Source organism: Streptomyces thermoalcalitolerans (genome assembly GCF_039525155.1).
Classification (GTDB): domain Bacteria; phylum Actinomycetota; class Actinomycetes; order Streptomycetales; family Streptomycetaceae; genus Streptomyces; species Streptomyces thermovulgaris.
In genome coordinates this window covers 1-98,050 of sequence record NZ_BAAAHG010000019.1, presented here as the reverse complement: position 1 = coordinate 98,050, position 98,050 = coordinate 1, and the positions used below count along the sequence as shown (strand labels likewise).

At 70.3% G+C, this 98,050-nt stretch carries 91 protein-coding genes, 3 pseudogenes, 1 CRISPR repeat array and 2 riboswitches; of the genes and pseudogenes, 48 read left to right on the top strand and 46 right to left on the bottom strand.

Annotated features, from left to right (window positions below; genetic code table 11):
- Positions 1-151: 151 nt before the first annotated feature.
- A complete protein-coding gene (locus ABD224_RS14090; protein ID WP_344049875.1) occupies positions 152-1,354 on the top strand; it encodes a PQQ-dependent sugar dehydrogenase in 1,203 nt (400 codons plus the stop codon).
- 32 nt (positions 1,355-1,386) lie between these two features.
- Here ABD224_RS14090 and ABD224_RS14085 read toward each other — a convergent pair whose 3' ends face one another.
- Together ABD224_RS14085 and ABD224_RS14080 are read right to left on the bottom strand one after the other, a co-directional pair.
- Positions 1,387-4,437: a helix-turn-helix transcriptional regulator gene (locus ABD224_RS14085; RefSeq protein WP_344049874.1), complete on the bottom strand. Its 3,051-nt coding sequence runs from the start codon at positions 4,435-4,437 to the stop codon at positions 1,387-1,389.
- Positions 4,438-4,526: 89 nt separating this feature from the next.
- Entirely contained in the window at positions 4,527-4,712 is a 186-nt protein-coding gene (locus ABD224_RS14080; protein WP_344049873.1) for a hypothetical protein, read from the bottom strand.
- Positions 4,713-5,067: 355 nt separating this feature from the next.
- Here ABD224_RS14080 and ABD224_RS14075 point away from each other — a divergent pair, with 355 nt between their 5' ends.
- The 12 genes from ABD224_RS14075 to fxlM all read left to right on the top strand — a co-directional run bounded on the left by ABD224_RS14075 (position 5,068) and on the right by fxlM (position 16,060).
- A complete protein-coding gene (locus tag ABD224_RS14075) occupies positions 5,068-5,610 on the top strand; it encodes a hypothetical protein (RefSeq protein WP_344049872.1) in 543 nt (180 codons plus the stop codon).
- A 45-nt stretch (positions 5,611-5,655) separates the two neighbouring features.
- On the top strand, positions 5,656-5,940 hold the full coding sequence (locus ABD224_RS14070) for a hypothetical protein (protein WP_344049871.1): 285 nt from the start codon (positions 5,656-5,658) through the stop codon (positions 5,938-5,940).
- A 273-nt stretch (positions 5,941-6,213) separates the two neighbouring features.
- On the top strand, positions 6,214-6,837 hold the full coding sequence (locus ABD224_RS14065; RefSeq protein ID WP_344049870.1) for a hypothetical protein: 624 nt from the start codon (positions 6,214-6,216) through the stop codon (positions 6,835-6,837).
- A 378-nt stretch (positions 6,838-7,215) separates the two neighbouring features.
- Positions 7,216-8,403 (top strand): helix-turn-helix domain-containing protein, encoded by a 1,188-nt coding sequence (locus ABD224_RS14060; RefSeq protein ID WP_344049869.1) that lies wholly within the window; start codon positions 7,216-7,218, stop codon positions 8,401-8,403.
- A 434-nt stretch (positions 8,404-8,837) separates the two neighbouring features.
- Positions 8,838-9,182 (top strand): ATP-binding protein, encoded by a 345-nt coding sequence (locus ABD224_RS14055; protein ID WP_344049868.1) that lies wholly within the window; start codon positions 8,838-8,840, stop codon positions 9,180-9,182.
- Positions 9,179-9,586, top strand: a complete 408-nt coding sequence (locus tag ABD224_RS14050; RefSeq protein WP_344049867.1) for a DUF6415 family natural product biosynthesis protein — start codon at positions 9,179-9,181, stop codon at positions 9,584-9,586. Before ABD224_RS14055 ends, ABD224_RS14050 begins: the two co-directional genes overlap by 4 nt.
- Positions 9,587-9,642: 56 nt before the next feature.
- Positions 9,643-10,305, top strand: coding sequence for a hypothetical protein (locus tag ABD224_RS14045; protein ID WP_344049865.1), 663 nt, complete (start codon positions 9,643-9,645; stop codon positions 10,303-10,305).
- A gap of 176 nt (positions 10,306-10,481) precedes the next feature.
- Positions 10,482-10,658: an FxLD family lanthipeptide gene (gene fxlA, locus ABD224_RS14040; protein WP_344049864.1), complete on the top strand. Its 177-nt coding sequence runs from the start codon at positions 10,482-10,484 to the stop codon at positions 10,656-10,658.
- A 70-nt stretch (positions 10,659-10,728) separates the two neighbouring features.
- Positions 10,729-12,927, top strand: a complete 2,199-nt coding sequence (locus ABD224_RS14035; protein WP_344049863.1) for a lantibiotic dehydratase family protein — start codon at positions 10,729-10,731, stop codon at positions 12,925-12,927.
- A complete protein-coding gene (locus tag ABD224_RS14030) occupies positions 12,921-13,712 on the top strand; it encodes a thiopeptide-type bacteriocin biosynthesis protein (RefSeq protein WP_344049862.1) in 792 nt (263 codons plus the stop codon). The genes ABD224_RS14035 and ABD224_RS14030 overlap by 7 nt, the downstream gene beginning before the upstream one ends.
- Complete coding sequence (locus ABD224_RS14025; RefSeq protein WP_344049861.1) at positions 13,709-14,851, top strand: lanthionine synthetase C family protein; 1,143 nt, start codon at positions 13,709-13,711, stop codon at positions 14,849-14,851. Before ABD224_RS14030 ends, ABD224_RS14025 begins: the two co-directional genes overlap by 4 nt.
- Before the next feature lie 12 nt (positions 14,852-14,863).
- Positions 14,864-16,060 carry a methyltransferase, FxLD system gene (gene fxlM, locus ABD224_RS14020; RefSeq protein ID WP_344049860.1) on the top strand — a complete coding sequence of 399 codons (1,197 nt, stop codon included), beginning with the start codon at positions 14,864-14,866 and terminating at the stop codon, positions 16,058-16,060.
- A 273-nt stretch (positions 16,061-16,333) separates the two neighbouring features.
- Here fxlM and ABD224_RS14015 read toward each other — a convergent pair whose 3' ends face one another.
- From ABD224_RS14015 to ABD224_RS13970, 10 genes are all read right to left on the bottom strand, one after another.
- Positions 16,334-18,562 (bottom strand): MMPL family transporter, encoded by a 2,229-nt coding sequence (locus ABD224_RS14015; RefSeq protein WP_344049859.1) that lies wholly within the window; start codon positions 18,560-18,562, stop codon positions 16,334-16,336.
- A gap of 199 nt (positions 18,563-18,761) precedes the next feature.
- Positions 18,762-19,316 (bottom strand): hypothetical protein, encoded by a 555-nt coding sequence (locus ABD224_RS14010; RefSeq protein ID WP_344049858.1) that lies wholly within the window; start codon positions 19,314-19,316, stop codon positions 18,762-18,764.
- A gap of 242 nt (positions 19,317-19,558) precedes the next feature.
- Positions 19,559-21,073: an Asp-tRNA(Asn)/Glu-tRNA(Gln) amidotransferase subunit GatB gene (gene gatB / locus ABD224_RS14005; RefSeq protein ID WP_344049857.1), complete on the bottom strand. Its 1,515-nt coding sequence runs from the start codon at positions 21,071-21,073 to the stop codon at positions 19,559-19,561.
- 16 nt (positions 21,074-21,089) lie between these two features.
- On the bottom strand, positions 21,090-21,332 hold the full coding sequence (locus ABD224_RS14000) for a hypothetical protein (protein WP_344049856.1): 243 nt from the start codon (positions 21,330-21,332) through the stop codon (positions 21,090-21,092).
- Positions 21,329-22,822, bottom strand: coding sequence for an Asp-tRNA(Asn)/Glu-tRNA(Gln) amidotransferase subunit GatA (gatA, locus tag ABD224_RS13995; protein ID WP_344049855.1), 1,494 nt, complete (start codon positions 22,820-22,822; stop codon positions 21,329-21,331). Before gatA ends, ABD224_RS14000 begins: the two co-directional genes overlap by 4 nt.
- Before the next feature lie 6 nt (positions 22,823-22,828).
- Positions 22,829-23,125 carry an Asp-tRNA(Asn)/Glu-tRNA(Gln) amidotransferase subunit GatC gene (gene gatC, locus ABD224_RS13990; RefSeq protein ID WP_006130840.1) on the bottom strand — a complete coding sequence of 99 codons (297 nt, stop codon included), beginning with the start codon at positions 23,123-23,125 and terminating at the stop codon, positions 22,829-22,831.
- A gap of 84 nt (positions 23,126-23,209) precedes the next feature.
- Positions 23,210-25,477: a putative bifunctional diguanylate cyclase/phosphodiesterase gene (locus ABD224_RS13985; RefSeq protein WP_344049853.1), complete on the bottom strand. Its 2,268-nt coding sequence runs from the start codon at positions 25,475-25,477 to the stop codon at positions 23,210-23,212.
- A gap of 262 nt (positions 25,478-25,739) precedes the next feature.
- Positions 25,740-27,935 (bottom strand): NAD-dependent DNA ligase LigA, encoded by a 2,196-nt coding sequence (gene ligA, locus ABD224_RS13980; protein WP_344049852.1) that lies wholly within the window; start codon positions 27,933-27,935, stop codon positions 25,740-25,742.
- Between the two features lie 15 nt (positions 27,936-27,950).
- Entirely contained in the window at positions 27,951-28,958 is a 1,008-nt protein-coding gene (locus ABD224_RS13975) for a methionine synthase (RefSeq protein WP_344049851.1), read from the bottom strand.
- A 108-nt stretch (positions 28,959-29,066) separates the two neighbouring features.
- Positions 29,067-29,765 carry an SDR family oxidoreductase gene (locus tag ABD224_RS13970; RefSeq protein WP_344049850.1) on the bottom strand — a complete coding sequence of 233 codons (699 nt, stop codon included), beginning with the start codon at positions 29,763-29,765 and terminating at the stop codon, positions 29,067-29,069.
- A gap of 144 nt (positions 29,766-29,909) precedes the next feature.
- On the opposite strand from ABD224_RS13970, the gene ABD224_RS13965 reads away from it, so the two are divergent.
- From ABD224_RS13965 to ABD224_RS29440, 12 genes and pseudogenes are all read left to right on the top strand, one after another.
- Positions 29,910-30,305, top strand: a complete 396-nt coding sequence (locus ABD224_RS13965) for a DUF427 domain-containing protein (RefSeq protein WP_344049849.1) — start codon at positions 29,910-29,912, stop codon at positions 30,303-30,305.
- The gene (locus tag ABD224_RS13960) at positions 30,280-31,059 is read left to right on the top strand and encodes an alpha/beta fold hydrolase (RefSeq protein ID WP_344049879.1); all 780 of its coding nucleotides are present in this window, start codon (positions 30,280-30,282) and stop codon (positions 31,057-31,059) included. Before ABD224_RS13965 ends, ABD224_RS13960 begins: the two co-directional genes overlap by 26 nt.
- 174 nt (positions 31,060-31,233) lie before the next feature.
- Complete coding sequence (locus ABD224_RS13955; RefSeq protein WP_344049848.1) at positions 31,234-32,172, top strand: ketopantoate reductase family protein; 939 nt, start codon at positions 31,234-31,236, stop codon at positions 32,170-32,172.
- An 86-nt stretch (positions 32,173-32,258) separates the two neighbouring features.
- The gene (locus ABD224_RS13950) at positions 32,259-32,792 is read left to right on the top strand and encodes an SRPBCC family protein (RefSeq protein ID WP_344049847.1); all 534 of its coding nucleotides are present in this window, start codon (positions 32,259-32,261) and stop codon (positions 32,790-32,792) included.
- Positions 32,793-32,848: 56 nt separating this feature from the next.
- A complete protein-coding gene (locus tag ABD224_RS29445; RefSeq protein WP_425580976.1) occupies positions 32,849-33,421 on the top strand; it encodes a hypothetical protein in 573 nt (190 codons plus the stop codon).
- 353 nt (positions 33,422-33,774) lie between these two features.
- Positions 33,775-34,296: a DUF6879 family protein gene (locus ABD224_RS13935; protein ID WP_344049845.1), complete on the top strand. Its 522-nt coding sequence runs from the start codon at positions 33,775-33,777 to the stop codon at positions 34,294-34,296.
- A 27-nt stretch (positions 34,297-34,323) separates the two neighbouring features.
- Entirely contained in the window at positions 34,324-35,169 is an 846-nt protein-coding gene (locus ABD224_RS13930) for a helix-turn-helix domain-containing protein (RefSeq protein WP_344049844.1), read from the top strand.
- Between the two features lie 91 nt (positions 35,170-35,260).
- The gene (locus ABD224_RS13925) at positions 35,261-35,470 is read left to right on the top strand and encodes a hypothetical protein (protein WP_067397549.1); all 210 of its coding nucleotides are present in this window, start codon (positions 35,261-35,263) and stop codon (positions 35,468-35,470) included.
- Positions 35,467-35,709, top strand: a complete 243-nt coding sequence (locus ABD224_RS13920; protein WP_344049843.1) for a DUF7848 domain-containing protein — start codon at positions 35,467-35,469, stop codon at positions 35,707-35,709. Before ABD224_RS13925 ends, ABD224_RS13920 begins: the two co-directional genes overlap by 4 nt.
- 160 nt (positions 35,710-35,869) lie before the next feature.
- Entirely contained in the window at positions 35,870-36,100 is a 231-nt protein-coding gene (locus ABD224_RS13915) for a DUF397 domain-containing protein (RefSeq protein ID WP_344049842.1), read from the top strand.
- A gap of 78 nt (positions 36,101-36,178) precedes the next feature.
- Positions 36,179-36,715 carry a hypothetical protein gene (locus ABD224_RS13910; protein WP_344049841.1) on the top strand — a complete coding sequence of 179 codons (537 nt, stop codon included), beginning with the start codon at positions 36,179-36,181 and terminating at the stop codon, positions 36,713-36,715.
- A 123-nt stretch (positions 36,716-36,838) separates the two neighbouring features.
- Positions 36,839-36,990, top strand: a pseudogene (locus tag ABD224_RS29440) (DUF6879 family protein); the annotation flags it as partial.
- Between the two features lie 71 nt (positions 36,991-37,061).
- On the opposite strand, the gene ABD224_RS13900 reads toward ABD224_RS29440, so the two are convergent.
- On the bottom strand, positions 37,062-37,670 hold the full coding sequence (locus ABD224_RS13900; RefSeq protein WP_344049840.1) for an ATP-binding protein: 609 nt from the start codon (positions 37,668-37,670) through the stop codon (positions 37,062-37,064).
- 363 nt (positions 37,671-38,033) lie between these two features.
- Between ABD224_RS13900 and ABD224_RS13895 the strand changes: the two genes are divergently transcribed.
- The 4 genes and pseudogenes from ABD224_RS13895 (at position 38,034) to ABD224_RS13880 (ending at position 40,345) form a co-directional block, all read left to right on the top strand.
- Positions 38,034-38,885, top strand: a complete 852-nt coding sequence (locus tag ABD224_RS13895; protein ID WP_344049878.1) for a helix-turn-helix domain-containing protein — start codon at positions 38,034-38,036, stop codon at positions 38,883-38,885.
- Between the two features lie 12 nt (positions 38,886-38,897).
- Entirely contained in the window at positions 38,898-39,098 is a 201-nt protein-coding gene (locus ABD224_RS13890) for a DUF397 domain-containing protein (protein ID WP_385882236.1), read from the top strand.
- A gap of 741 nt (positions 39,099-39,839) precedes the next feature.
- Positions 39,840-40,052 (top strand): annotated as a pseudogene (locus ABD224_RS13885) (IS701 family transposase); the annotation flags it as partial.
- 101 nt (positions 40,053-40,153) lie between these two features.
- Complete coding sequence (locus tag ABD224_RS13880) at positions 40,154-40,345, top strand: DUF397 domain-containing protein (RefSeq protein WP_344049838.1); 192 nt, start codon at positions 40,154-40,156, stop codon at positions 40,343-40,345.
- A 565-nt stretch (positions 40,346-40,910) separates the two neighbouring features.
- On the opposite strand, the gene ABD224_RS13875 is transcribed toward ABD224_RS13880, so the two are convergent.
- Positions 40,911-41,186, bottom strand: a complete 276-nt coding sequence (locus ABD224_RS13875; RefSeq protein ID WP_344049837.1) for a hypothetical protein — start codon at positions 41,184-41,186, stop codon at positions 40,911-40,913.
- A 410-nt stretch (positions 41,187-41,596) separates the two neighbouring features.
- Between ABD224_RS13875 and ABD224_RS13870 the strand changes: the two genes are divergently transcribed.
- Positions 41,597-41,860, top strand: coding sequence for a GntR family transcriptional regulator (locus ABD224_RS13870; protein ID WP_344049835.1), 264 nt, complete (start codon positions 41,597-41,599; stop codon positions 41,858-41,860).
- 123 nt (positions 41,861-41,983) lie between these two features.
- Here the strand turns inward: ABD224_RS13870 and ABD224_RS13865 are convergent, their stop codons facing one another.
- The 5 genes from ABD224_RS13865 to ABD224_RS13845 form a co-directional block, all read right to left on the bottom strand.
- Positions 41,984-42,430 carry an anthrone oxygenase family protein gene (locus tag ABD224_RS13865; protein WP_425580977.1) on the bottom strand — a complete coding sequence of 149 codons (447 nt, stop codon included), beginning with the start codon at positions 42,428-42,430 and terminating at the stop codon, positions 41,984-41,986.
- A gap of 305 nt (positions 42,431-42,735) precedes the next feature.
- The gene (locus ABD224_RS13860; protein ID WP_344049833.1) at positions 42,736-43,038 is read right to left on the bottom strand and encodes a hypothetical protein; all 303 of its coding nucleotides are present in this window, start codon (positions 43,036-43,038) and stop codon (positions 42,736-42,738) included.
- Positions 43,039-43,071: 33 nt separating this feature from the next.
- Positions 43,072-43,248, bottom strand: a complete 177-nt coding sequence (locus ABD224_RS13855; protein WP_344049832.1) for a hypothetical protein — start codon at positions 43,246-43,248, stop codon at positions 43,072-43,074.
- Entirely contained in the window at positions 43,248-43,472 is a 225-nt protein-coding gene (locus tag ABD224_RS13850; protein WP_344049831.1) for a hypothetical protein, read from the bottom strand. The genes ABD224_RS13855 and ABD224_RS13850 overlap by 1 nt, the downstream gene beginning before the upstream one ends.
- The gene (locus ABD224_RS13845) at positions 43,469-43,672 is read right to left on the bottom strand and encodes a hypothetical protein (protein ID WP_344049830.1); all 204 of its coding nucleotides are present in this window, start codon (positions 43,670-43,672) and stop codon (positions 43,469-43,471) included. Before ABD224_RS13845 ends, ABD224_RS13850 begins: the two co-directional genes overlap by 4 nt.
- A gap of 173 nt (positions 43,673-43,845) precedes the next feature.
- On the opposite strand from ABD224_RS13845, the gene ABD224_RS13840 reads away from it, so the two are divergent.
- Positions 43,846-44,580: a DUF6879 family protein gene (locus tag ABD224_RS13840; RefSeq protein ID WP_344049829.1), complete on the top strand. Its 735-nt coding sequence runs from the start codon at positions 43,846-43,848 to the stop codon at positions 44,578-44,580.
- Positions 44,581-44,590: 10 nt separating this feature from the next.
- The gene (locus ABD224_RS13835) at positions 44,591-45,442 is read left to right on the top strand and encodes a helix-turn-helix domain-containing protein (RefSeq protein ID WP_344049828.1); all 852 of its coding nucleotides are present in this window, start codon (positions 44,591-44,593) and stop codon (positions 45,440-45,442) included.
- 186 nt (positions 45,443-45,628) lie between these two features.
- On the opposite strand, the gene ABD224_RS13830 is transcribed toward ABD224_RS13835, so the two are convergent.
- The gene (locus tag ABD224_RS13830) at positions 45,629-46,939 is read right to left on the bottom strand and encodes an AAA family ATPase (protein WP_344049827.1); all 1,311 of its coding nucleotides are present in this window, start codon (positions 46,937-46,939) and stop codon (positions 45,629-45,631) included.
- A 404-nt stretch (positions 46,940-47,343) separates the two neighbouring features.
- Between ABD224_RS13830 and ABD224_RS13825 the strand changes: the two genes are divergently transcribed.
- Positions 47,344-48,057, top strand: a complete 714-nt coding sequence (locus tag ABD224_RS13825; RefSeq protein WP_344049826.1) for a DsbA family protein — start codon at positions 47,344-47,346, stop codon at positions 48,055-48,057.
- 33 nt (positions 48,058-48,090) lie between these two features.
- Positions 48,091-48,240 (top strand): annotated as a pseudogene (locus ABD224_RS13820) (cytochrome c biogenesis protein CcdA); the annotation flags it as partial.
- A gap of 14 nt (positions 48,241-48,254) precedes the next feature.
- Here the strand turns inward: ABD224_RS13820 and mnmA are convergent.
- The gene (gene mnmA / locus ABD224_RS13815) at positions 48,255-49,391 is read right to left on the bottom strand and encodes a tRNA 2-thiouridine(34) synthase MnmA (protein WP_344049825.1); all 1,137 of its coding nucleotides are present in this window, start codon (positions 49,389-49,391) and stop codon (positions 48,255-48,257) included.
- Between the two features lie 60 nt (positions 49,392-49,451).
- On the opposite strand from mnmA, the gene ABD224_RS13810 reads away from it, so the two are divergent.
- Positions 49,452-50,114, top strand: coding sequence for an N-acetylmuramoyl-L-alanine amidase (locus ABD224_RS13810; RefSeq protein WP_344049824.1), 663 nt, complete (start codon positions 49,452-49,454; stop codon positions 50,112-50,114).
- 146 nt (positions 50,115-50,260) lie between these two features.
- On the opposite strand, the gene ABD224_RS13805 is transcribed toward ABD224_RS13810, so the two are convergent.
- The 12 genes from ABD224_RS13805 to ABD224_RS13750 form a co-directional block, all read right to left on the bottom strand.
- On the bottom strand, positions 50,261-50,842 hold the full coding sequence (locus ABD224_RS13805; protein ID WP_344049823.1) for a hypothetical protein: 582 nt from the start codon (positions 50,840-50,842) through the stop codon (positions 50,261-50,263).
- A 201-nt stretch (positions 50,843-51,043) separates the two neighbouring features.
- Positions 51,044-53,088: a CRISPR direct-repeat array (repeat unit 29 nt; unit sequence GGGGCCATCCCCGCGTGCGCGGGGAGCAG).
- 325 nt (positions 53,089-53,413) lie between these two features.
- Positions 53,414-54,583 carry a cysteine desulfurase family protein gene (locus tag ABD224_RS13800; protein WP_344049822.1) on the bottom strand — a complete coding sequence of 390 codons (1,170 nt, stop codon included), beginning with the start codon at positions 54,581-54,583 and terminating at the stop codon, positions 53,414-53,416.
- A 161-nt stretch (positions 54,584-54,744) separates the two neighbouring features.
- A complete protein-coding gene (locus ABD224_RS13795) occupies positions 54,745-55,605 on the bottom strand; it encodes a thioesterase family protein (RefSeq protein ID WP_344049821.1) in 861 nt (286 codons plus the stop codon).
- Positions 55,606-55,723: 118 nt separating this feature from the next.
- Positions 55,724-56,380: a trimeric intracellular cation channel family protein gene (locus ABD224_RS13790; protein ID WP_344049820.1), complete on the bottom strand. Its 657-nt coding sequence runs from the start codon at positions 56,378-56,380 to the stop codon at positions 55,724-55,726.
- A 125-nt stretch (positions 56,381-56,505) separates the two neighbouring features.
- Complete coding sequence (locus tag ABD224_RS13785; RefSeq protein ID WP_344049819.1) at positions 56,506-57,966, bottom strand: ABC transporter ATP-binding protein; 1,461 nt, start codon at positions 57,964-57,966, stop codon at positions 56,506-56,508.
- Complete coding sequence (locus tag ABD224_RS13780; protein WP_344049818.1) at positions 57,963-58,964, bottom strand: ABC transporter ATP-binding protein; 1,002 nt, start codon at positions 58,962-58,964, stop codon at positions 57,963-57,965. Before ABD224_RS13780 ends, ABD224_RS13785 begins: the two co-directional genes overlap by 4 nt.
- A 6-nt stretch (positions 58,965-58,970) precedes the next feature.
- Entirely contained in the window at positions 58,971-59,930 is a 960-nt protein-coding gene (locus tag ABD224_RS13775) for an ABC transporter permease (protein ID WP_344049817.1), read from the bottom strand.
- A 2-nt stretch (positions 59,931-59,932) separates the two neighbouring features.
- Positions 59,933-60,937 (bottom strand): ABC transporter permease, encoded by a 1,005-nt coding sequence (locus ABD224_RS13770; RefSeq protein WP_344049816.1) that lies wholly within the window; start codon positions 60,935-60,937, stop codon positions 59,933-59,935.
- A gap of 107 nt (positions 60,938-61,044) precedes the next feature.
- Positions 61,045-62,718, bottom strand: a complete 1,674-nt coding sequence (locus ABD224_RS13765; protein ID WP_344049815.1) for an ABC transporter substrate-binding protein — start codon at positions 62,716-62,718, stop codon at positions 61,045-61,047.
- 491 nt (positions 62,719-63,209) lie between these two features.
- Entirely contained in the window at positions 63,210-63,998 is a 789-nt protein-coding gene (locus ABD224_RS13760; RefSeq protein ID WP_344049814.1) for an enhanced serine sensitivity protein SseB C-terminal domain-containing protein, read from the bottom strand.
- Between the two features lie 401 nt (positions 63,999-64,399).
- Complete coding sequence (locus tag ABD224_RS13755; protein WP_344049812.1) at positions 64,400-65,173, bottom strand: enhanced serine sensitivity protein SseB; 774 nt, start codon at positions 65,171-65,173, stop codon at positions 64,400-64,402.
- A 4-nt stretch (positions 65,174-65,177) separates the two neighbouring features.
- Positions 65,178-65,891: an AAA family ATPase gene (locus tag ABD224_RS13750; protein ID WP_344049811.1), complete on the bottom strand. Its 714-nt coding sequence runs from the start codon at positions 65,889-65,891 to the stop codon at positions 65,178-65,180.
- Positions 65,892-66,062: 171 nt separating this feature from the next.
- Positions 66,063-66,160: riboswitch (glycine riboswitch) on the top strand.
- A riboswitch (glycine riboswitch) is annotated at positions 66,161-66,274 on the top strand.
- Between the two features lie 42 nt (positions 66,275-66,316).
- Between ABD224_RS13750 and gcvT the strand changes: the two genes are divergently transcribed.
- The 6 genes from gcvT (at position 66,317) to ABD224_RS13720 (ending at position 72,786) form a co-directional block, all read left to right on the top strand.
- A complete protein-coding gene (gene gcvT / locus ABD224_RS13745; protein WP_344049810.1) occupies positions 66,317-67,444 on the top strand; it encodes a glycine cleavage system aminomethyltransferase GcvT in 1,128 nt (375 codons plus the stop codon).
- A 112-nt stretch (positions 67,445-67,556) separates the two neighbouring features.
- Positions 67,557-67,934 carry a glycine cleavage system protein GcvH gene (gcvH, locus tag ABD224_RS13740; RefSeq protein ID WP_344049809.1) on the top strand — a complete coding sequence of 126 codons (378 nt, stop codon included), beginning with the start codon at positions 67,557-67,559 and terminating at the stop codon, positions 67,932-67,934.
- A 17-nt stretch (positions 67,935-67,951) separates the two neighbouring features.
- On the top strand, positions 67,952-69,226 hold the full coding sequence (gene glyA / locus ABD224_RS13735) for a serine hydroxymethyltransferase (RefSeq protein WP_344049808.1): 1,275 nt from the start codon (positions 67,952-67,954) through the stop codon (positions 69,224-69,226).
- Between the two features lie 94 nt (positions 69,227-69,320).
- On the top strand, positions 69,321-70,688 hold the full coding sequence (locus tag ABD224_RS13730) for an L-serine ammonia-lyase (RefSeq protein WP_344049807.1): 1,368 nt from the start codon (positions 69,321-69,323) through the stop codon (positions 70,686-70,688).
- 389 nt (positions 70,689-71,077) lie between these two features.
- The gene (locus ABD224_RS13725) at positions 71,078-72,109 is read left to right on the top strand and encodes a phosphatidylinositol-specific phospholipase C domain-containing protein (RefSeq protein ID WP_344049806.1); all 1,032 of its coding nucleotides are present in this window, start codon (positions 71,078-71,080) and stop codon (positions 72,107-72,109) included.
- A 119-nt stretch (positions 72,110-72,228) separates the two neighbouring features.
- Complete coding sequence (locus tag ABD224_RS13720) at positions 72,229-72,786, top strand: GH25 family lysozyme (RefSeq protein WP_344049805.1); 558 nt, start codon at positions 72,229-72,231, stop codon at positions 72,784-72,786.
- Between the two features lie 51 nt (positions 72,787-72,837).
- Here the strand turns inward: ABD224_RS13720 and ABD224_RS13715 are convergent, their stop codons facing one another.
- Positions 72,838-73,554 (bottom strand): NADPH-dependent F420 reductase, encoded by a 717-nt coding sequence (locus ABD224_RS13715; protein ID WP_344049877.1) that lies wholly within the window; start codon positions 73,552-73,554, stop codon positions 72,838-72,840.
- Positions 73,555-73,755: 201 nt separating this feature from the next.
- Complete coding sequence (locus tag ABD224_RS13710) at positions 73,756-73,917, bottom strand: Arc family DNA-binding protein (protein WP_344049804.1); 162 nt, start codon at positions 73,915-73,917, stop codon at positions 73,756-73,758.
- A 28-nt stretch (positions 73,918-73,945) separates the two neighbouring features.
- Here ABD224_RS13710 and ABD224_RS13705 point away from each other — a divergent pair, with 28 nt between their 5' ends.
- Positions 73,946-75,172: an RNA-guided endonuclease InsQ/TnpB family protein gene (locus ABD224_RS13705; RefSeq protein WP_344049803.1), complete on the top strand. Its 1,227-nt coding sequence runs from the start codon at positions 73,946-73,948 to the stop codon at positions 75,170-75,172.
- Positions 75,173-75,208: 36 nt separating this feature from the next.
- On the opposite strand, the gene ABD224_RS13700 is transcribed toward ABD224_RS13705, so the two are convergent.
- From ABD224_RS13700 to ABD224_RS13675, 6 genes are all read right to left on the bottom strand, one after another.
- Positions 75,209-75,421, bottom strand: coding sequence for an EF-hand domain-containing protein (locus ABD224_RS13700; protein ID WP_344049802.1), 213 nt, complete (start codon positions 75,419-75,421; stop codon positions 75,209-75,211).
- A gap of 59 nt (positions 75,422-75,480) precedes the next feature.
- Positions 75,481-76,392, bottom strand: a complete 912-nt coding sequence (locus tag ABD224_RS13695) for a helix-turn-helix domain-containing protein (RefSeq protein ID WP_344049800.1) — start codon at positions 76,390-76,392, stop codon at positions 75,481-75,483.
- A 258-nt stretch (positions 76,393-76,650) separates the two neighbouring features.
- Positions 76,651-77,151 (bottom strand): ATP-binding protein, encoded by a 501-nt coding sequence (locus tag ABD224_RS13690; protein WP_344049799.1) that lies wholly within the window; start codon positions 77,149-77,151, stop codon positions 76,651-76,653.
- 310 nt (positions 77,152-77,461) lie between these two features.
- Positions 77,462-78,229: an enoyl-CoA hydratase/isomerase family protein gene (locus ABD224_RS13685; RefSeq protein ID WP_344049798.1), complete on the bottom strand. Its 768-nt coding sequence runs from the start codon at positions 78,227-78,229 to the stop codon at positions 77,462-77,464.
- A 75-nt stretch (positions 78,230-78,304) separates the two neighbouring features.
- Positions 78,305-79,561 carry a L,D-transpeptidase gene (locus ABD224_RS13680; protein WP_344049797.1) on the bottom strand — a complete coding sequence of 419 codons (1,257 nt, stop codon included), beginning with the start codon at positions 79,559-79,561 and terminating at the stop codon, positions 78,305-78,307.
- A 210-nt stretch (positions 79,562-79,771) separates the two neighbouring features.
- Positions 79,772-80,974 (bottom strand): L,D-transpeptidase, encoded by a 1,203-nt coding sequence (locus tag ABD224_RS13675; protein WP_344049876.1) that lies wholly within the window; start codon positions 80,972-80,974, stop codon positions 79,772-79,774.
- A 257-nt stretch (positions 80,975-81,231) separates the two neighbouring features.
- Here ABD224_RS13675 and glgX point away from each other — a divergent pair, with 257 nt between their 5' ends.
- A complete protein-coding gene (glgX, locus tag ABD224_RS13670; RefSeq protein WP_344049796.1) occupies positions 81,232-83,562 on the top strand; it encodes a glycogen debranching protein GlgX in 2,331 nt (776 codons plus the stop codon).
- Between the two features lie 68 nt (positions 83,563-83,630).
- Here the strand turns inward: glgX and ABD224_RS13665 are convergent, their stop codons facing one another.
- Genes ABD224_RS13665 through ABD224_RS13650 form a run of 4 tightly spaced genes read right to left on the bottom strand, consistent with a single transcriptional unit; the run spans position 83,631 to position 87,245 of the window.
- Complete coding sequence (locus ABD224_RS13665; RefSeq protein ID WP_344049795.1) at positions 83,631-84,275, bottom strand: response regulator; 645 nt, start codon at positions 84,273-84,275, stop codon at positions 83,631-83,633.
- A complete protein-coding gene (locus tag ABD224_RS13660) occupies positions 84,272-85,564 on the bottom strand; it encodes a sensor histidine kinase (RefSeq protein ID WP_344049794.1) in 1,293 nt (430 codons plus the stop codon). Before ABD224_RS13660 ends, ABD224_RS13665 begins: the two co-directional genes overlap by 4 nt.
- 11 nt (positions 85,565-85,575) lie before the next feature.
- On the bottom strand, positions 85,576-86,325 hold the full coding sequence (locus ABD224_RS13655; protein ID WP_344049793.1) for an ABC transporter permease: 750 nt from the start codon (positions 86,323-86,325) through the stop codon (positions 85,576-85,578).
- Positions 86,322-87,245, bottom strand: coding sequence for an ABC transporter ATP-binding protein (locus ABD224_RS13650; RefSeq protein ID WP_344049792.1), 924 nt, complete (start codon positions 87,243-87,245; stop codon positions 86,322-86,324). Before ABD224_RS13650 ends, ABD224_RS13655 begins: the two co-directional genes overlap by 4 nt.
- Positions 87,246-87,479: 234 nt before the next feature.
- Here ABD224_RS13650 and ABD224_RS13645 point away from each other — a divergent pair, with 234 nt between their 5' ends.
- The 4 genes from ABD224_RS13645 to ABD224_RS13630 all read left to right on the top strand — a co-directional run bounded on the left by ABD224_RS13645 (position 87,480) and on the right by ABD224_RS13630 (position 94,200).
- A complete protein-coding gene (locus tag ABD224_RS13645; RefSeq protein ID WP_344049791.1) occupies positions 87,480-89,492 on the top strand; it encodes an ABC transporter ATP-binding protein in 2,013 nt (670 codons plus the stop codon).
- Positions 89,489-91,342 (top strand): ABC transporter ATP-binding protein, encoded by a 1,854-nt coding sequence (locus ABD224_RS13640; RefSeq protein WP_344049790.1) that lies wholly within the window; start codon positions 89,489-89,491, stop codon positions 91,340-91,342. The genes ABD224_RS13645 and ABD224_RS13640 overlap by 4 nt, the downstream gene beginning before the upstream one ends.
- A 606-nt stretch (positions 91,343-91,948) precedes the next feature.
- A complete protein-coding gene (locus ABD224_RS13635) occupies positions 91,949-93,607 on the top strand; it encodes a M4 family metallopeptidase (protein ID WP_344049789.1) in 1,659 nt (552 codons plus the stop codon).
- A gap of 74 nt (positions 93,608-93,681) precedes the next feature.
- Positions 93,682-94,200 (top strand): DUF1990 domain-containing protein, encoded by a 519-nt coding sequence (locus tag ABD224_RS13630; protein ID WP_344049788.1) that lies wholly within the window; start codon positions 93,682-93,684, stop codon positions 94,198-94,200.
- Between the two features lie 50 nt (positions 94,201-94,250).
- Here the strand turns inward: ABD224_RS13630 and ABD224_RS13625 are convergent, their stop codons facing one another.
- The gene (locus ABD224_RS13625; protein ID WP_344049787.1) at positions 94,251-96,899 is read right to left on the bottom strand and encodes a glycosyltransferase family 1 protein; all 2,649 of its coding nucleotides are present in this window, start codon (positions 96,897-96,899) and stop codon (positions 94,251-94,253) included.
- A gap of 337 nt (positions 96,900-97,236) precedes the next feature.
- Here ABD224_RS13625 and ABD224_RS13620 point away from each other — a divergent pair.
- Positions 97,237-98,050, top strand: an 814-nt coding sequence (locus ABD224_RS13620) for a maltotransferase domain-containing protein (RefSeq protein WP_344049786.1), incomplete at its 3' end; no start/stop codon positions are given.

The window sequence follows — 98,050 nt, the reverse complement described above, 5'->3', positions numbered from 1 at the left end:
GCTCGAGGTCGATCTGCGTGTGCACCTCGCTGAAGGCGCAGTACAGACCGGCGGGCGCCGCAGGCGGGTTCCGGCCCGGCGGACACCGGGTGCGGCGGACGGGGTGACACGGGTTTGGGCCGATCGGGAACCTGGAAGGCGTGGGCGGTGTATGACAGGTAGGACCCGCCGCGTCGAAGGGACGAAGATCGTGCAACGTCGAGTGGTGACGGGCGTCCTGGCCGCCGCCCTGCTGTGGACGGCCGGGTGCTCCTCCGGGGACTCGTCGGCCGGTTCGGCCGGCGGCGACGCCGTGGTGCCCAGCCGTGCGGCGACGTCCTCACCCTCCGGGCAGGCGCCCGGGGAGAGCGCACCGCCGGCCAAGGGGTCGGTGAAGGTGCTGCGCACGGTCGCGGAGGAGCTGGACTCCCCCTGGGGACTGGCCCCGATTCCCGGCGGAGGCCTGCTCGTCTCCTCGCGCGACAAGGCGACCATCACGCGTGTGGACGAAAGGACGGGGAAGAAGACCGAGCTGGGCACGGTGCCCGGGGTGGCGCCGGAGGGCGAGGGCGGTCTGCTGGGCATCGCGCTCTCCCCCGACTTCGCCTCCGACCACATGATCTACGCCTACTTCACCTCGGCCTCGGACAACCGCGTCGTCCGGATGCTGTACGAGGCCGGAAAGCCGGCCGGGCAGCAGCTGGGCGCACCCGACACGGTCTTCAAGGGGATCCCCAAGGGGTTCATCCACAACGGCGGCCGGATCGCCTTCGGCCCCGACCGGATGCTGTACGTGGGCACGGGCGAGTCCGGCGACAAGGGGCTGTCCCAGGACCTGAAGTCCCTGGGCGGCAAGATCCTGCGGCTGACCCCGGAGGGCGAGCCGGCCCCGGGCAACCCCTTCCCCGGCTCCCCGGTGTACTCCTACGGCCACCGCAATGTGCAGGGCCTGGCCTGGGACGGCAAGCAGCGCTTGTTCGCCTCGGAGTTCGGCCAGAACACCTGGGACGAGCTGAACGCGATCAAGCCGGGGGACAACTACGGCTGGCCCGAGGCGGAGGGCAGGTCCGGCAACTCGGCGTTCCACGACCCGCTCGCCCAGTGGCGCACGGACGAGGCGTCCCCGAGCGGCCTCGCCCACGCCGGGGGCTCCCTGTGGATGGCCGGTCTGAGGGGTCAGCGTCTGTGGCGCATCCCGCTGAAGGGCACGGAGGCGTCGGCGGAGCCCCAGGCGTTCCTGGCCGGCGAGTTCGGCCGTCTGCGCACGGTGGTCCCGGCAGGCGGCAACAAGCTCTGGCTGATCACCAGCAACACGGACGGCCGCGGCAACCCGAAGAAGGGCGACGACCGGATCCTGGAGCTGGAAGTGACGTGACGCCGGCGCCTGGAAGGCCCGTGCCGGCCGTGTCATCGCGCCGCCGGCCGGTCCCCGGTCTCCGGTGGGAACAGACCCAGCCGGTGGGCCATCGCCGCTGCCTCCCCGCGGCCCGAGACCCCCAGTTTGGCGAGGATGTTGGAGACATGGACGCTGGCGGTCTTGGGGGAGATGAAGAGTTCCTCGGCTATCTGGCGGTTGGTGCGGCCGTGGGCGACCAGGCGCAGGACCTCGCGTTCGCGGTTGGTCAGGCCCAGGGACTCGGCGGGGCCGGCGGCGGACCGCTGCTGGGGGGCGCTCGTCAGGGTGAGGCGGGCGCGGCGGGCGAGCAGGGCGGCACGGTCGGCGAGCGGACGGGCGCGCAGATGCTCGGCGGTGGCATGGACCAGGCGCAGCAGTTCGGTGGCACGGTTCCGCTGGTCCTCGTCGGCGGCGAGCAGCGCCTCGGCCAGGCGGCAGCGGACGCGGGCGAGGTCGTAGGGGCGTTCCAGCGTCTCGAAGGCGGCGACGAGCTCCGCCCAGTCCTCCGGCCGGTCGCGGCCCTCGGCGCGCAGCAGTTCGGCGTGCACCCAGTGTTCGTACGCCTGCCAGACGGGCACGTTGGTGGCGAGTGACTTGGCGGCCCGGCGGATGCCCGCGAGGGTCTCGGGACGTCCCGGGCCGGCGGCGGGCAGTCCGGACACGTCGGCCTCCGCGGTGGCGGCGGCCAGCAGCAGGGGCCAGCCGTAGCGCTGGGTGCCGGGCGGGAAGCCGTCCTCCAGGACGCGCTCGAGTTCGGCGCGGGCGTCCAGCAGACGGCCCTCGCCCGCGGCGATCCCGATCGCGATGCGGGCCAGCGGCAGGAAGTACTGGGGCACGATGTCATGGGTGCCGAAGTGCTCGTGGGCCTCGGCCAGGTGACCGGACGCTTCGGCGAGGTCGCCACGGGCGAGGGCGATCTCGGCGCGGATCCGGGCGTGGAAACCACGGGGCTTGGCACTCTGGCCGACGTACCGGGACCGGGACGCCGCCTCGGCGGCCTCCTCCCAGCGGCCGAGGGTGAACAGCGACTCGGCGAGGTTGCCCCACACCCAGGCCTCGCTGCTCAGCAGGCCGAAGCGCCGGGTGAAGGCGATCCCCTCCTCCAGAAGCGGCACGGCCTCGCGGGAGCGGCCGACGGACTCCAGTGCGGAGGGCAGGTTGACGTAGGACCGGGCGGCGACGGCGGCGATGCCGTCGGCGACGGTGCGCTTGTTGACCTCGTCCATCTCGGCGAGGCCCGCCTCGATGTCACCGGCCTGGACCATGAGGCCGCCGAGGGTGAGCCGCGCGGTCATCTCGATCTCACGGGCGCCGACCATGCGCGCGTACTCCACGGCCCGTTCGGCGGCCGAGAGGGCGTCGGGCCCCGGCTCGTGCGCCATGGCCCATTTGGCGACATTGGCCAGGACCTCGGCGTGCACCTCGGACGGGGGCAGTCCGCGCACCAGTTCCTGCGCGGTGTCCAGTTCCCGCCGGCCGTCGCCGAGGGCCTTCGCCTGGACCAGCCGGGAGCGCTGGACCCAGAACCAGGCGGCCCGAAGGGGATCGTGCTCGTCCTCCAGAAGCCGCAGCGCCCGTTTGATGATCCGCATGGCGCGGTCCCGTTCCCCGCAGAAGCGGCCGGCGACGGCGGCCTCGGCCATCAGATCGAGGTAGGTCAGCGGGGTGGTCGCCGGGTCGCAGCCGCACGGGGCGTAGGTCGCGGTGTAGTCGGCCAGGCGCAGCCGGGCGCGCACCTCCTGCGGCGCGGCGTCCCACAGTTCCATCGCCCGCTCCAGCAGCCCCAGTTGCTCGCCGTAGGCGTGCCGGGCGCGGGCCGCGACGGAGGCGTCGAGGACGGCGGGCAGGGCCTTGGCCGGGTCATGGGCGTGGTACCAGTAGCTGGCCAGCCGCATGACGCGCTGGTCGGCGGGGACGAGGGCCGGGTCGGCCTCCAGTGCCTCGGCGTAACGGCGGTTCAGTCGTGAGCGCTCGCCGGGCAGCAGGTCGTCGCTGACGGCCTCGCGGACCAGGGAGTGCCGGAAGCGGTAGCCGTCGCCGGTGGGCGCGGCGATCAGGATGTTGGCGTTCACCGCGTCCCGCAGCGCCTCGATGAGGTCGTCCTCGGAGAGCCGGGCCACGGCGGCGAGCAGCCCGTGCTCGACGGTGGACCCGCCCTCGGCGGCGATCCGGACGATCCGCTGGGCGGGCTCGGGAAGCGCCTCGACCCGGACGAGGAGCAGGTCGCGCAGGGACTCGCGGAGGCTGGGGCAGCCGCGCTCGCGGACGGCGACGGCGAGTTCCTCGACGAAGAAGGCGTTGCCGTCGGAGCGTTCGAAGATCTCGTCGACCTGGGCGGGGTCCGGTTCGGCGGCCAGGATGCCGGCGATCTGGCGGCTCACCTCCTGGCGGGTGAAGCGGGCGAGCTCGAGACGGCGGACCGTGCGCAGCCGGTCGAGTTCGGCGAGCAGGGGCCGCAGCGGGTGGCGGCGGTGGATGTCGTCGGAGCGGTAGCTGGCCAGGATCAGAAGGCGGCCCGTGCGCAGGGTGCGGAAGAGGTAGGCGAGCAGGTACCGGGTGGAGGCGTCGGCCCAGTGCAGGTCCTCCAGGGCCATGACGACGGTGTGGTCGGCGGCGACGCGCTCCAGCAGCCGGGCGGTGAGTTCGAAGAGACGGGCCATGCTCTCCTCGTCGTGCCGGCCCGTGCCCCGTGCGGCGGGCGGTTCGCCGAGTTCGGGCACCAGCCGGGCGAGTTCCTCCTCGTGTCCGGCGATCGCGGCGGCGAACGCGTCGGGCAGTTCGCGGCGCAGGGCGCGCAGGGCGGCGGAGAAGGGGGCGAACGGCAGCCCGTCGGCGCCGACCTCCACGCAGCCGCCGAGCGCCACGACGGCGCCCCGGCAGGCCGCGGAACCGGTGAACTCCTCGATCAGACGGCTCTTGCCGACGCCCGCCTCACCGCCGAGCAGCACCGTCTGCGGCTCGCCCGCCGCCGAGCGGGCGAGCGCGTCGTGCAGAGTGCTCAGCTCGTCGGTGCGGCCGACGAACACCGGACTGACGGATCTGCTCCCCACAGTCCAGAGCATCGCATGCGGATCCGACGGCACGGCACTCGTTTTCCCGGTCCGCCTCCCGTTCCGCTTCCTGTTCCGTTTCCCGGTCCACGCGGCCGTGTTCATGCCGCGCGGGTGAACCGGGTCCGGGACGGATCGCGTGGATCGGGTTCCGTCCCGGAGCTTCGTCCGGCGGCCGAGCGGCGCGCGGCGCGGCGGGCGTCGAGGGCCTCGCGGACCAGGCGCTCCTGCTCGGCGCGACGGCGGAGTTCGGCGGTGCGCTGCTGGTGGAGTTCGAAGTGGAACATGACGTCTCCCTGGCAAGAGGTGGTGGCCGGCATCGCTTCCGGCGATGCCCCCACCTTCGTCCCCTCGGGGGGCCGGCCGCATCGGGAGAGTTCCGCATCTTTCCGCGGCGGAGGGCCTCAAAGGGCGCGTGCGGGGCCTCGCACCGGCCGTAAGGCTGGGGGAAGGCCGTCTGAGGCACCTACGGCGGCAGGCCGACGCGCTGTTCGCGCGCCGGTCGAGGTCCTGTTCCCGTGTCCCGCACCGTACGGGTGGTGCCCGTAAGGTCTCCCGGTGCTCCTTTTATCGGCAATTACTCCAATTGTTGTCGGTAACCTTGGCGCAGCATCAGATCGAGCTGTGAGAGCGGGGGCGGGGATGCACCGACCAAACGTCATCGGTGACTGGCAGGAGTACAAGGAGGACTACGCGGGACTGCGCGTCCGCGTCCACTCCTTCAAGAAGGGGGACGTCCCTCCCGAGGGCCGGGACGGCAACGCAAAGAAACTCACCTACTTCAGCTTCCGGGTCACGGTCGAGAACCGCGCCGAGGAGTGGTTCCTGATCGAACTGGAGCGACGCCACATCGATGTGAGGGTCGGCAAGGACGGTGACGCCGCCTTCATCGACTACAACAGCAAGGAGATCGAGGGCTTCAAGCTCTACCCGCTGCGTCGGGCCTCGGCGACCTTCTACGCCGCTGCACCCGCCCGCGACCTGGGTGTGGTCGCCATCCAGGTCCACATGCGGATCGATGACGAACAGTCTCCTGCGTACGTGTGGGTCGGCGGCGCCGATGTGCCCGAGTCCGCGGTCAGTACCTCGAAGAAGGCCAGCCGAGCCAAGGGCTCCATCGCCAGTGAAGTGAGCGAGTTCCTGAAAGAGCAAGGGGCCACCTCGGGAGAAACCACCGGTGATTGAGCGGCGCACTGCCTTCTCCCGGCCCACACAACAAAGGACCTCAACGTGAACGCAGAACGGTGGAACGCCCGCTACCCGGTTGGCACGCGGGTGATGGTCTACCCCGGCGTGCGGCCGGAAGACCCGCTCGCGGTCGCGTACCAGGAGCGCGCTGCGGCCGACCGCCTTCTCGGTGACAAGGACACCGGCCCGTGTCGGAGGCTGGACACCGTCACCCGCTCAGCCGCCTGGACCCTCGGTCACGGTGCCCCGGTCGTCCTGGTCGAGGGCCAGACCGGCGGTATCTCGCTGGAGCACGTCGACCCGATCGTCCGGGAGCTGTCGCCGTGAGCGTCCACGACGAGGAGGTAGAGGAGGTAATCGACGCTGAGCTCGTCGACGACGGCGGCCTGGCGCTCGTCAAGGAACCGCCCGCGCGTCCGCTCATCGACCACAACACCGTGCTGCACCCTGGGCAGGCCATCCCCACCACCGCCACCCCAGCACGCAGTACACCGAGCGGGACCTGTACGTCAGCGATGAGAGCCGCGACCTGCACGACACGGACCCCACCGACACAGGCCCAAGAGGGCCTTCAAGCAGTGGTGCGCGGAGCAGGGGCGCGTGGCCGTGCCGTGCACCACCGCCACGTTCACCGAGTACGGCCGGCACCTGATGGCGCGGGGCCTCAAGGTCTCCACCATCAAGAACTGCATGTCGCGGATCCGGACGGCCATGCCGCCGGGGAAGAAGCCGGACAACAGCCTTTATCTGCGGCTCCTGGCCAACTACCGGAAGACCAACAAGCGGGCCCTGCGTGTCCGGCAGGCGTTTCCGCTCACCCTGCCGTACGTTGTGCCGATGATGGAGAAAGCGGAGGCAGACGGCAGGCCGATCGGCATCCGTGACGCGGCGATGTTCGCCTTCGGGTACCTGTTTCTTGGCCGCAGCATCGAAGACGTCGACCTCATAATTGAGGACCTCACGGTCATGGACGACCGGGTCGTCGTCTGGCTTGCCGAGGACAAGACCCATAAAGAACGAGGCGCAGACGGTCACGCTCAAGGACCGACCGGACATCCAGCTCGTCCGGCGAATGCGCCGCTGGCTGGGCTACCTGGCCGAGCAGGGCATCACGACAGGACCCTTGTTCCGGCATCTCCTCAAAAACGGTATGCCTGCGTCGGAGGAGACCCGGGCGAAGACGGCCACGAAGCGTGGCGTGCACCTGCGTGGGCACGTCGTTAACGAACGAGTTCAGTTTTGGTTCGCCAAGGCTGGGCTGGTCAGCGATGGCCGACCAGTTACCTCTCCCGGTCTGCGCGCGGGCGGCGCCACCGACCCTGCCGAGAACGGCGCCACCGATCAGGAGCTCGAGGAAGCCGACCGTTGAGCCAAGGGGTCATCCATCCCCCGCACGGTCTACGTACGCCCGGCGCAGGCCGCGAAGAAGAACCCGTTCGCCAAGGTGCCCGTGCACAACCCAGCGCAGTCTGCACAGGAGTGACGCGGTATCAAGACCTGTAGATGACGAGCCCCGTTCCTCCAAGGGAACGGGGCTCGTCCGTACCCCGCGAAGCCGATCGCGGGGTACCGTCCTGGTGTCGAGGCAGAACAGGAGTAAGTATGCATGCTCTACCTCAGGACCACACCGGAGTGCGAATCGCTCGCCTCCGCCGCGAACGACACCTCACCCAGAAGGCCCTTTCAGAGCTGTCGGGAGTCCCCTACAGCACGCTGACGAAGACGGAGCAGGGGGTCCTTCCCGCAACTCCGCACGTCATCGCCGCCTGCGCCCGAGCTATGCGCGTGGAGGTCTCCACGATCGTGGGGCAGCCCTACATGAGCGAGCTGCGGGCCGACGAACTCGACGTCTTGATAAGGCCCATCAGGGAGGCCTTGGACGTCTACGACCTGGGGGCCGACCCCGACGTACAGCCACGGCAGCTTTCGGAACTCAAGGACGAGGCTGAAGCGCTCTGCGCGGCCGTACGTGGGGGCGAGATCAAGAAGGCCGCCACGAACGTCGCCGGGCTCATCGAGGAGGGCACCACCGCGGCCCACACGATGAACAGCACCGAGGGGTGGCTGACGCTCGCGTCGTTCTACCGGACGGCCTACGACGTCGCCGCGAAGCTCGGGTTTCCGGACCTCGCCCAGCTCTCGCTCGCCCGCATGGACTGGGCCGCGCAGCGCGGTTCCGACGCTGTCCTTGGCGGCATGTACCAGTATCTTCGGGCACTCACCTACCTGCGCGAGGGGAAGTACAGGACGGGGCAGCGGCTCGTCACGCTGGGACTCTCCACGCTTCAGCAGGCGGACAAGAGCCGGGCGCGTGAAGTCGTCACCGGACAGCTCCACCTCGGTGGCGCGGTCATGGCTGGCCGGGCGCACGACGAGGACCAGGCCCTGTCCCACCTTGCAGAGGCGGAGCGGATCGCCGAGAAGACCGGAGAAGCGGTCAAGGTGCACTGGCTCGCCTTCGGGCCCACCAACGTCAAGGTACACCGAGTCTCTGTGCGCGCCGAGCTCGACCAGTACGGCGAGGCCGTCGAGGAAACGAAGGGCCTCATCATCCCGAAGGACTGGCCGAAGTCTCGGACCAGCCACCACTACGCCGAGGTCGCCCGCGCCCAGATGTGGACCGGAAAGCTCGAGGACTCCTTCCGGAGCCTCCTCATGGCCCGCAAGACGGCTCCCCAACAGGCCAGGTACCACCCGACGGTGCGGGAGACCTACGCAGGGCTCGAAGCTGCGCACCGCAGACTCCCGGAGAGCTTCCTGTCTTACGGATCGTGGCTGGGAGCCAACTAAGTCGCGTAGCCCTGACCTCGCCTGTGTGACTCCATGTCAATCTTTGGCCCTAACTATCATCAATTGATGATAGTTAGGGCCTAGTCATGCCACCACCATGTCGTCACTGGCCACTTCGACATGGAGTCGACCATGATGACGAAGCATGCCGCGGCCCCGGGACGCATCTGTCGGCGCGTTCCCGCTGCCGCCGCCCGGGAACCGGAACGCAAACCTTTACAGCGCACGCTCACCCGCCCCGCCAGGCGTAGCCTCACGCACGTTGCCCAGGCAGGCCCACGCTCTCCTCGGAGGGCGTGATGGGGGCGACAGCCGCACAGATGCCTCGCGCGGCGCACCGCCGTGGCGGGAACGTGATGAGCGAACGTTTCAAAGTGACCGCCCGCCGTGGCGATGCCCCGCCCCGTGCCGAGGATGCGTGCCGGGTAGGAATCATGCGGCGGATCGCCGCCGCACGGCTCAGGTACTGCGGCCTCGAGGCGATGACAGCCGATGTGATGGTGATCGTCTCGGAGTTGCTCACCAACGCACTTATGCACAGCGGCACCACCGAGATCGGGCTGGGCATTGCTGTTGAGGGTGAGTCCCTGCACATCGTCGTCCACGACGGCATGCCGGGCGGGGCGGCTCCCACGACCGTGGACGACGACGCCGAGTCTGGGCGCGGCCTGCTCCTCGTTGAAGCCCTGGTGAAGGAGAACGGCGGCACGTGGGGGACCAGCGACGCGAGTGCCACCACCTGGTGCAGCCTCACCGTCCCGGCGGAGATCCGGCGGTGAACGCGTCGGCCGCTTTCCCCCGGTGGACGCCGCCCCTCGGGGTCGACGACCTGGCCGCGCTCTTGGCAAAGGTCCAGCAATGGACCCCTTTCGATGGGGACGCCTTACTCGACGACGTCGGCGCGGTCCTCGACGAGGTCGTACCACCTGAAGAGGACTTCGATGTCCTCGCTCAGCGTCTCCGCGGGCACCTGATGCGGCTCGTGGACATCGCAGTGGCGGCCGGGGTCGCCGACAAGGACCTGGAGGCGGAACGCCTGATCCGCCAGGCCCGCACGGTGCACGCCGGGGACGTGCCGGGCGACCACCGCAGGGCCGTCGGACACCTGCGCCGCATGGCCTGGTCCCTCAACGAGCTGTTCGAGCGGCTGAGCGCCATCAAATACGTCAAGGAGGCGGCGTGACAGCCCTTCCACTCTTCTGCAGTCAGCCACCCGGACCGAAAGAGATGCCCTCTGCTGTGCCCTCCACAAGCGAGCCGCGCCTGATCCCCTACATCACCCAGCGCAAGGGAGAAGAGGCCGCGCCGGACAACCTCATGATCTGTCTGCATGTATCTGGACCCCGCTTGTACTACCGCGACGAGGACCCACGGGACCGGCCCGTACGAGACGTGCTCTGGGCGCGCTGTGGGTTCAACCCCGCAGACCGGCACGGCATGCCGACGGGCGAACCGCAGTGGAAGCTCATGCATCCCTACCGGCAGATGATGACGATGCGGACCCTGCGATGCCAGGTCTGCGCCGGGCCCGCGCGGACTCCCCTCGGGTTCATCTTCCTGGCCGGACCGAAGGACGAGGACCCGACACAGTCCACGATCTGCACCAACCAGCCGCCCGTGTGCCCCAAGCACGCGCGGGCCGCCGCAGCGCTCTGCCCCCACTTGGAGAAGAACCCCCTCGTTCTTCTCGCCCGGAGCGCTCCTTTGCACGGGGTCCACGGCGTTGTCTACGGCCTCAACACCGACAATGAGGTGCACGTCGTCGCACAGCCGGACTACCCACTGCCTTTCGGGCACCCCGACATTCCCACCCTGCTCGCTTCACAGCTCATCCGACGGCTCAGCTCCTTCCAGGCCATGAACCTGGACGAGTTGCAGCGAGAGCTGTCTGCAGCCGCATAGGCCCCTGCCCGGTGGCCCGGATGTCCCCCGGCCGGGCCGTCGGGGGACATCAGCACCCCGTTTCAGCGCAGGACCTGCGCTGTCGGCTGCACCGAAGGAACAGCAGTCCTCAGCGGGGGTCCTGGGCCCCCTTCGCCCCCTTCCCGGGGGGGCGGACCGACGATTGAGGAGCATCAATGGCGAACACGACCTATCAGCAGCCTCCGCAGTTGACCGTTCTCGACGGATCTGTACTCCCCGAGGACTGGGAACTGACGACCACCATCACCCAGACTCCGATCCCGGTCGTCGAGGCCTGCGACACGAATGACGGCTGCAAGCCGTCCTGCGCGTCGGCCTGCGTATCAAAGTGACCCGACCTGCGGTGGTGCGGGCACACCTTCCGTGCCCGCACCACCGCACATCCCTGGAGGGACACGGCTGATGGCCCAAAGCACCTTCCGCAGGCACGGCGACGTCCTGGTCTTACGCGCTGCCGCTCTACCTGTGCAGGCTCGCCCGGATGACTGGCCCGATGTGGAATCCCCGGAGGAATGCCACCAGTGGCTGGCCCGAGTCTGGACGGCCAACTCCTTTGTTGAAGCGTTGCGAGCGGCGTCTCCCCGGCTGGTCGCCTTCATCGAACAGATCCTGGATGGCCGAAAGGTCCCGCGGAAGCGGCTGCGTAGCGCGACTCTGTCCGTCGCCAGCTACCTTCTGCGGGCAACGTCCCGGCCGACGCCATTCGGTCTCTTCGCCGGCGTAGCTCTCGCCGATATCGGGCCGGTGTCTGCGGACGTCAGCGAGGACCACCGGGCGTTCGCACGTCCCGACACGCTGTGGGTCGATCATGTACGCCGCATGCTGGAGCGCCGCGCCGACGTCCTCCCGCACCTGACGATTCAGGTCAACACACTCTCGTTCCGGCGCGGTGACGCCATCTGCGTGCCCCGCTCAGGCGGACGTCTGGCGAGCGCACCGCTCACCCGCCCCCTGGCCATCCTTTTGGCTGCGGCGGCCACATCAACCACCGGCCACCATCTCCTGGAAGTCCTGGCCACAGCAGGCGGCACGCCAGCCCAGGCCACTCGATTGATCGGTCAGGCCTTGGAAGACGGGTACCTGACCAGCGACCTTGCCGCGCCCATGACGGTCGAGGATCCCGCCGACCACATTGTCCGCACATTACGGCCGCACGCCGACACGCTCGACGAGGACACGATCCAGATCCTCGACCGCTTGGAGGAGACGAGGCTGATCCTTGCCGCCCACAACCGGTCGTCTGACCATGAGGAGGCCAGCAGGCTGCGGGACCAGGCTGACACCGCAATGCAGACGATCCAGCCAGCAGCCTGCCGCAGCAGGATCAGCCTCGACCTACGCATCGACGCCCGCGTGTCCGTACCCCGCCAGGTCTTGGACGAAGTAGAACGTGCAGCGCACGCGCTTGCCCGCCTGACCCGAACTCAGGGGGAATCACCCGCTTGGGCCGCCTACCAGACACACTTTGGGGAACGCTACGGCACCGGGGTCCTGGTCCCGGTCCGTGACGCCGTCGACCTGGCCGCGGGTATCGGACTGCCGGCCGACTATCCGATGTCGGGGTGGCGTCCGCCACTGCTCAAGGTGCTGCCGCGCGACGAGCAACTCGCAGCGCGGGCCATGCAGGCGGCTGTGACCGGCGCCCGTGAGATCGTCCTCACGGAGCAGGACATCGACGACCTCGCCGGAAGCGAGCAGGACAGACCAACGGCTCCGCACGTGGAGATCGCGTTCAAGGTTCGGGCCGCCAGCGAAGAAGCCGTAAGCAGCGGCGACTTCATCCTCGATGTGCGGCCCGCGTGGACGGCCGGCGTTCTTTCCGGCCGCTTCACAACCGTGCTTGGGGCCAGGCTGTCAGAGCTGTATCGGACACTGCCCACTATGACCGAGGGAGCCCTGCCTGCTCAGCTCTCCTTCATGCCCGACTTCCCGCACGCCCAGAACGTCTCTCGCATCCCCACCTTGCTGCCCTACGCCATACCTGTGGGCGAGACCCGGACCTCAGCGGACCATCTCATCGACGTCGACGACCTTGCCGTGTACTCCACCGGCAGCGCTCTGCACCTGGTCAGCATCTCCCGACGGCGCATCGTGGAGCCGCAAGTGCTGCACCCCCTTGCCCTGGAGAAGCAGGCTCCGCCGCTCGCCCGGTTCCTGGCCCAGCTCGGGCGTGGCTTCGCCACGGCCTGGACCGCGTTCGACTGGGGGCCGGCCGCGTCGGCGCTGCCCTACCTGCCCCGCGTCCGCTACCGTCGCGCCGTGCTGACCCCGGCACGCTGGAAACTGACGGCCACGGACTTACCCGCAGGACCATTCAGTCCGGCCTGGCACAAGGCGCTGAGGGAATGGGCGGACATCTGGCACTGCCCCGCCCGGCTGCGACTGCTGGACGACGACCGGACCATGCCCCTGGACCTGACCGAATCCCTTCACGCGCGCCTCATCCACCAGCATCTTCGCCGCTACTCGCACGCGGTGCTCACCGAGGCCGTGAGCGATGAGGAACTCGGCTGGCTGGGGTACGCCCACGAGCTGACGATCCCGCTCGTCACCACCCGGGCGCCAGCCCCCATCCGGATCTCACGCACGCCCCCGTGGTGACCAACCGGGACCTGGCGCATCCTGCAGACAGTGCGCAGCGGTGGACTCAGGCGAAAGTGTTCACCCATCCCACCGCCATGGATCAGATCATCACGGCGCGGCTACCCCGGCTGCTCGACGATCTTGGTACCGCACGGGCGTGGTTTGTGCGGTACCGGTCCCTGCAGGAGCCCGATCATCTCCGCATTCGTGTCGACTCTGGCAACCACGTGGCCACTCTGCGAGCTCTGTCTTCCTGGATGCGCCAGCTCACCGCAGACGGGCTCGCTTCCCAGCTCGTCCTCGACGGCTACCGGCCCGAGATCGGCCGCTACGGCACTGGGGCAGCCATGGCCGCAGCCGAGGACGTGTTCATTGCCGACAGCCTCGTCACCCGCTATGCCCTCACCGACCTGCCCGCCTTGGAGCGGGAAACGCTGTGCGCCCTCAGCATGATCGACATCGCGGAGGGGTTCCTCGGCACGCGTGAAGGCCAAGCCTGGATGGCACGCACCTCCGTGCGCGGCACCGGCCGCTTCGGCATCACCCGGCAGACCGTCGACCAGGTCAACGCCCAGCCCCTCCGGAACGCCACACCACGCCTCGCACAGGCCATCGCCCAGCGGCGGGCCGCCCTCGAGACGTACCGGGCGCAGACGGATGACAGCCGACTGGAGCAAGTCCTGCAATCCCTGCTCCACATGCACCACAACCGGTTGGTCGGCCCCAACCGGGAGAGTGAGGCAACGGCCCGTCACGCCGCACGGCAGGCTTGCCGATTCCTGCTGCTGAGGAAGACCTCATGAATCACGACAACCTCGGCGCCGGCTACGCCGCGACCGCTCTCTACGAAATGGTCGTCGCCCGCGACTCAGGTCACTGGTCGAAAGCCCACGATGCAGCCAAGACTCTGAGCTCTCAGCCCATCAACGGCCACCCGACGTACGCGAGCCTATACCGCGGCGTTCCCGCGGTCGCATACGTCTTGCACATCGCCGGCCACCCGGCCTACGCGCGGGCCCTCGCTCAGCTCGACGCCGAAGTCGTCGCAATCGTCGCTGATCGCTTGGCCGCCGCCCATCGCCGCATGGACAACCGAACCCCGCCGCACCTGAGGGAATACGACCTAATCAGCGGCCTGACCGGGCTTGGCGTCTACCTCTTGCACCGCGGACGTGACAAGGCACTCAAGCCCGTCTTGCGCTACCTGGTGAAGCTGCTCACCGAACCGCTCACCGTCAATGGCCACAAGGTACCTGGATGGTGGGCGGCAACCGGCCCGCGAGACACCCCCGATACCGGACAGCTAGCCCACGGCCACGCCAACTTCGGTATCGCGCACGGTGTAGCCGGGCCACTCGCCCTGCTCGCCCTGGCCCGCCGCGCCGACTACATCGTTGCCGGGCAGGACGACGCCCTCGCCGAAGGCATCACCCACCTCACAGCCTGGGTGCAGCCCCTCGCCGGGGGTGGCACCGGATGGCCTGAATGCCTGTCGCTCAACGCCTACCTGCAAGGACCCCAGCCCGGAGCCGCCCCCAGCCGTCCCTCGTGGTGCTACGGCACTCCCGGCATCGCACGCGCCCTACAGCTCGCCGCGCTCGCTCTTCATGACGACACCGCGCGTCGCCTCGCCGAGTACACGGCTCTGCAGGCCATCACCGACCCCCGGCAGACCGACCAGATCACCGACACGTCGCTCTGCCATGGGTGGGCGGGTCTTCTCCTGACCGCCGACCGTATTGCCGCCGATGCCGCGTCGCCCGGTCTCACCCAAGTCCTGCCCGCACTGTATGACCGCCTTACCACCGAAATGGCGCGTCGCCAGACAACCGAGCACAACGGCCTGCTCACCGGCCACGTCGGCGTGCTCCTCACGCTGCACACCCTCACCACCGTCCGCCCCGTTGACTCAGGGTGGGAGACCTGCCTACTCCTCGACTGAAAGCGACATACATTGAGCCAGACCCCTACAGCCGACCAGCTTCGCAACCGGCTCGTCGACGAGATCCTCAGTCAACGCAGCATGCCCGCCGATGTGGAACGGGTCATGCGCACCGTGCCCCGGGACGCTTTCCTGCCCGGCATCAACCTCAAGGACGCCTACACAGACCAGGCCGTGATCATCAAAGACAACCCTGACGGGCCTCTCGCCCTCTCCTGCGCATCCGTGCCATCCGTTGTCGCAATGATGCTCGAGCAGCTCGGTGCCCGAGCAGGTGACAACGTCCTCGAGATCGGTGCCGGCACCGGCTACAACGCCGCCCTCCTGGCCGAGCTCGTCGGCCCCGAGAAGGTCACGACCGTCGACATTGACTCCGACGTCGCCCTGCACGCCCGTACTACTCTCAACGCTGCTGGGTACGACCGTGTCACAGTGATCGAGCGCAACGGTCTGCTCGGCGCAATCGAGAACGCACCGTACGACAAGATCATCGCCACGGTCGGCGTCTGGGACATTCCCACTGCTTGGTGGGAACAGTTGAAAAACGGCGGTCGCCTTGTTCTGCCGCTGCGCTGGCGCGGACAGACCCGTTCGGTCGCGCTGATCCGCCGCGGCAGCAAGCTGGTCTCCGAGGGCATGGAGCTGTGCGGGTTCGTCCCGATCATCGGGCAGAACGGCGAGAAGACCTCAGCTCTCAACGCGGACGACACCATCCGCGTGCACTACGACCAGGATCAGGACGTCGACGTCGCTGCCCTTGCCGCCACCCTGCAGTCGGGCGAGCCGGCTCTCGAGGTCGCCTCCGACCAGCGAGTCGGAGGCGAGGAGTCGTTTGACGGGGTATGGCTGCGGGCCACGGCCAGCGACGACCGCGTATGCCGACTGGAAGTCACTCCGAGGGCGTTGGAGCAGGAACTGGTTCGCAGGCCCGCCACACCCATCCGCACCCCCGTCCTGGTCGAGGGCGGCTCACTGGCCTACCTGACCATTAGCCGCGAAGGCGCCGACCCCGAGCGACCGTTCCGACTCGACGCGGCCGCCTACGGCCCGCGGCGCGAGGAGCTCGCACGGGACCTCATCGCACATATCGAAGCCTGGGGCCCCGACCGCCTGGCCATCCCACGGATGATCGTCACGCCCGCTGAGACCGGAGCCACAGCAGGTCACGTGATCAGAAAGCCCGAGAGCCACATCACCCTCGCGTACTGAACCAAGCCAAAAGGGCCTCTGCCACCGCCCGGGTCGCCATCACCCTACGGCACGGCTACTCTCACCCGCGGGTCTTGGAGAGCCACGTTGTAGTTACCTGACCCGCTCCTTACTGCGTCCCCGAGTTTCCCCCGGCTCGGGGGCGCAGTGCACTGGGATGTAACAGATCGCGGCCGTTGACGTTCCGACGGTGAGGAACGCGCGCCCCCGGTCGGGTGCGCGGGGAAATCCGCGGTGTGCCGGGGGTCCGGCGATCTTGGTCCGGCTTCGTCGTCACCCGGGGACGTCGCGTACGTCCGGCCGCTGTTCCCTCGCCAGTTCCTCCACCGCGCCGCTGAGCCTCTCCTGACCGGCGCGGCACTCGGGCGGTTCGATGCTGAACCGGGGCAGCACCCGGTCCAGTGAGCGCGGCAGCCACCAGTTGGCGCGGCCGAGCAGATGCATCAGGGCGGGCACGAGCAGGGTGCGCAGCACGAACGCGTCCAGGGCGACGGCGGCGGCGAGCGCGATGCCGAACATGGCGATCACCCGGTCGCCGCCGAGCACGAAGGCGAGGAAGACCGAGATCATGATGACCGCGGCGGAATTGATCACCCGGCCGGTCTCGGCGAGGCCGACGCGGACGGCCCGCCGGTTGTCGCCGGTCTCCCGCCACTCCTCGTACATCCGGCTGACCAGGAAGACCTGGTAGTCCATGGACAGCCCGAAGAGCACCGAGACCATGATCACGGGGAGGAAGGGTTCGATGGGCCCGGCCCGGCCGAGGCCCAGGAACTCACTGCCCCAGCCCCACTGGAAGATCATGACGACGACCCCGAAGGCGGCGGCGACGGCGGCGATGTTCATCGCGGCGGCCTTCAGGGGGACGCCGAGGGACCGGAAGGCGAGCAGCAGCAGGACGCAGCCGAGGCCGACGACCACGCCCACGAACAGCGGCAGCCGGTCGGTGATCGCCTCGGCGAAGTCGTCGTGTCCGGCGGTGACCCCGCCGACGTGCAGGTCGAGCGAGGTGCCGGTCTGGGCGCGCGGCAGCACCTCGGTGCGCAGCCGGTCGACGAGCTCGCTGGTGCGCTGCGCCTGGGGCGCGGAGTCGGGGACGACGGTCAGGTAGGCGGTGGTGCCGCCGGTGTTGTAGGTCGCCGGGGTCACCGCGGCGACGCCCTCGGTGGTGCGCAGGGTGTCGTCGAGGTTGTCGAGGGCGAGCTTGGCCTCGGCCCCGTGCACACGGGTCACCAGCGTGAGCGGCCCGTTGATGCCGGGGCCGAAGCCCTCGGCCATGAGGTCGTACGCCTTCCGGGTGGTGGCCGTGCTGGGGTCGTTGCCCTGGTCGGAGGAGCCCAGGCGGAGGGAGAGCGTGGGCAGGGCGAGCACGGTGACGACGGCGAGGGCGACGGCGCCGAGCAGCCTGGGGTGGCGTTCGACGAAGGCCGACCAGCGGGCGGCGAACCCGGTGGGCAGCTCGGGCCGGGGGCCGTGCTCGGCCAGCCGGCGCCGCTCGCGCCGGCTCAGGGCGCGCAGGCCGATGAAGGACAGCAGGGCGGGCAGCAACGTCACCGAGGCCGCGACGGTCAGGAGCACGGTCAGCGAGGCGGCGACCGCCACGCCGTTGAGGAAGCCGAGCCGCAGGATCAGCATGCCGAGCAGGGCGATGCACACGGTGGCACCCGCGAAGACGACGGCCCGTCCCGTGGTGGCGACGGCGTTCACGGCCGCCTCGGTGGTGCCGAGTCCGCGTTTCAGTCCGCCTCGGTGCCGGGTGACGATGAACAGCGCGTAGTCGATGCCGACGCCGAGCCCGATCAGCATGCCCAGCATGGGCGCGAAGTCGGCGACCGTCATGGCGTGGCCGAGGAGTCCGATGGCGGCGTGGGCGGTGCCGACGCTCACCAGGGCGGTGGCGATGGGCAGCAGGGAGGCGGCGAGCGAGCCGAACGCGAGCAGGAGCACCACCCCGGCCACGGCCACGCCGACGATCTCGGCGCTGTGCCCGCCGGAGGTCTGGGTGACCCCGATCGCGCTGCCGCCGAGCTCCACCTGGAGCCCGGCGGTCTCGGCGGCCTTGGCGGCCGTGACCACGGCCTGGGCCTCGGCCCTGGTGATGTCCCGGGCCTCGTCGGTGAAGGCGACCGTGGCGTACGCGGTACGTCCGTCGCGGCTGATCCGCTGCGCGTCGTGGCTCTTGTACGGGCTGGTCACGGCGGCCACCCGGGGCAGGGCGGCTATGCGGTCCAGGGTGCGGCTCATCGTCTGCTCGACGTCGGGGTCGCGCACGGTGCCGTCCGGGGTGTGCCACACGATGGTGTCGCTGTCGCCGCCGAGTCCCGGGAAGCCCTCCTGGAGCAGCCGGACGGCGCGGCCCGATTCGGTGCCGGGGACCTCGTAGTCGTTGGAGTACGCCGGACCGGCGACGGCGGCAGCCGTGGTGACGCCGCCGAGAGCGAGGAGCCAGAGCAGTACGACGGCGAGACGGTGCCGGACACACCAGCGTGCTAGGGCTGCCACAAACGTGCTCCCAGAGTGGCTGTGCGGATCTTTGACCGGGAACAGTCGTCCATGACGGAAACGGCCCGCAAAGACCGCATGAGCAATCCGCATACACTCTTGCAGGCAAAAGTGATCGTTTGAGGCGTGAGCGGCCCTCTGCGCACAAGTGCGACTCAATTCACAGGGGGTTCAGCCGCCTCACAGCGGCTCGGGCGGCTCAGTCGAACTGATCGCCGAGCGCCATCACCATCACCCCTGCGATCATCAGCCACAGCGCCCGCCGGGTACGTCCGCGGGAGCCGAGGAGGGCCGCGACGGCGCAGACGCCGGCGCCGGTGGCGTAGGCGGCCGGGACGAGCGCGGGGGCCGGACGGGCCAGCCGCAGCAGCGCCGCGGCGAACCCGGCGAACGTCAGCAGCGCACCGGAACTGGTCGCGGTCCAGCGGGCACGCCGGGCGACCTGCGCGAGGTCCTCGTCCGCGATGTCGTCCGCGTCGCCTGTGTCGTCTGCGTTGTTCGCGTTGTCCGCGTCACCTGTGCTGTCTGTGTTGTCGACGGCGTCGGCGTCGCCCGTGTCGTCGGTCTCGGTGCCGGTCCCCGCGTCGGCGCCCGCGTCGTTCCCGGCGTCGGTGCCGGTGGCGTTCCCGGCGGTGCCCTCGGTGTGCTTCCCCTGCTCGTCGGCGTCGTCCCGTACCGCCCGCACCGCGGCGGCCTGGACGTCGTCGGCCTCGGTTATCTCGGGGTGCGTATCGGAATCGGCGCGTCCACTCATGGCGCGGGAGCGTAGCGCCTCCGGCACACCGGCCCGGTGAGGGGGTTCGCACCGGCCGCCGGGCAGGAGCGATGAACGGTCTCGCCGACCGCCCTGCCCTCCCCCGTTTCTCCCTCGCTGCCCCCGCGGCAGCGCCTGTGCGGTGGCGGCCCCGGAGGCGCGGCGGAGCGGCGAAGAGGGCTGCTCGTGCGCATGACGAAGGGGTGCACCGGTCCTCGGTGCACCCCTTCGTCGAGTCCGGGTCAGCCTTCGCCGACGCCCAGCTTCTCCAGGAGCAGCTCCTTGACGCGCGCCGCGTCGGCCTGGCCGCGGGTGGCCTTCATGACCGCGCCGACCAGGGCGCCGACCGCGGCGACCTTGCCACCGCGGATCTTGTCCACGATGGCCTGGTTGCCGGCGATGGCCTCGTCGACGGCGGCGTTCAGCGCGCCCTCGTCGGAGACGACCTTCAGGCCGCGCTTCTCGACAACCTCGTCCGGGCCGCCCTCACCGGCGAGAACGCCCTCGATGACCTGGCGGGCCAGCTTGTCGTTCAGGTCTCCCTTGGCGACCAGCTCGGTGATCCGGGCCACCTGGGCGGGGGTGATCGGCAGCTCGTCCAGGGCCTTGCCCGACTCGTTGGCGGCCCGGGCGAGCTCGCCCATCCACCACTTGCGGGCGGAGACGACGTCCGCGCCGGCCTCGATCGTGGCGGCGATCAGGTCCAGGGCGCCGGCGTTGAGGATCGCCTGCATGTCGGTGGTGGAGATGCCCCACTCCGCCAGCAGCCGGGTACGGCGGGCCAGCGGCAGCTCGGGCAGCGCGGCGCGGATCTCCTCGACCCACTCGCGCGGCGGGGCCACCGGAACCAGGTCCGGCTCGGGGAAGTACCGGTAGTCCTCGGCCTCCTCCTTGGTCCGGCCCGAGGTCGTCGTCCCCGTGTCCTCGTGGAAGTGGCGGGTCTCCTGGACCACCGTGCCGCCGCTGCTCAGGACGGCGGCGTGGCGCTGGATCTCGTACCGGACCGCGCGCTCCACGGACCGGAGCGAGTTGACGTTCTTCGTCTCCGAGCGCGTGCCGAACGCCTCCGTGCCCCTGGGCCTCAGCGACAGGTTCACGTCGCAGCGCATCTGGCCCATCTCCATGCGGGCCTCGGACACGCCGAGCGCCCGGATGAGCTCGCGCAGCTCACGGACGTACGCCTTGGCGACCTCGGGGGCGCGCTCGCCGGCGCCGGTGATCGGCTTGGTGACGATCTCGATGAGCGGGATGCCGGCGCGGTTGTAGTCCAGCAGGGAGTAGGCCGCGCCGTGGATACGGCCGGTGGCGCCGCCGATGTGCGTCGACTTGCCGGTGTCCTCCTCCATGTGGGCCCGCTCGATCTCCACGCGGAAGATCTCGCCGTCCTCCAGCTGTACGTCGAGGTAGCCGTTGAAGGCGATCGGCTCGTCGTACTGGGAGGTCTGGAAGTTCTTCGGCATGTCCGGATAGAAGTAGTTCTTCCGGGCGAAGCGGCACCACTCGGCGATCTCGCAGTTCAGCGCGAGGCCGATCCTGAGGGCGTACTCCACGCCGGTCGCGTTGACGACCGGGAGTGCGCCGGGCAGGCCGAGGCAGACCGGGCAGGTCTGGGTGTTCGGCTCGGCGCCGAGCGCGGTCGAACACCCGCAGAACATCTTGGTCTTGGTGCCGAGTTCGACATGGACCTCGAGGCCCATGACGGGGTCGTACGACGCCAGCGCTTCCTCGTACGACACCAGGTCGGTCGTGGTGGTCACGGTGAAAACTTCCCTCTCAGCCCAGCAGGACGTCGTCGTCGCCCAGCCGCTTCAGCTCGCGGTAGAGGATGGCGAGGCCGGTGACGATCGAGGCGGCGGACACGGTGGCGTCGATCAGGCGCAGCGTGTCGTGCTCGGCGCGGGCCTTCCTGATCTGCTTGACGACACTGATCGCGCCGAGTGCGGTGGCGGCCATGGACAGATACGTACCGGACTTGGACTTCTTGAAGCCCTTGGCCTTCTGCAGTGCCTTGCTCACAACGACGGAGCCTCCTCGAGCAGCGGGTGCCCCCACTTTTGCACGAAGGCGGCCTCCACGGCGGCACCCGCCTTGTACAGGCGGTCGTCCTTCATCACCGGAGCGATGATCTGCAGACCGACCGGGAGGTTGTCCTCCGGCGCGAGACCGCAGGGCAGGGACATGGCCGCGTTGCCCGCGAGGTTGGCCGGGATGGTGCACAGGTCCGCGAGGTACATCGCCATGGGGTCGTCGGCGCGCTCGCCGATCGGGAAGGCGGTGGTCGGGGTCGTCGGGGAGACGATCACGTCGACCTGCTCGAACGCCTTGTCGAAGTCCCGCTTGATGAGGGTGCGGACCTTCTGCGCGCTGCCGTAGTACGCGTCGTAGTAGCCGGAGCTGAGCGCGTACGTGCCGAGCATGATGCGGCGCTTGACCTCGGGGCCGAAGCCCTCCTCACGGGTGAGGGAGGTGACCTCCTCGGCGGAGCGGCTGCCGTTGTCGCCGCTGCGCAGGCCGTAGCGCAGGCCGTCGAAGCGGGCCAGGTTGGAGGAGCACTCGGAGGGCGCGATCAGGTAGTACGCCGACAGCGCCAGGTCGAAGGACGGGCAGTCCAGCTCGACGATCTCGGCGCCCAGCTCCTTCATCAGCTCCACGGCCTCGTCGAAGCGCTGGAGGACACCGGCCTGGTAGCCCTCGCCGCGGAACTGCCTGACCACGCCGACGCGCATGCCCGCGACGCTGCCGTTGCGGGCGGCCTCGACGACCGGCGGGACCGGCTCGTCGATGGAGGTGGAGTCCATCGGGTCGTGCCCGGCGATCACCTCGTGCAGCAGGGCCGCGTCCAGGACCGTACGGGCGCAGGGGCCGCCCTGGTCGAGGGAGGAGGAGAAGGCGACCATGCCGTAGCGGGAGACCGCGCCGTACGTCGGCTTCACACCGACCGTGCCGGTGACGGCGGCCGGCTGGCGGATGGAGCCGCCGGTGTCGGTGCCGATGGCGAGCGGCGCCTGGAAGGAGGCGAGCGCGGCGGAGGAGCCGCCGCCGGAGCCGCCGGGGACCCTGGTGAGGTCCCAGGGGTTGCCGGTCGGGCCGTAGGCGCTGTTCTCCGTCGACGAGCCCATGGCGAACTCGTCCATGTTGGTCTTGCCGAGGATGACGACGCCGGCGGCCTTGAGCCGCTTGGTGAGGGTCGCGTCGTACGGCGGGATCCAGCCCTCGAGCATCCTGGAGCCGACGGTGGTCGGCACGCCCTCGGTGGTGAAGATGTCCTTCAGCGCGAGGGGGACGCCGGCCAGCGGGCCGAGCTTCTCGCCCCGCGCGCGCTTGTCGTCGACGGCGCGGGCCTGGGCGAGGGCGCCCTCGCGGTCGACGTACAGGAAGGCGTGCACCTTCTCGTCGACGGCGTCGATCCGGGCGAGGTGGGCCTCGGTGACCTCGACGGCCGTGAGCTCACCGGAGGCGATCTTCCCGGCGATCTCGGCGGCGGTGAGCCTGATGATGTCCGTCATGGCGGCTTACTCCTCCCCCAGGATCTGCGGCACCTTGAAACGCTGCTGCTCCTGGGCCGGGGCGCCGGAGAGCGCCTGCTCGGGGGTGAGCGACGGACGGACCTCGTCCGCGCGCATGACGTTGGTCAGCGGCAGCGGGTGGGAGGTCGGCGGTACGTCTTGGTCGGCGACCTCACTGACGCGGGCCACCGCGCCGATGATGTCGTCCAGCTGGCCTGCGAAGTGGTCGAGCTCTTCGGGCTTCAGCTCCAGACGCGCCAGCCGGGCGAGGTGGGCGACCTCCTCGCGCGTGATGCCAGGCATGCAGCGTTCCTCTGGGGTGAGTGTGTGCGGTTTGGGCCCAATCCTATGGGGCACGGTCCGGTGACCGTGAAACGCCGACGGAGGTCACTCGTCGCTCGCCGCCGCGGGCAGCGCGGCGGCGGGGCGCACCCAGCCGCGTGACTCCCGGGCCCGCAGCCAGGCCGTGGTCTCCTCCGCGGGCATCGCGGCGGCGACGAGCCAGCCCTGTACGGCGTCGCAGCCCAGGTCGCGCAGCCGCTCCCAGGTCTCGTCGTCCTCGACGCCCTCCGCGACCACGAGCAGGCCGAGGGAGTGCGCGAGGTCGACGGTGCAGCGCACGATCTCGGCGTCCTCGGCGTCCAGGGCCAGCCGGGCCACGAACGAGCGGTCGATCTTCAGCTCGCTCACCGGCAGCCGCCGCAGGTGCACCAGCGAGGAGTACCCGGTGCCGAAGTCGTCCAGCGACATCCGCACCCCGTGCCCGGTCAGGGCGTGCAGGGTGTCGGCGGCCCGCTGGGGGTCCTCCAGCAGGACGTGCTCGGTGATCTCCAGTTGCAGCGCGCCCGCCGGGACGCCGTGCCGGGCCAGCCGGGCGGCCACCGAGCCGGCGAAGCCGGGGACGTGCACATCGCGCGGGGAGACGTTGACCGCGACCGGCACGTTCAGGCCCCGTGCCCGCCACCGGGCGACCTGCTCGAGCGCGGTCTCCAGCACGTAGTCCGTCAGATGGGGCATCAGCCCGGAGGACTCGGCGATCGCTATGAACTCGTCCGGGGGCACCTTGCCGCGCTCGGGGTGCACCCAGCGCACCAGTGCCTCCAGCCCCGCGACCTGTCCGTCGAAACGGACCTTGGGCTGGTAGTGCAGCTCGACCTCGTGGGCGTCCAGGGCCCGGCGCAGATCGCCCAGCAGCCCCAGCCGGTCGGGGGTGTTGGAGTCCCGCTTGGACTCGTAGGCCTCCACGCCCGTGCGGTCCCGCTTGGCCTGGTACATCGCCACGTCCGCCCGGCGCAGCAGGCCCTCGGCGTCCAGGGCGTGGTCGGGGAAGACCGCGACCCCGGCGCTGGCCTCCAGGACGAGGGTGAGCCCGTCGAGGTCGAGCGGGGAGCTGAGGTCGGTGACCAGGGCGCGCGCGACACGGGTCGCGGAGGTCGTGGAGTCGGCGACCGGCAGCAGAACGGCGAACTCGTCGCCGCCGAGCCGCGCGGCCTCCGCCCCGCGGGGCAGGGCCCGGCGCAGCCGGTCGGCGATCTGCAGCAGCAGCCGGTCCCCGGCGAGATGGCCGAGCGTGTCGTTGACCGACCGGAAGCGGTCGAGGTCGATCAGCATCAGAGCGGTCCGGGCGTCGACGCGTTCGGCCTCCTCCAGGGCGGTCCAGATGCGCTCCAGCAGCCACTGCCGGTTGGGCAGCCCGGTCAGCGGGTCGCGCAGCTGCTCCTCGGCCCGGACCCGGGCCATCCACAGGGCGGAGTCCAGCGCGATGAGGGGGACGGCGAACAGGGGCAGCAGGACGGGCTTGGCAACGGCGACGACGCAGACCAGAGGGGCGATGCCGAGCAGGGCGACGCCGATCAGGCCCTGTCTGAGCAGAGCGCTGCGGGCGATGGTGGGCACTCTCGCGGTGCGGCAGGCCTGCAGGGCCCACAGCAGGGCGCGGGTGACCGCGAGATAGGCACCGGCGGCCGGCACCACCTGCAGGACGGTGGCCGCGGTCCAGCCGTCCGGGTCCCAGGGGTGCTCCACGGTCGGCACCCGGCCGAAGGCGGCCAGCACCAGGGCGCCGGCGCCGATGCCGAGGATGTCCACCGCGCCGTGCATCACGCCCTGGCGCCAGCGGTGGCGGCGGGCGACGCCGACCAGGACGACGACGGTGAGGCTGACCAGGCCGGCGGGCACCCAGCCGTGGAGCAGCAGCACGGCGAGGGTGAGGACGGCGCCGGAGCCGGTGCCGATCCACCAGCGGGCCCGGTCGAGCATGACCAGGTGGGCGACGATGACGCCGGTGAGCACGGCCAGGGACCAGCCGACGGTGCCGGACGGGAAGAGCGCGCGACCGCCGCTGACCGCCCCGAAGAACCCGGCGCCCAGGGCGAGGGCGGCCACGGTGACGACCGCCGCCGGCAACACGCGCCGGAACCGGTGCTGTTCGGTCCCGGCGCCCGCGAACCCGGGGGCGCGTCCGGCGACCGGCTGCGTGTGGGCGCGGAGTTCGGCCGCGCCGTACTGCCCGGCCATGCCCCCGGTGCGCTCTCTGACACCCGGACGCTCCGGTCTCACACCCGGGCGCTCCGGTGTCCGCTTCCTGCTCCCCCACCAGGTGCCGACCCGTCGGCGCAGCCGTGAGTGCGGGGCGGCGCTCTCCGTCGGTTCCATTCCCGTCCCTCTCACAGCCGGCGGTGCCCACGCCATGCGGTCCGCCGTCCGACGGCTTCGGGGCAGCACCGCTTCTGGAAAACCCTTCCACGCGCCCATGACGAGCACGGGGCTGCCCCGACCGCAGCTGGGCACGGCAGGCGCACACCCCCAACAGTAGGCCGCAGAAGCCTTTCACGGGCAGCGGTCGCCGACGGTTGCCCGAATGCACCCCGGCCACCCGTATGCATCTGGTATGCACCGTACGGGCGGCCTTCAACCACTACTCGCCGGTCGGGAGTGCGACTTCGGCCGCCGCGTCCGGGCCCTGCTCCAACAGGATGCCGAATCCTTCCTCGTTCAGGACCGGTACTTTGAGTTGCACTGCTTTGTCGTATTTAGAACCAGGGTTGTCACCTACGACCACAAAAGAGGTTTTCTTCGACACCGAACCGGTCACCTTCGCTCCCCGGCTCTGCAGCGCCTCCTTGGCGCCGTCCCGGGTGAACTTCTCGAGAGTGCCGGTGACCACGACCGTCAGGCCCTCGAGCGGACGCGGGCCCTCGTCCTCGTCGCCGTTCTCGTCCTCCAGGCGGACCCCGGCGGCCTTCCACTTGCGGATGATCTCCCGGTGCCAGTCCTCGGCGAACCACTCCTTCACCGCGGCGGCGATGACCGGGCCCACGCCCTCGGTGTTCGCCAGCTCCTCCTCGGTGGCCTGCTCGATACGGTCGATGGAGCGGAACTCACGGGCCAGCGCCTGGGCGGCGACCGGTCCGACATGACGGATGGACAGCCCGTTCAGGAAGCGGGCCAGCGGGCGGTTCTTGGCCTCCTCGATGTTCCGCAGCAGCGCCAGGGTGTTCTTCTTCGGCTCGCCCTTCTGGTTGGCGAAGACGGTGACGACCTTCTCCTCGCCCGTCTTCGGGTCGCGCTTGGGCAGCCCGCTGTCCGGGTCGAGGACATGGGCCTTGATGGGCAGCAGCTTCTCCACGGTGAGGTCGAACAGGTCGCCCTCGTCGACGAGCGGCGGGTCGGCCGGCTCCAGCGGGCGGGTGAGCGCGGCCGCCGCCACCTCGCCGAAGTGCTCGATGTCCAGGCACTCCCGGCCCGCGAGATAGGCGACCCGCTCCCGCAACTGGGCCGGGCACCCACGGGCGTTGGGGCACCGCAGATCGACCTCGCCCTCCTTCATGGCCCGCAGCGGCGTACCGCACTCGGGGCAGTGGGTCGGCATGACGAACTCCCGCTCGCTGCCGTCGCGCAGGTCGACGACCGGGCCGAGGATCTCCGGGATGACGTCACCGGCCTTGCGCAGCACCACCGTGTCGCCGATGAGCACTCCCTTGGCCTTGACGACGTCCTGGTTGTGCAGGGTCGCGAACTCCACCTCGGAGCCGGCCACCCTGACCGGTTCCACTTGCGCGTACGGCGTGACCCGGCCGGTGCGGCCGACACCCACCTTGATGTCGATCAGCTTGGTGTTGACCTCCTCGGGCGCGTACTTGTACGCGATCGCCCAGCGCGGTGCGCGCGCCGTGGAGCCCAGCCGGCCCTGGAGGCGGATCTCGTCGACCTTGACGACCACTCCGTCGATCTCGTGCTCCACCGAGTGCCGGTGCTCGCCGTAGTACGCGATGAACTCCCGGACGCCCTCCAGGTCGTCGACCACCCTGTTGTGCCGGGACGTGGGCAGACCCCAGGAGTGCAGCAGCTCATAGGCCTGCGAGAGGCGGGTGAGGCTCTCGAAGCCTTCCAGGGCGCCGATGCCGTGCACCACCATGTGCAGCGGGCGGGAGGCGGTGACCCGCGGGTCCTTCTGGCGCACCGAACCCGCCGCCGCGTTGCGCGGGTTGGCGAACGGCTTGTCACCGGCCTCGACCAGACGGCGGTTGAGCTCCTCGAACTTCTCCATCGGGAAGTAGACCTCGCCGCGGATCTCCACGAGATCCGGGACACGGTCGCCCTTCAGCCGGTCCGGAATCTCCGCGATGGTCCGGATGTTGGGGGTGATGTCCTCACCGGTGCGGCCGTCGCCGCGGGTCGCCGCACGCGTGAGCCGGCCGTGCTCGTAGGTGAGGTTGACGGCGAGTCCGTCGACCTTGAGCTCGCACAGGAAGTGGTACTCCTGGTCGCCCAGCTCCCTGGCGATGCGCTCGGTCCAGGCGGCGAGGTCGTCGTCGTTGAAGGTGTTGTCGAGCGAGAGCATCCGCTGGCGGTGCTCGACGGGAGTGAACTCCGTCTTGTACGACCCGGCGACCTTCTGGGTGGGCGAGTCGGGCGTGCGCAGCGCCGGATACTCCTCCTCCAGCTCCTCCAGGGAGCGCAGGAGCCGGTCGAACTCGGCGTCGCTGATGACGGGGGCGTCCTTGACGTAGTACCGGAAACGGTGCTCCTCGACCTGCTCCGCGAGCTGCGCGTGCCGCTCCCGTGCCTCGGCGGGCACTCCTGTCTCCGCTTGCTGCTTGTCGCCGGCCACCGTGTTGTCCTCCCGTTACTCTGGGTTGTCCGCCAGGGATCGCGCCGCCTGGACGCAGTGGGCGAGCGCCCGGCGTGCGTAGACGGGGGAAGCACCCGCGAGTCCGCATGCCGGAGTGACCGTGACCGCCTCGGCGAGAAGCCCGGGTTCCAGCCCCAGCCTGCGCCACAGCGTCCTGACACCCATGACGCTACCGGCAGGGTCCGACAACGGGCCGTCCGTGCCCGGGACGGCTCCCATGAAGAACCGGGTGCCCGCTTCCACCGCCTCCCCGATCGCGTCGTCGTCACGCTCGGTGAGGAGCGAGAGATCGAGGGAGACCGCCGCGGCGCCCGCCCGGCGCAGCAGGGCGACGGGGACCTCCGGTGCGCAGGAGTGCACCACGACCGGGCCCTCGGTGTGCGCCCCGACGACGTCCCGCAGCGCGGCCTCCACCACCTGCCGGTCGACGGCGCGGTGGGTCCGGTACCCGCTGGCGGTCCTCACCCGCCCGCGCAGGACGGCGGTCAGGGACGGCTCGTCGAGCTGGAGGACGAGCCGGGCGCCGGGCACGCGCCGCCGCACCTCCGCGAGATGGAGCCGCAGCCCCTCGGCGAGCGAGGCCGTCAGGTCCCGGCAGGCGCCGGGGTCGGACAGGGCCGCCTCGCCGTTCTTGAGCTCCAGGCGGGCGGCGAGCGTCCACGGCCCCACCGCCTGCACCTTGAGCAGGCCCTCGTACCCCTGGGTGAACTCCTCCAGGGCGTCCAGGTCCTCCCCGAGCCAGGACCGCGCCCGCCGGGTGTCCCGCCCCGGCCGGTCCCCGATCCGCCAGCCGCTGGGCTCCACGCGCGCGTACAGCTCGACGAGCATCCCGGCGGTCCGCCCGATCATGTCGGCACCGGGGCCGCGCGCGGGCAGCTCGGGCAGGAAGGGGAAGTCCTCGAAGGTGCCGGTGACGATCTTGACGGCCTCCCGGACGTCCTCTCCGGGCATGGACCCGACGCCGGTGGCCGCACCGAAGCTGAACTGGCTGTTCTCACTCACCCGGGAAGCCTATGCAACTCCCGGCACGGCGTGCGGAGGACCCGGAGCCCCGTGTGCGCGGAAGTCCGCGCACACGGGCCCACGGGAGTTCCGGCGTACGGAGCCCGCTCACCGCCCCGGCCGGACCGTCAGGTCGTTGATCTCCGCATCCCTCGGCAGGTCGAGCGCCAGGAGGATGGTCGTGGCGACCGACTCGGGGTCGATCCACTTGTCCGGGTCGTACTCCTTGCCCTCCTGCTGGTGGACCTTGGCCTGCATGGGGCTGGCGGTGCGGCCCGGGTAGACGGAGGTGACCCGGATGCCGTTGGCGTGCTCCTCCTGGCGCAGGGAGTCGGCCAGGGCCTTCAGACCGTGCTTGGAGGCGGCGTACGCGGACCAGCCGGCGTGGGCGTTCAGCCCCGCGCCCGAGTTGACGAACACCACGTGGCCGCGCGAGGCGCGCAGCTGGGGCAGGAAGTGCCGGGTCAGTTCGGCGGGGCCGATCAGGTTGACGTCCAGCTGGTGACGCCAGTGCTTCGGGGTGAGTTCGCCGACCCGGCCGAGATCGACCACGCCCGCGACGTGCAGCAGGGAGTCCACCCGGTCGGGCAGCGTCTGGTGCGAGAACGCCCAGCTCAGCCGGTCGGGGTCGGCCAGGTCGCCGACCAGGGTCCGCGCGCCCGGGAACCGGGCCGCCAGCTCCTTGGCGCGCGCCGCGTCGCGCGCGAGCAGCACGAGCTCGTCCCCGCGTGCGTGCAGCCGGCGGGCCACGGCCTCGCCGATGCCGGAACCGGCCCCGGTGATCACATGAGTAGCCATGTCCGCCATGCTCGCACCACGGCGCCGGCGACCGCTCGGTGCCTCCTTCGGGCACGTCGCCTCCTTCGGGCACGTCGCCTCTCTCGGGTGCGTCATCGCCTCCGCGGACGCCGGAGACGGGAAGAACCCGGGGCCCGCGGGCGCTGTTCCGGTATGACCCAGGAACACACGATCACGATCGACCGGACCGACGACCACGTGCGCGTGGTGCACGACGGTCAGGTCCTCGCGGAGAGCAACCGTCCCCTGATGCTGCGCGAGACGGGCTGTCCCCCGCGGTACTACCTGCCGGCCGAGGACGTACGCCTCGACCTGCTGACGCCGTCCGGCACGCACACGTACTGCCCCTTCAAGGGCACGGCCTCCTACTGGTCCCTGCCGAACGCGGCGGACGTGGTGTGGGCATACCCCGATCCGAAGCCGGAGGTCGCCGAGATCAAGGACCACCTGTGCTTCTACGACGTGGAGGTGTTGCAACCGGACGAGTCCGCCGGGGCGTGGCAGTGTGACTGGCATGACCGGCATGGACAAGCAGACCGTTTCGCGTGACGGCACCCCTCTTGCCTACCGCCGCACCGGACAGGGGCCGGTGGTCGTCCTCGTCGGCGGCGCGATGTCGACGGGCGCCACGGCGGCCCCGCTGGCGGCGGCGCTGTCGGACCGCTGCGAGGCCGTCGTCTACGACCGCCGGGGCCGCGGCGGGAGCGGGAACACGGCGCCGTACGCGGTGGAGCGCGAGGTGGAGGACCTCGCCGCGCTGATCGACGCGGTGGGCGGCGAGGCGGCGCTGTACGGGGTCTCCTCGGGCGGCGCGCTGGCCCTGAGGGCGGCGGCGAGCGGGCTGCCGGTCCGCAAGGTGGCCGTCTACGAGCCGCCGTACGTCGTCCACGAGGGCGGCGCACAGGAGCGCGCGGAGTACACCGCGGCCCTGACCGAGGCGCTCGCCCAGGGCCGCCGCGGTGACGCGGTGGAACTGTTCCTGCGGCTCACCGGTCTGGATCCCGAGGTGATCGCCAGCGCCCGCCAGTCCCCCCTGTGGCCCGGCATGGAGTCGCTCGCCCCCACCCTCGCCCATGACGACGCCGTGATGGGCGACAGCCGGGTCCCCCGTGACCTGTTGGCCACGATCACCGTGCCGGTCCTCTCCCTCGCGGGCAGCGCGAGCCCGGCCTGGCTGCGCGAGGCGGCCAGGGCGGTCGCACAGGCCGTGCCCCAGGGGACGTACCGCGTCCTGGAGGGCCAGACCCACGCGGTGGAACCGGAGGTGCTGGCACCGGTGCTGGCGGAGTTCTTCACCTCGTGAAGCGGTTCGGGAAACCGCTCGTGCGACGGTCCTCGTCCACGGCACGATGAGCCGGGGCCGGCCCCGCGCCGAGACCCGTCGCTGCCGACCCCCGCCGAGACGGCGGCTCCGCCCCGCCGGGGACGCACCGCGACCGCACCGCACCCGCACCGCGACCGAAGGGACACCACGGCCATGCCCGGCACCGCTCACGACGCCGCCGACACCGCTTCCACCGGGGACGGCTCCCGCCCCTGGACCGTGGCCGTGCTCGGCCCCGGCGGCGTCGGCGGACTGCTCGCCGCGCTGCTGTCCCGGGCGGGACACCGGGTGATCTGCCTGGCCGGGGAGGCGACGGCGCAGGTCCTGAGCAAGGACGGGATACGGGTGCGCAGCGGCCAGTTCGGGGACTTCACCGCCACGGTCGAGGCGGACACCGCACTGCGGGAGCCGGTCGACCTGTGCGTGGTGGCCGTCAAGCACACCGCTCTGGACGCCGCGCTGGACCGGGTGCCGCCGGCCGTGCTCGGCACGGACGGTCTTGTCCTTCCCCTCCTCAACGGCATCGAGCACCTCGACACCCTGCGCCGCCGCTACGGCGACGACCGGGTGGCCGCGGGCGTCATCCGCGTCGAGTCGGCCCGCGTCGCACCCGGTGTCATCGAGCACGGCAGCCCGTTCACCGAGATCGACCTGGCCGGGAAGACCGCGCGCCCGCTCACCGGCCTGGCCGCCGTGCTGGAGTCCGCCGGTGTGCGGACCCGCCTGGCCGAGTCCGAGACCGCCGTCCTGTGGACGAAGCTGGCCTTCCTCGCCCCCTTCGCCCTCCTCACCACCCGCTACGACGCCCCCGTCGGCACGATCCGCACCGGCCATCGCGAGGAACTGATCGCCCTGGTCGGCGAGATCACTGCCGTCGGCCGTGCCGCCGGGGCACCGCTCGACCCCGACCGGATCCTGGCGATGTACGACGCGTTTCCCGCCGGGACGAGGTCCTCGATGCAGCGCGACGCCGCGGCGGGCCGCGCCCTGGAGCTCGACGCGATCGGCGGCGCCGTGCTGCGCGCCGCGCAGCGGCACGGCGTTCCGGCGCCGACGGTCGCCCGGCTGGTGTCCGAAGTGGCGTCCCTGTGACCAATCCAACCCGCGTCCCGGAGGGGTGACACCCCTACACTCCCCGTGCGGAAGCGGCGAACGACCGCGCCCGCACGGGAGCAGCCATGCGTTACGCCGACCGGCCCAGCACGCACCGCGAGGTGCACATCGCGGCGGAGCCCTCACGGGTCTGGGACGTCATCACCGATGTCGAGACCATGACCGAGTGGAGCCCCGAACTGGTGCGCGTGGAGTGGCAGGACGGTGCCGACCGGCCGGCGCCGGGTGCCCGCTACCTCGGATACAACCGGAATCCGATCGTGGGCGAGTGGCGGACCCTCTCCCACTTCACGGAGGTCGTCCCGGAGCACGCCCTCACCTGGTGCGTGCTGGACTTCGACGGACGCTTCGGCAAGGCCTCCGGGGACCCGGCGGACCGGCTGGCCACCTGGTCCTTCGCCCTCACTCCGGCTTCGGAGGGGGGCACCGTTCTGCGTCAGTCGGTCGTGATCGGCCCCGGCCGCTCGGGCCTGAGCGCGTACATCGACCGCACCCCCGACCAGGAGGAGGCGATCATCGCCTACCGCCTCAAGGAACTCGGCAAGGGCATGGAGGCCACCCTGGCCGGGATCAAGGAGACGGCGGAACGCCGGTCCTAGGAGTTGTAGTCAGAGTGCCACGCCCGCATCAGGAGCGATGCGAGGGTGACGGCTGCTTGGCAGGACTGGGCTGTCTTGTCGTACCTCGTCGCGATGCTGCACCACTGCTTCAAGCGGTTGGAGCAACGTTCCACGGCATTGCGGCGCTTGCAGACGTTGCGGTCGAAGGCCGGCGGGCGGCCTCCGAGGCTGCCTCGCCGGGCCCGGCCGGCGATCCGGCGCAGGCCACGAAGGTTGAGGAGTTCAAGACACAGGGCTACGCAGTTGAGCCCTGCGTCCACGACGCCTCCGGGAACACAGCCGTCGTCTCCTTCCCCACGCTGGACAAGCTCGTCGAGGAGGTTGAGGCACACGGCCACCCGGCCGACCTCGTGGAGTCGGCCGACGAGCACATGGACGAGTGGACCGGCGACAACTTCGACGAGGCGGCTGCGGTCCTCGACGCAAAGGTCGGCGCAGTCGTCTCCATGAGCGGCATGAACCCCGACGCTCAGGCCCGCTTCCGCCGCGAATTCCTCGCTCCCGTCCAAGACGGCATCGCAGGCGCCGGCAGGACGGCCGTCGAGACCGGCCAGGGCTGGGACAAGGCCGCAGGGCCTCTCCTGATCGTCCTCACCCCAGCCGCTTGATCGCCAACTGCACGATCTCTGAAACCATGCTGATTGTGAATCAGGTGCTTTTTTGGCCTGCCCGGCACACTTGACGCGCGCTTCTCCAGGGGTGAAGTTGGTGCAAGCTCATGCAACCCGCTCGACTGGTGAGGTCTCCTTGGCTCTACGGTTCATCGGTATCGATCCCGAGTCCAGCGGCGGCAACTGCCCCGCGGTCTGGGTGGACGACGCGACGCACGAGATCGTTATTCAGGGATGGCAGGCTGATGAGGCAACAAAGAAACGGACCCAGCAGGACAGCCCCCTGCTTGACACCGAGGGGGTAATCCGTGTGCCCGGCCGCATGGCCGAGATTCTGAGGAAGGCCCTTGATGACCTTGCAGGTTCCTAGCTTCGACGAGCTTCTCTCCTCCGCCCGGCACACCGCGCTCCACCTGGAGCTGCGCGACGTGTACGCGGTGGACGAAGAGGAAGAGGACGTGCGCCTGTGGCGCTCCGGGGAGTGGACCATCGACAGCAGCCGTCAGGCCCTGGCGGAGTGGATGAACCTCGTCGAGAGCGTCACGAAGCGCGGGGTCGCCGTGCGCCGAGCCCGGGTCGTATCCACGCCCGTCACGGACTACATCAAGTACGAGCACGCGCTCACGCCCCTGAACATCGAGGCAGGCGAAGAGGTCCGCTGGCTTCCCCGGCGCGAGGCCCTCGGCATCCCCCTTCCGGCGAACGACTTCTGGCTGATCGACGAGCGCGTTGTCCGCTTCAACCACTTCTCCGGAGACGGGCAGGCAGTTGAACCGGAGATGAGCGAGGACCCGGCGGTCGTCGCCCTGTGCGCGTCGGCGTTCGCCGCCGTATGGGACAGGGCCACACCCCACGAGGAGTTCCAGGTCTGACTCGCGCACGCACCGTATCGTCACGCCATGACCTCGCCCTCCTCCAGCGTCCAAGAGGCCCGCAAAGCCGTCGCAGACCGGCTCAGGCACATCCGTCAGGACGCTGGACTGACAGGTCGTGACCTGGCGTTCCGGTGCGGCTGGAGCCCCTCGAAGGCGTCCCGGATCGAGAACGCGAATACGCGCCCGTCCGACCAGGACATCCGCGAGTGGTGCCGGGCGTGCGGCGCCGAGGACGAGGCCGCCGACCTGATCTCGGCCTCGCGCACCGCGGATTCGATGTACCGCGAATGGCGCCACCTCCAGCGCACGGGCATGACCAGGAACCAGACCTCGGACATGCCGCTGTACCAGCGGACCCGGCACATGCGCGTGTACTGCTCGAACGTCGTGCCGGGCCTGCTCCAGACGCAGGGGTACGCCGAGGCTCTCCTGAGCACCATCGCGGACGTTTTCGAGACACCCAACGACGCCGCCGAGGCCGCCGCTGCCCGAGTCGAGCGCTCGAAGGTGCTGTACGACCCCTCGAAACGATTCGCCCTGATCGTCGAAGAGGACGTGCTGTACTTCCCCTTTGGCGACGCCGAGACAATGGCCGGGCAGCTCGGCTACCTGCTGACCGTGATGGCCCTGCCGAGCGTGTCCCTCGGCGTCATACCCCGCACGGCGCCCCGCCGTATGTGGACGCTCGAAGGCTTCCTCACGTTCGACACCACCCGGGTGCAGGTCGAGACGCTCTCAGCCAACATCATCATCACCCGCCCGAGTGAGATCGCGCTCTACCTTCGCGCGTTCGAACGCTTCTCGAAGATGGCCGTCTACGGGGCCAAGGCCCGTGCACTGATCCTGGAAGCCATGACCGCCCTCGGGTGAAAATCTGCAATCTCGTGCAATCTCATAGACCCCCAACTTGCCCCGTCCTTAGCGTCGTTCATCAGACGGATGACACGAAGGATTGGCGATCATGCGGCCGAAAAGTGCGCGAGAGAAGCTGTCCGAAGCCTTCGAGCGGTTCGGTGAGGACGGCAGGTTGAGAGTGCTCAAGGGCGACCCGTTCGGGACCCTCACGGAGAGCACCGACCCGCCTCCGGACTTCGACCCCGAGGGGGCGCGTTCCAAGCTGCACGAGAAGCTCGCAGAGGCCAACGCGCGCAGCCGGGGAGAGATCCTTTGAGCCAGCCGCGCGCAATCATCCGGCAGGAGAAGTGGTCGCTCGTACCCGACCGCGAGCCGGACGCGGAAGCCCTGACCTACAGGATGGAGTGCGCCGTCTGCCAGGAGCGGTCCGACACGAGCGAATCGTGGCAGGCCCCCCAGGTGTGGGCGTTGAAGCACTCCGGCCGTAACCCGTCGCACCATTCGTTCCGCGAGATCATCACGCGGCCGTGGCGGACCTTCATGCACAACCCCTGAAGCTCCCCGTCCGTCCATCGCCCCCGTGGCGGACGGGCGGGGTCAAGCCCCCCCACCCCCGGCCCTGGACGTCACAGGTCGGGCCGGGGGTGGGCTGCAAGTGCACCACGGCGCGGAGAACGCCTCTCCGCAACGCGGATACACCGGGGAGGAATACCCGATGAACGACAACCTCTACACCCTGCCCGTCGAGAACATCGAGACGACGAACTTCTGCGGCGGCCCCTGCACCGAGGGCTGCGTTGACGTCGCCGCCATCCCCGGCGCCGCCGACGCGTTCGTCGTCCGCGACTCCAAGCCGGAGGGCGACGGCCGGGAGCTGCGCTTCACCGCGGCCGAGCTGGACGACTTCGCCCTCGGCTGGGTGAAGTCGCGGGGCCTGACCGCCTGACCTGCTACACCTCTCATCCCTGGCGGGCCGTTCTCGCGAGTGCGGGGGCGGCCCGCTCCCCCACTCGGAAAGGCGCACATGAGCTGGACAGGGCACTTCCATGGGTTCGGCCCATGGGTCGGGTCTCCGGAGGCGTACCACAGGGAAGGCGACCGTCGCCCTCCCCATCCGGATCCCCCGGCGCCCCCGGCTACCGACGACGACAAGAAGGCCAGGGAGGCCCTGGCCCGTTACCGCGAGGTGGCCGCCGAGTTCCCTGTCTCCCCCCTGCCTCCGATGATGTCGGGCCACTGGCTCATGAAACGCGGACAGGCATCCCACGAACGCACGTGGACCGACGCGGCGGCGGCCGTGGACTGGCTGACAAAGCACTACCTCGACAATCCACCGGCCGGACACGGGGACGGGGCCCGACAGGGCCCCGAACTCGACCACAAGCGCACCTACGCACTGGATGTCCTGCCCGGCGGCGTCGATGTGAGCTGGGTGTACTACAACCAGGCGGGCAACATCGTCTCCATCACGTCGTGTGCTGCCCGAACATCCACCACCCTGACCTTGCGTGCCCGCTGGCACTGTAGCGGCTGCTACTTCGCCAGGACGAGCCCCGACTGAACGTCCTCTTCCCAAACGGCCTCAGCCGGGGCTTCGGCGATCCGGGCCGCGTCGGCAGGCACCTCGTCACTCATCCCCTTGTTTGCTTCGAGTGGATCAAGCCCCCTGGAAGGTAAAGCGTCCATGGCTCGTCGGCTTCGCTTCACCGGCACGGGCAGCGAGGTCGCGGCTGCCCCGCCCTGTACACGGACGAGGGAAGCGGCGAGATCATCGTTCAGGGAACGCCCGTCACCGCCCCGGAAGACCTCGCGCAGCTCAAGCACTTCGGGGCGGGTGCGCACCGGCAAGGGCGCGGGCGGGTCTCCTCCGCGAAGTCATGAACGCTTCGGGGAAAACGTCCACGACTTCACGAGGTGGAGCGGGAGGGATCCCGGTGAGCGGGCCGACGGTCAGGCGACAAGCGCGGGCGCCCCCGGACACCGTGGCCCCGAGCCATGACCAGCACCTCCCCTGGCGGTGGGTCACCCCCGCCAAGGACCAGTTCGAACCAGACGGTCTTCCCGCCCACCCCGAACAGAGACTCCCCGAGGCTGCATCCGCCCCAGTCATCGGCCAGCAGATCGAGGATCAGCAGGCCGCGCCCGCATTCCGCGTCCACGTTCTGCTGTGCCGGCGGCAGAGGGAACACCGGACAGGTGTCCATGACGCTGACCCGCAGCACGGGGTTCGTCCAGCGCAACCGCACGACGGCGGGGCCGAGGGAGTACCGGACGGCGTTGGTGGCCAGCTCGGAGGTGAGGAGTTCCGCGCGGTCGGTGAACTCCCCCAGTCCATGCGCGCCCAGCACGGCCTTGAGCGTCGTACGGGCGACGGCCGGCCCACGCGCGTCACGGGGGAAGTGCAGCTCGTACTCCCAGGGCTCGGTGAACGGAATGAGGGGCGGGGGCGGGACGAAGTGGTCGTTCAGATCGGCTGGTTCGGGGATCGGCTCGTGTTCCGGTTCCGCGTTCTTCACGCGGCACCTCCTTGTGCAGATGCGTGTTCCCGGCCGTGGCGCGACGTGTCACGGTCTCGGATCGTCGGAAGTGATCGACACGGATGTGCCGTACGACGCCGCCCGCGTCCCCGGTCACGTCACGGGTCCGGTCCCGCGTCGCCCGGCGGTGGCCTGCCGCCCGCGTTTTGTCCCGTCGGGCCCGGGACGGGAGTGGGACAGGCGGTGCGCTTCCTCCGGGAGGAACGCGGTGGCGTGGATCACACGCTAGCGCGCGCACTAAAACACGTGCTACCAGCTTCACTAAAACGTGTTTTACTTCCGTTTCCGGTGGACGCCGCTCCTGAGGATGGGCAAACTGTGCGCGCGAGCAAGGAGTTATCGATGGCACCACGGCACCACCCGAGCATCCGTCAGCGCCGATTCGGGGCCGAACTACGGCGGATGCGCGAAGCCGCCGGAATGACTGCGCCCATGGCCGCGACACGTCTCGGCGTGGACCGCACGATGATTTCGAACATCGAGTCGGGCCGGTTCGGTATCAGCGAGGAGCGGCTACGCCGGCTCGCGAGCATCTATGAGTGCAACGACCCCGGCCTGATCGACGCCCTGGCCGCGATGACCGGCGGACAGCCGAAAGGCTGGTGGGAGGAGTACCGAGGAAAGATCCCACCGGACTTCCTCGACGTGGCGGAACTGGAGTACCACGCCACCAGCATCAGAACCCTCCAGACCGCCCACATCCCGGGCATCTTCCAGACGGAGGATCACGCCCGGGCCCTCTTCGAGCTGTTCGTTCCCGCACTGCCTCGGCTGGAGGTGGAACTGCGGGTGGCACAGCGGATCGGTCGGCACAGTGTGATTGCGAACAGTCCGGGTGTGCCGTACGTGGGGTACGTTCACGAAGCAGCTCTACGCATGCGCATCGGAGGGCGACGCGTCGCCAAGGCACAACTGAACCGCCTGCTTGAGGAGAGCGAACGCGACAACGTCCGGCTGCTCGTCATCCCCTTCGCAGCAGAGGGCTTCCCCATGGCCGGGGACACGGTGATGTACGCGTCAGCACCGAACCCGCACCTGGACACCGTGCAGGTGGACTCGCCCATCGGCGCGGTCTTCTTCGACTCCCCCACTCATCTGGCCAACTTTCGAACACGTCTGGACTTGGTCGAACGGGTGGCGTTGAATCCGGAGGAATCGAGGGACTTCATCCTCGACATCATCGAAGATCTGTAAGAGGTGTCAACTTTGTCCGAGTTGAAGTGGTTCAAGTCCTCGTTCTCGGAGGCATCCGGCAACGCCTGCGTCGAAGTCGCGGTCCATGACGACACCCGGGTGGCAATACGTCATAGCGTCTATCCGGACCGGGGGTTCTCCGTCGGCCAAACAGCATTCGCCGCCTTCGTCAGCGCCATTCAGGACAACAAATTGATCGAAAAGACCGACTAAGTCATCGACTGTATGCGCAACTTGCCACTACTGCCGGTAAACATTTCTCCCGCCACCCTCTGCTGAACTGAGCGAAGCTTGTCACTTGCAGAGCATTTTCAGCGTGGCCACTGATCGGACGATGAGGTCGGCCCCCGCAACGCATGAGGCTCCCGTGCCGTTGAGAGTGGCATGGATGGATGAAGTCCTGGCGGATCTTCCGCAGGCCACGTGGCAATTCCAACCGCATGACGTCAATCGCCGCTCGGATGGATCCATGGTCGGCCACCCGGAAACTGAGCAGCACGGCTGACCTCCTGACACGTGCTGCCAACCGTTCGCCGTGCAGCTCAGCGATGTTCAGTGTGCCCCTCAGGCATTTCGTTGGGCGAGGGCGGTGGACGCTGATGTGCCGTTTCGGTGGGTGACCGGCGACGAGATCTACGGCCAGGACCCCGTACTACGCGGCTGGCTCGCCGAGAGACAGCTGAGCTACGTGCCGACCATCGGCTGCGGGCCTCGCGGGCAAAACGCCCGAACCATCTCCGCCATCCTGCCCAAGGACGCCTGGGAGATCCGCTCCGCCGGCAACAGCGCCCACGGCCTGCGCGAATACGCCTGGGTGATGGTCCCACTGACCGGCGACCATAGTGACTTCGAAAACGCCCTGCTGATCCGCCGATCGCTGGCCAGCAGCGAACGCGCCTACTACTGCAGCCGCAGTTGCTGTGACCGGCTGTGGGGCCGCTCGCTGAGCCGGGTATGGGTGGGGACGTCACGGTTGATGAGGTGCGTTGCTGGGCAGCCGGGTTGGATGCTCTGCATGCCCGGATCGGCCGGTATTTCCGCAGGTCGGAGCCACACCAACGGGCGAGAGAGTACCTGCGCGGGCTGCTCGCGCCGCTGGAGCGCGGGGACGGCTGGACACTGGCCGAGCAGGCCGGTGAAGTGTGCCCCGACGCCACTGGCCAACTATCGTTCTTTGTTGGACCTGATGGAGCGGACGGCACTCCCGCCGGACGCGTCCCAAGACCTCATCAGGTCCATCGCACGCGAACTCTGAGAGGGGCGGAGCGTTGACCACACTCGACTGGAAGCGCTCGTCGTTCTGCGGCGGAGGCGGCAACAACTGCGTGGAAATCGCCGTCAACGACGAGAACGACGAAGTAGCGATACGCAACAGCACCCGTCCGGAGCACGTCATCAGGACCAGCCGCGCCGCGTTCACCGCGCTCATCACTCAGCTGCGGACGAGCGCACTACGTTGACGGGTGCACGGTGATCACCGCAGGGATGCGATGGTCAGGCTGCGGACGAGGTGCTTCATTCGTTCAGGTCGAGGTTTCCCTCCTTGGCCTTCGTCTTGAAGATCAGCTGCGGGTCCGGCACCACCTCGGAAGACCCGCTTGGGCGTCACGATCGCCTTGGCCGGCGCATTGATGCCAGGAAACCTGACGACTCCCTCAACCGCGGCGTTCGGGTCGACTGCTGCCCGTCGCCCCGTGAGGCCCGCAATCCCTGTGACAGCGATCTGCTTGGTCAGTTCGTCGGCTGCCTCTGCGTACAGATCTGCCAAGGTGTCACAGCCCTTGTCGGCGGAGCACGTACCCAGCCCGATAAAGAAGGTAGGCGGTGCGGACGGGAAGGTCCTTGTCTGTGCCGCCCACGACAGGGGTGACCGACCACCCTGGTACCCAGTGAAGCCCTCAGTGCCTCAGGTGGGAGGCACTGAGGTTGACTCGCTGTGAGCCACTGAGAACACGGCAAAGCCCCGTACAGCCTCCCTTCGCTGGGAAACTGGTACGGGGCTTCTCACATTTCCTAGGGCCGTGCTTACGTGTCGTCCGCTGCCGCCAGCCGTTCGCCGCGCAGCTCAGCGATGTTCAGTGCGTCCTTCAGGCATTCCGCTGTCCGGCGCAGCATGTACCACGATTCGTCCGCCGTCAGTTGGGGCCCGTCGAGCACGGCGCGCACAATTCCCAGCACAACAGCCGCGGACTCGATCAAGTCGTTTTCGATCGCGTCACTCATGGCAGCGACCATCCCGCCCGGCTGACAGAAGCCGGTGCGCCCGTCCGCACTCAGCGGCATACGGCGAAGCTCCTTCATGCCGCGTACTCCGTTTCCGGGAAGTAGCACCCTGCCGCTGCCCTCAGTGATGCAGCCCGTCCTGCACGCTGCTGCTTCCGCATCTGTTCGCGTTCGTGGTGGAGCACGTACGGCCGGACGACTGGAAGCCCGTCGGCTTCGATTACGTCGGCTGGTCGCGGAGCCCTGAGCAGCGGCAGTGAACGGGAGACAGCACGGACCGGCTGTGTTCGCACGGATTCCGCCCGGTGCGTGCCATGGGGCGGCAGGAACCATGCGAGAAACGCGGCGATAAGGTTTCGCATAGCCGAAGCTCCATCCTTCGGTCAGCCCCAGGAGCCGGACCTCGCCCGTCCGCCCTGGGGTGCTTCGTTTGCAGCCCACACAATACTCGCAGTTATCCACGGTTATCTACGGATGCGCGGAAACCCATGGTCACCCAGGCTGAAACCATGGAGCTTGATCGCACGCGCCCGCTGTGGCGACAGATCGCCGCAGAGATCATCCGGCGGATTCAGAACGGAACCTATCCGCCGGGAAGCCGCGTGCCGTCCACGCTGGAGATCGCGCAAGAGTTCGGCGTCGTCAACGCCACGGCGGCGAAGGCCATGCGGTACGTGCGCGAGGAAGGGTGGACGCGCGGCGAAGTCGGGTTGGGAACATTCGTCGTCGATTCGCCGCCCGACAGCAACTAACCTCTGTTTCAGTCACGTTGGGAGGAGTCGGCTCAGGCCGCACGGGTACGGTCGATCAGCCGCCAAGGCGGTTGGTTCATCCGGGGCCGCTGCCGGCTGCTTCCCGGCGTCCGGGGCTCGGTCTCAGCGGGTGGAGCGGCCGTGCAGGACCAGGACCCAGACCAGGCAGCCGAACGCGCCGGTGGAGGTCACGGCGCGGACGATGTTCCAGGTGACCCAGCGGGACTCGAAGCGTGCCCGCACGGCGGCGAGGTCGGCGATACGGTCCGGGCTGCCGACGTCGGCCAGCTCGTTGTTGAGCGGGACGTTGACCGCGGCGGTGATGACGAACATCGTCAGATACAGCACCGACGCGGCGACGACGTACGCGAAGACCTTACGGTCGCCGTCGGTCCACTGCGTGACGGCGGCGAGCCCCAGTGCCACGAGCGCCCCCAGGAAGCACGTCATGAACCAGCCGTTGAGGATCGCCTGGTTGATCCGCTGCATCGCGGTGACGAACGTGTGGTCGTCGCTGCGGTGCAGGCCGGGCATGACGGAGTAGGCGAAGGCGGCGAACAGACCGGCCATCAGGCCCGTGGTCACGGTGGCCGCCAGTAAGGACGGGGTGGCAAGTGCTCTCACGTCATCTCCTCCCGTGGGTGACGGTGCTGACACCGGGCCACAATCGCGACCTATGGCCGACGGAAAGCCAGTGAGACGAACAGGCCGTCGGACAACGGGATGCCGATACCGACGACAACCGGACGTTCCCGGCGTCCGGTTCATCGCTTGCGCCGCAAAGCACGGCGGCCAGCTTGCCGCGCCGACGAACCGGATGTCCATGCCATTTCCGAACCCGCTCTTCGTCCGCCGGGCCGCGGACGCTTTCGGACTCAGCCGTCCGGTGCTTCGTCCTTGACGATCCCCAGGTGGACGAGCAGCCTCCATACGTCGGAGGACGGATCACGCTTGAGCGGATCGCAGTTCTCCGCGTGACCGCTGCGGCGGGTCCACTGCTCGTAGCTCTCAGTGTGCGGGCACAGGCTCACCAGCTTGCGGGCGTGGCGTACGGCCGTCTTCTCCCGCCCCAGGAGCGACTGGCAGCGTTGTTCGCCGAGGCCCTTGCCCCGGACGGCCACGGGAGCGCACGAGGACGCCCCGCCGGACGGCGGCGAGTACCGGCGGGGCTTTCTCATGTCCAGGGAGAGCGACGGAGCCCCCACGACGGCCTATGCGGGGGTGTAGCGGTGGTGGGGGCAGGTGCAGCGGCGCACCAGGAGGATTCCCGAGCTATGCGGTAACGGCACGTCCTTGGTCTGGCGGCACTGGCGATGCAGGTCCTTGTACTCCGGACGCTGGGCGAGTGCGCATTCAGCGGACATGGTCGAGGTGTCGGACGTGAGCATCAGAGGATGCCGCCGCTGCTCGCCGAGTTCAGAGCGCTGGTCCGCTCCTCCATGGCTTGGCGTCGCTCCTCGTCCGTGGCACGGCGGACGCAAGCGGGGTCGGCTTCCCACCCGCGCCCGCCGCCCACCGGTCGGAGCTGCATGTGCGAGCCTTCATGCCTCATGACGTAACCGAGCTTCTTGCTCTGGGAGTCGAAGACCAGCGCGCCGACCGGGTACCTCATTCGCGGCCCCCTTGCTGAAGTGCCTGGGCCAGACGAGCGGCCACGTCGGCGCGCACCCGCCCCAGCTCGATGGGCCGCAGTTGTGGTGATGCAGCGTCAACCGCGGGCGAAGGCAGGACGATCCCGACTCCGTTCAGTGCTGCTCTCAGGGGCTTCATCGCCGTAAACGGGGCGCTGTCTTGCTGTTCCTTGGTCGCCATGTACCGGACGCTAGAAGTCGGCAGGTGCTCGCCGATATGGTGTTTTCTCGAATTTGCTCGACCACCCGTTGAGATTGCTCACGTTTTCTCCTGCACCCCGGCTGACCCCGTAGAACCGAGCCTGGCCACCGGCCCATGCTGTTGGATCAAGAGCCGCCGAAGGGAGAGCGTCCATGGCTCGTCAGCTTCGCTTCACCGGCACAGACAGCAAGGTCGATGGCTGCCTCGCCCTGCACACGGACGAGGAAACCGGCGAGATCATCGTGCAAGGCACGCCCGTCACCGACCCGGAAGACCTCGCACAGCTCAAGCACTTCGGACCGGGCGAAGCGGCGGTGGCCGTGCCCCGCGAACTGCTCGTGAACTGGGGACCGAAGGAGATGGAGCGGGTGCCGGAACTCGTCGACAGGGCCACCTTCCGACGACTGTTCGAGACCTTCAAGCACACCGCCTGGCGGCTGGAGACCCGACGCGGCTACGCGTCCGACCGCGAGGACCCGGACTTCCAGGCGTTCTTGGCCACCGGCTCCGCGCCCTGCGACTTCAGCGACCCCTGGTTCGTCAACATCAAGGCCCAGACCGAGGCAGGCAAGCGTGTCGGCCGGGTCCGGATCGCCGACCGCCCGATGACCACCGAGCAGCGGTTCCTGCTCGACTACGCCCGGCACAACGCGGCGGTCGGCGAGGACATCCGCTACCTGTGGCGCGAGGACGCGGCCGACCTGCCCGCCGAAGACTTCTGGATCTTCGACTCACGCTTGGTCGCGCTGCTGCACTTCGATGACGCCGACAACATCACTGGCATTGAGCTGATCACCGAACCGGCCGAGGTCGTTCGGTACTGCATGGTGCGTGACGCGGCGATGCACCACGCGGTGCCGTACGACCAGTTCGCCACGACCGAATGACGCATGACCGGTGAGCACTGACTACCAGCAAGCAAGGGTGGCCCTGGGGGCGCGGCTGCGCGAACTCCGGTTCACCTGCCCTGGTGGTCGGCTCACCGGTCAGCAGCTCGCACAGCGGCTCGGCTGGCCCGGCTCCAAGGTCAGCAAGCTGGAGAACGGCAAGCAGACAGCCACCCCCGAGGACCTGAGGGCGTGGGCCGACGCGACGGAACAGCCGGACGTGTACCCCGAGCTTGCCGCCCGGCTGGCGGGCTTCGAGTCCCACATCAGGTCATGGCGTCGCGCGCTGGCGAACGGCTTCAAACCGCTGCACGAGGGCTTGAGTACCGAGATCGACCGCACCTCGGAAATGTGGGTCTGGGAAGAGTCCGTGATCCCCGGTCTGCTGCAGATCCCCGAGTACGCGCGCCACGTCATCCAGCGCTATTCCGAGCTGCTCGGCGGAGCCGGCGACGTTGAGGCCGCTGTGCGCTCCCGGGTGCAGCGGCAGGAGTGGCTGTACCGGCCCGGCCACAAGCTGCACGTCCTGACGTGGGAAGCCGCCTTGCGGTCGCTGATCTGCCCGCCCTCCGTGCTGGCCGCCCAGCTCGACCGCCTTACCGGGATGCTCGGCATGGACACGGTCGAGCTCGGCATCATCCCGTTCACGGCCTCCGTCAAGATCGTGCCCGCCAACGGCTTCTGGATCCTGGATGACCGCCTGGTGGTCGCCGAGGACTGGCACGCCGAGATGTGGTTGGACGACGCCGACAACATCGCCTTGTACTCGAAAGTCTGGCGCACCCTGCGCGAGTCGGCCGTCTACGGGGCCGACGCCCACAACGTCATCAATGCCGCTCGCCGTGCGCTGAACCCGCGTTGAGGCGCGTTATTGATCAGAAACTCATGGGGTTCACCCGTCGAGTGTGCAGTGGACGTGTGGGCCGCCGAAGTATCCGCGCACGACGTGGGGTCGGCGGTGTCGGCGGTGGAAGAACCTGCGGGTTTCGGCGGCGGATTCGGCCTGGTTTCCGGCCCGGTGGGCGAGCAACGGTGGCCTCGCGGCTGGTTACGGCTCTGGCGGTCCTGTTACCTCCTGCTCACGCGTCGCCCGCAGTTCCTCTTCGACGCGTGCGATCTGCCGTGCGATCTCGCCGCTGGTCAGTCGTGGGACACCGCCGTAGTGGCCGTGCAGATAGCGGCGTTCGAGGTTGTCGTCCCGGCGGGCCTTCCGGGCCGCCGTGATCGGATGGAGCCGGGACTCGCCGGTGGCCTCCTTGAGGGCGATCCACACCTGGTCGCGGTCCAGTGGACGCTCCGCCACGGAGGGGCCCAGCAGGGTCGCGTCGTGCGTGGTGAAGATCAGTTGGGCGGTGCGCGGGTTGGCCTCGTGGGCCTGGAAGAGGCGGATGACCTCTGCGGCAAGGATCGGATGGAGGCTGGAGTCGAGTTCGTCGACGAGAAGTACCCCGCCCTGGTCCAGGACGTGGAGGAGGGGGCCCAGGAACGCGAACCAGGCATGGGTGCCCAGGGACTCCTGATCCCAGAAGTCGAGGGGACGGGAGGTGCCGTCGGCCGTGCGGTGCAGAAGCTGCACCTCACCGCTTTCGGGATCCAGCGTCACCCCCGTGATCCCCAGGTCCGCGGCGGCCAGCAGGGCTCCCAGGCGTTCCCGCAGGCCGGCACCGGCCTTGCGGTCGGTGAGCTTCTTGCGCGTCCACTCGGTCCGGGCGGGGACGTCCGCGCCCGGTGTCACGAGCCACAGGTTGTCGACGAACCAGCGGTGGACCGCCGAGAGGGCGGGGTGGTTGAGCGTGGCACCGACCGTGAGGAACAGGGCGTCCGGACGTGTCGAGGAGACGATCAGGTCCTTGTGGCCCTTCAGCCCGCTGCCGGGAAAACGGAACTCGCCGCCCTCGTCCTGCGGACGGTCCGCCTCACGGTCGAACCACACCTGACGCCTCCCGGACGGGTAGGCGTGCAGCCACTCGGCCTCCACGCGCTCGTCGGACAGCTCGAAGCCGTAGGTGTACCGGACGCGTTGTCTGCCGAGCAGGAGGTCGACCTCGAAGAAACTGGTCTCCTCCCGCGCCTCCGGGGCGAGTGCGAACGGCTCCCTGGGAACCCCGGCCCTCCTGCCCCAGTCCGCGAAGGAGTCCAGCACCGCCGTCCGCATGAAGCGCAGGGCGTGCAGCACGTTGCTCTTGCCCGAGGCGTTGGCCCCGAAGATCCCGACCGCCGGCAGCACGGAGACCGGCCTGCCCTCGGAGCGGACGCCGGTCTCATGGGCGGTGCCCTCATTGAGCTCGGTCGCCACCAGAGAGAGTTCGGTCTCCTCTCGGATGGACCTGTGGTTGGCCACCCGGAAACTGAGCAGCACGGCCGCCCTCCTGACGAGGCGGGTACCTGGTTCGCCGCCTCACGCCGATATGTGCGGGTAATCCGCACGAGAGAGCCTAAAACAGCTCCCCGAGGTGTGCCAGAGCTTCTCACCCACGCCGACCGATGTCCCGGCCACGCCCTGATCTATGGTGGGCACGGCCCGGAAGGAGGAGCGGGGATGCGTGGAAGGCGGCACGGCGCCATGGGTCTCGACGAACTCTCCGTACGACGCGTATAGGCCCGCGCACCGCGTCCGCGTGCTTCTGTCGGCCCCTACCACCGCGCAACCGCGCGATCGGAGAGTTTTCTGTGCCTTCCTCCCCCTCTTCCTCCTCTTCCTCGGCCCCCGCGCGCTCCTCGTCGTCCTCGGCTTCCTCTCTTCCCGCCCGCCGTCGCCGTCTGGTGCTGATCACCGCGGTGAGCGGCGCGGCGGCCGTTCTCGCCTCGACCGTCGCTCTCACCGGCGCTCCCGGCAGCTCCGGTGCCAAGGAGACGCCGACCGCCTCCTCCGCCGCCACCCCCGACGAACGGGAGGCCTCGCTGCTCGCCCTGGCGCGCCGGAAGGCCGACGACCCGCTGGCCAAGGGGCGGGCCGACGCCCCCGTCGTGATGATCACCTACGCGGACTTCCGGTGCTCCTACTGCGCCCGGTTCGCCCGCGAGACCGAACCCCACCTCGTCCGCGAGTACGTGAACAAGGGCATCCTGCGCATCGAGTGGCGCAACTTCCCCTTGCTCGGCGCCGCGTCGGAACGGGCCGCGCGGGCCGCCTGGGCCGCCGGACAGCAGGGCAGGTTCTGGCAATTCCACGACGTGGTGTACAAGAAGTCGGACCAGAGCGACCAGGACCGGTTCTCCGCCGAGCGTCTGCGGGACATGGCCCGGGAGGCGGGCGTCGCCGATCTCAACCGCTTCAGCGCCGACATGGAGTCGAAGGCCGCCGGTGAGGCCGTGCGCAGGGACCAGGAGGAGGGGCACACCCTGGGGGTGTCCAGTACGCCCGCCTTTCTCGTCAACACCACGCCGCTCCTGGGCGCCCAGCCGCTGACCGCCTTCGCCGTCGCCATCGACAGGGCGGCCGAGGAAGCCGGGGGAACCGGAAAAGCGGCACGATAGCGAGCTCACCGCCGTCACCGCGTTCTCGGCGGACTGCTCGCTCTGCTCGGCCCCGGCAGCGCGCTGCTGCTGCCGGTGTTCTTCGCGTACTCCTTCACGACGCGTACGCGCCTGCTGCTGCACACCGCCGTCTTCCACGCCGGGCTGTGCGTGACGCTGGTGCCGCTCGGGGTGGCCGGCGCGGTCGTGCGGACGCGTCAGCCCGCCGTGGCCCCGGCCTTCGCCCGGACCGTGGACGCGATGGTCGCCGAGCCCACCACACGCGTGCCGTCGTACAGGACGATCGCCTGGCCGGGGGCCACTCCGCGGACCGGGGTGGCGAAGGTGACCCGGAGCTCGTCGCCGACCAGCTCCGCGGTGACCTCCGTCTCCTCGCCGTGAGCGCGCAGCTGGGCCGTGTAGGTGCCGGGACCGGACGGGGGCGTGCCGCACCAGCGGGGCCTGATGCCGGTGAGAGCGGTGACGTCGAGGGAGGAGGCGGGGCCGACCGTGACGGTGTTGGTCACCGGGGAGATGTCCAGGACGTAGCGCGGCTTGCCGTCGGGGGCCGGGGTGCCGATGCGCAGGCCCTTGCGCTGACCGATGGTGAAGCCGTACGCGCCCTCGTGGGTGCCGACGACCTTGCCCGTCTCGTCGACGATGTTGCCCTCGGCCTTGCCCAGACGGCGGGCGAGGAAGCCCCGGGTGTCGCCGTCGGCGATGAAGCAGATGTCGTGCGAGTCGGGCTTCTTGGCGACGGCGAGACCGCGGCGCTCGGCCTCCGCGCGGATCTCCTCCTTGGTGGTGACCGTGTCGCCCAGGGGGAACATCGCGTGCGCGAGTTGCTTCTCGTCCAGGACACCGAGGACGTACGACTGGTCCTTGGCCAGGTCGGAGGCGCGGTGCAGCTCGCGGGTGCCGTCCTCGCGCACGACCACCTTGGCGTAGTGACCGGTGCAGACGGCGTCGAAGCCGAGGGCGAGCGCCTTGTCCAGCAGCGCGGCGAACTTGATCTTCTCGTTGCAGCGCAGGCACGGGTTCGGGGTGCGGCCGGCCTGGTACTCGGCGACGAAGTTCTCCACCACGTCCTCGCGGAAACGCTCGGCGAGGTCCCAGACGTAGAACGGGATGCCGATGACGTCCGCGGCGCGGCGGGCGTCGCGCGAGTCCTCGATGGTGCAGCAGCCCCGCGCGCCCGTGCGGAAGGACTGCGGGTTCGCGGAGAGCGCGAGGTGGACGCCGGTGACGTCGTGGCCGGCCTCCACGGCACGCGCGGCGGCGACGGCGGAGTCGACTCCGCCCGACATGGCGGCGAGGACGCGAAGGCGGCGGGTGCGCCGCGGGGTGTCAGTCATAGCCCTTCCAGGGTACGGGGGTGCGGGAACCGGGGCCGCCGGACAACCGTTGAAGATCGCATGCGGGCGAAAAAACAGGAGACGAACCGGCGTCTGGGGCGGAGGGCACTGATCATCGGTGCGGCGGCGGTGGTCGTGGGAGGCGGGATCGCCCTGGAACGCGACCGGGTGTCCCGGCTGTGGTGGCGAATGCCTGGTGCGCAGAAACCACGGGTGGAAGGCGCGGTGGACTTCGCGGGCGCCCGGTGGATCAACGCCTCCTCGGCGAACTACCGGCGGGCGGACCGCCCGTACGACTACGGAATAGACCGGGTCGTCATCCATGTCACCCAGGGCAGCTACGCGAGCGCGGTGAAGGTCTTCCAGGACCCGGGGCACGGGGCCGCCGCGCACTACATCGTCCGCAAGAACGGGCGCATCACCCAGATGATCCGCGAGCTGGACGTGGCCTTCCACGCGGGCAACCGGGAGTACAACGAGCGGAGCATCGGCATCGAGCACGAGGGATTCGTCGACGACGCCTCGTCCTTCACGGACGCGATGTACGCCGCCTCGGCGCGGCTGACGGCCCGGATCTGCGCACGGTACGAGATCCCCGTCGACCGGAAGCACATCATTGGCCATGTGGAGGTGCCGGGCACCGACCACACGGACCCGGGACCGCACTGGGACTGGGACCGGTACATACGGATGGTCCGCGAGGCGGATGCCAAGCGGACCTGAACCTGAGACCCGAACCTGAAAAAGCTGCACACGGACGTGAGCGGGGCAAGGACCTTGTGCTCCCCGACTCCGTCACCCGGGCCGCCGGGCCATGCCCGAGAGACAGTGCGGACAGTGGGCTGGCCATTGGCCCGGGCGGGCCTTCGTCAAAACCGCCAGGCGCTCACAATCCAGAAGACCGCGAACCCCGTCCACAGGATCGTGAAGCCCCAGGCCCAAAGGGGTCCACCGAACAACGCCATGAAACCGAGCACTCCGACCCCGGGGGCCACAAAGAGCCAGCCGAAGTTGGGGAAGGCGAAGAGGCCCGAGAGCCGCCCGCTGATCGCTCCCCACGCACCCGTCGCCAGGATCAGGCAGCCCACCGTGAGCCACCATATGACCCCCTCCTGCGAGGAGGTCAGGTAGGAGTGGGTATGGCCGCGTACCTTCAGCTTCACGACCTCGCCCTGCCATAGCCGGACTTCGGTGCGGTCGCCCGCCTTGGCCTTGTCGTACATCTCCGAATCCACCGACAACCAGGCGGTGCGGCCGGGCCACCGGACCTTGACGTCGTAGTACGGCGTACACGTGGTGCTGCCTCCGTTCGTCCCGTCGTAGGTGTGGGAGCAATGCTCGCCCTTCCGACGGTCGAGCACCGTGCCCGCCTCGCGCCGCACGCACGCCTCGTCGTCGCCCCCGCTCCCCCTCTGACTCCCGGCCTCGCAGACCGGCGCGTCGAGGTACACCAAGGTCTCCCTGTACCCTTCGGCGACCTGCTGACCGCAGAGAAGGACGCCCCATCCAGCCGCGAGGACGACCAGTGCCCGTAACCAGATAGGCAGCCGCCTGCGGTACCAACTCTGCCTGTACCCCGTTGTTTTCACTCGGCCGTGATTCCCCTCGGGCTGAGTCCTTATCCCCTGCGAGGGGCGGCAGGGGTGGGCCGGGAGCCCATCCCCGCGTGTGCGGGGAACAGGCCGATCGCGCGCCCCGCCTCGGCGAGGTCTCGGGGCCATCCCCGCGTGCGCGGAGAGCAGTTGGCGGCGGCCTGGACCAGGCCCTCCGCGTCGGGGCCATCCCCGCGCGCGCGGGGAGCAGTCCAGCTCGGCGGCGGTCAGCTCCGTGGTGTCGGGGCCATCCCCGCGTGCGCGGGGAGCAGCACGGACCTACCGAGCCACACAGTCGGTGCACGGGGGCCATCCCCGCGTGCGCGGGGAGCAGGTGCGTCCGGAAGGGCGGCCGACGGAGCTGGAGGGGCCATCCCCGCGTGCGCGGGGAGCAGTAGGCCTGACGCTCCTCGCCGGTCAGGCCACGGGGGCCATCCCCGCGTGCGCGGGGAGCAGCGGCCGTCGGCGTCCTGGTGGCCGGTGAAGTCGGGGCCATCCCCGCGTGCGCGGGGAGCAGTCCGCAGCGAGGGCCCGCCCGGTGGCTGCGTGGGGGCCATCCCCGCGTGCGCGGGGAGCAGCTCGAGCTGCCGGTGAACGGCGAGGTGGCGGAGGGGCCATCCCCGCGTGCGCGGGGAGCAGTCCCGGAACGCGGGGTCGGTGGTGGCGTGCTTGGGGCCATCCCCGCGTGCGCGGGGAGCAGGCCATGTGCCGACTCCGCGGCGACGAGCGCCAGGGGCCATCCCCGCGTGCGCGGGGAGCAGGGCCGCGCCCACTGGGTCACCCACCTGCGGCGGGGGCCATCCCCGCGTGCGCGGGGAGCAGAACAAGGTGCAGCGCGATGGTTCTCACCACAGGGGGCCATCCCCGCGTGCGCGGGGAGCAGACACCCCCGGACCACTCGCCTGGTCGCGGGGGGGCCATCCCCGCGTGCGCGGGGAGCAGAGGTCTTGCGCTCAGACAGTGATCATGGTGTCGGGGCCATCCCCGCGTGCGCGGGGAGCAGGGGCGCGCCACCGCTCCGCGGCGGCACGTCGGCGGGCCATCCCCGCGTGCGCGGGGAGCAGCTCGTCGCCCTGGCCCTCGTCGGCGGCGGCCAGGGGCCATCCCCGCGTGCGCGGGGAGCAGAGGTCATCGCGGTTGGTCGACGTGCCGATGCGGGGGCCATCCCCGCGTGCGCGGGGAGCAGAACGATCTCGGCCGGTTTTGCTCGCTCTTCTAGGGGCCATCCCCGCGTGCGCGGGGAGCAGTGCTGCCCGGCGATTTGACCAGATCCGGGCAGAGGGGCCATCCCCGCGTGCGCGGGGAGCAGTCGAAGACCCAGAGTCGGGTCAGGCCACCGTAGGGGCCATCCCCGCGTGCGCGGGGAGCAGTTGATCGTCCAGCCGGCCTGGCCCGGGCTATAGGGGCCATCCCCGCGTGCGCGGGGAGCAGTACCCGTGATCATGTCGGCAACCTGGGATCGGGGGGGCCATCCCCGCGTGCGCGGGGAGCAGTTGCTGTCGGCGCTGAAGTACATGACGGGGACGGGGCCATCCCCGCGTGCGCGGGGAGCAGGGTGCACGCTGGCACTGCGGAGGGTGGCATGAGGGGCCATCCCCGCGTGCGCGGGGAGCAGGACTACTCGGAGACTGATCCGGTCATCCCGCCGGGGGCCATCCCCGCGTGCGCGGGGAGCAGCCGACCAAGGATCGGCTCCTGGACGAGCTCAAGGGGCCATCCCCGCGTGCGCGGGGAGCAGTTGACCCCGGCGAGACCAGTGCAGAGATCTCTGGGGCCATCCCCGCGTGCGCGGGGAGCAGATCGGGTCCTCGGGAGTGTCGGTCTGCGGGGAGGGGCCATCCCCGCGTGCGCGGGGAGCAGCCCGATGGCTGCGGCCGACGGTTCCGGCATCCGGGGCCATCCCCGCGTGCGCGGGGAGCAGCGACCATCAGTAGTCCCTTCCCGCGATGCGGAGGGGCCATCCCCGCGTGCGCGGGGAGCAGTGATAAGAGCAGCCATACATCTCGGCAATCTGGGGGCCATCCCCGCGTGCGCGGGGAGCAGAAAGGATGCCAAGGAGTTTGCCCGTGCCAAGATGGGGCCATCCCCGCGTGCGCGGGGAGCAGAGTGCGTGACCTGCGAGTTTACAGTGCAGGACCCATGGTTTTGACGAGTTTCACCGATTCCGACAAAAGCCCCACACCACCCTATTGGGTTCCTGTCATAAAGATCTGGTCGAGAACCCGATCATAGGAGCGCCTCCGTGTCGGCGTCTGCCGATCGCTCTGAACCAACGGCAGCAAGAGGGGCGGCGCCGCACCGAATCGGCGTCTCCACCCTGGAGGGCCCGGACCGACGCGCCCTGCGGTGGAGAGCAAGGCCCTGCTGTCCGCCCATCGCGCAGCGATCGGTCACGGCCTGTGGGCCGCAAGGCGACCCGGCCCGAAGTTTCTACGTCAGCCCCGCTGCCCGGGCCCGTTCCACCGCCGGGCCGATGGCCTTGGCGACCGCCTCGATGTCGGCCCGGGTGGAGGTGTGGCCGAGGGAGAAGCGCAGGGTGCCGCGGGCGAGGTCCGGGTCGACGCCGGTGGCCAGCAGGACGTGGCTGGGCTGGGCGACGCCCGCGGTGCAGGCGGAGCCGGTGGAGCACTCGATGCCCTGGGCGTCCAGCAGGAGCAGCAGGGAGTCGCCCTCGCAGCCGGGGAAGGTGAAGTGGGCGTTGGCCGGGAGGCGGCCCTGCGGTGAGGGGTCGCCGCCGAGGACCGCGTCCGGGACCGCCGTGCGCACCGCCTCGATCAGCTCGTCGCGCAGTGCGCCGATCTCGCGGGCGAACCACTCGCGCCGCTCGGCGGCGATCCGGCCGGCCACGGCGAAGGAGGCGATCGCGGGGACGTCGAGGGTGCCGGAGCGTACGTGCCGCTCCTGGCCGCCGCCGTGCAGGACGGGCACGGGGCTGTGGTCGCGGCTCAAAACCAGCGCGCCGATGCCGTACGGCCCGCCGATCTTGTGGCTGGAGACCGTCATCGCGGCCAGCCCCGAGGCGGCGAAGTCGACCGGGACCTGACCGAAGGCCTGCACCGCGTCGGAGTGCAGCGGGATGCCGAACTCGGCTGCCACCTCGGCGAGTTCACGGATCGGCTGCAGGGTGCCGATCTCGTTGTTGGCCCACATGACGGTGACGAGGGCGACATCGGCGGGATTGCGGGCGATGGCCTCGCGCAGCGCCTCGGGGTGGACGCGCCCGTAGAAGTCGACCGGGAGGTACTCGACGGTGGCGCCCTCGTGCTCGCCGAGCCAGTGGACGGAGTCGAGGACGGCATGGTGCTCGACGGGGCTGGCCAGGACGCGGGTACGGGCCGGGTCGGCGTTGCGGCGGGCCCAGTACAGGCCCTTGACCGCGAGGTTGTCGGCCTCGGTGCCGCCGGAGGTGAAGACGACCTCGCTGGGGCGGGCGCCGAGGGCCTCGGCGAGGGTTTCGCGGGACTCCTCGACCGTGCGGCGAGCCCGGCGGCCGGACGCGTGGAGGGAGGAGGCGTTGCCGGTGACCCCCAGCGCGGCGGTCAGCGCCTCTGCCGCCTCCGGGAGCATGGGGGTGGTCGCGGCGTGGTCGAGGTAAGCCATGATGAGGCCGATTCTACGGCCGCTCACGGCCGCCCCGCGGCTCAGGACGGCGGGTGTCGAAAGGCCCCGGACACCGGCCCTTGGTCCGCCTGGGCGAGGGCCGGGCGGACCAAGGGCCGGTGCGTCACCCGGGCGGCGGCCCGGCCGGCCGGTGGCGGCCGTCAGCCCAGTTTGACCCGCGCGAGCTGCCGGGACTGCGCCACCAGCCGGTCGGCGCTGTCCCAGACCTCGGCGTCCTCCTCCAGGAAGCCGCCGGCGAAGTTGCGGGTGGTGGTGGACACGCGCAGCGGGCCCGGTGCCGGGCGGCAGCGGACGTGCACGGTCAGTTCGACGGTCGGCACCCAGCCCTTGACGCCGAGCTCGAAGGCGGTCGGGGGCAGCGCGTCCACGGCGAGCAGCAGGGAGAGCGGGTCGTGGTCGCGGCCGTCGGCGAGACCGAACCAGGCCCGCATCTCGCCCTTGCCGGAGGGCGAGCCGAGCGCCCAGCCGAGGGTGGCCGGATCCAGTTTGAGCATCAGCCGGTCGGTGATGGCCGAGCTGCCGGGGACCGGGGCCGGGCCGTCCTGCGGGCCGAAGCACTGCTCCATGGGCGGGATCGCGGGCGGCTTCGCCGCGGTGCGCACGTCGTCGGGCAGGGCGTCGAGGTCGCCGTAGGTGGCCAGGACGCGGATGCGCTCCACCTCGCGGCCGTCCTCGTCGTACTGGAAGAGGGAGGCCTGGCCGGTGGAGAGCGTGCGGCCGGTGCGGGCCACCTCCGTGCGCACGACGGCCGGGCCGGGACGGGACGCGGTGAGGTAGTGCGCCGAGATGGTGAACGGGTCCGGGTGCGGCAGGGCGTGCGCGAGGGCGCGGCCGAGGACGGCCAGCAGATAGCCGCCGTTGACGGCGTTGATGATGGTCCAGCCGGCGGAGAGCTCGGTGTCGTACACGCCGGGGGCGCGCTCGGTGACCGCGGTGTCACGGTCGAACTCGCTGTCGCCGATCGTGGCTCCCGCGGCCTGGGTGGTGACTGCTTCTGACATGGGTGAACAGTACAACAGGAAATTACTAAGCGGTAGCTTTTCGGTCGTACAGGAGCAATGTTCCGGCCTCTGTCCCGCAGGTCCGTGAGGCCGCCGGCCGCGCCCGCGCGGGCCGGCCTTACTCCTCCCGCACCGTCGAGCGCCGGTTCCAGGCCCGCGGAGCGCGCCAGTGGTACCGCATCGCGAGCAGCCGCAGGACGAAGGCGGTGGTCGCGGCGAAACCGCTGGTGAACGGGGTCAGCACGTCGTAGCGGATGCACAGCGCCACGATGGTGGCGCCAACGGTCGCCGGAACCGCGTACAGGTCGCGGTCCCAGCGCAGCAGCGACGGCACCTCGTTGGCGAGCACGTCCCGCAGCACCCCGCCGCCCACGGCGGTGGCCAGGCCGAGCGTCGCCGACGCGGTGAGGCTGAGTCCGTAGTCGTACGCCTTGATCGTGCCCGCGACGCAGAACAGACCGAGACCGGCCGCGTCGAAGACGTTGACGGCGGCCTGGATGCGCTCCACCTGCGGGTGGAGGAAGAAGACCAGGGCCGTGGCGAGCAGCGGGGTGAGGAAGTACCCCAGGTCCGTGAAGGCGGCGGGCGGCACGGCACCGATGACCAGGTCGCGGAAGAGCCCTCCGCCCAGACCGGTGACCTCCGCGAGCACGGCCAGGCCGAAGACGTCGAGGTTCTTGCGCACGGCCAGCAGGGCACCGGAGATCGCGAAGACGAAGATGCCGATCAGCTCGAGCGCGTGCAGGACGGACGGGGTGAACAGTTGCTGGAGCACCCTAATATTCTCACCCAGAAAGAACCCCTCGCCTTACAAAGCAAGGCGAGGGGTGGGATGAGCTTTTTATCCGAGGGGGCTGACCGGGCGAAGGCCCGGATCACGGCGGAAACCCGGGAGCCGGGTCACACGGCCTTCTCGGTCTCCTCCGAGGCCTCCGCCTTCTCGGCCCCTTCGGTCTTCTCGGTCTTCGGAGCCTTCTTCGGAGCCTTCTTCGGGGCCTCCGTCTTCTCGGACTTCTCCGCCTCCGCGGCCTTGGCCTTCTTCGGGGCCTCCTTCTTGTCGGCTCCCTCGGCCTTCGTGGCCTTCTCAGCCTTTTCAGCCTGCTCAGCCTTCTCAGCCGTCGCGGCCTTCCCCGAGGTCTCCTTCTTCTCGGCTCCCTCGGTCTTCGCGGCCTTCGCGGCCTTCGCGGCCTTCTCAGGCTTCGCGGACTCCTCAGCCTTCTCAGCCTTCGCAGCCTTCTCGGCTCCCTCGGCCTCCTCGGCCTTCTCCGAGGCCTCCGCCTTCCCGGCCGCCCTGGCCCCCTCGGAGACCGGCTTGTCCTCCGCGCCCTCGCGTGCCGCCGACACGACCTCGCCCGTGACCCGCCGCAGCTTTCCGGCCGCGATCTCCTCGGCGTAGTGGCAGGCCACCCGGTGGCCGCCGCCGAGGTCCCGCAGCTCGGGGCGCTCGGTCGCGCAGCGCTCGGCCTGGGCCCAGGGGCAGCGGGTGTGGAAGCGGCAGCCGCTGGGCGGGTTGGCCGGCGAGGGCAGGTCGCCGGTGAGCAGGATGCGCTCGCGGCGGTCCTCCACGTCCGGGTCCGGCACCGGCACGGCCGACATCAGGGCCTTGGTGTACGGGTGCTTGGGCTCGGCGTAGAGGACGTCGCTCGGCGCCTCCTCGACCAGCGAGCCCAGGTACATCACGCCGATCGTGTCGGAGATGTGCCGGACCACCGCGAGGTCGTGGGCGATGACGACGTACGTCAGGCCGAGCTCGTCCTGGAGCTCCTCCAGCAGGTTGATGACCTGGGCCTGGACCGACACGTCGAGCGCGGAGACCGGCTCGTCGCAGATGATGACGTCCGGTTCGAGGACGAGGGCGCGGGCGATGCCGATGCGCTGGCGCTGACCGCCGGAGAACTCGTGCGGGTAGCGGGAGAGGGCGTTGGAGGGCAGGCCGACCCGCTCCAGGATCGACTTGATCTTCTCCCGGCGCTCCTCCTGGTTCTTGCCGATGCCGTGGGCGATCATGCCCTCGGTCAGGATCGACTCGATGTTCTGCCGGGGGTTGAGCGAGCCCAGCGGGTCCTGGAAGACCATCTGGAGCCGGCGCCGGAAGCGGCGCATCTCCTCGCCGGACAGCTTCGCCAGATCGGTGCCGTCGAGGACGACCGAGCCCTCGGTGATGTCCACCAGCCGCAGCACCGCCCGTCCCAGGGTGGTCTTGCCGCAGCCGGACTCGCCGACCAGGCCGTAGGTCTGCCCCGCCTCGACCTTCAGGGACACTCCGTCGACGGCGTAGACATGGCCGACCGTGCGGTCGAACAGGATCCCCTTCTTGATGGGGAAGTGGACCTTGACGCCGTCCAGTTCGAGCAGGCTCATGCGGGGACCTCCTCGGCCTTCGCGTCGTCGAGCACGGGGTTGACGCACCGCACCAGGTGACCGGCCGCGCGGGGCTCGGTCAGCTGCGGGGTGCCGGTCAGGCAGCCCATCTCGTACCGGTCGCAGCGGGGCGCGAAGGCGCAGCCGTCGGCCCAGGCGATGCGGTCGTTGATCGAGCCGCGGATGGGCTTGAGCGGCTCGCCCCGGGGAGCGTCCAGACGCGGGATGGAGCCCAGCAGTCCGTGCGCGTAGGGGTGGGTGGGGTGGGCGAACAGCTCACGGCGGCCGGCGGACTCCACGACCTTGCCCGCGTAGAGCACATTGACCTGGTCGCACAGACCGGCGACGACGCCGAGGTCGTGAGTGATCATCAGCAGGGCGGTGCCCTCCTGGTCCACCAGTTCCTTGAGCAGCTCCAGGATCTGCGCCTGGATCGTCACGTCGAGGGCCGTGGTGGGCTCGTCGGCGATGAGCAGACGCGGGGCGCAGGCCACCGCCATGGCGATCAGGGCGCGCTGGCGCATGCCGCCGGAGAGCTGGTGCGGGTACTCCTTCAGGCGCCGGGTGGGGTCGGGGATGCCGACCCGGTCCAGCAGATGGGCGGCCTCCTTGCGGGCGGCCTCGCCCTTCAGCCCGCGATGGCGCTCGAGGATCTCGGTGACCTGCACGCCCACCGGCACGACCGGGTTGAGCGAGGACAGCGGGTCCTGGAAGATCATCGCCATCTTGCTGCCGCGCAGGTCGCGGCGGGCGGACGGGCTCAGAGCGAACAGGTCCGTGCCGTCGAACTCGGCACGGCCGCCGATGGTGACGCCCTTGGCCGGCAGCAGGCCCATCAGTGCCAGGGAGGTGACGGACTTTCCGCAGCCGGACTCGCCGACCAGGCCCACGACCTGACCCTGGTCGATGGAGAAGGAGACGCCGTCGACCGCCCGGTACGCCTTGCGACCGCGGCCTTCGAAGGTGACGGTCAGTTCGTCGACAGTAAGCAGAGACATGGTGGTTCAGCCCCTCAGCTTCGGGTCGAGGGCTTCCCGCATGGCCTCTCCGAGAAGGGTGAAGCCGAGGGCGGTGACGATGATGCCGACGGCGGGGTAGACCGCCATCATCGGCGCGTTGTCGAAGAAGCGCTGCGCCTGGGCGAGCATGACGCCCCACTCGGGAACGGCCGGGTCGGGGTTGCCCAGACCCAGGTAGGACAGGGCGGCCGCCTCGATGATCGCGGTGGCCAGGGAGAGCGTGGCCTGCACGATCACCGGGCTGAGCGAGTTCGGGACGATCTGCGAGAGCACGATGCGCCGCTTGCGCACGCCCAGGGACTGGGCCGCGAGCACATAGTCCGCTCCGCCCTGCGCCAGCATGGAGCCGCGCAGCAGCCGGGCGAACACCGGCACCTGGACCACACCCACGGCGATCATCACGGTGGCCAGCGACTGGCCCATGACGGCGGCGACGGAGACGGCCAGCAGCAGCGAGGGCAGCGCCAGCATCATGTCGATCAGACGCATGATGACGGAGTCGACGCGCCTGCCGGCGTTGCCGCCGAGGGTGGCGGCGGCTCCAGAGAGACCGCCGATCAGGAAGCCGATGGACAGGCCGATCAGGGTGGAGACGACACCGACGAGCAGGGTCTGGCGGGCGCCGACCAGCATGCGGGAGAACATGTCCCGGCCGATGTGGTCGAGTCCGAACCAGTTGCCGGCGCGCGGGCCGACGAACTCGCCCCGGTTGGGGAAGACTTCGCCGCGCCAGGTCTGGGCGGTCGGGGAGTGCGGGGCGACGTAGGGGCCGATGATCGCGATGACGACGAACACGGCGATGATGACCGCGCCGATGATCGCCATCTTGCTGTGCCTGAGGCGGCGGAAGGCCTCCCGCCACAGGCTGGCGCCGGTGCTGGTCTCCTTGGTCGCGGTCAGTTCCGCGAGGCGCTGGATCTTGTCAGTCTTGGTGGCGACACTCATACTCAGTGCACCCGCACTCTCGGGTCGATCAGGCTGTACGCCAGGTCCACCAGCAGGTTGATCAGGACGTACACCATCGCGATGAACATGATGAACCCGACGAGCACGGGGTAGTCGCGGGCGTCGATGGCGGTCCGGATGAAGGAGCCGATCCCGCCGAAGGAGAACACCGACTCGGTCAGGACCGCGCCGGACAGCAGGGAGCCGGTGAGCAGGCCGACCGTGGTGACCACGGGGAGCATCGCGTTGCGCAGCACGTGCCGGGTGCGCACGACGCTCCGCTTGAGCCCCTTGGCCTCCGCGGTGCGGACGTAGTCCTCGTCCTGCACCTCCAGGACGCTGGCGCGGGTCATGCGCACGATGACCGCGAGCGGGATGGAGGACAGGGCGACGGCGGGCAGGACCAGGTGCATGATCGCGTCCCAGGAGGCGTCGAACTCCCCGGTGAGGATGCCGTCCAGGACGGCGAGGCCGGTCACCTCGGTGGCGTTGATGCCGGTTTCCTGGCGGCCGTAGCTGGGGAAGATGCCGAGCTGGACGGCGAAGATGCCCTTGAGGATCAGAGCGAGGAAGAAGACCGGGATGCAGATGCCGACCAGCGAGCCGGACACGGCGGTGACGTCGAGCCAGCCACCGCGGTTGCGCGCGGCGAAGTAGCCGAGCGGGACGCCGACGGCCACGGCGAGGAACATCGCGCTGAGGGACAGTTCCACGGTGGCGGGGAAGCGCAGGACGAACTCGTCCCACACCGGCTGTCCGGTCTGGGTGGACGTCCCCAGGTCGAGTTCGGTGATGCGCTTGAGGAAGCGCCAGTACTGGACGTAGACGGGTTGGTCGAGCCCGAGCGCGCGGTTGATGCGCGCCACCTCGGCCTCGGTGGCCTTCTCCCCCAGGATCGCCGAGGCGGGTCCACCGGGCAGCCGGTTGAGCCACAGGAAGAGCAGAACCGACAGGCCGAGCAGCGTGGGTATGAGCTGGAGCAGTCTTCGTACAACGAGACGCAGCACCCCGCATGCCCCTTTCTTGGTGTTGTCGTACATGAACGGACCCGCCCGGCCGCCGGGTTACGACGGCCGGGCGGACCCCCGTTTGCGGTTTTCTGCCGCGTGCTCGCTTACTTCTTGAAGGAGGCCTCGGCGAAGATCTCCTGCGTCAGCGGGGAGACCTTGGGCGGGTTGACGTTCTTGCCGAAGGCGATCGCCGGCGGCGAGGACGAGAGCGGCACACCCGGCAGGTAGTCCATGATGACCTCGTTGGCCTTCTCGTAGGCGGCGATGCGGTCCTCGAGCTTGCCCATCTTGGATCCGGCGTTGACGGCGTCAAAGACCTTCTTGTCCTTGAAACCCCACTGCTTGTTGTAGCCGGAGAACCAGGTGCCGATGAAGTTGTAGCCGTCGTTGAAGTCGCCGGTCCAGCCCAGCATGTGCAGGGCGCAGGAGCCCGACTCGGTGGCGTCGAGGTAGTCCGGGGCCCACTTCATGGGCTTGGGCTTGACCTTGATGCCGGCCTTCTCCAGGTCGGCCTTCAGCAGCTCGAAGATGTCCTGCGGGGCAGGCATGTACGGGCGGGTGACCTCGGTCGGGTAGCAGAACTCGATCTCGAGCTTCTCCTCGCCGGCCTTCTTCAGCAGCTCCTTGGCCTTGGCGGTGTCGTGCGGGTACTGCTTGACGTTCTTGGAGTAGCCCGCGACCGTGTCCGGCATGAACTGGTCGGCGACCTTGCCGCCCTCGGGCAGCTGGGTCTTGACCAGGTTCTCGCGGTCGATGGCGTGCGCGATGGCCTGGCGGACTTCCTTCTTCTTCAGGGCCTTGTTGGCCCCCTGGCTCATGCCGAGGTAGAAGAGGTTGAAGACGTCACGCGTCGGGACGACGTAGCCCTGGTCCTTGAGGGTCTTGACGTCGGCCGGGGCGACGAGGTCGTAGCCGTCGATGTCACCGGCCTGGAGCGCCTGGCGGCGGCCCTCCTCGGTGTCGATGGTGCGGAAGATCAGCTTCTTGATCTTGGCCTTCTCGCCCCAGTAGTCGTCGAAGCGCTCGAGGACGACTTCCTTGTTGCCCTTGTTCCACTTGACGATCTTGTACGGGCCGGTGCCGGCGACCACGCCGGCCTCCTGGCTGTACTTGGGGTACGTGATGGCGTCGCCCTTGGCGGTCGCCTCCTGCTTCTCGTACTCCTTGATGGCCTTGGGCGAGTGGATCGCCAGGGAGTTGAGGGAGAAGCCGCCGGGGAGGTTGGCGGAGGGCTTCTTGACCTCGATGACGACGGTGTACTCGTCCTTCGCGGTGCAGGACTTGTAGTTCGGCTCGGGCGTCTCCTTGTCCTCGTTCTTCGCGAAGCCGCCCATGATGGTCTGCCAGTAGTAGGAGACCGCGCTGGACTGGTAGGTGCCCTTCCAGTGGAACCAGTGGTCGTAGTTGGCGCAGACCGCCTTGGCGTTGAGCTTCTCGCCGTCGTGGAACTTCACGCCCTTGCGGAGGTTGAAGGTCCAGACGGTGCCCTTGTCGTTGCTCGACCAGGTCTCGGCGAGACCGCCGACCAGCTTGGTGCCGCCCGGCTCGTGCTCGAGGAGGGCCTCGAACGCCTGGCGCGTCACACGGAAGGTTTCGCCGTCGCTCGCGAGGGCAGGATCCAGGGAGCCCGGGTCGCCCGCACCGGCGAAGACGAAGGTGTCCTTTCTGTCGCCGCTCTTGTTGCCGCTGTCCCGCTTGCTGGTGCAGCCCGCGGCGATCAGACTGACCGCGACTACGGCCGTGATCGCCCGAGCGGCTCGGGGCTTGAATATGCGCATTCTGGGGCCACTCCGGGTCCGCTATGTGGATGCATCTTGACTCGCTGAACACTACAGACGTTCGCAGGGAGTCAGGAACGGTCCGGATACCGGTGATACCTACCTGAGATCTGGACACTTGACATAAGGGGGCAGTTCAGGCGTCCCTTCACAAGAAGTTGATCCAATCGATACACAAGACGCCCCCTCAGGAGCCTCCGAGAAACCGTCAGATGGTGTGTAGAAACGGCAAAACCGCAGGTGACAGGCGGTTAGCAAGGTGTAGCTGAGCGCGCACGACCGCCGGCACGGCCGAAAATCCGACGTGACATCAGCGATGAGTTGTGAAGAAAGCCCAGCACCGGTCAGATGTCCATATGCTGGACAAGCGGTGACGCTGCGTGATCACATGCGAAGGCCCGGTGCGGTCGACCGCACCGGGCCTTTCGAGGGTCTGCCCCGGTCAGCGCCGGTATCCGTCCCGGTCAGTGCCGGTACCGGTTCCGTCCCGGTCAGTGCCGGTACACGGGCGGGTAGCCGTAGCCCGAGGCGGCGGGCGGTACGGCACCGTGCGCCTCGCGGTCGTAGAAGGGGCGGGAGTTGGCGCGCAGCCACATCGCGACCGGGTCGTACTCGTCGGACATCGCCACGGTCGACACCGGCAGCCCGTCGGGGACGGCGCTGACGGACTGCTGCATCATCGCGCGCACCGAGTCGACGGCGGCCGGCGAGGTGTCGTACACGTCCAGGCCGATGGCCAGGTACGGTTCTCCGAGCGCGGGCTGCACCCAGGCGCGGCGCAGCGAGCGGACCGCCGGGGTGCGGTGGGCGTTCTGGGTGAGCAGGGCGTAGAACTGCGGGACCTCGACGGTCGGCTCGGACAGTCTGAGCGGCCCCGCGGGCTGGCGGTCCAGGCCGGTGGCGATACGGCGCAGATCGAGCCAGGGGATGCCGACGCCGCCGCCCGGAGCGTGCGGGTTCAGCCAGAGGCCGTAGTGCTCGCGGTAGAGGATGCGGGCCACCTCGAGGCCGTCCACCACCTCGTACGACCGCATCCAGCCGCTGGCCGACAGCTCCTGAGCGGACGTCACGCAGGGCGCGTAGCCGTGGCCGTCGACCTCCATGCGCCCGTACTGGGCGTCGGGGGAACCCGCCTGGCCGTGCCACAGCAGCATCCAGACCCGGCCGGAGGACGGCGTCGCCAGTGCGCGCAGCAACACCTCGTAGGCGTCGTAACGCCCCGGCGTCACCTGGCGCAGCGCCTGCTCGACCTGCACGGCCGCCGTGCCGCTGGCGCTCACGCTCACCTTCTGTACCGCCCCTCCACGAGCCCCTTCGACACCCTGTGTACCAGGGCGTGCTCCCCGAAGTCCCGCCCGGAGACGCCCGGGATGTCCGACGATGCGGACGGGGCTTTCAGGAACACGCCGCGGCGACCGGAAAGGTACGCCGGGGCGCTCGCGGCGTCCGGTGCCGCACCGTCTTCCACGCCCTTCGTAACGGCGGGGAGCGCCGCGGGGCGAGGCAGCTCCCGCGTACCGGGGGGTACGCGGGCGGTGCGGCGGCACGACGAGGCGCCGTGCCGGGCGTCGCGAGCCGGTGAACCTTTTCGGTCGCAGCACTAGCTTAAGGCCGCCTGCGAACTCGGTACCCGTTGCCGTTTTTGCCACCGTGGGACGCTTGTGCCCATGCGGCGGTGTCCTCAGTGGTCGTGCCGGTAGAACGGCCGGATCTTTTCCCTCATCCAGTCGGTCACCGGGTCCTGGGCCACGTCCAGAAGGACCAGGTTGACCGGCCACCGGACCGGGGAGGCGGCCAGGGCACGGCCCAGGGCCTCCAGGGGGCGGGTCAGCAGGTCGCCCTCGAGGTGGGACAGCTCGACACCGATGAACATGACCGGGTCGGCCGTCTCGATGGCGGCCAGACAGCGCCGGGCGGTGCGGACCACGCCGATCGCCGCGAACTCGGCGGAGGCGGCGGAGAGGAAGTCCATCGGGTCGTCCTGCCAGTCGGGCTCGAAGAGGCGGACGCGGCCGCCGGTCTCCGGGCCGTCCAGCGGGGTGCGTCCCGCCCGGCACAGCTCGGCCACGGCCGGCGGCGGCAGCGGGACGCCGACCACGCCCTCCGGGTTGATGGCGATGCCGGCCTGCGGGGGCAGTCCGCGCGCGAACTCGACGGCGGGCGCGATGGTGTACGCCATGTGGGAGCCGACGACCTGACGGAACTGCTCCTCGGAGCTGAAGACCGGCACATACGCCTGGCCGTCGAGCTCCATCGCGGGCAGGTCGAGCGGACCGCTGTTCGGGCCCCCGCCATTGGGCAGGGGGACCCAGAGGAAGCTGCGGCTGAGGACCTCGATGATCCGGCCGACGGCCGACGGGACGCCGAGGGAGGCCGACAGCACCTCCTCCAGTTCGTTGCCGGGCCAACCGCCGTGCGGGTGGGGCTGGAGATGTGCCTGTGCCGGGAAATCCATCTACCTACCGCCTGCTGGAAACCACTGCTGTGACCGGAAGGTTATCCGGTACGGGAGCGAACTCGACCCGCCGCAGTGCCGCCGCGGCCTCGCGGTCCAGCAGGACCGCCGAGTCGCAGCCCCTCGGCAGCTCCCCCCGCCGCAGGACGCGCAGCAGACGGGCCGCCGCCCGGCAGTGACGCCGGAAGGCGTACGGGGAGACCCCCCGGCCGCGTTCCCGCTGGCCCGCCAGCGCGGTGCCGGGGGCGACGTCCAGCAGGATCAGGTGCAGGGCGGCGCCGCGGCGGCGGGCGGTACGGGCCAGCCAGGCGCGCACCCAGGGCTGGGTGCCGCAGTCGTGGACCACGACCGGGGCGCCGGAGCGCAGGGCGCCGCGCAGTCCGGCGTAGTGGGCGAGGCGGACCAGAGGGCGGTAGAGGACGTAGGGCAGGTACGGCGCCAGGCGGGCGTCCCAGCGGTCGCGGGTGTCCTGGGAGTCGATCCGCAGGCCCCCGCGCACCGCACGGCGCATCAGCGTGGACTTGCCGCCGCCGGGCAGGCCGGTCACCACGACCAGGTCGTACGGCCCGAAGCACAGCTCGTGCGGCCCGTTCTCTCCCCGCAGGTCCCGGACGGCGGCCCCGAGCCGCCGCGGCCGGACGGGAGCCGGCCCGGACAGCGGAAGGGGCAGCGCGGAGGACTGGGACGTCGCCTGTGGCCTGGGCCTGTTCACCGTCATCATCCTCCCCGGTTGGTCAGGAATGCACCTTCCCACCGAACGTAAAGAGAAGGTAATGGACGGTGTTCCGCGATTCCGTGTACGTACTGCCACGGGCCGGTCACAGGTACGGTCCTGCCGCGAACGCGCCGGTCGTGCAATGATGGGCGCCTCAACTGCATATCGGCCGTTTGAATCCGCGCGGGAGAGTCCCCGGCCGCGTTCGCCGGGGCGCCGAAGGAGCAAGTCCCTCCCTTGAATCTCTCAGGCCCCGTTACCGCGCGGGCGAGGCACATCTGAAAAGCGGGCCGCCGACGGCGGCCCCACCCAAGGTGCAAGCCGTGGCCGTCCGCCCGACGGCGGTCGCGGCGAACCTCTCAGGTTCCGATGACAGATGGGGAGGACAGCAGACCCGTCCTCGTCCTTTCTGTCCTGGAGACCGACCGATGAGCAGTACCGACGCCCCTCGACTCCGCCGTACCCCGCTCGACGCGCTGCACCGCTCGCTCGGCGCGACCATGACCGACTTCGCCGGCTGGGAGATGCCCCTGCGCTACGGCTCCGAGCGCGAGGAGCACCTCGCCGTGCGCACCAGGGCCGGTCTGTTCGACCTCTCCCACATGGGCGAGATCACCGTCACCGGACCGCAGGCCGCCGCGCTGCTGAACTACGCCCTGGTCGGCAACATCGCCACCGTGGGCCCGGGCCGTGCCCGCTACACCATGATCTGCCGGGCCGACGGCGGCATCCTGGACGACCTGATCGTCTACCGGACGGGCGAGAGCGAGTACCTGGTCGTCGCCAACGCCTCCAACGCCCAGGCGGTGCTCGACGCGCTCACCGAGCGGGCGGCCGGCTTCGACGCCGAGGTCCGTGACGACCGGGACGGCTACGCGCTGCTCGCCGTCCAGGGGCCCGAGGCCCTCGCCGTCCTCAAGCCCCTCACCGACGCCGACCTGGACGGACTGAAGTACTACGCCGTTCTGTCCGGCACCGTCGCGGGCGTCCCCGCGCTGATCGCCCGCACCGGGTACACCGGCGAGGACGGCTTCGAGCTGTTCGTGGCCCCGGGCGACGCGGAGCGGCTGTGGCAGGCGCTCACCGAGGCCGGCGCCCCGGCCGGTCTGGTGCCCTGCGGCCTGTCCTGCCGCGACACGCTGCGCCTGGAGGCGGGCATGCCGCTGTACGGCAACGAGCTGTCGACGGCGCTGACCCCGTTCGACGCGGGGTTCGGCCGGGTGGTCAAGTTCGACAAGGAGGGCGACTTCGTGGGCCGCGAGGCCCTGCTGGCCGCCGCCGAGCGGGTGGCCGCCGAGCCGTCCCGGGTGCTCGTCGGCCTGGTCGCCCAGGGCCGCCGGGTCCCGCGCGCCGGCTACGCGGTCGTCGCGGACGGAAAGGTGATCGGCGAGGTCACCTCCGGTGCCCCCTCCCCCACCCTGGGCAAGCCGATCGCGATGGCCTACGTCGACGCCGCGTACGCCACGCCGGGCACGACGGGTGTCGCGGTGGACATCCGGGGCAGTCACGAGCCGTACGAGGTGGTGGCGCTGCCCTTCTACAAGCGGCAGAAGTGACACCGGCGCGGCGGCCGGCCGGCCCCGGGGCGGGCCACGTCACCCCTGATCACAGGCACCTTTTCCCTTCCCTCAGCCATCAGCACCCCCCGCGTACAGGAGGAATCAGGCCATGAGCAACCCTGAGCAGCTGCGCTACAGCAAGGAGCACGAGTGGGTGTCGCCCGCCGAGGACGGCATCGCCACGGTCGGCATCACCGAGTTCGCGGCCAACGCGCTCGGCGACGTCGTCTACGCCCAGCTCCCGGAGGTCGGCTCCACGGTGACCGCGGGCGAGGCCTGCGGCGAGCTGGAGTCCACCAAGTCGGTGTCCGACCTGTACGCCCCGGTCAGCGGTGAGGTCACCGAGATCAACGAGGACGTGGTGAACGACCCGTCGCTGGTGAACTCGGCTCCGTTCGAGGGCGGCTGGCTGTTCAAGGTGCGCGTCACGAGCGAGCCGGACGACCTGCTCTCCGCCGACGAGTACGCCGCCCACACGGCCGGCTGAGAAACGGGACGACGCGCATGACCGAGCGGAAGACCGTTCTCGACACGCCCCTGCACGAGCTCGACCCGGACGTGGCCGCCGCGGTCGACGCCGAACTGCACCGCCAGCAGTCCACCCTCGAGATGATCGCCTCGGAGAACTTCGCCCCGGTGGCGGTCATGGAGGCCCAGGGCTCGGTCCTCACCAACAAGTACGCCGAGGGCTATCCGGGCCGCCGCTACTACGGCGGCTGCGAGCACGTCGACGTGGTCGAGCAGATCGCCATCGACCGCGTCAAGGCGCTGTTCGGCGCCGAGCACGCCAATGTGCAGCCGCACTCCGGTGCCCAGGCGAACGCGGCCGTGATGTTCTCGCTGCTCGAGCCGGGCGACAGGATCATGGGCCTGGACCTCGCGCACGGCGGGCACCTGACCCACGGCATGAGGATCAACTTCTCCGGCAGGCTCTACGAGGTCGTCGCCTACCACGTGGGCGAGGACGGCCTGGTCGACATGGCCGAGGTGGAGAGGCTGGCCAAGGAGTCCCGGCCGAAGCTGATCGTGGCCGGCTGGTCGGCCTATCCGCGGCAGCTGGACTTCGCCGCGTTCCGCCGGATCGCGGACGAGGTCGGCGCCTACCTCATGGTCGACATGGCGCACTTCGCCGGCCTGGTCGCCGCGGGTCTGCACCCGAACCCGGTGCCGCACGCGCATGTGGTCACCACCACCACCCACAAGACGCTGGGCGGCCCGCGCGGTGGGGTGATCCTGTCGACGGCCGAGCTGGCCAAGAAGATCAACTCCGCGGTCTTCCCCGGTCAGCAGGGCGGTCCGCTGGAGCATGTGATCGCCGCCAAGGCGGTGGCCTTCAAGATCGCGGCGAGCGAGGAGTTCAAGGAGCGCCAGCGCCGCACCCTGGAGGGCGCCCGCATCCTGGCCGAGCGTCTGGTGCGAGACGATGTGAAGGCGGCCGGCGTGGACGTGCTGACCGGCGGCACGGACGTGCACCTGGTCCTGGTGGACCTGCGCGACTCCGAGCTGGACGGCCGGCAGGCCGAGGACCGGCTCCACGGGATCGGGATCACGGTCAACCGCAACGCGATCCCGAACGACCCGCGTCCGCCGATGGTCACCTCGGGCCTCAGGATCGGCACGCCGGCCCTGGCGACCCGCGGCTTCACGGCCGAGGACTTCACCGAGGTGGCGGACGTGATCGCCGAGGCGCTGAAGCCGTCGTACGACGCCGATGCCCTCAAGGCCCGGGTGAAGGCCCTGGCCGACAAGCACCCGCTCTACCCGGGGCTGCACTCGTAAGCCCCCTTCCGGCGGCGCCGCGCGCGGAACCGGAGACCCCGCCCCGCGCGCGGCGCCCGCCCGCTTCTGCACCACCCCGCACTGAGGAGGCACCGTGGCCATCTCGGTCTTCGACCTGTTCTCGATCGGCATCGGCCCGTCCAGCTCCCACACGGTCGGCCCGATGCGGGCCGCCCGGATGTTCGCGCGCAGGCTGCGCAACGAGGGCCTGCTGGAGCGGACCGCCTCCGTCCGCACGGAGCTGTACGGCTCCCTCGGCGCCACCGGCCACGGCCACGGCACGCCCAAGGCGGTGCTGCTGGGCCTGGAGGGCGAGTCCCCGCGGACGGTGGACGTGGAGACGGCGGACGAGAGGGTCGAGAAGGTGAGGACCTCGGGCCGTCTGCGCCTTCTCGGCGAGCACGAGATCGCGTTCTCCTTCGACGACGACCTGGTCCTGCACCGCCGCAAAACGCTGCCCTATCACGCCAACGGCATGACCCTGTGGGCGTACGACGCCTCGGGCGCCGAGCTGCTGACCAGGACGTACTACTCGGTGGGCGGCGGCTTCATCGTGGACGAGGAGGCGGTGGGCGCGGACCGCATCAAGCTGGACGACACGGTGCTGAAGTACCCCTTCCGCACGGGCGACGAACTGCTGCGCCTGACGCGGGAGACGGGCCTGTCGATCTCGTCGCTGATGCTGGAGAACGAGCGGGCCTGGCGCACCGAGGAGGAGGTGCGCGAGGGCCTGCTGGAGATCTGGCGGGTGATGCGGGAGTGCGTCGCGCGGGGCATGAGCCGCGAGGGCATCCTGCCGGGCGGTCTGAAGGTGCGCCGCCGCGCGGCCGTCACCGCCCGCCAGCTGCGGGCCGAGGGCGACCCGGCGAGCCGCGCCATGGAGTGGATCACCCTCTACGCGATGGCGGTCAACGAGGAGAACGCGGCCGGCGGACGGGTGGTCACCGCCCCGACCAACGGCGCGGCCGGCATCATCCCGGCGGTCCTGCACTACTACATGAACTTCATCCCCGGCGCCGACGAGGACGGCGTGGTCCGCTTCCTGCTCGCCGCGGGAGCGATCGGCATGCTCTTCAAGGAGAACGCCTCCATCTCCGGCGCCGAGGTCGGCTGCCAGGGCGAGGTCGGCTCGGCCTGCTCGATGGCGGCGGGCGCCCTCGCCGAGGTCCTGGGCGGCACCCCCGAGCAGGTGGAGAACGCCGCCGAGATCGGCATGGAGCACAACCTCGGCCTCACCTGCGACCCCGTGGGCGGCCTCGTCCAGATCCCCTGCATCGAGCGCAACGGCATGGCCGCCGTCAAGGCCGTCACCGCCGCCCGCATGGCCCTGCGCGGCGACGGCAGCCACAAGGTCTCCCTGGACAAGGTCATCAAGACGATGAAGGAGACCGGCGCCGACATGTCCGTGAAGTACAAGGAGACGGCCCGGGGCGGACTGGCGGTCAACATCATCGAGTGCTGACCGGGCCTTCGGCAGGGCCCGCCCGGCCGCGGTGAGGAAACGGCGGCCGAGCGGCAGGCCCGGCCCGCAGCCCCGGCCCCGGCTCCGTGCGCGGGGCCGGGGTTCTTCTTGTGGACGGTCAAACCGTCCATGAGTCCATGGACGACCAGTCCGTGGCCGGTCCGGTCCGTCCCTGCCCTGTCGGCCGTCATGCACGGAAGGGCCACCCCCTGCCCTCCTGCCACCATGGGCCGCCGAGGCCGCCGACGGTCCCGTGACGCCGGAGGCTGCTGCTGACACTGTGTCATACCTCTCTCTGTGCGGCCCTTGTTCCTTGAGGGACTACCGTTCGGTAACCCTTCTCTCCTACGCTGCCGCTCAACTCAGCGACAGCAAAGGGGAGTTGTTGTATGGGCAGGGCAAGACGTGCGGCGGCGCTGCTGGGTGCCGCCGCATTGCTGTGGGTGCTGCCGGGCCACGCCGGGGCGGCATCGCCGAAGTTCTCCGAGACGACGTCGATCGGGGTGCACAACGCGTACGAGAAGTCGACCTACGCCTACTTCGCGCAGGCGCTGGACTCCGGCGCCTCACTGCTCGAGATCGACATCTACACCGATCCCCTGACCCGGCGCTGGCGGGTCAGCCACAGCAACCCGCTGGGCAACGACAACAACTGCGAGGCCGCGAAGACGCCCGGCGAGCTGTACAGCAAGGGCCGCAACCAGGACTTCGGCAGCTGCCTGGACAACATCGCCGCCTGGCACCAGCTGCACCCGGACCACCGGCCGATCGTCTTCAAGGTGGAGATGAAGAACGGCTTCAACAACACCATCGGCATGGGGCCCGACGAGTTCGACACGCTGGTGCGGCAGAAGCTCGGCGACATGGTCTACAAGCCCTCCGACCTGCTGGGCGGCACATATCCGACACTGGACGCGGCTGCGAAGGCCGGGGCCTGGCCGTCCCGGGACGAGCTGACCGGCAAGGTCATCTTCGAGCTGATCCCGGGCACGCTGGAGCAGGCCAACCCCTTCGACCACTACTGGACCGACCAGGAGTACGGCGACCATCTGCGCGATCTGTACGCCGCCGGGAACATCGCCACGGCCCAGGCCTTCCCCGCCGTCCTCGGCGCGGCGGCCGGCGACCCGCGCACCAGCCGCTACGACGCCTCGATCCGCCCCTGGTTCGTGTTCTTCGACGGGGACGCGGCGACCTACGTCAACAAGGGCTACGACACGTCCTTCTACGCGGCGAACCACTACATCCTGATCGCCACGGGGGCGGCCGGTGTCTCACCGCCGATCTCCTCGACCAACCCCACGGACGCGGAGGTGGCCGCCCGGCTGTCCCTCCTGGCCCAGAAGCACGCCAGCATCATCACCTCGGACTGGTCGGCGAAATCGCCCGCCGTCCTGGGCTCGGTGGTCGACCGGGGCTGACGCCCGACGAGGGACAGGGACTGATATTCGAACCTCCCGAAAGGGTCGTACAGGGGAAGGGCGGGGCAGAACCCTACCGACTACTCCTTCCCCCCACAGCTCTTCAGGGAGTACACCCCATGCTGCACGGCATCGATGTGAGCGCCTATCAGTCCTCCACCTACAGCACGAGCGGCCTCTCCTTCGTCTTCATCAAGGCGACGGAGGGCCGCTCGTACGTCAACCCCAAGCTCAACGCCCAGACCAAGCACGGACGCGACGCCGGTCTGGTCGTCGGCTTCTACCACTTCCTGTGGCCGGGCAACATCACGGCCCAGGCGGAGTACTTCGTCTCCCACGCCCCGGAGAAGGCGGGCGACATCCTCGCCGTCGACTGGGAGACGACAGGCGAGGGCACCCACGCCAGCAACGCGGAGAAGGACCAGTTCATCCGCAAGGTCAAGGCCCTCCGCCCCAACAACCGGGTGATCCTCTACGCCAACCGCCACTTCTGGCTCACCATCGACACCACCTCCTACGCGGGCGACGGCCTGTGGATCGCGGACTACGTCACCGCCGGACACCCCCGCATCAAGGCCAAGTGGCTCTTCCACCAGTACACCGACAATCCGCTCGACAAGAACGTGGCGAACTTCAGCAGCAAGGCGGCGCTCAAGGCCTGGGCGACGGGCTCCTGAACCCGAGGTCAGGAGCCCACAGTCAGGGTCAGGGGCCCGTGGTCCGTGCGTCTATCCCCGGAAGTCCGCCGGGCGTTCGGGAGACGCCTCCCCCAGGGCCTTGACGACGGCGTCGACGCCTCCGCGCATCCCGTACACCGGAGTGCCGGGCTGCTGACGCCAGGAGTCGTCGATGCCGCCGGCGTCCACCGCGTCGAAGCCGATCTCGTCGATGAGCCGCCTGACCTTCGCCTTGGCCGCCTGGTCGTCCCCGGCCACCGGGAGCGCCATGCGTCCGGGGTCGCCGGCCGGGCGAGGGCGTTCGAGGAGGTCCCGGGCGTAGGTGCCGTTGAACGCCTTGACCACCGGGTGGCCGATCTGCCGCTCGGTCCAGCGGCTCTCGGTGAGCCCCTCGTCCTCGATCGCCGCGATCCTGCCGTCCCGCTCCCGCGGGTAGTAGTTGCCGGTGTCGATCACCGCCACGTCCTCGGCCGCCCCGTCGAGCAGCCCGGCCGGCAGGTCCGGTACCGCCTTCAGGGGGACGGTGACCACGACCACCTCGGCGTCGCGCGCCGCCTCCTCGGCACGTACGGGTGTCGCGCCGGTCTCCTCGGCCAGCGCGGTGAGAGTGTGCGGCCCCCGTGAATTGGCGACGGAGACGTCATGGCCCGCGGCGGTGAACCGCCGGGTCAGATTGCCCCCGATGTTCCCCGCGCCGATGATGCCGATCTTCATGTCCGCTCGCCTCGCCCTTCCGGGGTCGCTGTCGCGTGGAGCTCTGACAACGATGTGCAACCCCGGTGGCGGGTGAACTATTCCGGGGCTGCGCCGAGCGGGTGAGACGCGGGAGCGGATACGGGCGGGGCGCCCGGTCACGGCCGCCGGGCGCCCTGCTGTCCGCGTCACCAGTTCCTTCCGAGGATGCCCCGGCCTTCGGGCCGGGCAGGAATCGGACCCCTGCGGAGCAGGGCGGGGAAAGAGCGATCGCCGTCAGGGCGATTGGTCGTCTGCCGGGACGTTGCCGCGCCCGGTCTCAAGCCGGTGGACGATCTCGGAGTTGAGGGACCGCCGGTTGCGCTTGGCGACGGCGACGAGCCAGGCGTGAAGATCCGCAGGCAGGCGGAGCGTGATGCGCACTTCTTTGCGATCCATACCTCAACCGTAGTGGCAAAATGCTGTCATGACGGCACGACAGGACAGCGCGGAGGGTACGGGGCGCGCCCGGTACACCTACCGGCTCCGTGTGTCGTCGACCGCGCTGCGTCTGCTGCTCGCGGAGTGGGACCGCTGCCGGTGGGTGTGGAACGAATGCGTCGCCACGTCCCGGCAGGTGCACGCCCACAACCGGGCACACCCGAACGAGAGGCTGACGTGCGGCCCGGCACAGCTCGACAAGATGCTGACCGAAGCCCGCGCCCGCACGCCGTGGCTGCGTGACGGTGCATCGGTGCCGCAGCAGCAGACCATCCGCGGCTTCGCCAAGGCGCGCACCAAGGCGCTCAAGGACATCGAGAAGCGACTGCCGGCAAGGCAGCGCACGGGCCTACCGAAGTGGAAGAAGAAGCGAAAAGCGCTGCCGACGCTGAACTACACCCGGCGGGGCTTCCGGCTCAAGGACGGCCGCCTGCACCTGGCGGGCGGCATCGCCCTGACCGTGGTGCGGTCCCGGAACCTGCCGTCCGCGCCGTCGTCGGTGCGCGTGTACCAAGACAGCCTGGGGCACTGGTACGCCTCGTTCGTCGTCGCCGCCGAGGTCCAGCCGCTTCCCGCCACCGGGCGGGTGCTCGGCGTGGACTGGGGTGTCAAAAAGATCGCCACCATCACATCCGACGCCCACGACCTGCCCCACCCGCAGCACGGGAAGACGGCCGCGCGGAAACTGGCCCGCTACCAGCGGATGATGGCCCGCCGCAAGCCTGCGAAGGGCAAGCCCGAAAGCAGGGGATACCAGCACGCCAGACGGCAGGCGGCGAAGCTGCACAAGAAGGTCGCCCGGCAGCGGCAGGACACCGCCCGCAAATGGGCCAGGCGCGTCGTGACCGACCACGACGCGATCGCTGTCGAGGACTTCCGCCCGAAGTTCCTCGCGAAGACCACCATGGCCCGCAAGGCGGCCGACGCCGCGATCGCCGCCACCAGGACGGCCCTGATCGAGATGAGCCGCAAGCACGGGCGGGACATCCGTCTCGTGCACCCCGCGCACACCACCATGGACTGCGCATCGTGCGGAGCGAGAACCAAGCACGCACTTCCTCTGTCGGAACGTACCTACACCTGCACCGCGTGCGGCCTCGTCTCCCCCAGGGACAAGAACTCCGCACGCGTGATGCTGGTCCGGGCTGGTCTCACCCCGGCTGGTGCTGAAGGCGCAAGACCTCCGGGAGCGCTGCTCCCGGAGGCAGCCTGAGCCAGGAATCCCCCGCCCTTCAGGCGGGGGAGGATGTCAATTGTTCAGGTAGGACCAGAATTCGTCGAAGGACAGGACCTTGTCACCGTTCAGGTCGCGGGTTTTGATGATCGCCTCCGCCACCGCTTCGGTGACGTTCCAGTCGCCCCCCTGGGCCAGGGCGGACTTGAACTCGGCGGCGGTGATGAATCCGTCACCGTCCGCATCGATCCGCTGGAACTCCTTGCGTGCTTCCTCGATGTCCGCCACCGATCCGCCCCTTGTGCAGTGCGTTGTTCTGTCTTGCTGTCGTACTGACGCAGGTCAGATTAACGGCCCGGCCAGGCCTTCAGTGCCGCAACCACCCAGCCGAACTCCTCCTGATGCCTCGGGGGCTCCGGCTCCCCCCTGACGGCGGACACCAGCTCCCGGTAGCGGGCGACCTCCTGGCCCAGGTCGATGCGGCGCAGGACGGCCGCCCGGTCGGCGTCCGCGCCCAGCAGCTCCGTCAGTACGGCGTCCGCCTCGGGATCGTCGGGCGCCACACCCCGTGCCCGTGCGTCCCCGACCAGTTCGACGAGCCGCCGGAAGAACCACTTCGAGGCGCCGGCTGGGGTGTCCGGACCGCGGTCGGCGGCGTTGTACTCGATCATCCTGCGCATCGCGGCCCGGAAGTCCGGGTCCTGCAGCAGTTCCACCAGTTCCACCCAGGCGTCGACCTGCTCGGGAGTGGGATCGTCCGGCAGGCTCACACCGATGCTCCGCGTCCGCTCCCGGATCCAGGGGTCCGCCGTGTCGAGCCCATGGAAGATCTCGTCCACGAACTCGTCCACGATCCGCTGCCGCTCGGTCGCCGACAGCCGTGCCAGTCTGTTCATCAGTGTCGTCTCCTCCGCGCTCGAACCGCGCCGCGCCACGATCGACAGCACCGCACGGGTCACCTTCAGCGAGGCGATCTGCGCGTCCAGCGCCGCCACGTGCGCGGCCGCGACCTCCGCGACCGTCCGCTCCCCCGCCAGCACCCGGCGCACGTCGTCGAGGCCGAGGCCCAGTTCACGCAGGGTGCGGATCAGCTCCAGGCGGGCCACGGACGCGGTGTCGTAGAGGCGGTAACCGCCCGGGGAGCGGGTCACCGGGGGCAGGGCGCCCTCGTCGGACCAGTAGCGGATGGTCCGCACGGTCAGTCCGGTGGCCCGGGCCAGTTCGCCGATCGTGAGGAGTCCGGTGCCGTCTTCCGTCATGGGGGCGAGTCTGGGGCCTCCAGTGGGTGGAGACTCAACCCGAGGACTCCCGCGGCCGGGGGAGGACGCCCGTGCGGTCCGACCGCCACAGCGCCTCGCCGTCGGCCGGGACCCTCATGTCCCGCGGGCATCGCGCCGGGGTGGCCGGTCGTGGTCACCCGTACCGCTCGAAGGGGCGCGGGGCGGGAAAACGGGTGATTCACCCGCGGGGACGCCGGGGAGCGCCGAGGTGCACCGGCCGGATGGGGCGAGGGCCTGTCAGCGGTCGGCGACGCGCATCTCGAACCATGTCGTCTTGCCGCGTGGCAGCAGGTCGACTCCCCAGCGGTCGGACAGCTTGTCGACGAGGAACAGACCGCGGCCGCTGACGTCCAGCTCCTGTACCGGCATCAGGCACGGCAGCCCGCGGGAGGGGTCGCGGACCTCGACACGGATCCAGCCGCGGCGGCGGCGCATCCGCAGCACGAAGGTCCGGGCGCCGGTGTGCCGTACGGCGTTGCCCACGAGTTCGGAGACGAGCAGGACGGTGTCCTCGACCATCTTGGGCGACAGTCCCCACCGCAGGACGACGACCTGGGCGAGGCGGCGGGCGAGGGCGGCGGACTCGGGGAGGGACGGCAGCGGAACCTCTTCCTCCGCCGGATTGCCGTATAACTCCAGCGCCTTCTGCGCGCGTTCGTCCTCGACCGCGGGCGACCAGCGCGCCGCGGTCGTGCGTGACTGCGCCCGCGGCTGTTCGACGTTCTCCAGCCCCGCCATGCCCCCATGATGGCCGTCCTCGGCCTCTTCCGGGACGGTTATGGGCGAATACGCCCCCTGGGCGCCCCTGGGGTGCATCTTTCGCGCGGCATATGCCGACGGATCCTCAGCCCCCGGAACGTCCCGGCTGACCTGCGCGGACGGATCGAACGAATCGAACGGATCAGACGGACCAGACGGGTCGGCTGGCGGCAATCGACCGGCTCCCTCGACGAGACGCGTTCAAGGCTGCGTCAAGGCTGCCACAAACCGCCCGGCCGAGGGACCCGGATCAGACATCACGTCAATTGCAAGTCCCCGAAAGGGTGAACTACAGGAACTTCGCCTTGCCGGGGCCCTCCTCCACGAAGCTGCGCATACCGCGCTCGCGGTCCTCCGTGGCGAACAGGCCGGCGAACCAGTTGCGCTCGACGGCGAGTCCGGTCTCGATGTCGGTCTCCAGACCGGTGTCGATCGACTCCTTGGCGGCACGCAGCGCGATCGCCGGCCCCTGGGCGAGCCTGGCGGCCCACGCGTGCGCCTCGGCGTAGACCTGGTCGGGCGCCACCACGCGGTCCACCAGGCCCAGCGCAAGGGCTTCGTCGGCCTTGACCTGACGGCCGGTGAAGATGAGGTCCTTGGCCTTGGAGGGGCCGATCAGCCGGGCCAGCCGCTGGGTGCCGCCCGCGCCGGGGATGAGACCGAGCAGGATCTCCGGCTGGCCGAGCCTGGCGTTCTCCCCGGCGATGCGGTAGTCCGCGCAGAGCGCGAGTTCGCAGCCGCCGCCGAGCGCGTAGCCCGTGATGGCGGCGACCACCGGCTTGGGGATGCGGGCCACGGCGGTGAAGGAGTCCTGCAGGGCGCGGGCGCGCAGGACCATCGCCGTGTGGTCCATCACCTGCATCTCCTTGATGTCCGCGCCGGCCGCGAACGCCTTCTCGCCGCCATAGATCACCACGGCGCGCACGTCCTCGCGGCGGGTGGCCTCCTCGGCGAGCTCCTTGAGCCGGTCCTGCGTGGCGATGTCGAGCGCGTTCAGGGGCGGGCGGTTCAGGCGCAGCGTGCCGACGCCCTCGGCGACTTCGAGAGATACGGTCATGGGAGCAGGTTAACGGGGACTAACGGCAGCCGGCCCGGTGCGGTCGGTCACACCGGGCCGGGCGTCGGCGGCGCGTTACGCCTTCCACTCCTCCCAGGACATGTTCCAGCCGTTGAGCCCGTTGTCCGGGGCCACCGTCCGGTCGCGGGAGTTCTTGACGATCACCACGTCGCCGATCATCGACTGGTTGTAGAACCAGGCCGCGGGCGTGTTCTTGTCGTAGCCGCCGCGAACGTCGCGCAGGCCGATGCAGCCGTGGCTGGCGTTGTAGTTGCCGAAGGCGCCGCCGCTCCAGTAGTTGCCGTGCAGGAAGGTGCCGGAGGTGGTCAGGCGCATGGCGTGCGGCACGTCGGGGATGTCGTACTCGCCCTTGCCGTCGGCGCCGACGAAGCCGACCGTCGCCCCGTCCATCCGGGTCACCTTCAGCTTCTCGCTGATGACCATCTGGCCGTTCCAGGTCTCGGTGCCCGGTGCGCCGGTGGTGACGGGGAGGGTCCTGATGACCTTGCCCTCCCGCATGACCTTCATCGTGAGCTTCTTGGCGTCGACCACGGAGACCTGGTTGCGGCCGATGGTGAAGGAGACGGTCCTGGACTGCTTGCCGTAGACGCCGGGACGGCCCTCGACACCGTCCAGGTCGAGCTTGACGGTGACCTTGGTGCCGGCCTTCCAGTAGTGCTCGGGGCGGAAGTCGAGGCGGTCGTTGCCGAACCAGTGGCCGGCGACCTCGACGGGCGGCTCGGTCTTGATCTCGATCGCCTTCTCGACGGCCTCCGGTGCCGTGATGCCCCGGGTGAAGCGGAGCGAGAACGGCATCCCGACGCCGACGGTGGAACCGTCCTCGGGGGTGAAGCGGCCGGTGAAGGTGTTCTTCGGGGTCAGCGTGGTGAAGCTGGACTTCTTGGCCGTCTCGACGCCCGCGGAGTCCTTGGCCACCGCGTGGACCGTGTACGTGGTGGAGGTGGCCAGGTGCCTGCTCGGCGTCCAGGAGCTGCCGTCGCCGGATATCTTCCCGGGAATCTCGGTGCCCTTGGGGTCCTTGACGACAACTCGGGTGAGCCTGCCCTTGCTCACGCCGACCTTGAGGGTGCCGCTGGTGTCCACGGACTTGGCGCCGTTCTCGGGCGCGATGGTCACGACCGCCTGCGACTGCTTGCTTTGGACCGTGCTGGAATCCTTGTCCTCGCCCTTCCCCGCTCCTTCGCCCGCGGCGTTCCCGCCGCACGCGGTGACGGCGAGGACCAGCACTCCGGAGACCAGCGCCAGCAGCCGCCTGTTCCCCCGTCGTCCCCGCGCGTCCGCCGACGTTCTCGCTATCGGCCGAACGTTCACGTTCCTCTCCCCTCCCCGGGCCTGCCGGCCCCGCACCCCGGTGCGCTCTCACGCACTGAGCCGCATAGTAACCACAAGGTCAGGGGCGGATTGTCAGCCGATTGTCACTGTTCAGTCCCAACTTCGGGGGCCGGCGGGCGGACAGCGGGGGCGGGCCTCGTTCCCCGCCCGGTCCGCTCGCCCACCGGTCGCTCACCGGCCGCCGGCCGGTCACCCGACCGCGCTGCCCGCCTTCCACTGCTCCCAGTCCATGTTCCATCCGCCGAGGCCGTTGTCGGGGGAGACCGTCTTGTCGTCGCTGTTGACGACCCGGACGACGTCGCCGATGAGACTGCGGTCGAAGAACCAGGCCGCCGGGGTGTCGGTCCCGCCGCCCTTGACGTCCCTCAGCCCCACGCAGCCGTGGGTGACGTTCTTGCGGCCGAAGACGTCCGGGTTCGACCAGTAGTTGCCGTGCAGGAAGGTGCCGGAGGTGGTCAGGCGCAGGGCGTGCGGGACGTCGGGGACGTCGTACTCGCTCTTGCCGTCGGCGTCGAAGAAGCCGACCGTCGCCCCGTTCATCCGGGTCACCTCGTGCATCTCCATCACCACCATCGTCCCGTTGTACGTGGCGTGCTTCGGTTCCCCGGCGGTGATGGGAAGCGTGGCGAGCAGCCGGCCGTCGCGGCGCACCTCCATGGTGTGGGCGGCGACGTCGACCACGGAGATCTGGCTGCGGCCGATGGTGAAGGAGAAGGTCTTGGACTGCAGCCCGTAGACGCCGGGTGCCCCCTCGACGTCTCTCAGCCGCAGGTCGACGGTGACCCGGGTGCCCGGCTTCCAGAACTCACGGGGGCGGAAGTCGAGCCGGCTCGAGCCGAACCAGTGCGGGCGGATCTCGACCGGGGGATCGGCGGTGACGCGGATGGCCCGTTCGACGGCGGCGCGGTGGGTGACCGGCCGGTTGAAGGCCAGGGAGACGATCATCCCGGTGCCCACGACGGAGCGGTCCTCCGGGGTGACGTAGGCGATGAAACGCTTCTCGGGGACCAGCGTGGCGAAGGTGGTGCGCCGGGTGACGCGGCGCCCGGCCTCGTCGTCGGCCACCACGGCGACGGTGTACGCGGCGGCGAGGGCCAGCCGGTCGTCGTCGGGCTGCCAGACGGTGTGGTCGCGGGAGAAGTGGCCGGGCACCGGGGTGTCCCGCGCGTCCTGGGACTTGACGACCGTGACGGACTTCAGATGTCCGCCGGTGACCCGTACCCGCAGTTTCTCGCCGGGCCCGACGTTCTTGCTGCCGTCGTCCGGCGAGACCTTGACGACTTCCTCGGCCGTCCGGGGCTTGTCGAAGAACCGGTCGATCCCCCGGGCGCCGCCCGAGGTGCAGCCGGCAGCCCCGGCCAGCAGTCCTGCCCATGTCACTACGGCGGCCAGCACGGCTCCCGCGCGCCGTGCGCGCCGCGTGCACCCAGTTGCATGCCTCACGGGCTGCCCAACGACCGGGTCCGCCCGGGGAAACGTGAGTGCGGGGCACGCCGTGGGCAGAACAGTGGTGGAGGACCGCGCGACAAGGAGCCGAGCCCGGGAACCGGCCGCGGAAAGGGGCGGACCGGAGGCGGACGAGCTGCGAGGGACCGCAGCAGCCGCGAGGACCACAAGAGCCGCGAAAACCAAAAAAAGGGGCCGACCAGGTGTCCAGCGCAGCCGAGCAGGAGGCGGTGGCGAGCGGACGCGCCACCGGGGACGGATGCGCCACCGCCACGGCGCGGACCGCCGAGGACCAGCACGCCGCCCGAGGGAACCACCCGTCCGCCGCCGTGAACGGCGCCCTCCGCACCGCACAGCCGCCCGGCGTGCCGGTGTGGCCGGGCGCGCCGGCGCCCCTGGGCGCCCGCTTCCGGGTCGGCCCGGACGGGGTGGCGGGCACCAACTTCGCGCTGTGGGCGGGCGGGGCGGAGGCGGTCGAGCTGTGTCTGTTCGACGAGTCGGGCCGGGAGACCCGCGCCCGTCTCACCGAGGTGACGCACGAGATCTGGCACGGTTTCGTCCCCGGCGTGATGCCGGGACAGCGCTACGGCTACCGGGTGCACGGCCGCTGGGACCCGTGGACCGGCGCCCGCTGGAACCCGGCCAAGCTGCTGCTCGACCCGTACGCGCGCGCGGTGGACGGCGAGTTCCGGATGCCCCCTCAGGTGTACGGGCACGTCCGGGACTGGCCCGACCAGTCGGTGGCGGACACCGTGCGCGACGAGCGGGACTCGGCGCCGTACGTGCCCAAGGGCGTCGTCGTCCATGACGACGACGACTGGTCCGACGACCGCCGGCCCAAGACGCCGTGGGCCGACTCGGTGATCTACGAGCTGCATGTGCGCGGCTTCACCCGGCGGCACCCCGGGGTCCCGGAGGAACTGCGGGGCACCTATGCCGGCCTGGCCCACCCGGCGGCGATCGAGCACCTGGTGAACCTGGGTGTGACGGCCGTGGAGCTGCTGCCGGTGCATCAGTTCGCGCACGAGGACCATCTGCTGCGCCGCGGCCTGAGGAACTACTGGGGCTACAACTCCATCGGCTACTTCGCCCCGCACGCGGCGTACTCCGCCTCCGGCACCGCCGGTCAGCAGGTGGGCGAGTTCAAACGGATGGTGCGCGCGCTGCACGCGGCCGGCATCGAGGTGATCCTCGACGTGGTCTACAACCACACGGCGGAGGCCAACGAGTACGGCCCCACACTGTCCCTGAAGGGCATCGACAACCGGCGCTACTACCGTCCGCAGGCGGACCCGCGCCGGTACGCCGACTACACCGGCTGCGGCAACACCCTGCACGTGGTCCAGCCGCATGTGCTGCGCCTGATCACCGACTCGCTGCGCTACTGGGTGACCGAGATGGGCGTGGACGGCTTCCGCTTCGACCTGGCGGCGGCCCTGGCCCGCTCCATGCACGACGTGGACATGCTCTCCCCGTTCCTCACGGTCATCGCCCAGGACCCGGTGCTGCGCCGGGTGAAGCTGATCGCCGAGCCGTGGGACGTCGGGGCGGGCGGCTACCAGGTGGGCGCCTTCCCCCCGCTGTGGACGGAGTGGAACGACCGCTACCGCGACACCGTGCGCGACTTCTGGCGGCACGCCCTGCCGGACGTACGGGAGATGGGCTACCGCCTGTCCGGCTCCAGCGACCTGTACGCCTGGAACGGCCGCCGTCCCTACGCCTCCGTCAACTACGTCACCGCGCACGACGGTTTCACCCTGCGGGACCTGGTGTCGTACGAGCGCAAGCACAACGAGGCCAACGGCGAGGACAACCGGGACGGCACCGACGACAACCGCTCCTGGAACTGCGGGGCGGAGGGCGAGACCGACGACGAGTCGGTCCGTGCGCTGCGGCGCCGGCAGCTGCGGAACCTGATGACCACGCTGCTGCTGTCCACGGGCGTGCCGATGCTGGTCGCCGGTGACGAGATGGGCCGCACCCAGGGCGGCAACAACAACGCCTACTGCCAGGACAACGAGATCAGCTGGCTGGACTGGAGCCTGCTGGAGGACCCCGGCTGGCGGGAGCTGTACGAGCTCACCGCCCGGCTGATCGCACTGCGCCGGCGGCATCCCGTGCTGCGCCGCCGCGCGTTCTTCTCCGGGCGTGCGCAGTCGGCGGACGGGCTGCGCGACCTGGCCTGGTTCACCCCGCGCGGCACGGAGATGACGGAAGGCGACTGGTACGCCCCCGCCGCCACCCTGGGCATGTATCTCTCCGGCCGGGACATCCCGGGCCGCGACGAGCGCGGCGCCCCGGTCGTCGACGACAGCTTCCTGGCCGTCCTGCACGCCGGGGAGCATCCGGTGAGCTTCGTCCTGCCGGGGCCGCCGTGGGCGGAGCGCTACGAGGTGATCGTGGACACCTCGCGGGAGGAACAGGCGCGGCCGCCGGGCGTGTTCCACGCCTCGGGCACGACGATCACGGTACCCGCCCGCTCCGTCCTGCTGTTCAGGGTCGCGGACCGGCGCACTGGCGGACCGGCGGACTGACAAGGCCGGCGGGCCGCTCGGCGCACTGGTGATGGCCCGATGAGCCGACGGCCGGGCGGCCGGGCGGACTACCCGAGAATCCCCCGCTCGTACGCCGCCGCGACCGCCGCCGCGCGGTCCTTGACGCCGAGCTTGGCGTACAGGTGGGTGAGATGGGTCTTCACGGTGGCCTCGCTGATGAAGAGCTCACGGGCGATCTCCCGGTTGGAGGTGCCCTTGGCGACCAGGGCGAGGACCTCGCGTTCCCGCGCGGACAGAGGGCCGGGGGCGGGCGCGCGGACGGCGGAGACCAGCCGGGAGGCCACGGCCGGGGAGAGCACCGTACGGCCCTTCGCGGCGGCCCGGACGGCGGTGAACAGCTCCTCGCGCGGAGCGTCCTTCAGCAGGTAGCCGGTCGCGCCCGCCTCGATCGCGGGGAGGGTGTCGGAGTCCGTGTCGTACGTGGTGAGCACGAGCACTTTGGCGCGGGCGCCCCGGCGGGACAGTTCCCGGATGGCGTCCACTCCCCCGCCGCCCGGCATGCGCAGATCCATGAGGATCACATCCGGGTCGAGGGCGGCGGCCCGTTCCAGCGCCTCCACGCCGTTCGCCGCCTCGCCGAGGACACGGAAGCCGGGCGCGGAGGCGAACATGCCGCGCAGGCCGTCCCGTACGACGGGATGGTCGTCGACGATGAGCAGGGAGATGGCCGGCTCGTCGGACGTATCAGTCATGGCGGACCTCCGTCATGGCGGACCAACGGTACGCGAGCCGACACCGCCGTGCCATGGCCGGGCTCGGACTCGACGTCGAGGAAGCCGGCGATGCGTTCGGCGCGGGCGCGCATGCCGTCGAGGCCGAAGCCGCCGGTGCGGCTGCGGGCGGGAAGGGCGAGCGGGTCGAAGCCGCACCCGTCGTCGCGGATGTCGAGGGTGACCTCGTCACCGATGTAGGAGAGGGTGACACCGACCCGGGTGGCCCGCGCGTGCCGTGCGGTGTTGGACAGGGCCTCCTGGGCGATGCGCAGCAGGGTGGCCGCCACCTCGTCGTGGAGCGGCTCGACGGTTCCGGTGGTGGTGAACCGTGCCTGTATGCCGGTGCGTTCGCCCCATTCCGTCACCGTCTTCTCCAGCGCCTGCGGCAGTCCGTCGTCGGCCAGGGCGACCGGGGCGAGGTTGTGCACGGAGCGGCGGGCCTCGCCCAGGCTGTGCCGGGCCAGGTCGATCGCGCGGTCGACGTGCTCGCGGGCCGTGGTCGCGTCCGGGGCGCTCGCCACGGCCTGGAGCTGGGCGATGATGCCGGTCAGGCCCTGGGCGAGAGTGTCGTGGATCTCGGCGGCCAGCCGCCGGCGCTCGTCGGCGATCCCCGCCTCCCGGGCCTGGACCAGGAGCTGGGCGTGCAGGGCGGCGTTCTCGTCGAGGGCCTGCTGCAACGCCGCGTTGGTGCGCTCCAGTTCGGCGATGGTCGCCTCCTGGGCACGGGTGCGGGCCTCCTCGAGTGCGCCGAGGTGGCCGAAGAGGGCCACCAGCAGGACGTTGACGGCGAGGACCGCGCCGAAGAGCAGCCAGTCCATGGCCCCGCCCGGCGGCAGTCCGCCCGACTGCGAGCCCGCGACCGTCACGGCGGTGGCGAACAGGCCCGCCGCGCGTGCCCGTCGCGGCAGCAGGCGGTCGACGCCGAAGTAGCCGATGGCCGCGTAGAAGGCGAACAGCGGGTTCATCCAGGTGAGGGCGAAGCCGATCGCCCAGCGGGCGGCGTAGTACCAGACGCTCGCCGCGGACGGTCCCGGGCGGGTGCGTGCCGCCCTGTTCCACCACAGGTGCAGGGCGGCGGCCCCGGCGACCAGGGCACCGCTCGCCCACCGCTCGCCGGCGGTCATGCCGATCGCGTCCGCGGCCGACCAGGAGACCAGGGTGCCGGCCAGCAGCAGCACGTACGGGCCCCAGCGGTGGAACACCGCCCACCGCTCGTCGAGCGTCGCCTTCTGCGTCACCGTCGCCGTCACGGCGTCATTGTCGGGCATGTCCGGTGTGCTCACTCCCAGCGGAACCAGCGTGAGGCCGCCGCTGTGAGCACCACCGTCCAGACGACCGGAACGCCCAGGTGGTCCCAGCCGGGCCAGTCGCCCGCCGCGGCCGCGTCCAGGGCCCGGGCGGCGGCGCCGAACGGGGTCCAGCCGGCGATGCGGGCCCATGGGTCCGGCATGGCCCGCACCGGCACCCACACTCCCGCGCAGAACATCGCCGGGAACGTCACGGCCGACCCGACCGCGCCGGCGATCCGCGCCGTGCGGGACAGGGCGGAGATCACGGCGCCCAGGGCCAGGACGGCGAGCACGGCCGTCAGCAGGGCGAGCAGATAGCCGAAGGGGTGCCGCGGGAGCCGGACGCCGAAGACGAGCCGGCCGGCCGTGAGCGCGGTCAGGGCGGAGAGCAGCGCGGCCCCGCCGAAGACCAGCATCTGCGCGGTCAGCAGCGCGGAGGGCCGTACCGGTGTGGTGGACATCCGGCGCAGGATGCCGCGTTCGCGGTAGCCGGTGAGGGTCTGCGGCATGCCCTGCAGTCCGCCGAGGATCAGGCCGAGGAGGACGGCCACCGGCACATAGGCGTCGACGGGACGCAGCCCGCCGAGGGACGGGTCGGGTGCGCGGAAGAACGGGACGGCGCCGAGGACCGTCAGCAGGAGGGTGGGGAAGAGCAGGATCCAGAAGAGGTGGCCGGGCTCGCGCCCGAAGAGACGGATCTCGGTGCGCAGGACGGCGGTGTTGAGCACGGCGGCGGTCATGCCGTGACCTCCTCGTCCGGGCCGGACCTCCCCGTCAGGTCCAAAAACGCGTCGTCCAGTGTGGCGTCGGTGACCCGGAGCTGGTGGGCGGTGACGTGGGAGCGGGCCAGCAGGGTGATGACGGCGTCGACCGTCTCGTCCGTGCCGGACAGCGTGACACGGCGGCCCCGGTGCTCGACCGAGACGAGGCCGGGCAGCGCGTTCACCTCGTCCTCGTCCAGCGGCGCGGACGGGGTGAAGCTGATGACGGTGGCGCCCGTCGAGCGGCGGATGAGTCCGGCCGGGGTGTCCAGGGCGGCCACCCGGCCCTTGTCGATCACCGCGATCCGGTCGCAGAGCCGCTGGGCCTCCTCCATGAAGTGGGTGACGAGCAGGACGGTGACGCCGTTCGCGCGGATGTCCTCGATGAGCTGCCAGGTGTCACGGCGGGCGCGCGGGTCGAGGCCGGTGGTCAGCTCGTCCAGCACCACCACCCGGGGATCGCCGACCAGGGCGAGCGCGATGAACAGGCGCTGCTTCTGTCCTCCGGAGAGCTTGCCGAACCGGGTGGTCAGCTTCGGGACGAGTCCGAGCCGTTCGGCGAGCGGACGCCAGTCGGCGGGCCGCGGGTGGAAGGACGCGTAGAGCTCCAGGGCCTCGCGGACGGTGAGCCTGTCCTGGAGTTCGCTCCGCTGGAGCTGGGCGCCGAGGACGCGGGTGACCTTCTCGTGGTCGGCGACCGGGTCGAGGCCGGCGACGCGGACCCGTCCCGCGTCGGGGACGCGCAGGCCCTCGACGCATTCGACGGTGGTGGTCTTGCCGGCGCCGTTGGGGCCGAGGATCCCGAAGATCTCGCCCTCCTCGACGGTGAAGGACACGCCGTCGACGGCGGGCCGGCCGCCGTAGGACTTGCGCAGATCGGTGACGTCGATGACGGGCATGGCATCAGCCTCGCGGAACGCGGGGCGGCCGGGCATCGGCCGTCCCGCTCGAAGCCGCATCGGCCGATCGGCTGATGCGGCCGTACGACTCCCGGGGGGGGGCCAAAAGCACGTCGGAGCGGGAATCCCCGGTGTGGGAACGGCCGTTCGCGCAGGTCGTAGGACCGAGGACCGAGCCGGGTCCGGTCAAAACTCGGTGGGAAGCGCAAGGAACCATCCGTAGGCTCACCGCTGATGGCCACGACACTCCCTCCCCCTGAAGCGCCCGCCGAAGCGCCTGCCGAAGCGCTCCGCGACGCCCCCTCCGAGGCCCGCTCCACCGTGCGCACCCTGCTGCGGCTGTGGCCGTACGTGCGGCCCGTGCGGGTGCGGCTGTTCACCGCCGCCTTCATCGCCGTCCTCGCCTCCTGCGTCGGGCTGGTCATCCCGCTCGTCCTGAAGTGGATGGTGGACGGGCCGATCGCCGGCCGGGACCCGGCGGGCGTGTGGCTCGGCGCGCTGTACCTGCTGCTGCTCGGGCTGGCGGAGGCGCTGCTGTTCGGGTTCCGGCGCTGGCTGGTGGCCCGGCCGCTGTCGGGGGTCGAGGCGGCGATGCGGGCGGATCTCTACCGGCATCTGCAGCGGCTGCCGATCGCCTTTCACGACCGCTGGCCGTCCGGACAGTTGCTGTCCCGGGGCACCACGGACCTGATGCTGCTGCGCATGTTCCTGGCCTTCCCGCTGACGTTCCTCCTGGTCAACGGAGTGACGATCCTCGTCGGCATGATCATCATGCTGGTCCAGGACTGGGTGCTGGGGCTGGTGCTCCTGATCCCGACCGTGCCGGTGGTGGTCACCTGTGTGATCTTCGAGAAGCGGTACTCCAGGGCGGCGCGGCTCGCCCAGGACCAGGTCGGCGATCTGACCACGGTCGTCGAGGAGAGCGTGCTCGGCATCCGCATCATCAAGGGGTTCGGCCGGCACCGCAGTCAGGCGCGGGCGTTCCGGGAGCTGTCGGAGAAGCTGCGCGGCACGGAGCTGCACAAGGCCAGGCTGCTGGCCACGATCCTGGGCGTCATCGTGACGCTGCCGGAGCTGGCCATCGGGGCGGCACTGGTGCTCGGAACCGTGCGGGTGGCCGACGGGGACCTGTCCGCGGGCACGCTGGTGGCGTTCCTGTCGACGGCCCTCGCGCTGCGCTGGCCGGTGGACTCGATCGGGTTCCTGCTGGCGATGAGCCAGGAGGCGGCCACCGCCACCGAGCGGTACTTCGAGGTGATGGACGCGCGGGAGGAACAAGAGGAAGAACAAGAGGAAGACGAGGGAGGCAAGGGGGACAAGGGAGCCGAGGGAGCCGGGAGGGCCGAGGGGCCCAAGGAGACCGGGAAGGCTGGAAAAGAGAAAGACGAGAAGGCCGAGAAGGACGGCGACCGCGTCCCGGCCTCCGTCGGCCGGTCCGCCGCCCGGTCCGTCCCCCGCGGCGACGAAGGGCTGCGGCTCCACCACGTCACCTTCCGCTACCCCGACGCCCCCGCCGATTCCCCGCCCGTCCTCGACCGTGTCGACCTGCACATCCGCCCCGGCGAGTCCCTGGCCCTGGTCGGTGCGACCGGCAGCGGCAAGACCACGCTGACCGCCCTGATCCCGCGGCTGTACGAGGTGACCTCGGGGCGGATCACCCTGGACGGCGTCGACATCAGGGACATGTCCCGCGAGGAGCTGCGCTCGAGGGTCGCCGTCGCCTTCGAGGAGCCGACGCTGTTCTCGGCCACGGTCGAGGAGAACGTGCTGATGGGCGCCGGGGACGCCGCCGGGAGAAAGGAGCTGGAGCGGGCGCTCGGCGTGGCGCAGGCCGACTTCGTGCACACGCTGCCGCAGGGCGTGGACACCCAGGTCGGCGAGCAGGGGCTCAGCCTCTCCGGCGGGCAGCGGCAGCGCCTCGCGCTCGCCCGGGCGGTGGTCGGCCGGCCCGACTTCCTGGTGCTGGACGACCCGCTGTCCGCGCTCGACGTGCACACGGAGGCCGCGGTCGAGGCCGCCCTGCGCCGGGTGCTCGCGGACACCACGGCCCTGATCGTGGCGCACCGCCCCTCCACGGTCCTGCTGGCCGACCGCGTCGCCCTGCTCTCCGGCGGCCGGATCACCGCCGTCGGCACCCATCACGAACTGCTGCGCACCAACCCCGAGTACGCCCACCTCATGTCCGGCACCCCGGCGGCGGAGCAGGCGGAACGGGTGGAACAGGCGGAACAGGAGGACATCCGATGACGGCGACCACCACCGCGCCCGCCCCGGACCGGGACGACGACCGGTCGCCCGAGGAGGCCGGCGGTCCCTTCGACCGGGACGTCCTGCCCGCTCCCCCGGGCGCCACCGGCGCACTCCTGCGTTCTCTGCTCCGCCCCCTGCGGGGCCATGTCGTCCTCGCCGCGCTGTTGCTGCTGCTCCAGCAGGCGGCGGCGCAGGCCGGGCCGCTGCTGGTGGCGTACGCGATCGACCGTGCGGTGCCCGCGTTCCGGGCCGACGACCACGGGCCGCTGATCGCGGTGGCGGTGGGCTATCTGCTGTGCGCCACGGCGTCCGGCGCGCTGCAGTACGCGTTCATCACCGTCTCCGCCCGGGTCAGCCAGGACGTGCTGCTCGATCTGCGCGGCCGGATCTTCCGGCATGCGCAGGCGCTCAGCATCGACTTCCACGAGCGCTACACCTCGGGCCGGCTCATCTCCCGCTCGACCACCGACGTCGAGTCGCTGCGCGAGCTGCTGGAGGAGGGCCTGCAGGAGCTGGTGACGGTCGCCCTGTCCTCCGTCTACATCCTGACGCTGCTGCTCTGGCTGGACCTGGGGCTCGGCGCGGTCGCGGTGGCGTCGTTCGTGCCGCTGTACGCGATCGTGCGGTCCTACCGGCGGCGGGCGGGGCGGGTGTACCGCAGGCGGTCCACGGCCATCGCGGCGGTGATCGTGAAGTTCGTCGAGACGATGAACGGCATCCGGCCGGTGCGCGCCTTCCGCCGGGAGGCCGCCAACGACGCCGACTTCGCGGTGCTGAACCGGCGGCACGAGCGGACCAACGGCGATGCGCTGCTGGAGATGGCCCGCTATGTCGTCGGCTCGCGGATCACCGCCAACATCACGGTGGCGCTGGTCGTGCTGTGGGGCGCCTACCGGGTGGCGGACGGGTCGCTGGCGCTGGGTGTGCTGGCGGCGGCGGTGCTGTATCTGCGGCGGCTGTACGACCCGATCGACCGGCTGGGCATGTTCCTCAACTCCTATCAGTCGGCGGCGGCCTCCCTGGAGAAGATCGCGGGTCTGCTGGCCCAGATCCCGTCGGTTCCGGAGCCGTCGGTGCCCAAGCGGCTCCCGCCGCTCGAGTCCGGTCTGCCGGGACGTGAGGTGGTCTTCGACGGCGTCCGCTTCGGCTACCGCACGGGCGGGGAGGTGCTGCCCCGCTTCGACCTGACCATCCCGGCCGGCCAGACCGTCGCCGTGGTCGGCTCCACCGGCGCGGGCAAGTCGACCCTGGCCAAGCTGCTCGCCCGTTTCTACGACCCGACCGACGGCCGGGTGCTGCTGGACGGCGTGGACCTGCGCGACCTGGCCGCTCCCGAGCTGCGGCGCGGGGTCGTCATGGTCACGCAGGAGGCGTTCCTGTTCTCCGGCACGGTCGCCGAGAACATCGCCATCGGCCGTCCGGACGCCACCCGCGAGGAGATCGAGCGGGCCGCGAAGGCGATCGGCGCCCATGACTTCATCAGCGCCCTGCCCGACGGCTACGACACGGACGTGCGCAAGCGGGGCGGACGCATCTCCGCGGGCCAGCGCCAACTGGTCTCCTTCGCCCGGGCGCTGCTCGCCGACCCGTCCGTGCTCATCCTGGACGAGGCCACCAGCTCGCTCGACATCCCGGGCGAACAGGCGGTGCAGCATGCGATGGCCACGGTTCTGCGGGGGCGTACGGCCGTGGTGATCGCCCATCGTCTGTCCACGGTGGAGATCGCCGACCGGGTGCTGGTCATGGAGCACGGCCGGATCGTGGAGGACGGCACTCCGGCCGACCTCATCGCGGGCACGGGCCGCTTCGCCCGTCTGCACCGCGCCTGGCGGGACAGCCTGGCCTGAGGAACCGGACCCCGCGGAACCGGACGGCGACGGGCCCGGGGAGCCGGGCGGGATCGGGGGTGACCGGTGATCGACGCGTACGAGGACCCGGACACGCCCGACCGCCGGCGACGAGCGGCGGCCCTGAGCCCGCCGCCGGCCCCGCTCGTCCTCCGCGCGCCTGCTCTCCTTCTGTTCCCTTTCTGTCCCTTCCTGTTCTCTCTTCGTTCTCCCGCGCTTTTCACACAGGTGAGGCGGGATCATCCGCCTCACCCCTTCCCTCCGGATACCGGACACCCACCTTCGACCATCGGGAAATTTCGGCCAACTTCCCGTGCATCCCGACGGCGATGAGCACCGGCGGCAGCCCGGCGACGCGCCCGCGCCGCCCCTGAATCGGCCCGTCCACGTGCGGTTCCGGCAGCCCCGCGATCCCACGACATCACTCGTTCATCCCGCCGAAACATCCGACGAGCCATCGGTTTTCGGCCAACATCATCTGAGGACTCTGTCATGTACGCGTCCGTAGTGTCACTCTTCCAGCACCGCCGCACGAGCACTGCACCCCACCACCGCTCCGGTCCGGCACCCCCACGCCGGCCGGACACCCCCACGTAAGGAGCTTGTGTGACTCCCCGCTACGCGCGTCCCAGACGCACCGCCCTGGCCCTCGCCACCGCCGTCGTGGCCGGAGCCCTCCTCGGCACCGGTCTGAGCACCGGCGCCTCGGCCCAGCCCCAGGCCGGTTCCACCGGCGCGGCCCCCCTCGCCGCCGCCCCCGTCCTGCTCTCCGACGCGGAGCGCACCTCCCTGATCCAGCAGGCGCAGGCCGACGCCGTCGGCACCGCCCGGGAGATAGGCCTCGGCGCCCAGGAGAAGCTGGTCGTCAGAGATGTCGTCAAGGACGCCGACGGCACGGTGCACACCCGCTACGAGCGCACCTACGCGGGCCTGCCCGTCCTCGGCGGCGACCTGATCGTCCACACCTCCAGGACCGGCAGGACCCAGGGCGTCACCAAGGCCACCGAGGCGACCATCAAGGTGGACACGCTCACGCCGAGGATCGCCGCCGCCAAGGCCGAGAAGCAGGCGGTGACCCTGGCCCGGGCGGCCGGCTCGGAGAACACCACCCCCGACCAGGCCCCGCGCAAGGTCATCTGGGCGGGCGACGGCACACCGGTCCTCGCCTACGAGACGGTCGTCGGCGGCCTCCAGGACGACGGCACCCCGAACGAACTGCACGTCATCACCGACGCGACCACCGGCGAGAAGCTGTACGAGTACCAGGGCGTCGTGAACGGCACCGGCAGAACCCTGTACTCGGGCACCGTCACCCTCTCCACCACCCGGTCGGGATCGACGTACCAGCTGTACGACACCACGCGCGGCGGCCACCGGACGTACAACCTGGCCCGCGGCACCTCCGGCACCGGCACCCTGTTCACCGACGCGGACGACGTGTGGGGCACCGGCACCGCCTCCAGTTCCAGCAGCGACCAGACGGCCGCCGCCGACGCCGCCTACGGCGCCCAGGTCACCTGGGACTTCTACAAGAACGTCTTCGGCCGCAACGGCATCAGGAACAACGGGACGGCCGCCTACTCACGGGTCCACTACGGCAACAACTACATCAACGCCTTCTGGTCCGACAGCTGCTTCTGCATGACCTACGGCGACGGCGCGGGCAACGTCAAGCCGCTGACCTCGCTGGACGTGGCCGGCCACGAGATGTCCCACGGCCTCACCTCCTACACCGCGGGGCTGCGGTACTCCGGCGAGTCCGGCGGGCTCAACGAGGCCACCTCCGACATCTTCGGCACCGGCGTGGAGTTCTACGCCAACAACGCCTCCGACCCCGGTGACTACCTCATCGGCGAGAAGATCGACATCAACGGCAACGGCACCCCGCTGCGCTACATGGACAGGCCCAGCAAGGACGGCGCCTCCGCCGACTACTGGTCCTCCGGCGTGGGCAACAGGGACGTGCACTACTCGTCCGGCGTCGCGAACCACTTCTTCTACCTCCTCGCGGAGGGCAGCGGAGCGAAGACGATCAACGGCGTCAGCTACAACTCGCCGACGTACGACGGCTCCAGGATCACCGGCATCGGCCGCGACAAGGCGCTGCAGATCTGGTACAAGGCGCTGACCACGTACATGACGTCGACCACCACCTACAAGGGCGCCCGCACGGCGACCCTGAACGCGGCGGCGGCGCTGTACGGCTCCGGCAGCACCGAGTACAACACGGTGGCGGCGGCCTGGACCGCGGTCAACGTCACCTGAACCAAGGGCAGTTGACAGGTACGGCCCCCGGGAAAGGAGGTCCTTTCCCGGGGGCCGTCCTAGGCTTGTGTCCCATGTCTACGGAGGACTTCACCTACGAGGAAGTCGGCGCGACGCGTGAAGAGGGTCACTGCCCGCCGGGCTTCCACCCCCTGCACATGCGCATGCGCATCGGCGAGGGCACGGAGGTGTTCCGACGGGCGTCCGAGGCGGTGCTGACCTGGGAGATGCACCGGGCTCTCGGAGTGGACATCGACACGAGTGCACAGCGGGCGGCGCCCGGCGTCGACGTCACCGTCAGCGTCGGCGGGGTCGTCAGGGCGCCGTGCCGGGTGGTCTGGACGGTCGAGGAACACCGTCGCGCCGGGTGGGCCTACGGCACGCTGCCGGGGCATCCGGCGTGCGGTGAAGAGGCCTTCGTGGTGAACCGTACGGGAGACGGAACCGTGTGGCTGACGGTCAGTTCGTTCAGCAGACCGGCGACGTGGTACGCCCGGGCGGCGGGACCGGCCACCCGGGGACTGCAGCACATGTTCGCCCGGCGCTGCGGTGTGGTGCTGCGGAGGCTGTGCGCCGGCATACCGGAGCCTTGACTGCGGGCAGTCGCACCGCCCGAGCGGTACGACTGCCCGCGGCCGGCGCGCTATCGCATCAGCACCCCCGCTCCCTCGCCCGTCCCCTCCGCGGGGACCGCCATCAGGCCCAGCTCGGCGCTGGAGGCCAGCAGGCGGTGGGCGGGGAGGATGCGGACCGTGTAGCCGTAGGGACCGGTGCGGTCCAGGGAGAGCGGGCCCTCGTAGACCCAGCGGCCGTCGGCGTCGGGGGCGCCCGTGGGCTTCAGCGGGACGGCGGTGGCGTCGGTGATGCGGTCCTCCTCGTCCACCCGGCCGGAGACGACCTGCACCTCCACGTCGTCCGGGCCGAGGCTGCCCAGGCCCACGCGCACCCGCAGACCGAGGGTGGTGCCGAGTTCGGCGGTGGCCGTGGAGAGGGACTCCCCGGTGCGTTCGGCGACGGGGGAGGAGGTCTCCACATGGTCGACCGTCACCTCGTGCCAGGCGCTGCGCACCCGTGCCTTCCACCGCGCGAGCTCACGGGCCGTGTCCGGGTCCAGGGCGCGGTGGGCGTGGGCGGCGGGGACGTAGAGCCGTTCGACGTACTCGCGGACCATGCGGCTCGCCAGCACCTTCGGGCCGAGCCGGGCCAGGGTCTGACGGACCATCTCGATCCACCGGTCGGGCAGCCCGCCCCGGCCGCGCTCGTAGAAGCGGGGGGCGACCCGCTGCTCCAGCAGGTCGTACAGCGCGGCGGCCTCGATGTCGTCGCGCTGGTCGGGGTCGTAGCCGGCCCCGTCCGCGGTCGGGATGGCCCAGCCGAAGTCGGGCTGGTACCACTCGTCCCACCAGCCGTCCAGCACCGAGAGGTTGAGGCAGCCGTTGAGCGCGGCCTTCATGCCGGAGGTGCCGCACGCCTCCAGCGGGCGCAGCGGGTTGTTCAGCCAGACGTCGCAGCCGTGGTAGAGCTTCTGCGCCATCGCCATGCCGTAGTCCGGCAGGAAGACGATCCGGTGGCGCACCCGCGGGTCGTCGGCGAAGCGGACCAGCTCCTGGATGAGCCGCTTGCCGCTGTCGTCGGCCGGGTGCGCCTTGCCCGCGACCACGATCTGCACCGGACGCTCGGGGTGCAGCAGGAGGTCCATCAGCCGGTCGCGGTCGCGCAGCATCAGCGTCAGGCGCTTGTACGACGGCACCCGGCGGGCGAAGCCGATCGTCAGCACATCGGGGTCGAACACGTCGTCGATCCAGCCCAGCTCGGCCGTGCCCGCGCCGCGCTGCCGCCAGGAGGCCCGCAGCCGGGCGCGCACCTCGGCGACCAGCTGTTCGCGCAAATCGCGGCGGAGGTCCCAGATGACCTGGTCGGGGATGTCGGCGACGGCGTCCCAGCGTTCGGAGCCGCCCGAGGTCAGCGCGTCCTCGGTGCGGTGGGGGCCGACCTGCCGGGCACCGAGCCGGAAGACCTCGGGGGCCACCCAGGTCGGGGCGTGCACGCCGTTGGTCACGGAGGTGATCGGCACCTCCTCGGGGTCGAATCCCGGCCACAGTCCGGCGAACATCTCCCGGCTGACCTTGCCGTGCAGCAGGGAGACGCCATTGGCGCGCTGGGCCAGCCTGAGGCCCATCACGGCCATGTTGAACAGGTTCGGCTCACCGCCCGGGTAGGTCTCCATGCCCAGCTGGAGGATCCGCTCGACGTCGATGCCCGGCAGCTCGGCGCCGGGCCCGAAGTGGCGGGCGACCAGTTCCCGGTCGAAGCGGTCGATGCCGGCCGGGACGGGGGTGTGCGTGGTGAAGACCGTGCCCGCGCGCACCGCCTCCAGTCCCGCGTCGAAGTCCAGGCCCTGGGCGCACAGCTCGGCGATGCGCTCCAGTCCGAGGAAGCCCGCGTGGCCCTCGTTGGTGTGGAACACCTCGGGGTCGGGGTGGCCGGTGATCCGGCAGTACGCCCGGACCGCCCGCACTCCCCCTATGCCCAGCAGCATCTCCTGCAGCAGCCGGTGCTCGCTGCCGCCGCCGTAGAGCCGGTCGGTCACCCCGCGCTCGCCGAGGTCGTTCTCCTCGACGTCGGAGTCCAGCATCAGCAGCGGGATCCGGCCGATCTGGGCCACCCAGATCCGGGCGTGCAGGGCCCTGCCGCCGGGCAGGGCCAGCGAGACCCGTGCCGGGGTGCCGTCGGGCTCCTTCAGCAGGGTGACGGGCAGCTCGTGGGGGTCGAGGACCGGGTAGTGCTCCTGCTGCCAGCCGTCCCGGGACAGGGTCTGCCGGAAGTAGCCGTGCCGGTACAGCAGCCCGACTCCGATCAGCGGTACGCCGAGGTCGCTGGCCGCCTTCAGATGGTCGCCGGCGAGGATGCCGAGGCCGCCGGAGTACTGCGGCAGCGCGGCCGTGACGCCGAACTCGGGCGAGAAGTACGCGATGGCGGCGGGCAGGCCCTCCGGGCGGCTCTGGTACCAGCGGTCGCCGGTCATGTAGTCGTGCAGGTCGTCGGCGACGGCGGTCAGCCGGCGCAGGAAGCGGCGGTCCTCGGCCAGCTCGGCCAGCCGCGCGGGAGGAACGCTGCCGAGCAGGCGTACGGGGTCGCCCCCCGAGGAGGCCCAGTGCTCGGGGTCGATGGACTGGAAGAGGTCACGGGTCTCGGCGTGCCAGGACCAGCGCAGATTGCGGGCCAGCTCGCTGAGCGGGCGCAGGGGCTCGGGGAGAGCGGGACGGACGGTGAACCGACGGATCGCCTTCACTTGCCACCTCGGCTCGTTCGCTGGATGGACGCACTGCGCTGTGCGCCCCGTCACACTGAAAACCGTACCGGCCCGGCGGCGGACACCGCTGGGTGTGGACATCACCGGGTGCACCGTGCCCGGAAGGGACCGGGTCGGCGTCCGGACCGGACCGGTCGGCACCGGTTTCGGACCGGCCGGTCTTGTGTGTCGGCATACGCGTGAGTAGTTAACAAGGTGCCGGATTGCTCACCCGAATAGGGTGGGAAGGCTCCACCGGTACCCCTTCAGGCACACCTCCGCAGGACCTCCCCACAGACATCCGCCCACACCCTCGTTGACGCGGACAGGAGCGGTCATGCCCGCCAAGCACCATCCGGCAGTACCACAGACGACCCGCGCGAGCAGCGCGTCACGCGGCGCACAGGGAGCTTCCGGCCGGCCCGGCACCGGTGCCTCGTCCGGGCCCTCCCGCGCCTCCGGCCGGCGGGCCGCACCGGGCTCGAAGCGGTCCTCCCCGGGCAGGGCCACCGCCGTGGGCCGGATCCCCGTGCTGGACGTGCGCCCGATCGTCCTGAACGGCCGCAGGCCCGCCAAGGCGGTGACCGGGGAGTCGTTCCAGATCTCGGCCACCGTCTTCCGGGAGGGCCACGAGGCGGTGGCCGCGAACGTGGTCCTGCGCGACCCGGAGGGCCGCCCGGGCCCCTGGACACCGATGCGCGAGCTGGCCCCCGGCACCGACCGCTGGGGCGCCGAGGTGACCGCCGGTGAGCCCGGTCTGTGGACGTACACGGTCGAGGCCTGGAGCGATCCGGTCACCACCTGGCGGCACCAGGCACAGATCAAGATTCCCGCCGGGCAGGACACCGACCTCGTCCTGGAGGAAGGCGCACAGCTGTACGAGCGGGCCGCCGCCGGAGTGCCGAAGAAGGAGGGCCGGGACGTGGTCCTGGCCGCCGTGACGGCGCTGCGCGACGAGAGCCGGCCGGCCGCCGCCCGTCTGGCGGGGGCGTTGACGCCGGAGGTGGATACGGTGCTGGCGCGGTGGCCGCTGCGGGAGCTGGTCACCGCCTCCGAGCCGCTGGAGCTGCTGGTGGAGCGGGAGCGGGCCCTGTACGGGTCGTGGTACGAGTTCTTCCCCCGCTCCGAGGGCACCCCCCAGCAGCCGCACG

What these genes read in the sequence shown, in the direction of transcription:
- ABD224_RS14090 (WP_344049875.1), top strand. Translation starts at nt 152, where the DNA reads ATGACAGGTAGGACCCGCCGCGTCGAAGGGACGAAGATCGTGCAACGT.
- ABD224_RS14085 (WP_344049874.1), bottom strand. Translation starts at nt 4,437, where the DNA reads ATGCTCTGGACTGTGGGGAGCAGATCCGTCAGTCCGGTGTTCGTCGGC.
- ABD224_RS14080 (WP_344049873.1), bottom strand. Translation starts at nt 4,712, where the DNA reads ATGTTCCACTTCGAACTCCACCAGCAGCGCACCGCCGAACTCCGCCGT.
- ABD224_RS14075 (WP_344049872.1), top strand. Translation starts at nt 5,068, where the DNA reads ATGCACCGACCAAACGTCATCGGTGACTGGCAGGAGTACAAGGAGGAC.
- ABD224_RS14060 (WP_344049869.1), top strand. Translation starts at nt 7,216, where the DNA reads ATGCATGCTCTACCTCAGGACCACACCGGAGTGCGAATCGCTCGCCTC.
- ABD224_RS14055 (WP_344049868.1), top strand. Translation starts at nt 8,838, where the DNA reads ATGCGGCGGATCGCCGCCGCACGGCTCAGGTACTGCGGCCTCGAGGCG.
- fxlA (WP_344049864.1), top strand. Translation starts at nt 10,482, where the DNA reads ATGGCGAACACGACCTATCAGCAGCCTCCGCAGTTGACCGTTCTCGAC.
- ABD224_RS14035 (WP_344049863.1), top strand. Translation starts at nt 10,729, where the DNA reads ATGGCCCAAAGCACCTTCCGCAGGCACGGCGACGTCCTGGTCTTACGC.
- ABD224_RS14025 (WP_344049861.1), top strand. Translation starts at nt 13,709, where the DNA reads ATGAATCACGACAACCTCGGCGCCGGCTACGCCGCGACCGCTCTCTAC.
- ABD224_RS14010 (WP_344049858.1), bottom strand. Translation starts at nt 19,316, where the DNA reads ATGAGTGGACGCGCCGATTCCGATACGCACCCCGAGATAACCGAGGCC.
- gatA (WP_344049855.1), bottom strand. Translation starts at nt 22,822, where the DNA reads ATGACGGACATCATCAGGCTCACCGCCGCCGAGATCGCCGGGAAGATC.
- gatC (WP_006130840.1), bottom strand. Translation starts at nt 23,125, where the DNA reads ATGCCTGGCATCACGCGCGAGGAGGTCGCCCACCTCGCCCGGCTGGCG.
- ABD224_RS13985 (WP_344049853.1), bottom strand. Translation starts at nt 25,477, where the DNA reads ATGGAACCGACGGAGAGCGCCGCCCCGCACTCACGGCTGCGCCGACGG.
- ABD224_RS13970 (WP_344049850.1), bottom strand. Translation starts at nt 29,765, where the DNA reads ATGGCGGACATGGCTACTCATGTGATCACCGGGGCCGGTTCCGGCATC.
- ABD224_RS13965 (WP_344049849.1), top strand. Translation starts at nt 29,910, where the DNA reads ATGACCCAGGAACACACGATCACGATCGACCGGACCGACGACCACGTG.
- ABD224_RS13960 (WP_344049879.1), top strand. Translation starts at nt 30,280, where the DNA reads ATGGACAAGCAGACCGTTTCGCGTGACGGCACCCCTCTTGCCTACCGC.
- ABD224_RS13955 (WP_344049848.1), top strand. Translation starts at nt 31,234, where the DNA reads ATGCCCGGCACCGCTCACGACGCCGCCGACACCGCTTCCACCGGGGAC.
- ABD224_RS13950 (WP_344049847.1), top strand. Translation starts at nt 32,259, where the DNA reads ATGCGTTACGCCGACCGGCCCAGCACGCACCGCGAGGTGCACATCGCG.
- ABD224_RS13935 (WP_344049845.1), top strand. Translation starts at nt 33,775, where the DNA reads ATGACCTTGCAGGTTCCTAGCTTCGACGAGCTTCTCTCCTCCGCCCGG.
- ABD224_RS13930 (WP_344049844.1), top strand. Translation starts at nt 34,324, where the DNA reads ATGACCTCGCCCTCCTCCAGCGTCCAAGAGGCCCGCAAAGCCGTCGCA.
- ABD224_RS13925 (WP_067397549.1), top strand. Translation starts at nt 35,261, where the DNA reads ATGCGGCCGAAAAGTGCGCGAGAGAAGCTGTCCGAAGCCTTCGAGCGG.
- ABD224_RS13915 (WP_344049842.1), top strand. Translation starts at nt 35,870, where the DNA reads ATGAACGACAACCTCTACACCCTGCCCGTCGAGAACATCGAGACGACG.
- ABD224_RS13910 (WP_344049841.1), top strand. Translation starts at nt 36,179, where the DNA reads ATGAGCTGGACAGGGCACTTCCATGGGTTCGGCCCATGGGTCGGGTCT.
- ABD224_RS13895 (WP_344049878.1), top strand. Translation starts at nt 38,034, where the DNA reads ATGGCACCACGGCACCACCCGAGCATCCGTCAGCGCCGATTCGGGGCC.
- ABD224_RS13875 (WP_344049837.1), bottom strand. Translation starts at nt 41,186, where the DNA reads ATGAAGGAGCTTCGCCGTATGCCGCTGAGTGCGGACGGGCGCACCGGC.
- ABD224_RS13870 (WP_344049835.1), top strand. Translation starts at nt 41,597, where the DNA reads ATGGTCACCCAGGCTGAAACCATGGAGCTTGATCGCACGCGCCCGCTG.
- ABD224_RS13865 (WP_425580977.1), bottom strand. Translation starts at nt 42,430, where the DNA reads ATGGCCGGTCTGTTCGCCGCCTTCGCCTACTCCGTCATGCCCGGCCTG.
- ABD224_RS13860 (WP_344049833.1), bottom strand. Translation starts at nt 43,038, where the DNA reads ATGAGAAAGCCCCGCCGGTACTCGCCGCCGTCCGGCGGGGCGTCCTCG.
- ABD224_RS13855 (WP_344049832.1), bottom strand. Translation starts at nt 43,248, where the DNA reads ATGCTCACGTCCGACACCTCGACCATGTCCGCTGAATGCGCACTCGCC.
- ABD224_RS13850 (WP_344049831.1), bottom strand. Translation starts at nt 43,472, where the DNA reads ATGAGGTACCCGGTCGGCGCGCTGGTCTTCGACTCCCAGAGCAAGAAG.
- ABD224_RS13845 (WP_344049830.1), bottom strand. Translation starts at nt 43,672, where the DNA reads ATGGCGACCAAGGAACAGCAAGACAGCGCCCCGTTTACGGCGATGAAG.
- ABD224_RS13840 (WP_344049829.1), top strand. Translation starts at nt 43,846, where the DNA reads ATGGCTCGTCAGCTTCGCTTCACCGGCACAGACAGCAAGGTCGATGGC.
- mnmA (WP_344049825.1), bottom strand. Translation starts at nt 49,391, where the DNA reads ATGACTGACACCCCGCGGCGCACCCGCCGCCTTCGCGTCCTCGCCGCC.
- ABD224_RS13810 (WP_344049824.1), top strand. Translation starts at nt 49,452, where the DNA reads ATGCGGGCGAAAAAACAGGAGACGAACCGGCGTCTGGGGCGGAGGGCA.
- ABD224_RS13800 (WP_344049822.1), bottom strand. Translation starts at nt 54,583, where the DNA reads ATGGCTTACCTCGACCACGCCGCGACCACCCCCATGCTCCCGGAGGCG.
- ABD224_RS13795 (WP_344049821.1), bottom strand. Translation starts at nt 55,605, where the DNA reads ATGTCAGAAGCAGTCACCACCCAGGCCGCGGGAGCCACGATCGGCGAC.
- ABD224_RS13785 (WP_344049819.1), bottom strand. Translation starts at nt 57,966, where the DNA reads ATGAGCCTGCTCGAACTGGACGGCGTCAAGGTCCACTTCCCCATCAAG.
- ABD224_RS13780 (WP_344049818.1), bottom strand. Translation starts at nt 58,964, where the DNA reads ATGTCTCTGCTTACTGTCGACGAACTGACCGTCACCTTCGAAGGCCGC.
- ABD224_RS13775 (WP_344049817.1), bottom strand. Translation starts at nt 59,930, where the DNA reads ATGAGTGTCGCCACCAAGACTGACAAGATCCAGCGCCTCGCGGAACTG.
- ABD224_RS13765 (WP_344049815.1), bottom strand. Translation starts at nt 62,718, where the DNA reads ATGCGCATATTCAAGCCCCGAGCCGCTCGGGCGATCACGGCCGTAGTC.
- ABD224_RS13755 (WP_344049812.1), bottom strand. Translation starts at nt 65,173, where the DNA reads ATGGATTTCCCGGCACAGGCACATCTCCAGCCCCACCCGCACGGCGGT.
- ABD224_RS13750 (WP_344049811.1), bottom strand. Translation starts at nt 65,891, where the DNA reads ATGACGGTGAACAGGCCCAGGCCACAGGCGACGTCCCAGTCCTCCGCG.
- gcvT (WP_344049810.1), top strand. Translation starts at nt 66,317, where the DNA reads ATGAGCAGTACCGACGCCCCTCGACTCCGCCGTACCCCGCTCGACGCG.
- gcvH (WP_344049809.1), top strand. Translation starts at nt 67,557, where the DNA reads ATGAGCAACCCTGAGCAGCTGCGCTACAGCAAGGAGCACGAGTGGGTG.
- glyA (WP_344049808.1), top strand. Translation starts at nt 67,952, where the DNA reads ATGACCGAGCGGAAGACCGTTCTCGACACGCCCCTGCACGAGCTCGAC.
- ABD224_RS13725 (WP_344049806.1), top strand. Translation starts at nt 71,078, where the DNA reads ATGGGCAGGGCAAGACGTGCGGCGGCGCTGCTGGGTGCCGCCGCATTG.
- ABD224_RS13720 (WP_344049805.1), top strand. Translation starts at nt 72,229, where the DNA reads ATGCTGCACGGCATCGATGTGAGCGCCTATCAGTCCTCCACCTACAGC.
- ABD224_RS13710 (WP_344049804.1), bottom strand. Translation starts at nt 73,917, where the DNA reads ATGGATCGCAAAGAAGTGCGCATCACGCTCCGCCTGCCTGCGGATCTT.
- ABD224_RS13705 (WP_344049803.1), top strand. Translation starts at nt 73,946, where the DNA reads ATGACGGCACGACAGGACAGCGCGGAGGGTACGGGGCGCGCCCGGTAC.
- ABD224_RS13695 (WP_344049800.1), bottom strand. Translation starts at nt 76,392, where the DNA reads ATGACGGAAGACGGCACCGGACTCCTCACGATCGGCGAACTGGCCCGG.
- ABD224_RS13690 (WP_344049799.1), bottom strand. Translation starts at nt 77,151, where the DNA reads ATGGCGGGGCTGGAGAACGTCGAACAGCCGCGGGCGCAGTCACGCACG.
- ABD224_RS13685 (WP_344049798.1), bottom strand. Translation starts at nt 78,229, where the DNA reads ATGACCGTATCTCTCGAAGTCGCCGAGGGCGTCGGCACGCTGCGCCTG.
- ABD224_RS13665 (WP_344049795.1), bottom strand. Translation starts at nt 84,275, where the DNA reads ATGACTGATACGTCCGACGAGCCGGCCATCTCCCTGCTCATCGTCGAC.
- ABD224_RS13660 (WP_344049794.1), bottom strand. Translation starts at nt 85,564, where the DNA reads ATGCCCGACAATGACGCCGTGACGGCGACGGTGACGCAGAAGGCGACG.
- ABD224_RS13655 (WP_344049793.1), bottom strand. Translation starts at nt 86,325, where the DNA reads ATGACCGCCGCCGTGCTCAACACCGCCGTCCTGCGCACCGAGATCCGT.
- ABD224_RS13650 (WP_344049792.1), bottom strand. Translation starts at nt 87,245, where the DNA reads ATGCCCGTCATCGACGTCACCGATCTGCGCAAGTCCTACGGCGGCCGG.
- ABD224_RS13645 (WP_344049791.1), top strand. Translation starts at nt 87,480, where the DNA reads ATGGCCACGACACTCCCTCCCCCTGAAGCGCCCGCCGAAGCGCCTGCC.
- ABD224_RS13640 (WP_344049790.1), top strand. Translation starts at nt 89,489, where the DNA reads ATGACGGCGACCACCACCGCGCCCGCCCCGGACCGGGACGACGACCGG.
- ABD224_RS13630 (WP_344049788.1), top strand. Translation starts at nt 93,682, where the DNA reads ATGTCTACGGAGGACTTCACCTACGAGGAAGTCGGCGCGACGCGTGAA.